This is a genomic window from Cystobacter fuscus DSM 2262 (genome assembly GCF_000335475.2).
In the GTDB taxonomy this organism is placed as follows: Bacteria; Myxococcota; Myxococcia; order Myxococcales; family Myxococcaceae; genus Cystobacter; species Cystobacter fuscus.
The window spans coordinates 230,686-346,028 of sequence record NZ_ANAH02000011.1 but is presented as its reverse complement, the minus strand read 5'-3'; the positions used below and the strand labels follow the sequence as shown (position 1 = coordinate 346,028).

Annotated in this window: 87 protein-coding genes (1 of these 87 running past the window's edge); 30 read left to right on the top strand and 57 right to left on the bottom strand. The window is 68.9% G+C overall.

What is annotated here, in order from left to right:
- The first annotated feature begins 342 nt into the window (after positions 1-342).
- Complete coding sequence (locus D187_RS21700; RefSeq protein ID WP_020918187.1) at positions 343-2,193, top strand: alkyl/aryl-sulfatase; 1,851 nt, start codon at positions 343-345, stop codon at positions 2,191-2,193.
- A gap of 126 nt (positions 2,194-2,319) precedes the next feature.
- On the opposite strand, the gene D187_RS21695 is transcribed toward D187_RS21700, so the two are convergent.
- On the bottom strand, positions 2,320-2,802 hold the full coding sequence (locus D187_RS21695; RefSeq protein ID WP_043430943.1) for a hypothetical protein: 483 nt from the start codon (positions 2,800-2,802) through the stop codon (positions 2,320-2,322).
- Between the two features lie 35 nt (positions 2,803-2,837).
- Positions 2,838-4,436, bottom strand: a complete 1,599-nt coding sequence (locus D187_RS21690) for a hypothetical protein (protein ID WP_002622731.1) — start codon at positions 4,434-4,436, stop codon at positions 2,838-2,840.
- A gap of 106 nt (positions 4,437-4,542) precedes the next feature.
- Between D187_RS21690 and rph the strand changes: the two genes are divergently transcribed.
- Entirely contained in the window at positions 4,543-7,182 is a 2,640-nt protein-coding gene (gene rph, locus D187_RS21685) for a rifamycin-inactivating phosphotransferase (RefSeq protein WP_043430941.1), read from the top strand.
- Positions 7,183-7,271: 89 nt separating this feature from the next.
- Here rph and D187_RS21680 read toward each other — a convergent pair whose 3' ends face one another.
- On the bottom strand, positions 7,272-7,604 hold the full coding sequence (locus D187_RS21680; protein WP_002622729.1) for a hypothetical protein: 333 nt from the start codon (positions 7,602-7,604) through the stop codon (positions 7,272-7,274).
- Positions 7,605-8,044: 440 nt separating this feature from the next.
- Here D187_RS21680 and D187_RS50200 point away from each other — a divergent pair, with 440 nt between their 5' ends.
- The gene (locus D187_RS50200) at positions 8,045-9,133 is read left to right on the top strand and encodes a DUF6600 domain-containing protein (protein ID WP_002622728.1); all 1,089 of its coding nucleotides are present in this window, start codon (positions 8,045-8,047) and stop codon (positions 9,131-9,133) included.
- 44 nt (positions 9,134-9,177) lie between these two features.
- On the opposite strand, the gene D187_RS21670 is transcribed toward D187_RS50200, so the two are convergent.
- The gene (locus D187_RS21670) at positions 9,178-10,632 is read right to left on the bottom strand and encodes a lipase maturation factor family protein (protein ID WP_002622727.1); all 1,455 of its coding nucleotides are present in this window, start codon (positions 10,630-10,632) and stop codon (positions 9,178-9,180) included.
- A 233-nt stretch (positions 10,633-10,865) separates the two neighbouring features.
- On the opposite strand from D187_RS21670, the gene D187_RS21665 reads away from it, so the two are divergent.
- Entirely contained in the window at positions 10,866-11,948 is a 1,083-nt protein-coding gene (locus tag D187_RS21665) for a helix-turn-helix transcriptional regulator (RefSeq protein ID WP_245591780.1), read from the top strand.
- 78 nt (positions 11,949-12,026) lie between these two features.
- On the opposite strand, the gene D187_RS21660 is transcribed toward D187_RS21665, so the two are convergent.
- From D187_RS21660 to D187_RS21650, 3 genes are all read right to left on the bottom strand, one after another.
- Entirely contained in the window at positions 12,027-12,737 is a 711-nt protein-coding gene (locus D187_RS21660; RefSeq protein ID WP_002622725.1) for an iron-containing redox enzyme family protein, read from the bottom strand.
- 80 nt (positions 12,738-12,817) lie between these two features.
- Positions 12,818-13,630: an N-acyl amino acid synthase FeeM domain-containing protein gene (locus D187_RS21655; protein WP_002622724.1), complete on the bottom strand. Its 813-nt coding sequence runs from the start codon at positions 13,628-13,630 to the stop codon at positions 12,818-12,820.
- Between the two features lie 122 nt (positions 13,631-13,752).
- On the bottom strand, positions 13,753-15,858 hold the full coding sequence (locus D187_RS21650) for an N-acetylmuramic acid 6-phosphate etherase family protein (protein ID WP_155893492.1): 2,106 nt from the start codon (positions 15,856-15,858) through the stop codon (positions 13,753-13,755).
- A 261-nt stretch (positions 15,859-16,119) separates the two neighbouring features.
- Here D187_RS21650 and D187_RS21645 point away from each other — a divergent pair, with 261 nt between their 5' ends.
- Entirely contained in the window at positions 16,120-17,277 is a 1,158-nt protein-coding gene (locus D187_RS21645) for a right-handed parallel beta-helix repeat-containing protein (RefSeq protein WP_002622722.1), read from the top strand.
- 190 nt (positions 17,278-17,467) lie between these two features.
- Here the strand turns inward: D187_RS21645 and D187_RS21640 are convergent, their stop codons facing one another.
- From D187_RS21640 to D187_RS21630, 3 genes are all read right to left on the bottom strand, one after another.
- Complete coding sequence (locus D187_RS21640; RefSeq protein WP_002622721.1) at positions 17,468-18,430, bottom strand: alpha/beta hydrolase; 963 nt, start codon at positions 18,428-18,430, stop codon at positions 17,468-17,470.
- A gap of 68 nt (positions 18,431-18,498) precedes the next feature.
- The gene (locus D187_RS21635) at positions 18,499-18,702 is read right to left on the bottom strand and encodes a hypothetical protein (RefSeq protein WP_043430939.1); all 204 of its coding nucleotides are present in this window, start codon (positions 18,700-18,702) and stop codon (positions 18,499-18,501) included.
- A gap of 61 nt (positions 18,703-18,763) precedes the next feature.
- Positions 18,764-20,047, bottom strand: a complete 1,284-nt coding sequence (locus tag D187_RS21630; RefSeq protein WP_002622719.1) for a PAS domain-containing sensor histidine kinase — start codon at positions 20,045-20,047, stop codon at positions 18,764-18,766.
- 215 nt (positions 20,048-20,262) lie between these two features.
- On the opposite strand from D187_RS21630, the gene D187_RS21625 reads away from it, so the two are divergent.
- Positions 20,263-20,787 (top strand): DinB family protein, encoded by a 525-nt coding sequence (locus D187_RS21625; RefSeq protein WP_002622718.1) that lies wholly within the window; start codon positions 20,263-20,265, stop codon positions 20,785-20,787.
- Between the two features lie 68 nt (positions 20,788-20,855).
- Here the strand turns inward: D187_RS21625 and D187_RS21620 are convergent, their stop codons facing one another.
- The 3 genes from D187_RS21620 to D187_RS21610 all read right to left on the bottom strand — a co-directional run bounded on the left by D187_RS21620 (position 20,856) and on the right by D187_RS21610 (position 23,752).
- A complete protein-coding gene (locus D187_RS21620) occupies positions 20,856-21,209 on the bottom strand; it encodes a hypothetical protein (RefSeq protein WP_002622717.1) in 354 nt (117 codons plus the stop codon).
- 205 nt (positions 21,210-21,414) lie between these two features.
- The gene (locus D187_RS21615) at positions 21,415-22,644 is read right to left on the bottom strand and encodes a carbohydrate porin (protein ID WP_081713790.1); all 1,230 of its coding nucleotides are present in this window, start codon (positions 22,642-22,644) and stop codon (positions 21,415-21,417) included.
- A 793-nt stretch (positions 22,645-23,437) separates the two neighbouring features.
- Positions 23,438-23,752 (bottom strand): YciI family protein, encoded by a 315-nt coding sequence (locus D187_RS21610; RefSeq protein WP_002622715.1) that lies wholly within the window; start codon positions 23,750-23,752, stop codon positions 23,438-23,440.
- Between the two features lie 196 nt (positions 23,753-23,948).
- On the opposite strand from D187_RS21610, the gene D187_RS58820 reads away from it, so the two are divergent.
- The 3 genes from D187_RS58820 (at position 23,949) to D187_RS21595 (ending at position 28,877) form a co-directional block, all read left to right on the top strand.
- Positions 23,949-26,552 carry a protein kinase domain-containing protein gene (locus tag D187_RS58820; RefSeq protein ID WP_002622714.1) on the top strand — a complete coding sequence of 868 codons (2,604 nt, stop codon included), beginning with the start codon at positions 23,949-23,951 and terminating at the stop codon, positions 26,550-26,552.
- Positions 26,553-26,679: 127 nt separating this feature from the next.
- Positions 26,680-27,786 carry an MbnP family protein gene (locus D187_RS21600; RefSeq protein WP_002622713.1) on the top strand — a complete coding sequence of 369 codons (1,107 nt, stop codon included), beginning with the start codon at positions 26,680-26,682 and terminating at the stop codon, positions 27,784-27,786.
- Positions 27,783-28,877, top strand: coding sequence for a cytochrome-c peroxidase (locus D187_RS21595; protein ID WP_155893491.1), 1,095 nt, complete (start codon positions 27,783-27,785; stop codon positions 28,875-28,877). The genes D187_RS21600 and D187_RS21595 overlap by 4 nt, the downstream gene beginning before the upstream one ends.
- Before the next feature lie 4 nt (positions 28,878-28,881).
- Here the strand turns inward: D187_RS21595 and D187_RS21590 are convergent, their stop codons facing one another.
- The 8 genes from D187_RS21590 to argC all read right to left on the bottom strand — a co-directional run bounded on the left by D187_RS21590 (position 28,882) and on the right by argC (position 41,563).
- The gene (locus tag D187_RS21590; protein ID WP_155893490.1) at positions 28,882-30,015 is read right to left on the bottom strand and encodes a methanobactin export MATE transporter MbnM; all 1,134 of its coding nucleotides are present in this window, start codon (positions 30,013-30,015) and stop codon (positions 28,882-28,884) included.
- A gap of 21 nt (positions 30,016-30,036) precedes the next feature.
- On the bottom strand, positions 30,037-30,903 hold the full coding sequence (locus D187_RS21585) for an MbnP family copper-binding protein (RefSeq protein WP_043430932.1): 867 nt from the start codon (positions 30,901-30,903) through the stop codon (positions 30,037-30,039).
- Between the two features lie 240 nt (positions 30,904-31,143).
- Positions 31,144-31,902 (bottom strand): CHAP domain-containing protein, encoded by a 759-nt coding sequence (locus tag D187_RS21580; RefSeq protein ID WP_043431085.1) that lies wholly within the window; start codon positions 31,900-31,902, stop codon positions 31,144-31,146.
- 53 nt (positions 31,903-31,955) lie between these two features.
- Complete coding sequence (locus D187_RS21575) at positions 31,956-32,585, bottom strand: hypothetical protein (protein ID WP_002622707.1); 630 nt, start codon at positions 32,583-32,585, stop codon at positions 31,956-31,958.
- A 40-nt stretch (positions 32,586-32,625) separates the two neighbouring features.
- A complete protein-coding gene (locus tag D187_RS21570) occupies positions 32,626-33,225 on the bottom strand; it encodes a DJ-1/PfpI family protein (RefSeq protein WP_002622706.1) in 600 nt (199 codons plus the stop codon).
- 58 nt (positions 33,226-33,283) lie between these two features.
- Positions 33,284-38,734, bottom strand: a complete 5,451-nt coding sequence (locus D187_RS58815; RefSeq protein WP_155893489.1) for a ribonuclease E domain-containing protein — start codon at positions 38,732-38,734, stop codon at positions 33,284-33,286.
- A 919-nt stretch (positions 38,735-39,653) separates the two neighbouring features.
- Complete coding sequence (gene argB / locus D187_RS21560; protein ID WP_043431081.1) at positions 39,654-40,502, bottom strand: acetylglutamate kinase; 849 nt, start codon at positions 40,500-40,502, stop codon at positions 39,654-39,656.
- A complete protein-coding gene (gene argC / locus D187_RS21555) occupies positions 40,499-41,563 on the bottom strand; it encodes an N-acetyl-gamma-glutamyl-phosphate reductase (protein ID WP_002622701.1) in 1,065 nt (354 codons plus the stop codon). Before argC ends, argB begins: the two co-directional genes overlap by 4 nt.
- 187 nt (positions 41,564-41,750) lie before the next feature.
- On the opposite strand from argC, the gene D187_RS21550 reads away from it, so the two are divergent.
- Positions 41,751-42,248 (top strand): GNAT family N-acetyltransferase, encoded by a 498-nt coding sequence (locus D187_RS21550; protein WP_020918185.1) that lies wholly within the window; start codon positions 41,751-41,753, stop codon positions 42,246-42,248.
- A gap of 78 nt (positions 42,249-42,326) precedes the next feature.
- Positions 42,327-43,025 carry an endonuclease III domain-containing protein gene (locus D187_RS21545; RefSeq protein WP_002622699.1) on the top strand — a complete coding sequence of 233 codons (699 nt, stop codon included), beginning with the start codon at positions 42,327-42,329 and terminating at the stop codon, positions 43,023-43,025.
- A gap of 4 nt (positions 43,026-43,029) precedes the next feature.
- On the opposite strand, the gene D187_RS21540 is transcribed toward D187_RS21545, so the two are convergent.
- The gene (locus D187_RS21540) at positions 43,030-44,301 is read right to left on the bottom strand and encodes a phospholipase D-like domain-containing protein (RefSeq protein ID WP_002622698.1); all 1,272 of its coding nucleotides are present in this window, start codon (positions 44,299-44,301) and stop codon (positions 43,030-43,032) included.
- 277 nt (positions 44,302-44,578) lie between these two features.
- Here D187_RS21540 and D187_RS21535 point away from each other — a divergent pair, with 277 nt between their 5' ends.
- Positions 44,579-45,163 (top strand): GAF domain-containing protein, encoded by a 585-nt coding sequence (locus D187_RS21535; protein WP_002622697.1) that lies wholly within the window; start codon positions 44,579-44,581, stop codon positions 45,161-45,163.
- A 35-nt stretch (positions 45,164-45,198) separates the two neighbouring features.
- On the opposite strand, the gene D187_RS21530 is transcribed toward D187_RS21535, so the two are convergent.
- Entirely contained in the window at positions 45,199-45,447 is a 249-nt protein-coding gene (locus D187_RS21530; RefSeq protein WP_002622696.1) for a hypothetical protein, read from the bottom strand.
- A gap of 183 nt (positions 45,448-45,630) precedes the next feature.
- Here D187_RS21530 and D187_RS21525 point away from each other — a divergent pair, with 183 nt between their 5' ends.
- Complete coding sequence (locus D187_RS21525; protein ID WP_002622695.1) at positions 45,631-47,451, top strand: AMP-dependent synthetase/ligase; 1,821 nt, start codon at positions 45,631-45,633, stop codon at positions 47,449-47,451.
- A gap of 3 nt (positions 47,452-47,454) precedes the next feature.
- Here D187_RS21525 and D187_RS21520 read toward each other — a convergent pair whose 3' ends face one another.
- Together D187_RS21520 and D187_RS58810 are read right to left on the bottom strand one after the other, a co-directional pair.
- Entirely contained in the window at positions 47,455-47,715 is a 261-nt protein-coding gene (locus D187_RS21520) for a hypothetical protein (RefSeq protein ID WP_002622694.1), read from the bottom strand.
- 87 nt (positions 47,716-47,802) lie between these two features.
- Positions 47,803-49,614: a M48 family metalloprotease gene (locus tag D187_RS58810; protein ID WP_081713789.1), complete on the bottom strand. Its 1,812-nt coding sequence runs from the start codon at positions 49,612-49,614 to the stop codon at positions 47,803-47,805.
- Between the two features lie 86 nt (positions 49,615-49,700).
- Here D187_RS58810 and D187_RS21510 point away from each other — a divergent pair, with 86 nt between their 5' ends.
- Together D187_RS21510 and D187_RS50195 are read left to right on the top strand one after the other, a co-directional pair.
- Positions 49,701-51,428: a bifunctional metallophosphatase/5'-nucleotidase gene (locus tag D187_RS21510; protein WP_002622692.1), complete on the top strand. Its 1,728-nt coding sequence runs from the start codon at positions 49,701-49,703 to the stop codon at positions 51,426-51,428.
- An 88-nt stretch (positions 51,429-51,516) separates the two neighbouring features.
- The gene (locus D187_RS50195) at positions 51,517-52,488 is read left to right on the top strand and encodes an alpha/beta fold hydrolase (RefSeq protein ID WP_051256460.1); all 972 of its coding nucleotides are present in this window, start codon (positions 51,517-51,519) and stop codon (positions 52,486-52,488) included.
- A 3-nt stretch (positions 52,489-52,491) separates the two neighbouring features.
- On the opposite strand, the gene D187_RS21500 is transcribed toward D187_RS50195, so the two are convergent.
- On the bottom strand, positions 52,492-52,875 hold the full coding sequence (locus tag D187_RS21500) for a hypothetical protein (RefSeq protein ID WP_002622690.1): 384 nt from the start codon (positions 52,873-52,875) through the stop codon (positions 52,492-52,494).
- Positions 52,876-52,929: 54 nt separating this feature from the next.
- On the bottom strand, positions 52,930-53,535 hold the full coding sequence (gene clpP / locus D187_RS21495) for an ATP-dependent Clp endopeptidase proteolytic subunit ClpP (protein WP_002622689.1): 606 nt from the start codon (positions 53,533-53,535) through the stop codon (positions 52,930-52,932).
- Between the two features lie 192 nt (positions 53,536-53,727).
- On the opposite strand from clpP, the gene D187_RS21490 reads away from it, so the two are divergent.
- A complete protein-coding gene (locus D187_RS21490) occupies positions 53,728-54,474 on the top strand; it encodes a hypothetical protein (protein ID WP_002622688.1) in 747 nt (248 codons plus the stop codon).
- Between the two features lie 149 nt (positions 54,475-54,623).
- On the top strand, positions 54,624-56,081 hold the full coding sequence (locus tag D187_RS21485; protein WP_002622686.1) for a glycoside hydrolase family 88 protein: 1,458 nt from the start codon (positions 54,624-54,626) through the stop codon (positions 56,079-56,081).
- A gap of 13 nt (positions 56,082-56,094) precedes the next feature.
- On the opposite strand, the gene D187_RS21480 is transcribed toward D187_RS21485, so the two are convergent.
- Positions 56,095-57,345 carry a right-handed parallel beta-helix repeat-containing protein gene (locus D187_RS21480; RefSeq protein WP_002622685.1) on the bottom strand — a complete coding sequence of 417 codons (1,251 nt, stop codon included), beginning with the start codon at positions 57,343-57,345 and terminating at the stop codon, positions 56,095-56,097.
- Between the two features lie 158 nt (positions 57,346-57,503).
- Positions 57,504-58,901 carry a class II fumarate hydratase gene (gene fumC, locus D187_RS21475; RefSeq protein WP_002622684.1) on the bottom strand — a complete coding sequence of 466 codons (1,398 nt, stop codon included), beginning with the start codon at positions 58,899-58,901 and terminating at the stop codon, positions 57,504-57,506.
- A 90-nt stretch (positions 58,902-58,991) separates the two neighbouring features.
- Between fumC and D187_RS21470 the strand changes: the two genes are divergently transcribed.
- Positions 58,992-59,474 carry an MOSC domain-containing protein gene (locus D187_RS21470; protein WP_002622683.1) on the top strand — a complete coding sequence of 161 codons (483 nt, stop codon included), beginning with the start codon at positions 58,992-58,994 and terminating at the stop codon, positions 59,472-59,474.
- A 3-nt stretch (positions 59,475-59,477) separates the two neighbouring features.
- Here D187_RS21470 and D187_RS21465 read toward each other — a convergent pair whose 3' ends face one another.
- A complete protein-coding gene (locus D187_RS21465) occupies positions 59,478-60,041 on the bottom strand; it encodes a Uma2 family endonuclease (protein ID WP_020918183.1) in 564 nt (187 codons plus the stop codon).
- 397 nt (positions 60,042-60,438) lie between these two features.
- Here D187_RS21465 and aceA point away from each other — a divergent pair, with 397 nt between their 5' ends.
- Entirely contained in the window at positions 60,439-61,725 is a 1,287-nt protein-coding gene (gene aceA / locus D187_RS21460) for an isocitrate lyase (protein ID WP_002622681.1), read from the top strand.
- An 89-nt stretch (positions 61,726-61,814) separates the two neighbouring features.
- Here aceA and D187_RS21455 read toward each other — a convergent pair whose 3' ends face one another.
- The 7 genes from D187_RS21455 to D187_RS21430 all read right to left on the bottom strand — a co-directional run bounded on the left by D187_RS21455 (position 61,815) and on the right by D187_RS21430 (position 71,937).
- Positions 61,815-65,036 carry an NACHT domain-containing protein gene (locus D187_RS21455; RefSeq protein WP_162159669.1) on the bottom strand — a complete coding sequence of 1,074 codons (3,222 nt, stop codon included), beginning with the start codon at positions 65,034-65,036 and terminating at the stop codon, positions 61,815-61,817.
- 178 nt (positions 65,037-65,214) lie between these two features.
- Positions 65,215-66,393 (bottom strand): ATP-binding protein, encoded by a 1,179-nt coding sequence (locus tag D187_RS21450; protein ID WP_162159667.1) that lies wholly within the window; start codon positions 66,391-66,393, stop codon positions 65,215-65,217.
- Between the two features lie 102 nt (positions 66,394-66,495).
- Positions 66,496-66,969, bottom strand: coding sequence for a hypothetical protein (locus D187_RS21445; protein ID WP_002622676.1), 474 nt, complete (start codon positions 66,967-66,969; stop codon positions 66,496-66,498).
- 3 nt (positions 66,970-66,972) lie between these two features.
- Entirely contained in the window at positions 66,973-67,830 is an 858-nt protein-coding gene (locus D187_RS21440) for a hypothetical protein (protein ID WP_002622674.1), read from the bottom strand.
- On the bottom strand, positions 67,827-69,104 hold the full coding sequence (locus tag D187_RS21435; protein WP_002622672.1) for a multiheme c-type cytochrome: 1,278 nt from the start codon (positions 69,102-69,104) through the stop codon (positions 67,827-67,829). The genes D187_RS21440 and D187_RS21435 overlap by 4 nt, the downstream gene beginning before the upstream one ends.
- 96 nt (positions 69,105-69,200) lie before the next feature.
- Positions 69,201-69,434, bottom strand: a complete 234-nt coding sequence (locus D187_RS57140; protein WP_211241556.1) for a hypothetical protein — start codon at positions 69,432-69,434, stop codon at positions 69,201-69,203.
- Positions 69,358-71,937, bottom strand: a complete 2,580-nt coding sequence (locus tag D187_RS21430) for a Dyp-type peroxidase (protein ID WP_020918182.1) — start codon at positions 71,935-71,937, stop codon at positions 69,358-69,360. The genes D187_RS57140 and D187_RS21430 overlap by 77 nt, the downstream gene beginning before the upstream one ends.
- A 563-nt stretch (positions 71,938-72,500) precedes the next feature.
- Here D187_RS21430 and D187_RS21425 point away from each other — a divergent pair.
- Together D187_RS21425 and D187_RS21420 are read left to right on the top strand one after the other, a co-directional pair.
- A complete protein-coding gene (locus D187_RS21425; RefSeq protein WP_002622664.1) occupies positions 72,501-74,639 on the top strand; it encodes a sensor histidine kinase in 2,139 nt (712 codons plus the stop codon).
- Positions 74,636-75,121, top strand: coding sequence for a response regulator (locus D187_RS21420; RefSeq protein WP_002622663.1), 486 nt, complete (start codon positions 74,636-74,638; stop codon positions 75,119-75,121). The genes D187_RS21425 and D187_RS21420 overlap by 4 nt, the downstream gene beginning before the upstream one ends.
- A gap of 39 nt (positions 75,122-75,160) precedes the next feature.
- On the opposite strand, the gene D187_RS21415 is transcribed toward D187_RS21420, so the two are convergent.
- From D187_RS21415 to D187_RS21375, 9 genes are all read right to left on the bottom strand, one after another.
- Complete coding sequence (locus D187_RS21415) at positions 75,161-76,567, bottom strand: MFS transporter (RefSeq protein WP_002622661.1); 1,407 nt, start codon at positions 76,565-76,567, stop codon at positions 75,161-75,163.
- A 259-nt stretch (positions 76,568-76,826) separates the two neighbouring features.
- Positions 76,827-78,443 (bottom strand): multicopper oxidase family protein, encoded by a 1,617-nt coding sequence (locus D187_RS21410; RefSeq protein WP_002622660.1) that lies wholly within the window; start codon positions 78,441-78,443, stop codon positions 76,827-76,829.
- A 127-nt stretch (positions 78,444-78,570) separates the two neighbouring features.
- The gene (locus D187_RS21405; RefSeq protein ID WP_002622659.1) at positions 78,571-79,968 is read right to left on the bottom strand and encodes an FAD-binding oxidoreductase; all 1,398 of its coding nucleotides are present in this window, start codon (positions 79,966-79,968) and stop codon (positions 78,571-78,573) included.
- Positions 79,969-80,082: 114 nt separating this feature from the next.
- On the bottom strand, positions 80,083-80,847 hold the full coding sequence (locus D187_RS21400; protein ID WP_002622658.1) for an esterase family protein: 765 nt from the start codon (positions 80,845-80,847) through the stop codon (positions 80,083-80,085).
- Positions 80,848-80,979: 132 nt separating this feature from the next.
- Complete coding sequence (locus D187_RS21395; RefSeq protein WP_002622657.1) at positions 80,980-84,009, bottom strand: CBM35 domain-containing protein; 3,030 nt, start codon at positions 84,007-84,009, stop codon at positions 80,980-80,982.
- Between the two features lie 154 nt (positions 84,010-84,163).
- Positions 84,164-87,370, bottom strand: a complete 3,207-nt coding sequence (locus tag D187_RS58805) for an ATP-binding protein (protein WP_002622656.1) — start codon at positions 87,368-87,370, stop codon at positions 84,164-84,166.
- Positions 87,367-88,623 (bottom strand): metallophosphoesterase family protein, encoded by a 1,257-nt coding sequence (locus tag D187_RS21385; RefSeq protein WP_002622655.1) that lies wholly within the window; start codon positions 88,621-88,623, stop codon positions 87,367-87,369. The genes D187_RS58805 and D187_RS21385 overlap by 4 nt, the downstream gene beginning before the upstream one ends.
- A 72-nt stretch (positions 88,624-88,695) precedes the next feature.
- Positions 88,696-89,976 (bottom strand): TIGR04013 family B12-binding domain/radical SAM domain-containing protein, encoded by a 1,281-nt coding sequence (locus D187_RS21380; protein ID WP_002622654.1) that lies wholly within the window; start codon positions 89,974-89,976, stop codon positions 88,696-88,698.
- A 29-nt stretch (positions 89,977-90,005) separates the two neighbouring features.
- On the bottom strand, positions 90,006-91,346 hold the full coding sequence (locus D187_RS21375; RefSeq protein WP_002622653.1) for a hypothetical protein: 1,341 nt from the start codon (positions 91,344-91,346) through the stop codon (positions 90,006-90,008).
- A 357-nt stretch (positions 91,347-91,703) separates the two neighbouring features.
- Between D187_RS21375 and D187_RS21365 the strand changes: the two genes are divergently transcribed.
- A complete protein-coding gene (locus D187_RS21365; RefSeq protein WP_155893487.1) occupies positions 91,704-92,177 on the top strand; it encodes a hypothetical protein in 474 nt (157 codons plus the stop codon).
- Here the strand turns inward: D187_RS21365 and mug are convergent.
- The 3 genes from mug to D187_RS21350 form a co-directional block, all read right to left on the bottom strand.
- A complete protein-coding gene (mug, locus tag D187_RS21360) occupies positions 92,174-92,677 on the bottom strand; it encodes a G/U mismatch-specific DNA glycosylase (protein ID WP_043430922.1) in 504 nt (167 codons plus the stop codon). The two genes, D187_RS21365 and mug, sit on opposite strands and share 4 nt — an antisense overlap.
- A gap of 101 nt (positions 92,678-92,778) precedes the next feature.
- A complete protein-coding gene (locus D187_RS21355; protein ID WP_002622648.1) occupies positions 92,779-94,293 on the bottom strand; it encodes a pyridoxal-dependent decarboxylase in 1,515 nt (504 codons plus the stop codon).
- 71 nt (positions 94,294-94,364) lie between these two features.
- Positions 94,365-95,351, bottom strand: coding sequence for a polysaccharide lyase family 20 protein (locus D187_RS21350; protein WP_002622647.1), 987 nt, complete (start codon positions 95,349-95,351; stop codon positions 94,365-94,367).
- A gap of 236 nt (positions 95,352-95,587) precedes the next feature.
- Here D187_RS21350 and D187_RS21345 point away from each other — a divergent pair, with 236 nt between their 5' ends.
- Positions 95,588-96,508, top strand: a complete 921-nt coding sequence (locus D187_RS21345; RefSeq protein ID WP_020918179.1) for a methyltransferase — start codon at positions 95,588-95,590, stop codon at positions 96,506-96,508.
- Here D187_RS21345 and D187_RS21340 read toward each other — a convergent pair.
- Positions 96,451-97,248 (bottom strand): dimethylarginine dimethylaminohydrolase family protein, encoded by a 798-nt coding sequence (locus D187_RS21340; RefSeq protein ID WP_245591779.1) that lies wholly within the window; start codon positions 97,246-97,248, stop codon positions 96,451-96,453. The two genes, D187_RS21345 and D187_RS21340, sit on opposite strands and share 58 nt — an antisense overlap.
- Positions 97,249-97,476: 228 nt before the next feature.
- Between D187_RS21340 and D187_RS21335 the strand changes: the two genes are divergently transcribed.
- The 3 genes from D187_RS21335 (at position 97,477) to D187_RS21325 (ending at position 100,847) form a co-directional block, all read left to right on the top strand.
- Positions 97,477-98,382, top strand: a complete 906-nt coding sequence (locus D187_RS21335; protein WP_020918178.1) for an iron-containing redox enzyme family protein — start codon at positions 97,477-97,479, stop codon at positions 98,380-98,382.
- A gap of 125 nt (positions 98,383-98,507) precedes the next feature.
- On the top strand, positions 98,508-99,674 hold the full coding sequence (locus D187_RS21330) for an ATP-grasp domain-containing protein (protein ID WP_002622644.1): 1,167 nt from the start codon (positions 98,508-98,510) through the stop codon (positions 99,672-99,674).
- Positions 99,675-99,821: 147 nt separating this feature from the next.
- On the top strand, positions 99,822-100,847 hold the full coding sequence (locus D187_RS21325) for an arginine N-succinyltransferase (RefSeq protein WP_002622643.1): 1,026 nt from the start codon (positions 99,822-99,824) through the stop codon (positions 100,845-100,847).
- An 18-nt stretch (positions 100,848-100,865) separates the two neighbouring features.
- Here D187_RS21325 and D187_RS21320 read toward each other — a convergent pair whose 3' ends face one another.
- Positions 100,866-101,873 (bottom strand): hypothetical protein, encoded by a 1,008-nt coding sequence (locus D187_RS21320; protein WP_002622642.1) that lies wholly within the window; start codon positions 101,871-101,873, stop codon positions 100,866-100,868.
- Between the two features lie 58 nt (positions 101,874-101,931).
- On the opposite strand from D187_RS21320, the gene D187_RS21315 reads away from it, so the two are divergent.
- Complete coding sequence (locus D187_RS21315) at positions 101,932-105,114, top strand: ABC transporter substrate-binding protein (protein WP_245591778.1); 3,183 nt, start codon at positions 101,932-101,934, stop codon at positions 105,112-105,114.
- A 30-nt stretch (positions 105,115-105,144) separates the two neighbouring features.
- On the opposite strand, the gene D187_RS21310 is transcribed toward D187_RS21315, so the two are convergent.
- From D187_RS21310 to D187_RS21290, 5 genes are read right to left on the bottom strand one after another with little or no spacing between them, the layout of a single operon-like run.
- Positions 105,145-105,759: a DedA family protein gene (locus tag D187_RS21310; RefSeq protein ID WP_002622640.1), complete on the bottom strand. Its 615-nt coding sequence runs from the start codon at positions 105,757-105,759 to the stop codon at positions 105,145-105,147.
- A gap of 18 nt (positions 105,760-105,777) precedes the next feature.
- Positions 105,778-106,851: a radical SAM protein gene (locus D187_RS21305; protein WP_002622639.1), complete on the bottom strand. Its 1,074-nt coding sequence runs from the start codon at positions 106,849-106,851 to the stop codon at positions 105,778-105,780.
- The gene (locus tag D187_RS21300; RefSeq protein ID WP_002622638.1) at positions 106,848-107,087 is read right to left on the bottom strand and encodes an anti-sigma factor family protein; all 240 of its coding nucleotides are present in this window, start codon (positions 107,085-107,087) and stop codon (positions 106,848-106,850) included. Before D187_RS21300 ends, D187_RS21305 begins: the two co-directional genes overlap by 4 nt.
- Before the next feature lie 59 nt (positions 107,088-107,146).
- On the bottom strand, positions 107,147-107,761 hold the full coding sequence (locus tag D187_RS21295) for an RNA polymerase sigma factor (protein WP_002622637.1): 615 nt from the start codon (positions 107,759-107,761) through the stop codon (positions 107,147-107,149).
- Between the two features lie 34 nt (positions 107,762-107,795).
- Complete coding sequence (locus D187_RS21290; RefSeq protein WP_002622636.1) at positions 107,796-108,377, bottom strand: DNA-3-methyladenine glycosylase; 582 nt, start codon at positions 108,375-108,377, stop codon at positions 107,796-107,798.
- Between the two features lie 150 nt (positions 108,378-108,527).
- Here D187_RS21290 and D187_RS21285 point away from each other — a divergent pair, with 150 nt between their 5' ends.
- Positions 108,528-110,075, top strand: coding sequence for a 4-alpha-glucanotransferase (locus D187_RS21285; RefSeq protein WP_043431056.1), 1,548 nt, complete (start codon positions 108,528-108,530; stop codon positions 110,073-110,075).
- 63 nt (positions 110,076-110,138) lie between these two features.
- On the opposite strand, the gene D187_RS21280 is transcribed toward D187_RS21285, so the two are convergent.
- Positions 110,139-110,468, bottom strand: a complete 330-nt coding sequence (locus D187_RS21280; protein WP_051256455.1) for a hypothetical protein — start codon at positions 110,466-110,468, stop codon at positions 110,139-110,141.
- Between the two features lie 123 nt (positions 110,469-110,591).
- Between D187_RS21280 and D187_RS21275 the strand changes: the two genes are divergently transcribed.
- Together D187_RS21275 and D187_RS21270 are read left to right on the top strand one after the other, a co-directional pair.
- Positions 110,592-112,757, top strand: coding sequence for a BamA/TamA family outer membrane protein (locus tag D187_RS21275; protein ID WP_002622633.1), 2,166 nt, complete (start codon positions 110,592-110,594; stop codon positions 112,755-112,757).
- On the top strand, positions 112,754-115,343 hold the 5' portion of the coding sequence (locus tag D187_RS21270; protein ID WP_043430915.1) for a translocation/assembly module TamB domain-containing protein. 2,135 nt of this gene lie beyond the right edge of the window; only the first 2,590 of its 4,725 coding nucleotides appear in the window; the start codon lies at positions 112,754-112,756; the stop codon falls past the right edge of the window. The genes D187_RS21275 and D187_RS21270 overlap by 4 nt, the downstream gene beginning before the upstream one ends.

The following is a 115,343-nucleotide window of genomic DNA, read 5'->3' as shown; positions in this document are numbered from 1 at the left end:
CCGCGCAAGGGCCTCGGCCATCCAGGCCGGGGTGAACGGGCCCGCGTGCGTGCACACCCTCTCACGGTTTGACGTCGAAAGGAGAGCTGGTATGTCCGGAAGACATCGGTGGCCACGGCGCCTCGTGGTGTTGGCGGTGGAGCTGGCGCTGGCCCTGCCCACTGCGGCGAAGGCCCAGTCGCAAGACCAGACGCAGACACCAGGTCATGCACAGCCGCAAGACCAGGCGCGGACACCGGGTACCCGCCCCCCACCGAGAGAACGGTCCGGCTCAATGCCCAGGTCCGGCAGGAACTGCCCTTCTCCAACACACAGGACTTCGAGGACGCCAGGCGCGGCTTCATGGGAACCGAGCCCGACCTCACCATCACGGACAAGGACGGCAATGTCGTCTGGAGCTTGAAGCCCTACCAGTTCATCCAGGGCCGGGAGGCGCCCCCCACCGTCAATCCCAGCCTGTGGCGGCAGGCCCAGCTCAACATGCAGAATGGCCTGTTCAAGGTCACCGACGGCATCTATCAGGTGCGCGGCTATGACTTGTCGGTGATGACCATCATCGAGGGCAAGACCGGAACCCTCGTCGTCGATCCGCTCATCACCGAGGAGACTGGCAGGGCGGCCTATGCCCTCTACGAGAAGCACCGGGGACAGCGGCCAGTTCGCGCCGTCATCTATACCCACAGCCATGTGGACCACTATGGCGGCGTGAAGGGCGTGGTGTCGGAGGCGGACGTGAAGGCGGGCAAGGTCAGGATCCTCGCTCCGGAGAACTTCCTCGAGTACGCCGTCAGCGAGAACGTCTACGCGGGCAACGCCATGAACCGCCGCTCCGTATATATGTATGGGCCGCTGCTCGACCGAGGGCCGGAGGGACAGGTGGACGCCGGCCTGGGAAAGACCATCTCCGCCAGGGGGACCGTGACGCTCATCCCTCCCACCGACACCATCCGCGAGACGGGCGACAAGCGGACCCTCGATGGGGTGGAGCTGGTCTTCCTCATGGCACCGAACACCGAGGCGCCCACGGAGATGATGTTCTACCTCCCGAAGAAGAAGGCGCTGTGCGCGGCGGAGGACGCCACCCATACCCTCCACAACCTCTACACCCTGCGGGGCGCGGAGGTGCGCAGCGCCATGAACTGGTGGAAGTACCTCAACGAGGCCATCGACACCTACGGCGCCAAGGCCGAGGTCGTCTTCAGCTCCCACCACTGGCCGGTCTGGGGAAGGGAGCGGCTGGTGTCATACCTGGAGAAGCAGCGGGATGCGTACAAGTTCCTCAACGACCAGGCGCTGCACCTGATGAACCAGGGCTACACGATGAACGAGGTCGCCGAGGCCCTGACGCTCCCGGATAGCCTGAGCCACGAGTGGTTCTTGCGGGGCTACTACGGCTCCGTGAATCACGACGCCAAGGCCGTGTATCAGAAATATCTCGGCTGGTACGACTCGAACCCCGCGCACCTGCATCCCTTGCCCCCCGAGCAGGCTGCCCGTCGTTATGTGGAGTTCATGGGAGGCGCCCAGTTGGTGATGGACAAGGCCCGGAACGCCTACGCGCAGGGCGACTACCGCTGGGTGGCGGAGGTGATGAATCACGTGATCTTCGCGGACCCGGACAACACCCAGGCCCGCCACCTCCAGGCGGACGCGCTCGAGCAGATGGGCTACCAGACGGAGAACGCCACCTGGCGCAACGAATACCTGACGGGAGCCTTCGAGCTCCGCCATGGCGTCCCCAGGACGCCGCACGTGCAGAGCACCAGCCCGGATACCCTCAGGGCGTTGCCCACGGACATGTACCTGGACTACCTCGGCATCCGGCTGAACGCGCGCAAGGCCCTCGGCCAGGAACTGGGCTTCCACCTGCGCTTCACCGATACCCGGGAAAACTACGCCCTCACCCTCCAGAACTCGGTGCTCATCTATTCCACCAGGAAGCAGCTTCCCAGGCCGGATGCCACGCTCACCCTCACGCGCACGGTCCTGGACGACATCAACCTGAAGAAGCTCACCTTCGACGAGGCCATCTCCTCCGGGAAGATCAAGGTCCAGGGCGACGTACGGAAGTTCAAGGCACTGATGGAGATGCTGGACGACTTTGATCCGTCCTTCGACATCGTCACGCCAGGCAAGCCACTGCCGGGCCAGGCACCCATGGGCGTGGGTGGAGCAGGTGGGCAGCAGCCATAGACGTCGAAGCTGACACCGGTCCGGAGGGTGAATACCGGACGGACCTGACGGCACCCAACGGGGACGCGCGATTTTGGAGCCCTCGAGGTGCTGCGCGCCAGGGCCTGAAGCGGAGGCAGGGAGCGCCTACCGCTCGCCGCCCGGCATCACCTTGATGCGCTCGCCCTCGCTGTCGGTGATGACGCTGCCCGAGCGCCGCTGCTGCTCGACCGTGGGCGAGCCCACCGCGAAGCTGGCCACGCGCGAGAGGGAGGTGCCCTGGAACGAGCCCACCACGGCGACGACCAGGTGGGAGCGGCCCTCGCCCGGGGTGTAGGCCACGTCGAAGTGGGCGGTCGCCCCCGTGTCGAAGCGGGCACCCTCGACGAGCGTCGGCTCACCGCCCACGCTCAGCCCGTCCACGCCCCGCACGCTCACCCGGACGTCGCTGGCCGGCGCGTTGAAGCGCAGGGTGACCCGCGCGCTTCGCTCTCCCCACTCCGTCCGCACCGTCACCGGGGCCTCCCTCTTGCCCTGCACGGGCTCGACGGGAGGGTTGGACTTCGCCGCGGGAGCGCACGCTCCCAGTGCCAGGCAACTCGCGAGGATGACCCAGGTCATGCGATTCATCGGTGGTCCTGTCCTTAGTTGGGGGGCGCGCCCGGTCACGGGCTCGTGATGGAGAGGGAGACGGGGTAGCGGCCCGGGCTCGACTTGAAGCCCGTCAGCACCACGACATAGCGGCTGCCCGTCTGGGCGTGGAAGTCGAAGGTCTCCGTGCCGCTGAGTTTCTCGTCCGCGTCGGCCACCCGTGCGCCCTTGTGGTAGACGGCGATGCCCACGTCGTCATCGGACGTAGCCGACACGGTCACCCGGTCGCCACTGCCCGAGAACACGAAGTATCGGTTCTGCTGCCACGTGTTGAACTCGTAGCCGCCGTCCAGGTTGATGCTGCCGGCGTAGGGAAGCAGGCTGACCGGGGTGTACATCCCGCTCAGCTTCGAGTCCCCGTCGCCCCAGGGCGTGGTGATGGGGCCGATCTCGTAGTGCGCGAGCAGGGCATCCACCGCCGCCGTGTCCACGCCCGGCTGCTCCTTGAGCCCGGCCACGAACGAGCCGATGGTCGTCATGGCCTCCGTTGTCTTCTGGGGGCCCACCAGCACGTCGTGGATCGTTCCGAGGTCCACCGTCACCCGGTCATGTGCCTCGCTCGTGCCGCTGTCGTACAGATCATGGAGAAGGCGCTGGATGCTCCTCTCGGAGAAGGATCCGGGGTGGGGATCATCCGTGGGGCTCGGCTCGGTCTCGGCATCGAAGCCGGAGGCGCTCAGGGTTCCCCCGGGCCCGAGCCAGGCCGTGTCCGCGTAGATGGACTCCGGCAGGAGCATCGACGCGAGCGCGTTGCCATAACCCTCGCCAAAGGCGACGCGCGGATCCAACACGTCCCCCGCGCCATGGGTACCGCCCGGATTGTCCGCGCGCGACAGGCTCTGCTCGAAGAAGTGGCTCCACTCGTGGACGATGACGTGGGAGTCGAACTCGTCGGTATCCACGCCCGCCTTGCCCAGGATGTAGATTTTGTTCTCCCTCGCCGAGAAGCGCGAGGTGGTGATGAAGCCCCGCGCCGGATCCCCCTCCTGGGGGACGTTGTTGGGGCTCCAGCTCACCTTGAGGGGAGGGAGGGTGACGGGGCGGACCGCCAGGAACGCGCGCGAGGCGGTGTACATGGAGTCGAGGATGGCGAAGGGGGCCGCGAGGCGACTGGTGGCCGTGTAGCCCGTGCCCGTCCAGCCATGGGTGGCGTGCGGGTTCACGGTCTCATCCGTGGCGGAGAGGCCCTGGGTGAGCGCCCAGAGGGCGTCCTGGTCCGTGTTGTCCTCGACCTGGATGGCCGGGGTGAGCGTCCTGGCGAGGACCGCGAGGAGCAGCTGGCCACTGGCGCCCGGGGTGTACGACACCTGGTAGTTGCCTGCCTCGTCGGTGGTCGCGGTGGCGAGCACGATCGAGTCCTGCAACACCCGGACGACCGCGCCGCGCACGGGCTTCACGACGGTCTGCTCGAAGGCGAGCGTGCCGCTGCCCGTCACCGGTGAATAGGTGGCCGGGACGAAGTCGTACGTCACCCGGCCTTGGACGGTCACCGCGCTGGCGGGTGTCGGCCGCGGGTCTTCTTCCCCGGGACACCCTGTCGCCAGGAAGAGGGCCATGGCGAGCGACGACAGGCGTCCGAGCCCCCGTGAAGCTGCTCCATCGAATCCGTGCATGCGGTCTTCTCTCCCCCTCGTTGGGGGCACGACTCTACACACCCGGGCGCGGCGCGCGAGCCCCCTCATGCCTATAGTGGCGCCCTTCGATGAGGGAGGTGAAGGGATGAGGGCTTACGTGCTTGATTTCCGGGAGGTCGACCGAACCCGAATCCTGGTTGTCGGGGGGAAAGGCGCGAGCCTGGGGGAGCTTTCCAGGCTGGAAGGGATTCGCGTGCCGGATGGCTTTTGCGTTTCGACCGAAGCCTTCAAGCGGATCCTGGGAGAAGCGCCGACGATGGGCGGATGGCTCGATCGGTTGTCGCGTCTGAAGGCGGAAGACCGGGATGGAATCCGGGAGCTCAGCGCGGAGCTCCGCACGCTCATCGAAGGGCTGGCCATCCCTGAAGACGTTCAGGAAGAGATCACCCACTTTCTTTCCAGGCTTGGCGAGCAAGCCGCCTATGCCGTCCGGTCCAGCGCGACGGCGGAGGATTTGCCGACGGCGTCCTTCGCGGGCCAACAGGACACGTACCTGAACGTCATCGGGAAGCCGGCGATCCTGGCGCACGTCAGCCGGTGCTGGGCGTCGCTCTTTACCGAGCGGGCGGTCACCTACCGCCTTCGACACGGCTTCGACCACCGCAAGGTCCACATGGCGGTGGTGGTGCAGAAGATGGTCGTCCCGCGGGCGGCCGGAACCTTGTTCACGGCCGAGCCCGTGACCTCGAACCGGAAGGTGTCATCCATCGAGGCTGTCTTTGGCCTCGGTGAGGCCTTGGTCTCCGGCCTGGTGAACGCCGATGGCTACAAGGTGCGCAACGGCCAGGTCACCGAGAAGACGGTCGCCACCAAGAAGCTGGCGACCTGGGCCCTGGCGGATGGCGGTACGCGGGAACGGGCGATCGAGCCCGAGCGGCGGAACAGCCCCGTGCTGACGGATGAGCAGATCGTGCGGCTCGAGCGCCAGGGCAGGCTGATTGAAGGGCACTTCGGTCATCCCCAGGACATCGAATGGTGCCTGGTCGACGACGCGTTCTACATCGTCCAGAGCCGGCCCATCACGACCCTGTACCCCATCCCGGAGGTGGGTGATCGAGGCAATCACGTCTTCATCTCCGTCGGCCATCAACAAATGATGACCGACCCCATGAAGCCCTTGGGGCTGTCCTTGTGGCAGTTGACCGCCGCTCGTCCCATGTATGCGGCGGGTGGGAGGTTGTTCGTCGATGTCTCGAAGGAGCTGGCTTCACCGGCCAGCCGGGGCGTCCTGTTGGATGTCCTGGGCCGATCCGATCCGCTCATCAAGGACGCCCTCATGACCCTCATCGAGCGGGGCGATTTCATCGAACCGGCGCCCGCGGCTCCACCCGCACCGGGTCCCGCGCAAGGCAAGCCAGGGATGTCGCCCGCGGGTGCCCACCCGCCTATCGACGACGATCCGGCGATCGTCGCCGATTTGATCGCGCGCAGCCAGACGTCGATCGAAGCGCTGAAGCGGAACATCCAAACGAAATCCGGAACGGAATTACTGGATTTCATCCTGGAAGACATTCAGCACTTGAGGCAGAGCTTGCTCGAACCACGGAGCTTCAGCGTGATCATGGCAGGCATGAACGCTTCGTCTTGGATCAACGAGAAGATGATGGCGTGGTTGGGCGAGAAGAACGCCGCGGACACCCTCTCTCAATCCGTGCCGAACAACATCACCTCGGAAATGGGGCTGGCGCTGCTGGACGTCGCGGACGCGATCCGGCCTCATCCGGAGGTGGTCGAGTACCTGCGAACTGCCAAGGATGAGGGCTTCTTGGAGGGTCTGGCCCGGTTGGAGGGTGGACAGGCAGCCCACGACGCCATCTCCGCTTATCTCGACAAATTCGGCATGCGATGCGTCGGGGAAATCGATGTGACGAGGACGCGTTGGCGCGAAAGACCCACGACCCTCGTCCCCTTGATCCTCGGCAACATCAAGGCCTTCGAGCCCGGGGCCAGCAGCCGGAAGTTCGAGCAGGGGCGGCAGGAGGCCTCGAAGAAGGAACAGGAACTCCTGGCGCGATTGAAGCAATTGCCGGATGGGGAGCAAAAAGCCGGAGAAGCGCAACGGATGATCAGCCGACTCCGGAACTTCATCGGCTACCGTGAGTACCCGAAATACTTCATCGTCAATCACTACTTCCTCTGCAAGCAGGCCTTGCTGAAGGAAGCCGATCGGCTCGTGCAGGCCCACGTGATCCATGAAAAGGAAGATATCTACTATCTCACCTTCCAGGAGCTTCGCGAAGTCGTGCGCACGAACCAGTTGGATGGCCAGATCGTCAGCCGGCGAAAGGACGAGCACGAACGATACCGGAAGCTGACGCCACCGCGGGTCATCACGTCCGATGGTGAAATCGTCGCGGGTGCGTACAAACGAGCCGATCTCCCCGCCGGAGCCATCGTTGGTCTACCGGTCTCCTCGGGCGTGGTGGAGGGACGAGCCCGCGTCCTCCTGGACATGGCCGACGCTGATCTCGAAGCGGGGGATATCCTGGTCACCTCCTTCACGGACCCGAGCTGGACACCCTTGTTCGTGTCCATCAAGGGCCTGGTGACCGAGGTGGGGGGACTGATGACCCATGGCGCGGTGATCGCCCGGGAATACGGCTTGCCGGCCGTCGTCGGCGTGGAGCAGGCGACCAGGCTGATCCAGGATGGGCAACGTATCCGTGTGCATGGAACGGAAGGGTACGTCGAGATCCTATCCTGGCCGGGCCAGCCCGACAGATAGGCGGGCGGCACATCGGGGCGCCAGGCGAGCCCTCTCCGGGAGTTCGGTGGGGCTCCGTGATGTGAAGGGGGTTGCTTGCTCCGCGCGTATTACAGCCAGAGCACGCCAGACTCGTTGCAACTGCCCCACACGGCATCGTTCAGGTAGTAGCCGCGGCGACGGCACGCATCGTCGGCCCACTCGGCGCAGCCCTGGGTCTTCTCCTTGTTCCCGATGCGGAGCCAGGCCGCACCATTGTTGCACCACGCCTTGCAGCAATCCCCATTCCCGTTCACGCCCTGAATGGCCTCCTTGAACGAGGGGACATTGGCCTCGGTCTTCTGCTGCTCCGAGGGAGGAGCATTCTGCTCATCGAGGGGGCCACAGCCCGTGCTGAGTGCAACGACAGCCATCAGGGACGCGATGATGATGCGACGATTCATGGGAGTTCTTTCACGTATGCGCTGGAGGGTGCTCGCGTGGCGGCACCTGAGGGCTGGCTCCCACGGAAGAGGAGGCCCGCGCAAGTGGGTAAAACATACTTTAACCGCTCTCATGAATCAAGCCGTGAACCTTGTTCCCGCCGGGGCTGAAGCTTGACGCGGTGTGAGGCTCACCAGCTTGCTTGTGATTCGAGCAAGCTGGCGAATGAGGTCCCGGTTCGCGTCCCCCAAGGGGACTGCGCGGCCTCTCCACCGGCCTGACGCACCACTCGGCCGGCCGCCTTCAGCGGCCCGCCTCGACCTCTCCACACCAGCCCACTCCCTCAACAGGCCTCCTGCCTGGGTTGCATCCGGCGCTCGAAGACAGGGCGCGCATCCATCCCTGGCCCACCCCACCGTACACACTTTGAAGTGGAGACCATCGCACCAGGAGCCTGTCCATGCGCCCGCACAGGAAACCCCTCACCTGGCTACTCGCGGTGAGCGGCCTCTGCGGCCTGCCCTCCGTGAACTCCGGCTGCATCACCCCGGAGGCCGAGGCGGTCTCCCCGCGCACGAGTCCCTCGGGCATGAGCATGAGCGGCACGGAGTCCTTCATCGACGAGCTCGCGCCGTACGGGCAGTGGCTCGCCCTCCCCGGCGTGGGGCTGGTCTGGCAACCGTCCCCTTCGGTGGTGGGCCCGGACTTCGTCCCCTACGCCACGGGCGGCCAGTGGGTGTACAGCGACGAGGGCTGGACCTTCGTGTCCCAGTGGGACTGGGGCTGGGCGCCGTTCCACTACGGGCGCTGGTTCCTGTCGTCTGAATACGGCTGGGTCTGGGTGCCCGACACGGACTGGGCTCCCGCCTGGGTGGATTGGCGCTCGGGCGATGGCCACATCGGCTGGGCTCCCCTCCCGCCTCCGGGCCTCGCCGTGGAGCCCTCCTGGACCTTCGTGAGCGAGCGGGACTTCATCCAGCCCAACGTCTATATCTACCGGCTGCCGAGGGAGCGCGCGCAGAGGGCGTACCATCACGCCTCGCCGATCCAGGACCGGGGTTCCCGTTCGGGCGGCCCTTGGAACCAGGGTCCGGATCCCTCGCGAGTACATGAGGCCACGGGCGTTTCCGTCCCGCGCACGACGATGCGTCCTCCCCGCCCGGGAGAGGCACCCCAGCCGCCTTCTGGACAGGTGCACCGCGGCGGCCCGCCTCGCTCCCGGTCGCAGGGGCGCCTCGCGCCTCCCGTGCCGCGTGAGTCATCTCCCTCGTGGCGGAGCGGGGACCGCGAGCCAACGCCTTTCGCGTCTCCGGACCATGCGGCGACGCCCATCACGGAGCCCTCCCGGCCCGAGCCCATCCAGCCGCCTCCGGTGGTGCACCCTCCGCCTCCCACGGTGGCGCCGGCAACGCCTCCCTCTCCGGCGGAGCCTCCTAAAACCCATGCGGCCACTCCCATCGGGGCGCCGCCCCCTCCACCCGCGCCGCCTCCGCCTTCCGCTCCGGCGGAGCCTCCTAAAACCCATGCGGCGACGCCCGTGCAGAAGTGAGTCTCCGGGAAGGTGTCAAAGAACTCGTTCCGACACCTCTTCCCCTACGAATCGTCTGACACCCAGTCCTGGTCCTCGCCGCTGAGCGCCATGGGCGGGAGGTACTCGCCCAGGCGCGTGCGCGTCCACCACGCGCCCGTGTCGCGCCGCTCCTTCCAGGTCGTGAAGCGGTAGCGGTACAGGACCGCACGGATCGCGCGCGGCGGGCGATCCGCGAAGGGGTTGTGCCTCAACAGGCGGAGGGTCGCCGGGTCGTTCTCCAGGAGTTTCTCCACGAACGGCGGGAACCACCTGGGCGCATACCGTGGCGACAGCGCGGCGAACCACATGAGCCAATCGAGCCGCAGGTGGTACGGCGCCCATTGTGACGGGCGCCGCTTCGGATCGGTCGGCTTGCCTCGGAATTCATATTCACGCCACTCCGTGTCCGGCGTGAGACGCTCGTCGTGGGTGCCCTCGAGAACGATCTCGTAGCGCTCGCGCGTGATACTGCCAAAGGCACCGTACGTGTTCACGAGGTGGAGTGGATCGAAGCTGGCGTTCATGATCTGCTCCCGCGAGAAGAGGTTGCGCGCGGGACGGTACGAGAGCACGACGACGAGCGCGGTGACCGCGATGACCAGACCGTCGTGCCAGGCCACCACCGTGGTGCCGGCCCTCTCGAGGGGTAGAACGCGTGCGAGTGCGGCATCGTCGAACGCCGAGGCGGCGAGCACGAGGGTCACGACGTTGAGCCACGAGAAGTTACCGCTCAGCATGAGCCAGGCCTGAGTGATGACAATCACCAGCCCCGCGAAGGAGGCGATCGGCTGCGGGAAGAAAAGCAGGAGCGGCGCGACGAGCTGGACGAAGTGGCTGCCGAGAACCTCGAGCCGGTGCAGTGGCCCGGGCAGGTGGTGAAAGTACCAGGAGAGAGGGTTCGGCATCGGCTGCGTCTCATGGTGGTAGTGGAGGCAGGTGAGATCACGCCAGCAGGGGTCACCCCGCATCTTGATGAGCCCGGCCCCGAACTCCACGCGGAACAGCAGCCACCGGAACAGCCAGAGGATCGGCGCGGGCACCGCGCTCCAAGCCGGGCCGAGGAACGCGGCGAGGAAGCCCGCCTCGAGGAGCAGCGATTCCCAGCCGAAGGCGTAGAACGTCTGTCCGACATTGACGATGGAGAGGTAGAGCGCCCAGAGCACGAGCCACGCCGCCATCGTGAGCGGCACCGGCCAGGCATCCGGCAGCCCCAGGACGATCGTGAGCGACACGAGGATGCCCGCGAGCGCGACGACGACCAGCAGGCGATCAGAGTAGCGGAAGTGAAACAGGCTGGGCGCGTCGCGGAAGCGAACCCTGGCGATGAACCGCGGCACGGGAAGCAGACCCCGCTCACCGAGCAATGGGCGGAACTGCTCCAGCGCGACCAGGAAGGCAATCAGGTAGGCGAGCCCCAGGCCGCGCTGGAGGACAAGCCGCGCGATCCAGAAATCCGGGGCGTGGAACCAATCTGGCACACCTCAACGCTAGGTCCGCCTCCGCGAGCTTTCAGCCGTGACGGCCTGGTAGACCGGTGCCCTTCTGGAGGAAAGGTGGGTAGGCATGCACATCACCTGTTGGAGATGCGCCCCTGCCCGGTCAATACCTCTGCAGAGTAAGAGCCAGGTCTTCAAGTCGTGGCTATGGATGGTAGGTCGTCACATACAACCCCACAGGATGGCCTGACCCGGGAGGGTGGATGTTCAGTGCAATGAAACTCAATGCCGATAAACTCATGCTCAGGGAGACGGCCCTCGCGGCCCTCAACAGCTCGCTGTCCCTCCCCCAGGCGCTCGAAGCCGTTCGCCCGCACCTCCTCGAGCTCGCGCAGGCCGACGCCATGGCCCTGTGCCTCATGGACGTCACGCATTCGCTCCACTTCAAATGGCTCGTCCCGGGCCATCGCATCCCCATCCTCGAGGAGTATGCCGGCCTGATCGACCACGATTTCCTCCGGGCGCCCATCTTCGCCCGGCCCCAGACGGTCATCCGCAGTTCGGAGCTTCTCTCCCGCAAGGAGTATGAACGAACCCTCATCTACCAACGCAGCCGGGAGCTGGAGCCGCGCTTCGAGCACATCATGGCCGTCCTCCTTCCCATCCGCCCCGGCTCCTTCGGCGCCTTCGCGCTCTACCGACACCGACCACGCGCCTACTCCTCCCAGAACGCCGCCGTCCTCGCCAGCTTCACCGCGCACCTGATGAACTCCATCCGCAACTGCGGCCACGTCCAGGACATCACCATCGGCACGAATCTCCTCGAAGAGCTCTACCGTCGCCCGGATACCGCCTTCCTCGTCGTGGAGCCTCCCCACCACGAGGTGCTGCGCTCTCCTCACGCCGCCGTCCTCCTGGAGAGGTGGTTCACCCCTTCCGACCTCCACTCCTCCGGCCTCCCCCTCCCACTCAAGGAGCGGCTGGACGCCCTGGTTGACATGGCCCCAGATGCGCGGCTCGACAAGAACGTCTGGGTCTCCCTCCACGCCGATGGCTATCGCACGGTCCGGTTCATCGAACTGCCCGCCCCCGATGGCCCCCGGAAATGGGCCCTCCTGATGCACGAAATTCCCATCTCCATCCCGCTCCCCGCGGAGATGAAGCGCAAGCTCACCCCCCGCGAGGTCACCATCGCGACGTGCCTGCTCCGCAACTGGACCAACGAGCAGATCGCCATTGAGCTCGATCTGTCCTTTCTCACGGTGAAGACCCACGTGCGAAACCTCCTCGCCAAGCTGGGCATCGACAGCCGCGCGGACCTTCTCTACCAGGCCGCCCGTCTCAACAAGCCTGTCTGAGAAAGTGGAATGCAAGGGAAGACGCCTCCCGGGCCAGGGCTCGAACGGGAGGCTCTCCCCTCTGACGTGCGGCTGTCTCTACCTCGCGAGAGGGTGGCTGGAGGCGCCGCCCTCACGGAAGATGCACGGGTAGACGATTCGTGCGACCCGGGCCGAGAAGAGGATCGCCGCCTGTTCCTCCGGGTCCGTCAGCCGTCCCAGGATGCGCGCCATCTCCGCCACGTGGTCCCCGTCCAGCGCTCCATGGTTGCGCAGGAACGTCACCGACTTGTGGATGTTGGGAATGGCGGCCACCGCCCGCAGCCGCTCCGCCCACACGCCCGCCCGCGTCTGCGACAGGTACTCCAACACGTACGCGGTCCCCAGCACCGACGCCGGCACGCCCGCGCGCGACGTGAAGAAGTTCCACCCCGTGTAGGCATCCACCGCCGGGCTCCGCGCCGCCGCCTCCACCTGCGTCGCCGGGCACCCCAGGTTCTTCAGGTCCGCCAGCAACCACCGCTCGTGCCCCCGCTCCTCCTCCCCCTTCTGGATCAACAACTCCGCCAGCTCCGGGTGCTGTCCCAACCGCTTCAGCCGGTGGCCCGCCTCGGCGAGGATCGGCGTGCTCCAGCGGGCGTAGTGATACGTCTGGATGAGATAGTGGATGTAGCCCGCCTGGTCGAGGGTGCCGTCGAGGAGGCGGCTGGCATCGGGCTGCGCATCCACCGCCGCCACCAGCCCTCGCGCCTCCGCGTCCAATGCCGCCACCCACTGCGTCTCCGCCTGGTTCTCTGTCTGTGTTTGCACGTACGTCTCCTGTCCGGGTCCCGTCGGGCTCCCGGCTGCCGCGTGTTGAAGGTGAAGGGAAAGAAGGAACCGCCCCGGGCCTAGGAAGCGGGGCTCACGCCGTTCTCCAGCGCGTGGAAGCGCGCCAGGCTGTCCGCCGGGATCTCATCCAGCGCCATGACGAGCGGCAGCGTGAACCACTGGAAGTACGCGTCGTAGAGCGGCTCCGCGATGAAGCGCGCCCCCATCGTCCTGGCGAAGAGCGAGGGCGACCTGGGCACCCGCAGCCCGTCCAGCAGCCCCTGCTCCGCCCTCGCCCGCTCCTCCGGCGTGTAGAAGGGGTTGCGGGGATGCACCGGGGCCTGCCACGGGTCGGGCACGTCCACCCGCCAGTGCGGGCTCAACCATCCCCGGCTGGCCGCCACCCGCCACGACAGCAGCGCGTCCTCGGGCGAGTCCGTCTCCAGGTTCGCGGACGCGATCCAGTGTGTCACCCCGCGCCGCAGGCTCTCCGCGTACATGGCCGCCTGCAGCCACGTGACGGCCTCCGTGCGCCGCCACTTCGGCAGCACGCAGAAGCGCGAGGGCTCCGCGAACACCCTCCCCGGACGGATCAACCCCGAGAGGTCCACCCGCTGCGCCATCTCGAGCCCCACCGCCCCGCCCAGGCTCGCCGCCACCTCCGCGTTGGGCAGCGCCACCCTCATGGTCGCCACCGGCTCGGCGCCGGCATGGACGAGCAGTTGCACCGTGGTGTCGAGCGTGTCGATGCAGGTCATCTCCCGCCTCGACACCGCCGACTGCTCGGACAGCAGTCCCATCTCTCCGCCAAAGACAGCCCAGCGGATGCGAGCCACGTCATCGAGCTCCCGCTGGGTGGTGGCGACACGCCAGCGCCAGTGAACGTACGTCATGGGTCCTCTCCCGGTAGCGAAACGGGCCGGTGTCTCACCGCCCTCACACTTTCTTTCGCCGCCGGTGACCCGAGTTCGAACGCGCCTCAACGAGCGCCACCGTATGCCGAACGGCCGGGACCCTAGTGCTCTCGCGCGGACGCGAGGTACGCGTTCAGGCCACCGCCCCTGAGCTGCTCGAGCGATTCATCGAGGGTGACGCTTCGGTTGCGCCGCAGCGACTCGAGGATGCGCACGATCGACACGGCGACTTCGGCGGCGGCCTCGTCACCCTGCGCCTTCTTCTCGGCGACGAAGGGGATCACATGGAAGAGGACCGCGTTGGCCTCGGCATAGGTGATGGGTTCGCGCTCGCCGTGCAGCTTCTTCCACGCCTCTCCCGCGAGCACGTCATTGACGTGCAGTTGGATCAGGTAGGTCGCGCGTCCAATCAGCTTGAGGTTCGTCGGGCTGACGTTGGTCATGGTGTTGCCGACAATCTTGCCCATCCGTCCCATGACGGCGGTGGAGTGCGCGTTGAGCAGGATCTTCAGCGAGATCTGCTGGTCCACGCCGAACGGATCGGCCGTGTTCGCGATCTGGAGGTGGATGAACGGAGCACCGGAAGCGGAGCCCCGCCAGGTCGGCGTAGGTCCGCTGCCGACGAGGACGAGCCCCAGCCTGGCGCCTCGAGCCTGGAACAAGGCGGCGAAGCGATCGTAGTCCGACGACGCATCACCGAGGAGCGCGGCCTCCGTGTCGAGGGCGATCATCACGCCGAGATCGTCGGCCTTCGGCCCGACCCGCTGGACGTTCGCGTCGGAGAACGAGAAGTCGTAGAGGTCCTGCTGCTCGTTGCCCGCGTTGTTCAGGCTCGCGAGCGCGGCCTTGCGGAGGTACTCGTCCTGGATCTGGGTCGAGAACGGCTCGCGGTAGAGATCCGCCTGGAGCCCGCGGAACGGACGCCCGAGGAAGGTCTGCCACGCGGCCTGGCGATCCTTCGCGGACGTCCAGACCTGGAACAGCGCCTTGCGCGCGGGCTCGTTGACCGTATCCAGCGGGAAGAGACGGAAGGTCGGGCTGCGCTCGGTGCCGTCGGTGAAGGTGGTGATCAGTCCGGCGTTCGCGAAGTACGTGGAGAAGTGACCGGCCATGTAGGTGTCCGATTCCAGCTGCGTGAGCCTGGCGAGCTCGGGGACGGCCTTCTTGACCTCGGCGAGCACGGTCGCGAACCGCGAGAGGCGTTGCTCGAGCGTCACGTCCTCCGCGAAGCCGAGTCGGCTCAGCTCGTCGGCGGTGAGGACCTGCCTGGCGACGAGTCCCTTGAAGATGCGGCCGAGCGCGTCCTCGACGGCATGGGCCAGGACGAACGTCTCGATGGTGGTCGCCTGCATCCGCGTGGAGCCGGTGATGGCCTGCGGACCGGTCGTCAGGTTGATCTTGGTGATCCCCGCCTCCTGGATGACCGACCGGCTCCGCTCGAACGGCAGCAGGACCTCGTCCGGGTTGTTGTAGACGAAGAAGAGGTGCTTGCTGGCTTCGGCCGCGTCGTAACCCGCGGCCTCCTTCCATTGATCATGGGCGCCGAGGACGGTGCCGATGCCCGCGGAGGTCTCGCCCCCCTCGGTGACCTCGATCACCACGTCGCCCTTGACGATCCCGCGCTCCTTCAACTGGAGCCGGCCGATGAGCTGCAAATCCTCGAAGCCCTCCAGCGAGCTGATGAGGGCGCGATCGGCGCCGGTCATCTCGCCGATCAGCTTCTCCTCCAGCCCACCGCCGAGTTCCGCCTCGAGCTTGGACTTGATCGCGTTGTCGACGCGACGCCAGTACGGGCGCCAGAAGGCGCTCTCCATCTGCTTGGCGAGTCGGCCCGTGGCGCCGGTCCCGTAGACATAGATGTTGTGGCGCTCCAGTAGCGCCTTCTCGATCGCCGCCGAGAGCGTGCGCACGGGCCCGGGGTCCTTCGAAAGCGCGGCGAGCCGGGTCGCGACGTCCTCGTCCACGGAGAACAGCATGTCGAGACCGGCGGGGAGATCCGTGCTGACCTTGTCGCTCAGCGTCCAGGTGCGCGGGTGGCGCTGCTCGGTGGTCAGCGTGTGGAGCTGAAACTGGGTCTTCTCCTTGACGTAGTCGACCGACTCCGCCGAGGGCGAGACCGCCAGGAACTCGAGGAGGTTCGCGGAAGAGGGGGCAGCGCTCTTGCTGACGCACCCGCTGGAGACGAACAAGCCGCACGCGAACAACATCCCCAAAGGACTTCGGAGCACTTTATTCATTTTGGATCATTCCCTTCGCACTGGAGAGCAAGCCCAGTCGAACCCGACACGGTAACGCACAGCGCCGCAATGGCAGCCGCCCGTGTGAGAGGTAGGAGTGGACATGTGCAGTTGCCGACAAGGCCGCCAGAGGGTTCAAGGGGGAGCGGCACTGCGCTCTTCGCTCGAGGCCCGACACGTCTGGACGCGCATCGACAGGGAGAGGGGAAAACTGGCAATGTGCGTTCCCCCATGATCGACATCTCGATTGCCCGAGGCCCCCTTCTCTTCTGTCTGCTGATGCCCGCCGTCGCGAGCGCCGCCACGCTCACGGTCGGACCGGGGAAGACCCATGCCACGCCGAGCGCCGCGGCCGCCGCCGCCCGTGATGGAGACGTCATCGAGATCTCCGCGGGCGTCTATCGGGACGAGGCCATCTGGAAGGCCAATCGACTGACGATTCGCGGCGTGGGAGCGGAGCGGGCGCGTCTCGACGCGGCGGGTCTCACGCTCGCCAACCGCAAGGCCATCTGGGTCATCCAGGGCAGCGGCACGACGGTGGAGAACATCGAGTTCTCCGGAGCGAGCGTTCCCGACAAGAACGGGGCGGGCATCCGGCAGGAGGGCGCGGGCCTCACGGTGCGCAACTGTTACTTCCATGACAACCAGAACGGGGTGCTCGCGGGCGACAAGGCCGACAGTGACATCCTCATCGAGTCCTCGTGGTTCGCGCGCAACGGCGCGGGCGATGGCCAGTCGCACAACATGTACATCAACCGGGTGCGCAGCTTCACGTTGCGCTTCAGCTACTCACAAGGGGCGCGGGTCGGGCACCTGGTGAAGAGCCGGGCGTACAGAACCTCCATCCTGTACAACCGGCTGACCAGCGAGGAGGGCAATCCCAGCTACGAAATCGAGTTCCCCAACGGCGGACGGGTGGAGGTGGTGGGCAACCTGATTCAACAGGGGACGACGGCGGAGAACTCGACCCTCGTGTCGTTCGGAGCCGAGGGGACGACCAACCCCGAGCAAGCGCTGTCCATCATCAACAACACCTTCGTGAATGACCGCACGGCGGGAGGAACCTTCGTGCGTATCGTCGGCTCTCCGACGGCACGGATCATCAACAACCTGTTCATCGGCGTGGGCACGCGCATCAGCGGCACGGCGACGCAGACGTCCAATCTGGACACGGACAAGTCGGGCTTCGTGAACCCGGCGAGCTTCGATTACCACTTGAAGGCGGGCTCCCCCGCCATCAACGCGGGGACGGACCCGGGGACGGACGGAACGCAGTCCCTGGCGCCCCAGTTCCAATACGTCCACCCCCTGGGCGGTGAACCGCGCCAGCGCCTGGACGGGGCATGGGAGGTGGGTGCGTTCGAGTACGGCACGCTTCCCTCCCCTTGAACCGATGGTGAGACGACTCCCGGCGTCCCGGGCTCGCCGGGCGAGGATGGGGGCCCCACACCGGACACGGGCCGTGGATGCACGACGTCGGGAGCGGCCCCCTCGACCCTGGCGATCCTCCTGCTGCTGGTGTTGGGGCGGCAGCGAGTCGTCTGACACCCGGTCCGGGACACCCGGTCCGGCTGGCCCCTCAGCGGGCCAGAAGACGTGTGAGCCAGGCCTCGCGCGCGGCGATGCAGGCCTGGGCGAGTTTTGACTGGGGTGCGATGTCGTAGAACCCGTGGAAGGCGCCGCCCCAGACGTGGAGTTCGCAGTTGCCCCCCGCGGCCCAGATGGCGCTGGCGTAGGCCACGGCCTCGTCACGGAACACCTCGGCGGCACCGACGTCGATGAACGTGGGCGGCAGACCGCTCAGGTCCGTGGCGCGAGCGGGCGCGGCGTAGGGAGACACGCTGTCGGTGCCCCGCCGGTCGCCGAGCACCGCCGTCCAGGCGGTCAGGTTGCTGGTGCGGTCCCAGACGCCGGTGCCCTGGTACTGGTAGGAGGAGACCGTCTCGTTGCGGTCATCGATCATCGGGCACTGGAGCAACTGTCCGGCCAGCTTCGGTCCCTTGCGGTCGCGCGCCAGCAACGTGCTGCCCGCCGCGAGCCCGCCGCCTCCGCTGCCGCCGAAGATGACCAGACGGTCGGGATCGAACCCCAGCTCCCCGGCATGCTTCGCCATCCATTCGAGGCCAGCATAACAGTCCTCGACGGGGATCGGGTGGGGGTGCTCGGGAGCCAGACGGTACTCGACCGTGACGCCCACCGCGTCGTGCTTCATGGCCCAGTCCACCAGCGGGTGGACCGCCGCGAACCGGTTGCACATGACCATGCCGCCCCCGTGGATGTTGTAGATACCGGGGCCGGGCTCGTGGTGGTCCTTGCGTGAGATCACCGAGACGACGATGTCGACCCCCTGGTAGCCGGGGATCGTGTAGTCGACGCACTGGACGGGCAGATCGCCGATGAGCTCCTCGATGGTCGGCATCTTCAACGCCCGGAAATGCTCCAAGCGGTCGGGAGTCATGTTGACCGGCACATACCCCTCCAGGGCCGGGAGGAGCGCGGCGAGTTCGGTGGCGAACGGCGGAGCGACGAGCTTGCTCTTCATGAGGACTCCTTGAACGAATTCATTCCAATACCCGCGGCCATGGCGCCTCGTCTGAGAATGGGATGGTCTCAGTCGCCTCCAGTCAACCAGAACCGCACGGTATATTCGAAGAGGACCCTCGCGAGCGCCTCTTCGAGCGAGTGGGTGTCTGCTCTCAAGAGTTCACCCGCCAGCCGCGCCCCCGACACGAGGACCGTGTAGGGGCCGGAGTCACCCGGCGCGGTGCGCTCGCCATCCCACTTCACCATCACCACGGCGCCTTCCTGACGCATGCGCTCGAGCAGCGGCGGGCCCAGGTGTCAGACACCTCGTAGGGGCCCCGTGGCGGGGGAGTCAGGGGGCCGCGCGCTGCCGGAGCGGGAGGGACACGAGAAAGGTAGTGCCCTCGCCCGGTGTGCTGCGCGCGCCGATGGTGCCGCCATGCCGCTCGGCGATCTTGCGGCAGATGGCCAGACCAATGCCGGAGCCCTCATACTGGCTGCGGCCGTGCAGGCGCTGGAAGACGTTGAAGATGCGCTCGGTGTACTTCTCCTCGAAGCCGATGCCGTTGTCCTCCACGCGCAGCTCACAGCGCTGGAGGCGCGGGTCGAGCGTGGCGCGCACGGAGACGACGGGAGGCACCCCCTCGCGGTGGAACTTCAGGGCGTTGGCCACCAGGTTCTGCAGCAGTTGGCGCATCTGGGTGGGGTCGGCCTCGAGCACGGGCAACTCCCCGAGCGTGACGCTCGCCCCGGTGCGCTCGGTCATCGCCGACAGGTCCTCGAGCACCTCGCGCGCGATGGCGGCCAGGTCCACCGAGGTGAAGGGGCGGTGGGTCGAGGACACGCGCGAGTAGGCGAGCAGGTCGTCGATGAGGCCTCGCATGCGGACCGCGGCCTTGAGCATGCGCTCGAGGTAGTCGCGGCCCTCGGAGCCGAGGCCCTCGGCGGAGGTGGACTCGAGGCGCTCGCCGAAGCTCTGGATCTTGCGCAGCGGTTCATGCAGGTCATGCGAGGCCACATAGGCGAAGCGCTCCAACTCGTGGTTGGAGCGCTCCAGGCGCAACTGGGCGTGCTTGAGCTCGGTGATGTCCGTGTTGATGGCCGTGAAGCCGACGATGCGCTCGCCCTCCTTGATGGGACCCAGCTGGGTCGAGAGCCAGGGGGTGCCGAAGTCGCTCACGCCCTGGCTCTCGATCTTGGCGAACTCGCCGGTGGTGAGCACCCTCTGGACGAGCTCGCGCGTGGGCTCGACGATGTCGGGCATGAGCCAGCGATAGAGGCTCGTTCCCATGACGTCCTCCGGGGAGAGGCCGGGGAAGGTGGCGTTGATGAAGCGGATGCGCGCCTCGGTGTCACAGGTGATCATGATGGAGTGTGATTGAGCGACCAGCGTCCGGGGACCAAAGATGTCCTCTGTTCCGACGGGGGCCGCCGAGAGCCGGTTGGACAGGCGGTTGAGGGCCGTGGCGAGCGGGGCGAGGGGCCCGCCGCCCTCGCGGCAACGCACGTGGGGTTCACTGGCCGTCATCCGTGAGATGGCCTCGAGCAACTCCTCGACGGTCACGTCCTGGGCCTCGGTGGGAGGAGAGGACTTCGCCGCGACCATGTCCGGAGCGTCATCTCGACTCGTATTCAAGAAATCTCTCCCTTCGTGGGTCTGGGGCGCCGTACGAGGTGTCCGTACGAGGTGTCAGACACTTTGTACGGCAGCCCAGGAGCACGTGCAGGACGCGCTGTCCGGAGTGAAGCGGGACTTCTGGAGGGAGGTGGACGAGGGAGCGGTGCTCATGCGGAAGCAGTGTGGCCCCCCTGCGAAACGACGTCAAAGGACCCAAAAGGTATGCTCCCCCCATGTCCAACGACGTCCGTGGCTACCTGTTGCGGCAGTTCGAAACGGCGTGGAGCCTCACCCAGTACCATCTCAATGGACTGACCACCGAGGAGTGCTTGTGGCGCCCCGCGCCCAAGGGCTTGCACGTGCATCGAGGCCCCGAGGGAAGGTGGCTCGCCGATTGGCCGGAGCGCGAGGACTATGACATCGGTCCGGCGAGCATCGCGTGGCTGACGTGGCACCTCGGCTTCTGGTGGTCCATGGTGCTCGACCACTCCTTCGGCGGCGGGACGCTCTCCCGCGAGGACGTGACGTGGCCTGGCACCGCCGATGGCGTACGTGAGTGGCTCGACGGGCTGCGAGGACGGTGGCGCGCGGCGCTGGAGCAACTCACCGACGACGACCTGCACTCCACCCAGCGGACACGCTGGCCCATGCGGGACCGTCCGTTCGGCGACGTCGTCGCCTGGGCCAATGTCGAACTCACGAAGAACGCCGCCGAGCTCGGCTACGCCCGCTTCCTCCACGCCGTCCGCGCCGGCTGAGGCCGCATGAGTGATGAGTCCCAGGCCTCGCGTGGAGAGAGGCCCGGGACCCACCGCGGAGGCCCGGCCTACGCGCGCAGCAGGCCGCGAACACCGAGCACCGTGTACGCCGCCGACAGCCCCGCCATCACCGATTGGGAGATGACGGCCGCGGGCCGCTCGAGCTTCTCCCCCCGCAGCAAGGCGGGGAGCTGGCGGAGTCCTCGCGCGGCCCCCAGGAAGCCAAGCAGCCCGACGAGCGCCGCGCCTCCCAGCACCCAGTGCCGAGAGGATGCCCGGCGCGACAGCAGGCCCAGCCCGAGCGCCGCCGTGCCGAAGCCCGCGGGGATGAGCGCCGTCTTGTGTTGTCCGCCCGTCGCGAGGAACCCGCCCACACCGAGCGTCGTCAGCAGCGAGCCATAACCCAGCGTCCAATTCTCCATGCACTACCTCCTCGTTTCCGGATGTCCCGGCCCCGGGGAATGTGGACATGGCTCGGCCCCGCCGCTTTACGAATCCTCTGACACCTTCGTCGAGGGGGGGGAACCGAGGGGAGAAGGAGCGCGGCGGACCATGGACCGCCATCGAACTCCAGGACCACCAGGCTCGGACGCGGTTGGCGGATGAGCGCGCCGCGTCCGGACCGCATCACCACCAGGCTTCGGCCTGGAGACCCACCGAGGTGCCCGCCCGCTGGTCGCCAAAGACCTGACCCAGGCGCGAGGTCGGGTCGAGGGCCAGACGAGCCGCCTCGTCCCAGATGGCGTGCGTGGCGAACAGACGGATCGTCGGACGGGAACCCGCCTCCTGGCCCGCGGACACCGCCGTCGCCAGGGTGAACTTGGTCATGTTGCGCGTGTGGCCACCGTTGTCCGGCTTGACCATGTCATGACCCACCTCGGCCAGCACGCGGAAGGGACCGATGACGCGCGTGTCGGCGCGCATGCCAACGCCGAACCACTTGTTGCCAGCGTTGCCAGCGGACTTGTTGATGCGGTACTCGGCCACACCCTCGATGACGGTGATGCCAAGATTGGCGGACTGCTGCAGCAGGACCCGGCTGTTGCGCGTGGTACCGAGCCAGTCCATCTTCAAGGCGACGAGCGTGTTGCCACCGAGCAGGACGCCGTTCAGGGTCTGGTAGAGGCCCACGGCCAGCCCATTGGCTTCCTGGGGGTTGGGGGTGTCCGTCTGGATGTCCCTCTTGAGCTGCATGGACGGGGTGACGTACAGGGCCAGTCCGCCATTGGGAATGACGGGGATGTTGGTCAGGCGCACGGGCACGGCGATGCGGTTGTTGCTGACGCCTCCGCGCGGGTTGAGCATGGCGGCCACGCTGAGCTTGCCCACGCGCACGTCGATGTCCTCGATGCCCGCGCCATCGCCATCGTTGTTTTCCAGGAACTGGTCGTTGATACCGGTCTGCAGGCGGTTGTAGAAGCGCCGGCCCACCCAGACCTTGCCGTTGCCGAGCGCCGCGATGTTGGTCCCGTAGGCGTAGACCTGGCCAAAGCGCGCCACGAGCTCGTCCGTACCGCTGTCCGGGAAGACCGCTCCGCCCGGCGAGCTGTAGGTCTGAAACTCCTTGCCACCCCACGCGCGATAGATGCCGGGCATGAAGTGCACATGCCAGTCGGAGCCCTCATGCGAGATGAGCCGCGCGTTGAAGGTCGGCTCGATCACGTAGTCACATTCATTGCCCAGGCGCCACTTGGTGTCGGCACCCGGCAAGCCCATGCACACCTGCGTGCCACCTCGGACGTTGATTCCGGTGCCGGCGCGCATGTAGCCCGAGAAGGTGAAGGGGAGCGGGTCGGCATGGGCCGTCACAGCAACACAAGTAGCGGAGAGGGCCGCGAGCAGAGCTTTGTTCGTCATCGGGTTGTTGTTCACGAGAGGTGAGGAGTGACTGCGACAAAGAGCATATGAGGAAAAGAGGCCGTTTGTAGAGGGGTTACTTATCTTCCCTGGATTGATTCCCCCCTCACGTCCGGGCCCAACGCGAGCGCAAAGACACGCCCATACCCACTGCCGCTGGAAGCGGCGGAAGGTTTGGACGTAAAATAAAACGTCGAAACGAAAAGCGGCGACGTGCGCGGGGGCCGGACACTAGCACGGAGCAAGCCTCGTCCGTCAAGCACGAGGTGGCGCCATCGCGAGGACGGCAGTGATTGACTCCACGCGTCACCCGCGAACCGGGCGCTTACGCACCGGGGAAATCAAAATTTTTCAACCCATACGTTCCCGAGCGCGCCAACAGGCCAGGAGCGCGAGAAGGAGGTGCCCCGCGGCGGAGACCCTTCCCCGCCGCGGGGTCCGCGGCACCTGCTCGGCACCAGCACCGCGCCCAGGCTCGGGTTGAGCTGCCATACATAAGACTGGGTTTGGGTTGAGCTGCCACACATAAGACTGGGTATTGAGGACCCAGGCCAGCGCGGTCACCTCGGCGTTGATCCTCTTCGCAAGCTCGCGCGCCGCCCGCAGACACGCCTCCAGCAGTACGACATGGCCTCGCAGAACAACATCAACCTCATCCTGGCGGCGTCGCAGAAATGCCATGACTTGCTGACGGACCCGAGCAACACGGCGCAGGTCTCCGCGTGCGTCAACGGCGCTTCCAGGCCTACCGCTTCGGGCGCAACTCCGGGCACCGCGTGGTTTTCTTCTGGGCTCAGGAGCCAGCGGGACGCGCCGGTCGGACGATGCTCGGGCCCATGGGCGAGACCTCGTAGCGCCCCACCGCCCTGGCGGGATCCCGCTCGAGAAGGCGGCGGACCTCGTCGATCGACTCCGCCTCGAACACGGCCATCCCGAAGACGCCCGCGGGGTCGAGCACCGGTCCCGCCACCACCAGCGTGCCCGCCGCGAACTGGCCCTGGAGGAACTCGCCGTGCGCGCGCATCGCGGCCTGCTCGTCGGCGGTCATGGACATCGCGAAGTCGGGACGATTCGGAACGAGGCGGGCGAGGAAGAGGCTGGAGGGCATGGGCTCAGCCGGGTAGCACGAGAGCCCGGCGGGCGGGAACCCCACCCATGGCGATGGGCCTTCACTCCCAGTTCACGGGGAGCCCGGAAAAAGCCAGCGTCATCATCCCGTCGGCTGGAGGGCAGGCGGGGAGGCCGACAAAGGCCCCACAAGACCCCTGCCCGCGCCCCGCGTTTCCGGCGAAGATGGCGCGCCCGTGATCAACACCGGATCCCTCGTTCTCGATGACCGTTTCCGCGTTCTCAAGCTGCTCGGCACCGGGGGCATGGGCGAGGTGTACCTCGGCGAACAGGTGTCCCTGGGCCGCCGGGTGGCGATCAAGGTCCTGCACTCGGACCTGATGGTGCACCCGAGCATGATTGAGCGCTTCAAGCGCGAGGCGCGCATGCTGTCGGCCGTGGATCACCCCGCCGTGGTGCGCGTCATCGACTACGGCGAGACGGCGGCCGGCGCCTGCATCGTCATGGAGTACGTCGAGGGGGAGAACCTCTACGACGTGCTTCAGCAGGGAGCCCTGTCGCCCACGCGCGCGCTGCCCCTCTTGCACCAACTCGCCGAGGGCCTCGCGGCCATCCACGACCGGGGCATCATCCACCGCGACATCAAACCGGAGAACGTGCTGCTCACCCGGGGGCCGCGCGGCGAACAGGCCCGGCTGCTGGACTTCGGCATCGCCCGCCTGATGGAGGCGGACAAGGCGGGCAACCTCAGCCAGGTGGGCCTCGTCGTCGGCACCCCGGAGTACCTCTCGCCCGAACAGGCGGTGGGAGCACCGGTGGACGCGCGCAGCGACCTGTATTCCTTCGGCGCGCTCGCCTACCGCATGCTCTCGGGCCAGCTCCCCTTCCCGGGCCCGAGCCCCACCCAATACGTCGCCCAGCACGCCTCGGCCTCGCCCACGCCCCTCATCGAGGCGGCGCCCACGCTCTCCGGACATGCCCCGCTCGTCGCGCTGGTGATGCAACTGCTGCGCAAGGATCCGCAGTTGCGGCTGCCCAGCGCGCACGCCCTGGTGGAGGCGCTCGGCGCGATGTCGGCCCCCGCCGTCCCCACGCCCTTCCCCCAGGTGTTGGCCTCGGGCACCCCCTTCCCGCCGCTCCCCAGCATCTCGCGCTTCCCCATCCCCTCCTCGACTCCGCCCTCGAGCGGCACGCTCGCCTTCGCCGAGCCCGTGACGGTGGAGCAGACCGAGATCTCCCCCGCGGGGACCTCCGCCTTCGGCGGTCCGCCCCCTTCGGAGTCACCCGCGCCCCGCAACGCCCGTTCGACCTCGCAGGCCCCCACCCGCGCCACGCCGGGCCGGCAGTTGCCCGAGGGCGCCGTCTCACCCTCCCGCGCGTTCACCGTCCCCTCGCCCTCTCCCCTGAACGCCACGCGCGAGGAGCCGAAGCCGGAGTCGGCCGAGCCGTCCAGCTCGGGCTCGCAGCTCGTCACCGTCGTGGGCGCCGCGTCCGGCAAGACGCGCAACCTCACGTTGATGCTCACGGACCTCCAGGGCTACACCGAGCGCACCTCGCGGCAGACGCACGAGCAGAACGCACGGATGCTGGAGACGCATGATCGGCTGCTGCTGCCCCTGGTGCGCGACTACAACGGCCGGCTGGTGCAGAAGCGCGGGGACGCGCTGCTCGTCGTCTTCTCCTCACCCACCCAGGCGGTGCTCTGCGGCATGGCCATGCAGGATCGGCTGTGGCGGCACAACCAGCAGTGCGGCCCGGACGAGCAGCTGCCCGTGCGCGTCTGTCTTCACACCGGCGAGGTGCTCGTCACCCGCGACACGGTGATTGGCGAGCCGGTGGAGGTGGTCAAGGCGGTGGAGCAGGTGGCCGAGGCGGGCGACGTCGTCTTCACCGGCTCGGTGAACCTGGCGCGCACGCGGGTGGAGGGAGACTGTGAGACGTGCGGCGACGTGCCCCTGCCCGGCACGAATGAGCCGCTGCCGCTCTACCGCTGCCGCCGGGCCAGCGAGGGCCTGCCCTTCGGCGGCCAGGACGAGGTGTCCATGAGGCCTCCGCTCAAGGACCGGTTGGACACCGCGATGCGGCCGGTGCTGGCGGCGCGCGACTCGGTGGTGTGGGCGGCGAAGACGGTGGTGCAGAAGAGCGGGGCCCGGGTGCGCTCCCATCCCCGCCGCGCGGTGGGCGTGGGGCTCGGCGTGTTCGTGCTGCTGGGCGTGGGCACGTTCGAGTGGGCGCGCCGCCACGAGCCCACCTACGCGGCGCGACAGCTCCTGGACGAGGGCAAGGCCAACGAGGCCTTGAAGCTGCTGGAGGAGCTGCCCAAGGAGACGAAGAAGGAGGCGAGGGTCCTGCAGGTGCGCGCGCGGGCGCTGCACGAGGTGAAACGGCACACCGAGGAGCTCTCGGCGTTGAACACCCTGGACGCGGCCGCGCGCGAGTCCCTGGACGAGGGCGTCCTGGACGGCCTCGCCGCGGACTTCGGCGAGGACGAGAACCTCAAGAGCCTGCGCAAGTTCATGGCGACGCTGTCCAAGGAGCAGGTGAAGGAGCGCTTCGAGGAGCTGGCGGAGGAGGACTTCTCGCCCAGGCAGTGGGGCGCGCTGCGCTACCTGGAGGCGATGCAGTCCACCGACGGGCTCGACCTCGTGAAGCTGTACATCCAGGCCCTGGCCTCGAAGGACTGCGCCGTGCGGGCCAGCGCGGCGCGGCGCCTGGAGGGTCTGGGCGACGCGAAGGCGGTGGCCGCGCTGGAGGAGCTGAGCCGGACGCCTCGCGTGGGCACGAAGAACTGCGGTCAGAACGAGGCGCGCAACGCCCTCGACACGCTGACGAAGAAGTAGCCCCAGACAAACACTTCAAAAACAGACATTTCAATCGGACCCGGGGCGGAATAGACATCCAGCCCCGTCCGGCATGCGTCAACACGCCGCATTCTCGCACGTGCGGTGCAGCATGTATTCCCCCAGCATGACCTCTTTCTTGTCTTCATCCTCCAGGTACGCCCGGGCCCTGCTCGTGACGGCGATGACGGTTCTGGTGGTTCCCGCGTGCGGCGGGGACAATCCCGCCCCTCCCCTCTCCACGAGTGAGCGCCAGGAGCTGGAACAGCGGCTGGCCGGGATGCAGTCCACCATCGACGAGCTGCAGGCCCAGCTCACCCGGTACGAGCAGGACGGGGCCACGGCCCAGCAGGAAAAGGAGCAGCTGACCGCGCAGCTGGCCGACGTCCGGCAACAGCTCGCCGAGGCCCGGGAGTTGCTGGCCACCCAGGACTGGGCGGGGGTGCTCGTCAAGCTGGACGCGGCGAACGAGCAGGTGAGACAACTCCAGGCGCGGCTGGCCGCCACCCACGGCAGCCTCGAGCTGAACGCCGCGCTGTTCTTTGGCGGCCAGCCGCTCGCGCTGGATACGCCCTACAGCACACCCGAAGGGCAGATCTCCTTCACCGAGCTGCGCTACTGGCTCTCCAATGTGAAGCTCCAGAAGCAGGACGGAACACAGGTGGCACTGCCGGACAGCTACTACCTCATCGAGGCCATCAAGGAGCAGCCGGTGCTCGGCATACCGGAAACGGGCTCGGGTCCCGTCATGATGCCGGCCAACCGCCGCGAGCGCGTCCAGGTGCCCGTGGTGCCCGCGGGCAGCTACACCGGCATCAGCTTCAGCGTCGGCGTGGACCCCACCTACAATGACAACCTGAGCCGCCAGGCCGGTGAGCTGCACGTCCTCAAGAACATGGCCAACGAAACCTGGATGTGGTTCACCAGCTACATCTTCACCAAGGTGAAGGGCCAGTACGTGAGGGCCGATGGGAGCAGCGCCGAGTTCGGCTGGGAGACGGGGACCAACGACAACTTCCGCACCGTGCGCCATGCCTTTGCCTCGCCTGTCACGGTGAACGCGCAGAAGGCCCTGATCGTGAACCTGCGCCTGGACACCGCCCGGCTCTTCACCGGGCTCCACCCCCTCCACGTCCCCGAGATCGGGGCCAGCAACGGCGGGGAGCGCGCCACCCTGTCCGACAACTTCGCGAACGGCTTCTCCCTGTCGTCGGTGGAGAACCCCACCCGATGAGCCACCCCGGGCGCCGTCGCGGGAGCGCGGCATGCAAGCTGATGCTGGCCCTGCTCGGCGCCTGTGGGCCGGGTCCGGAGGCCGTGTCCCCCCCGGAGGGTAGCGGCGCTCCGGGACCCGTCCTCCCCCTGGGCATCACCTTCGTGCCAGCGCCCCAGGACAACCCGTCCATCCCCGAGGGCGTGGCCCTGGGGCGCTGGCTGTTCTACTCGCCCCTGCTGTCGGCCAACGGGCGCGTGTCATGTGCCTCCTGCCACGTCCAGTCCCATGCCTTCTCGCTCGATGCCTCGCTCGCCACGGCCGGCGTGAGTGGACGCCCGCTCATCCGTCATGCGCCCGCGCTCATCAACCTCGCCTGGATGGACGGCCTCTTCTGGGATGGCGGCTCGAAGAACCTGGAGTCGCTGTCGCTCGGGCCCCTCACCCACCCGGATGAGATGGGTCAGGGAGATCTCCAAGCGCTGATGGACCGCCTGGCCTCCACGCCCGAGGCCGTCCAACGCTTCGAGGCCGCGTTCGGACCCGGTGGGCCCACCCTCGGCCAGTTGCTGCGGGCGCTCGCCCAGTTCCAACGCACGCTGGTGTCGGCGCGCTCTCGCTACGACTCGTGGCGGCGGGGCGAGCCCGGAGGCGAGCTGAGTGCCCTGGAGCAGGCGGGCTACGGGCTCGTGCGGACGCGGTGCACGCCGTGTCACGACACGGAGCTCTTCACGGACAATGCCTATCACAACAATGGCCTGGACTCCGTCTGGGGCCAAGGGGATGACGCGACCCGGGGCCGGGGCCGCATCACGCTCGAGCCCGAGGACACGGGACGCTACAAGACGCCCACGCTGCGCAACGTGACGCGCTCGGCGCCCTACATGCACGATGGCCGCTTCGCCACGCTGGACGCGGTGTTGGAGCACTACCGCCGGGGCGTGGTGCCCTCCTCCACCCTGGACATCGCCCTGCGCGGGGATGGCCAGCGGGCGCCGGGCCTGTCCCTGAGCGACGTGGAGAAGGCCGCCCTGCTGGCTTTCCTCGACACGTTGACGGACGAGGCCTTCCTGGGTGATCCGGCGCTGGGAGACCCCAGCACCGGGCCGTGACGGCTCAGGGATGGAGGGCCGGGTCCGCGAAACGCGGATCCGTCAGGAATTCAGGGTCCGTCAGCGCCTCCAGGAAGGCGACCACATCCGCCTTCTCCTCGGGCGTCAGGGTGAAGCCTCGCACGAAGCTGCTGCGCAGTGGGCTCGTGCGGCTGGAGTCGAGCATCCGGGCCCGGCCGCCAGCGGCGTAGTGGTCCAACACCTCGGAGAGCGTGGCGATGCTCCCATCGTGCATATAGGGCGCGGTGAGCGCCACGTTGCGCAGGGACGGCGAGCGGAAGCTCCCCATGTCCTCGGGACGTCCCGTCAACTCGATGAGGCCCGGGTCCGTCGCGGGATAGGCGCCCATCCCGTCCTCGTTGTACAGGCCCGTGTTGTGGAAGGGCAGGACGGCCTCGCCGGCCCCTTCATGGGTCGCGCCGTCCTGGAAGTTGAAGCCCTGGTGGCAGTGGTTGCACTCCAGGCGCTCGGAGAAGAAGAGCTCCATGCCGCGCTTGGCCGCCGGGGACAGGGCCTTGGTGTTGCCCTCGAGGTATTGATCATACGGCGCATTGCCCGACAACAACGTCCGCTCGAAGCTCGCCAGGGCGCGCGTGAGGGAGGCCATGGACACGGGCTCGGCCTCCTCCGGGAAGGCCTCGGCGAAGCGCGCCGAGAGGTCCGCATCGGCGCGCAGGCGCGCGAGCAGCTCCTCTTCCTTGTCTCCGAAGCCCAGCTCCACGGGCTCCTTGCCAAGCAAGGGGGAGAGGACCTGGACCTCCAGGGAGGGGATGCTCGGGTTGGCCCAGGTGAAGCTCGTGGCATAGGCGATGTTGGCCAGGCCCTGGACGTTGCGGCGGTGCAGCGCTCCGGTACTGCCCAGGCCGTGCGTGCGTCCATCCGTGAAGGCACGTGCCTGTTCATGGCAGGAGGCACAGGACTGGGTGCCATTGAGCGACAGGCGCTTGTCATAGAAGAGGCGCCGGCCCAGTTGCACCTTGGCCTCCGTCATCGGATTGTCCGCGGGAACCAGGGGGGTCGGGAAACCCGCGGGCAACCGCCACTGATACTTCTCGGGCTCGGGCGCGGGGGGCGGGCGGTCACCGCACCCGCTCCCCAGACAAGCCAACGCCGACAGGAACACCCACCGCTTCGTCATGAACGGCCTCATGCTTCCCCCCTACTCCAGACGGATGAAGGTCTGCGCCGCGACGGCCTCGGACGGGTCCTGGAACGGAAGCCCCAGCCGGGTGAACACCGGCGCGCAATCCGGATCCTCCTTCTGGGACATGCACCCGATGGAGGTATTGGGCACGTTCGCGTTCGCGTCCAGGTTGGCGCCGGCGAGGAGGTTCGCCAGATCCAGGACGACCCTGCTCTGCTCCAACACGAAGCCCTCCAGGGAGATTTCCGGGCGGCTGGGGAGGGTACACCCGCCATACGGCTGACCCGGCTCCGCGGGGGGGCAGTCCATGCTCCCCAGGTGCATGACGTAGCCCGAGCGCAGACCGGTCGTCCGCCCGTCGACGCGGAGGAACACATAGCCGTAGCGCCAGCCCCAGAACAGAGTGGTGTCGTTGAAGGGCGCGGGCGCGAGGGTGGGGTTGCGGTGGTTGAGCGACTCGGGCAGGCCGAGCTTGAAGCGCAATCCGCGGTAGTTGCCCTCGGGAACCGTGCCCACCAGGTGCGTGCGGGTCGCCGCCGTCCCGTTGGTGCACTGGCCCGACTTGTCCGCGAAGTCGAGCAGGAGCGCACCGTCCTTCTGCCACACCCCATCGTCCGTGAGCGCGATGGGAACCTCCGTGCCGTCCTCCGAGACGAGCCGGACGTCATGGAGGAACACGCGGAAGTCCATGGGCTCGAAGGCGGTCGCGGTGGTGCCCAGTCCCGTGTACGTGTCCCCGCAGGCGAAGGGCCGCGCGCCCACCCGAGCCTCGAAGGAGATGTCCACCGGGAACTCCCTCTTCTCGGGTTCTTGAACTCCACACCCCAGGGAGCTGGCGAGTGGCAGGGCAATGGCAATGAGGCGCGCGGGGAATGTGTTCATGGCTGGGTACGGCTTCTACACGGACCTCCCACGTCTGCAAACGCGGCGTATTGCCGCATGGCCTGCCCTCTCACACGGCTTGTTTGCTACCAACTTGTCCTCGCATGAAGACAAAGCCCTCGAGTCCAGTTGACTGTCCATTGCCCGGACAAATCCAGACGTGTCTCTGTTGGAAACAAACAACTCGAGGAGTTGCCGAACCCGGCGCGGTGGGGGCGCCAGGGGCCACGGACGGCGGGCTCAGAGCGCCGCGGGCGAGGCGAAGCCCGCGAACAGCTCTCCTGACAGCCACGCCCGCTGGCCACGGGACGCGGGCCGCAGGATGTCGTTGAGGATGGAGCCGCCCTGCCCTCCCCGGTGGGTGCGCGGGAAGGCGAGGTTCATGTGCGAGCGGGCGATGCCCTTGCGGCCCCGGTGGATGAAGGTGAGCGTGCCGTCGGGCGCCACGCGCTCCACCACCGCGACATGGGTCAGCCCATCGTTGCGCCGGCCATCCCGGTTGCGGTCATACGTCTCGCGGAAGAAGACCAGATCCCCGGGCTGGGGAAGCGTCTCGTGGAGCGCCCCCCGCGCCCGCGCGCGGCGGTAGATGGCGGTGACGGCGTTCTCGCCCGACAGGAAGCCCTCGCTGACGAGGTCGATGCCCGCCTTCTGGTAGGCGAGCCGCACCAGGCCCGAGCAGTCATCCGGAACGCCCCGCGCCACCCGGCCCAGTCGGGGAATGCCCACCAGTTGCACCGCGCGCTCGACGATGGCGGCCGCGATCGCCTGGGCCCGCTCGGGGTCGGAGGTCACGGGCCGGGCGGGCTCTGGGGCACCGGACGCCGGGGAGGCCTCCTGTCCGGACGGGGCTTCCGGCGCGAGCGTGGCGAAGGGGACCGGAACCTCGAAGGCGCTCCCGAACGCCACCCGGGGCGGGGAGGAGTCGGGCCGGCGCACGGGCCCGGAACCGGCACACGCGGCGAGAAGACACAGGGGGGCGAGCAGCAGGCGACGCATGGGGGCGGCGACCTTACCCGCGCGCCTCTTGCCGGCACGCATTTTCTCTCCCGCTACTGCACCGGGACGGGAGCACGGAAGAGCGTCCCCGCGAGCCCCTCGAGCACGAGGCTCGGCTCGTCCCCGGGAGACACCCGCAGCGACGCGCGAGACCCGCCCTTGTTGTCCACGAGGAACAACCCGGGCGCCCCCTGCGCGTCGGCGCCGAGAATCGCCCGCGGACGCCCACTCCCATCCGCGAGCTCCAGGCGGGAAGAGCCATCGGGCAGCAGGGACACCGAGAAGAAGTCGGTCCCCCCCAGTTGCCGGAGCGCCAGCCGCGGCGCCTCGTTCGCGTACACGGTGAGCTCCGCGAGCATGACGCCCTCCGCGGTGGCGAAGCGCAGCCGGGGCGAGCCGCCACTGTCCACGCCCAGCAGCGCCCGGGGCCGGCCCTCCGCGTCATGCAGCACCAGGCCCCCCTCGCCCCCCTCCTGGGCCGAGAGGGTCATCCGGGTGAGGCCCCGCGCATCGCGCAGGGTCAGCCGCGAGGCCACCAGTTCCCCTCCCCCGGCGGGCTCCACCGGGCGCCAGGCCGCCACGCCCAGCCCGAGCACTCCGAACCCGAGCGCCGCGAAGCTCACGAGGCGTGAGCGGTGGGCGCGGCGCTCCAACTGTTCCACACGCGAGTCCAGGCTCTCCATGGCGAACCCAACCCGGTCCGCCGCCGGACATTCCCCAGGCTCAGGACTGCGTCCAGAAGTCCGCGGGAGGCGCCACCCCGTGCTTGAACAGCTCGTACCACTGCTTGCGGTAGCTCTCGCTGCCCAGCTTCAGGTAGTCGGCGATCTCCCGGGCGAACTCGAGGGCGCCGATGCCGGAGGCGGTGATGAGGTTGCCATCCGTCACGGCCAGACTCTGGACGTACAGCGATTCGCCCCGGTAGGCGGGAGCCTCCTGCTTCAAGACGCCAAGGTCGTTGCTGGTATGCCGGCGCTGGTCGAGCAGCCCCTGCCGGCCGAGCGCCACGGTGGCCGCGCAGATCGCCGCGACCATCTTGCCCTGCGCGAGAAGATCCTGGGCGAACGCCAGGACGGGCTGGTTGGCCGAGTCGTCCATCCAGAAGTCGCCTCCCGGGAGGATCAACCCGTCGATGTCCGCCGGGTACACATTGCGCAGGCGCGTCTGGGCCACGACCCCCAACCCTCCCGCGCTGGTCACGGACGCCCCGTTCTCGGACACCACGCGGACTCCTATCCCCCTCTCCCGCAGCAGGGGGAGGATGTAGGCCGCCTCCCAATCCGCGAATCCATCCTGCACATAAAAGACGAGCGTCTTCGGCATGTGAACTTCCTCCAGGTTCGCCGGGCCCGGCCATGGGAAGACCGGAGCCCGGCGCGCGTCACCCCTCCCAGGTGTCCATCAACGCGCGCACCCGAGCATACCGCTCCAGCAGTTCGGCGCGCTTGGCGGTGAAGAGAACCATGAATCCCACCACCCCCACGCCGAGCAGGGACAGGAAGGCGGCGCCCATCCGGTGGTCACGCATGCCCGAACGTGCCAGGTTGGCGACCACACACGTCACCAGGAAGGCGCTGCCCAGGTAGACATAGGAGCGGATGCGCAGCGCCACCCCCACCCCCACCCCCACCACGCACAGCAGGACACACAGCAGCATGGCCCGGCTGTCCTGGAACATGAGCGGCTTCCAGGCCCCCGCCACGTAGACGAAGGTGATGGCGAACGCTCGCAGCTTCGCCCGGGTGTCCGGCTCGAGCGCGTCCCGGAAGACCCGCAGCAACACCAGCAGGGAGAGCCCCACGGGGATGGCGTAGTACTGCGGCTCCCCCGCCCCCGTGCCCAGCCACATCAGCAGCAGCGCCGCGTTGAAGGCCGCCGCCGAGACGAGCGAGCCCATCCCGCGCTGCGAGGGGTGCGCGGCCAGCGCGGCGAAGTGGGCCGCGTAGCCCACCAGCAGGGCGGCCACGTACAGGGGCTGGTGCCACGGCGCGGTGAGCAGACCCGCCAGGGGGAAGAGGAAGGCACCCCACAGCGCCGGCCGGCGGAAGGCGGGCAGCCCCGCCCCCTCGCGCTGAGCGAAGACATAGAGGCCGGAGAAGACGACGCCACCCCCCAGCGCCACGAGACTGTCCGTCCCCCCCAGCTCCGAGGCCAGCGCGTGCAGCCGCACCGACAGGTAGCCGAGCGACAGGGCCCCCTGCGCCAGGAACGCGGAGCCCTCGTCCTCCTCGCGCACCGCGCGGCGCACCAGGGCGAAGAAGAGCACCGTCAGCCCACCACAGGCCAGGAGCGACTCGCGCAGCGCGCCCATGGAGCCCGGCACCAGCACCAGCGAGCCGAGCACTTCCACCAGGGCCACCATCGCGAAGCCATGTCCCACGCCGCGGCGCACGCGCTCGCCCGCCAGTTGGAGCGCCACCGCGGCCAGCAGCGCGCTGAGCGCCCCGAAGACCGGGAGGATGAGCACCGGGCCGCGTCCGGTGGACAGGACCGCGCCCACGTGGGCCATCAGCGCGTGCACGGCCACCAGCGTGGCGACCCAACCCACCACCTCCCGCTCCCGGCGCCGGTACACCACCGCCCACGCCGAGCCCAGGCCCGCCACGAAGCACGCCGCCGTTCCCGGATGCCGCAAGTCCCTCAGGCCAAACACCGCGAGGAGCGACAGCACCCACCCCGCGTGGTGCAGCGCCGCCCCCACGTCCAGCTCGCGCTCGTCCAGCCACGTGCCCACCATGCACAGCACGAGCCCCGTGCCACTCAACACCGCGGGCGACCAGGGCGGCGGCACCGCCGCGACGAGCACTCCGGCCAGGAGCGCGACGGCCATATTCGCCATCACCCGCTCGCGCGTCACCATCAGCACCAGCGCGGTGAGGCCCGCGAGCAGCGCCCCGCCCGGAGACAGTCCGCCAGGGCCCTCCCCAAGCAGGTGTCGCAGCAGGGGCACCGTCAGGGCGAAGGCCCCCGCGGTCCACAGGGGCTCACTCCAGGTGGAGCCCAGCCCCGGGGATAGGCGCGCGGCCCCGCGCATCAGGGCGCGCTGCACGCTTCCCAACTGGCACAGGGCCGACAGGATCGCCGCGCCCAGCGCCACCCCGGTGAAGGCCAGCTCCGCCCCGGGATGCCAGCGCGCCACGGGGTGCTCGGGCGTCCCGCCCAACGAGGCGCACGCGAGCGCGAGCACGGACAGGGTGAGCATCCATCCCCGCGACAGGAGGAAGGCCCCCACGCCCAGGACACCCGCCAGCACGAGAATGGCCCCCGGCGTGGGCGCGCCGAGCACCAGCGTCCCCACCGCGAGCACGAGCGCCCCCACCACCGACAGGGGCCGCAGCACCTCGTCCGGGGGAGCACGCAGGAAGGCCCCCAGCTTCACCGGCGCATGGTGCGTGAGCAGGCCCAGCGCGAGCAGCAGGACGATTCCCACCGGGTGCAGCGGGACACAGCCCAGCAACAGGCCCACGCCCAACCCCACGCGCACCGAGGGCCTCGGTCCGGGCAGCAGCACGAGCGAGGCCACGAGGGTGGCGAACACGGCGGGCGGTGCCCCCCACGCGAACAGCACCGCCACCGCCACCGCCGTCAGCGCCACCTGCATGCCGAGGGAGAGCCGCCGTACCGGCGCCTCCTCCATGCGTCCGAGCAGGAGCTGGCGGGCGCCAGGCAGGTGCTCCGCGGCGCGCACCACGCCGAGCGCGACCACCGGCAGCGCGGCCGCCCAGGCCAGGAGCTCGCGCGAGACGAGGGCGAACAGGAGAACGAATGCCGGCGCGAGCGCCGCGAAGAGGGGCTCGCGATTGGCGCGTGTCCAGACGAGCGGAAGCAGCGCCGTGCCCGCGAGCACGAAGGGGACCACCGCGCCATGACAGGCCACGCACGCGAGGACCAGGAAGGGCATGGCGCACAGGCTGGCCATGAGCGCGAAGCGCCGCCCTCCCGCCAGGTACCGGAAGGCCGCGCGATGCGACTCCAAGAGGCCCAGGGCGCTGAGCAGCACCGCTAGGCCCAGCGCGACGGGAGCACGGAAGGAGGCCATCACGTAGAGCAGCGGCCACAACGACGCCATGGCGAGGGCGAAGGACGGGTGTAGCGAGCGCGCGGTGAACAGGGCCGAGAGCGCCACGAGCACCACGTCTACACCAGTCCATGGGCCACCCCGCGACATGGCGGCGAGCACCGGGAAGACAATGGACAGCAGGCCCGCGAGGACGGTGCTCGGCACGGTGCTCGCGCCCCGGCCCTGGCGCGCGGCGATCACCGAGGCGCCCAGTGACCAGGGAACGAAGAGGCACAGCGACAAGGTCGGCGTCATCCAGGGCCACGCCTGGAACGAGCCCACCCGGGGCAGGAGCGCGAAGCCCGCGAGGAGCACCGCGAGCGGACGCACCCAGGTCAGCACCCGCGAGGCCACGCCCACCGCGGCGGCCGACAGGAGGATGATGACGCCGAACCAGGGCACGCCCAGGGCCAGACCCCAGCCGAACGCCAGGACGGCATGGGCGACGCCCGACGCGCCGAGCAGCCGCGCCCTGCCCCCGCGCTCGCCCAGGAAGGCGAGACCCAACGCCGACACGGAGAGCGCCAGGGGCACCCACTCGCTTCCCACCAGACTGGCGAGCTTGGGCACCACGGCCGCGGCGGCGAAGGCCGCGACGGCGAACAGGTAGGGATTGGCGAGGGTCCACGCCACCAGGAGCATCGCGGCGCCGCTGAGCGCCAGGCCCACCACTGCTCCCCCGTGCGCTCCCGCCTGGAGCGCGTCCACGAAGCCCGACAGCGCGAGCCAGCCCGCCGCGGCGTTATAGACGTGCCGGGCGCGCGGCGCGCAGACGAGCGGCAGGGCCGCGAACACGAGCGCTCCTGCTCCGCACACCATCGAGGCCCCGGAAGCACCCCAGAGACCAAACGCGGAGCCCGACAGGAAGACGCTGAGCGCGGCGCCGACGATGGACAGGTACAGGCGCTCGAGGCGTTCACCCGCGGCCACGCACAGCACCATCAGCGCCAGCGTGCTCCAGAAGACGAGACGGAACTCCAGGGACATGCAGCCCAGGAGCACCAGCAGGGGGCTGGCGATGGCGGTGGAGCGCAGCAGCACCTCGGCGCTCGCCGCGTCCCGCTCCGAGGAGGTCCGCGCGGCACGGGACGACAGCCAGCCCGCGAGCAGGGTGCCCGCGAGAATGAAGGGCAGGGCCGTGACGGTGCGCAGGGACCAGGGCCAGTCGAAGTGGGCGCGAAGGGCGCCAGGCAGCACCTGGTCCGCGGAGGTGTAAACAAGGTAGGCGCCCGCGTAGGTGGGGTAGAGCCAGCGCACGCGGAGCAGCGAGCCCCGGGACAGCTCGAACACCGTCCAGGTGGAGATGGCCGCGGTGAGGAAGAAGGCCGGAGCCGAGCCCGTGGCCGCGAGCACGAGGCAGCCCACCTGGAGGGAGGCGACGCCCACGGAGAGCGAATCCGCGGCCTCCTCGGGCGGCAACGGGCGGAAGCGCGGACAGGTGGCGAGGAGGACGGCGAGCAAGGGCGCGTAGCTGCCCAGGGAGGGGGGAGTGCCGCCGGCGGCGAGCGCCACGTGCAGGCGCACCGCGTAGAGCAGCAACAGGTAGGAAGGCGCCGCCAGGGTGAAGGCGAGGGCCCGGCTCGTGCGAGGCGCGGGGAGGGGCTGGCGCGCGAGGAGGGCGAAGAGGACGCAGGGCAGCAGATCGAACCAGACGGCGGAGGTGCCCAGCCGCGCGGCGAGCGGCGCGAGTCCCATCATCCACGTGGTGCCGACGAGCGCCCCCTGGAGGAGGGGACGCGAGGGCACATCGAAGGACTCGGCGGGCTTGCGCACGAGCAGGGCGGCCGCCACGGACCAGCCCACGAGCAGGGGGAGCAGGAGGTAGAGCGGAATGCCGTCGAGGCTGAGGCTGTCGAGCGGCCCCAGGGCGAGGCCGGCGAGGGGACCGACCGCGGCGCCGATGAGGCCGAGGATGCGGCCGGCGCTGGCCAGGGCCTCCCGGCGGGCGAGCAACGCGCCACAGATGGAGAAGGCGGCGGAGTAGCCCGCGGTCATGCCGAAGACGACGAGGGAGCGCGAGACGGAGGTGAGCCCGGCCCAGCTATCGAAGGCGAGGTAGAGCGAGCCGGCGACGATGAGGAAGGCGCCGATGAACCAACCGATGCTCTCGTAGAGGAAGGGCCGCCAGACGGTGTCCCAGGTGGAGACCTCCTCCACCAGGCGCGCGGTGGGGGAGCGGCGGACGGGAGCGTCGAAGAGGGGCTCGGTGACCACGGGAGGAAGGGGAGCCACCTCCTCTTCTTCCTCTTCCTCCTCCTCGGGCTTGGAGAAGAACGTCTCCGGCTCGGGCTTGGAGAAGGACATCTTCGGCGCGGGCGACGCCTCCGCTGGAGAGGCCTGCATCGCGGCGAGGAGCGGGTTCTCCTGGGTCTCCTCGGAGACGCCCAAGGAAGGCGGAGGTGGCGCGATGGGCGGAACGAGGGCCTCGGCGGAGAGTGCTACCTGCTGTGGAGCCTCGATAGAGGCGGGCACCACGACCGGAGCAGCGGTCTCGACAGGGGCCCCTTCGACGGGAGCGGGCACGGCGACCGGAGCAGTCTCCGCGAGCACGAGGTCGAGGATGCGGACCTGACGCTCGTAGCGCTGGGTGAGGTAGTTGCGCGTCCCCTTGGGCACCGAGGAGGTGTCCCAGTGGGGCAGCTCATCGAGGAGGAAACGGATGTGGGCAAGCTCTTGCTCCAGCGCTTCGCGGGAGCGTGCGGTCATCGGCTTGCCGCATGCCGCGCAGAGCTGGCCACCCAGGCGCTCCTGCCGACAGGACGGACAGTACATGGTGGGACGTCCTCGAAGATGGGCGCCCGGGCGGCACCGCATCATGCGGTGGGGCGGGCTGGGCGAGCAGCCTACCGCACCCACCTCCCCGGACGCATGGACGCTCCCTCCTCATGCTGAAAAGCGACCTCCAGGCTCCATGATCGCCCGGCTTCGAATATGGAAGAGAACTTGGGAATGACCGCGCTCCAACTCCCTGCCTTCCTTCATGGCCCACTCGCCGCCATCGAAAACGCGGCGAAGGCGGAGGGGCGCCGTTGCGCGGAACAATATCAGGCCGACGGTACCTTCCCTCCGCCCATGGAAATGAGGGCGGTCGCGCCCAACGATCTGGTCTTCACGCACAATGTCGCCGACATCCGTGATGAGCACCCAGCCTGGCGGCTGTACATGGCGTCAGAAGTGGTCATGAGCCTGTGCGACACGACGAATGACCGCCATCTCGGAGACATCTACGAAGCGGCTTTTCGCCAGACAGCCTGGGGCGCTCTTCACTTCGCCCTTTCTGGAAACGCACCGGAGAGCGCGGCACGCACAGCGCGACGGCTCCAAGCCGTACTCGGCTTCTGGGACTCACTCCAACATGGAAGATACATCCACCAGAGGCTGAACACCTTCTTGACCCTGGAGGAACTGCTCGCCTCCGCCTGTGGATGGGCCATGGATGCATGGTGCCCCGAGGGAGCAAATTCCACTCATAGAAGTCGTAACCAATCCCGCCGCCTGGCGCGAGCACCTCATCGCACTGGACGAAGCGGCATTCGAGCGCATCTCGGGAGTGCGCCCGGCGGAAGTCCTGCGGAGTATGTATCAGTGGGATCGGCAACTCGGTGCCCATTAGGAGCATCCGCGACCAACCCAGAACCGCACGCCCGTGCCCCCTCGTATCTCCACGAGGAGCACGGGCGCTCACCTTCCCTCAACCGCGCAGGAAGGCCGTCCCCTGGCTCCCGGGCCGCTCGGCCTCGTGCAGGAGCGCCTCCGCGGGCGAGATGCCCACGATATGGATGGCCTCGATGCCCTCCTCGAGCATCTCCAGGCTCTCCTCCACCTTGGGAATCATGCCGCCCTGGATGACGCCGGAGGCGATCTTCTCGCGCGCCTGGGCCGGCGTGAGCGTGGGCAGCCGGGTGGACGGGTCATCCTTGTTGGCGAGCACCCCGGGCACGTTGGACACGAGGAAGAGCTTGGCCGCTCCGAGCTTCGCGGCCACGCGCGTGGCCACCGTGTCCGCGTTGATGTTGAAGGGCTGCCCCCGGGCATCTCCCCCGAGCGAGCCGAGCACCGGAACGAAGCCCGCGTCGGACACGCGCCGGAAGGCGTCCGCGTCCACTCCCACCACGTCTCCCACGAGCCCCAGATCCACCGGCTCGGGACCCGCGCCGCTCATGACCTTGGGCGGCCGACGCTCGGCGGTGATGAGCCCGGCGGACATGCCCGTGGTGCACAGCGCCGGCACCCCGGCGAGCCGGAAGGCACTCGCCACGTCCACCGACACCTGACCCGCCAGCGACATCTTCATCACCTCGAGCGTGGCCTCGTCCGTGTAGCGCCGCCCGGCCACCATCCTCGGCTGCAACCCGAGCTTCTTCTGCAGCTCGGTGGCCTGCGGCCCGCCTCCATGGATGACGGCCACGCGGATGCCCGCGTCGAGGAAGGCCCGCACCGCGGCCCCCACGCTCGCGGCGAGCCTCGGCCGGTCCTGCGCCAGCTCGCCGCCAATCTTCACCACGAACCACCGCCCACGAAAGTCCTTCAATCCGCTCACGGCCACAGCCCCGGCTCGGCGAGCGTGAGGCGCTCGTCGAAGCCCATCATGATGTTGAAGCTCTGGATGGACTGGCCCGCCCCGCCCTTCACCAGGTTGTCCAGCGCGGAGAAGCACACCACACGGCGCGTGGCGCCCGTCACCGGGCCCAGCGTGAAGCCCACCTCCACGTAGTTGCTGCCCGACACGCCGATGACCTCGGGCTGACGGCCCCCGCTGATGACGCGGATGAAGGGCTCGCTCCCGTAGGCGCTCTTCCACGCCGCGGTGAGCTGCTCCTGGGTGGTGGAGGCCGGCACCTCGGCGAAGGACGTGGCGAAGATGCCGCGCGGCAGCGGCGCCGACACCGGCACGAACTCCAGCGACGTCTCCGGGTGGGCCCCCGCGATGCGCAGGGACTGGAGGATCTCCGGGATGTGCTGGTGCTCCAGCGGCTTGTAGGTGCGCAGGTTCGACGCGCGCAGCGGATGGTGGGTGGTGATTTGCGGGTTGGCGCCGCTGCCCGACGAGCCCGTGGCCGCCACCGTGTGGATGGGGCCGGAGAGCAGGCCCGCGCGCGCCAGCGGCATCAGCCCGAGCGCGATGGTGGTGGCGAAGCACCCGGGGCTCGCGATGTAGCGCGCCTTGCGGATGGCCTCGCGGTTGAGCTCCGGCATGCCGTAGGTGAAGGCCCCGTCGGAGAGCATCTGCGGCGCCGGGTGCTCCACGCCGTAGTACTTCGCGTAGGCGGCCGCGTCGCGCAGGCGGAAGTCGCCCGACAGGTCCACGATGCGCACGCCCGAGTTGATGATGTCGAGCACCACCTTCGCGGTGGTCTTGTGGGGCATGGCCAGGAAGGCCACGTCCGCGCCAGCCACGGCCTGGGCGGCGGGCATCTCCTGGAAGGTGAGCTCGGTGAGCCCGGCGAGGTTGAAGTGGACGTCGCCCACCTTCTTGCCGACGTTGTCCACCGAGGTGATGCGCACCACCTCCACGTGCGGGTGGAAGAGGAGCCGACGGAGGATCTCGGATCCCCCGTAGCCGGTCCCTCCGATAAGGACTGCCTTGACCTTGTTGGCCATGTGCGATGTCTCCGCGTTGGACTTCCCCGCCGGTTGTATAGGGGCGCGCTGCCCGGGAAATCCACCTCGCCGCGCTGACGCGATGGGCCACGCCGCGCCCCCCTTCCACGAGCAGGCGGCCAGGGAACACTCCAGCGGCGCGGGAACGCTGGCCTCTGAACAAAGGTCGTGGAACGGTAACGGCACCATGAGCACACAGTGGAGAACACGTCCCATCGAGCCCCGCGACGACGCCCAGATGGCCTCGGTCATCCGCGAGGTCATGCCCGAGTTCGGCGCCGACGGTCCGGGCTTCGCCCTCCACGACCCGGAAGTCGACGGCATGAGCGCGGCCTACGCGGTGCCGGGGCGGGCCTATTGGGTGGTGGTGGACGAGGCGGATCGGGTGATGGGCGGCGGAGGAATCGCCCCCCTGGACGGAGACGTGCCGGGCGTCTGTGAGCTGCGCAAGATGTACTTCCGCCCCCAGCTCCGGGGACGCGGCGTGGGCGAGCAGTTGCTGCGCCAGTGCCTGGCCTTCGCCCGGCAAGCAGGCTACCAGACGTGCTACCTGGAGACCCTCTCGGGCATGACCCAGGCCCAGAAGCTCTACCAGCGCCTGGGCTTCCAACCCCTGTCCAAGCCCATGGGGGCCACGGGCCACTTCGGGTGCGATCGCTGGTATGCGCTCGACCTGCGCGGGTGAGCCGCACGACCGCCCGGGTCACCTCTTCCACTCGACGTCTGGCGTCACCATCTTCCCTGGGGAAAGGGAAGGTGGCGCATGGAACAACCGAGCCCTGGCTCCTCACCGGGCACGCACAAGCAACCCTTCGACCTCGAGTCCGTGCTGGAGCGGGTGCGCGAGGCCATCCAGGGCCACGCGGCCGCCGCCATGTTCGAGCTGGCCGAGCGCGGCCACACGAGCCTCTTCGAGCAGCTCGTGGCCTGCATCCTGTCCATCCGCACGCGTGACGAGGTGTCCCTGCCCGTCGCGCTGCGCCTGCTGTCCACGGCCCGCACGCCCGAGGCGATGCGGCGGCTGGGAACCGAACGCCTCCAGGCCCTCATCCGTCCGGTGACGTTCCCGGAGCCCAAGGCCCGGACGATCCACGACATCGCGGTGCGCGCGGTGGAGGAGTTCGTGGGAGCGCTGCCAGCGGACGTGGAGGTCCTCCAGTCCTTCAAGGGCGTGGGACCCAAGTGCGCGCACCTGGCCCTGGGCATCGCCGGGGGCCAGACGTACATCAGCGTGGACGTGCACGTGCACCGGGTCACCAACCGCTGGGGCTACGTGCACACGCGCACGCCCGAGCAGACCCTCGCCGCGCTGGAGGCGAAGCTGCCCCGGGCCCACTGGGTGGAGCTCAACCGGCTGCTCGTTCCCTTCGGCAAGCACGTGTGCACCGGGGTCCGGCCCCGGTGCTCCACCTGCCCCGTGCTGTCCATGTGCCAGCAGGTGGGGGTGAGCACCCACCGGTGAGCCGTCAGCGATCCGCGGCGAGCAGTTGCGTCACCCGCCGCGCGAAGCGCCGCCACGGGTTGGTGCGGCCCCGCCGCTGGAGGGTGATCTCCTCCGCGCACTTCATGTCCTGCTCCCAGGCTTCTTCCAGGTGGGACGCCAGGCGCCGGTCCGCCACCACGAGCGAGCCCTCGCGCATGCGGTGCAGCGACAGGGCATCCATGTTCGTCGAGCCCACCACGCTCAACCAGTCGTCCGCGAGCACCGTCTTGGAGTGCAGCATGGAGGGCTGGTACTCCCAGATGCGGATGCCTCCCTCGAGCAGCTTCTCGTAGGTGGCGCGCTGCGAGGCGCGGACGATGCGCCAGTCATGCACCGGCCCCGCCGCGAGCACGCGCACGTCCACCCCCTGCTTCCGCTTCTCCAGGAGCTGATCGAGGATGGCATTGGGCGGCGTGAAATAGGCATTGGAGATCCACAGCCGCTCACGCGCGGCGGCGAAGACCATGCGCAGCATGCGCTCGGCGTCGGAAATGCCAGACACGCCCGCGCTCTCCACGAACGCCGCGTGCGCGTCCCCGCCCCACGGGACTCTCGGAAAGCAGCTCTCCGGCAGGAGCGCCCCGCCGCACTCCTGCCACGAGCGCGCGAACGCCAGCTGCATCTCGCGCACCGTGGGCCCCTCCACGCGCACGTTGGTGTCGCGCCACTCCTCGGGGCACTGGCCATCTCCCTGCCAGGACTTCCAGATGCCAAAGCCCCCCGTGAACCCCACCTTCCCGTCCACGATGACGAGCTTGTGGTGGGTGCGCCCGAAGAGCCGGCCCAGCCACCGGCCCGACAGCGGCCGGAAGTAGTGCACCTCCACGCCCCCCTCGCGCAGGCGCTGCTCCACCCGCGGATTGAAGTCGTGCTCGCCGTTCACTTCCTCGCTGCCCACCGGATCCACGATGACCCGGCACGCCACCCCCGCCCGCGCCCGCTCGCACAGCGCCTCGACAATCCGATCCGACGGCTCACTCGGCCGCCAGATGAAGACGAGGATGTGCACCGACTCCTTCGCCTGGCGGATGGTCTCGCAGATCTGATCGAAGATGACGCCGTTCTTCACCAGCTCCACGCCGTGCCCCGGCTCCAGCCGCAGGCGCGTTGACTGATAGAGCGCATGGTTGAAGGCCTCGAACCCCGGGGGCAACACCACCGGCCCCCGCATCTCGTGCAGTTCGTTGCCCGTGTCGGGCGCTTCCCAGCGCTCTGAAGGGGAGGCCGCGACAGATGATGAGGTGTCCAGTTCCATGGCCGGGTGAAGCTATGAACGTCTCCCCAGCCCGGAAGCCCACCCCGCCGCTCTTCCGATGGGCAAGTGTGCGAGCAGGCACGACATGAGGTCCGCACCCCCCGTCTCCGTACCTCCTCCGAGCGTGAACATTTTCGCGGCTAGCTTGAATTTCACGGTATCATTGACAAACCGGGTGATTTGATTGTTCAATGGGAGCGTGGTTGTTCGCCAGGGGCGGCACTCCAAACGGTTGGAGGCGAGGACCCGGCGTTCTTCAGCTGGAGTGGGGACAGCGATGTCGATCGAAGCGTTCGCCAAGGTGACCGAGGCAGCGAAGTTGCTGGTGGATCAGGGCTTCTCGGGCCCGGCGGTGGAATCGGCCATCGAGATGGTGGGCCGTGCACTCGGGGTGGAGCGGGCGCTGGTGTACGAGAACAGCACCGCGACGATGCCGGGCAAGCGCCTGTCGCCCCTGCGCCACGCGTGGGCCGCGGGCTCCATCACCCCGCTGATGCAGACCTTCCCGCTGCGCGATCAGATGGCCGGCTGGGTGGAGATCCTCTCGCGCGGCCAGCCCGTCTGGGAGCTGGTGCGCAACATCCAGGGGCCGCTGCTGGTGAACCTGGAGGCCCAGGGCGTGCAGTCGGTGCTGCTGTGCCCCATCAACGTGGGCACCGTGAATGGCCGCTGGTGGGGCGTGCTGCGCCTGGATGACTGCCAGAAGGAGCGCCGCTGGTCCTCCGACGAGGTGAGCGCGGTGAAGACCCTGGCCCGCTCGCTGTCCAACGCGCTGCGCGCGGACCTGCGGCGCGAGGAGCTGGCGCGCACCCGCCAGGAGCTGCAGACGATGATGACCCGCTGCGCGACGGGCACCCGCTAAAGCCCTCGGCTCCCCCTGGGGGCCGCCGTGAAGGCTCAGCGGCGATCGCGCCGCAGATCCGCGAGCACCTGACGCAGATACCAGGCCTCGGACTTGCCGGGATGGCGCTCCTGGAGGCCCGCCAGATGCCGCGCGAGCGACTTCTCCGCCTCGTCTCGGGGCAGGCGCACGCGGAGGAAGTACTGGGTGCGCAGATGGCCGACCTCGTTGCCCGCCAGCATCCAATAGAGCACGCCAAGGCACAGCACCGCGCCGACGACGAGGATGATGAGTTCCCTGTCCACGCGCTGAAGCTAACGCGAGTCTCCCTCCCACCCCACCTCAAAGTCCTTGGCGCCGCGATGACTGGCGCTCATCCACCCCGTGTCCCGTGCGAATCCCGGACGGGGCTCGCGTGCCTTCCAGCCCCCCGTGGGGCCTCGTTATCGGTCCCGGTTTGACGCGGAGCGTAGTACTTTCCGCCGCTCATGAGCGATAACGCGCAAATCAAGGAAATCGTGGGTAAGGGGCAGGTCGCGCTCGCGCCCGAGGCGCATCTGCTCCAGCCACTGTTGGAGCACGCCCGCCTGCGTCCGGACCGGGTGTTGTTCTCGCGCCGGGTGGGTGATCGGTTCGAGCCCATCACCGCCGCGGAGGCGGTGCGCACGGTGCGCGGGCTGGCGCGGGGGCTCATCGCCCTGGGCGTGGAGCCGGGCCAGCGCGTGGCGTTGATGTCGAAGACGCGCGTGGAGTGGCCGCTGATCGACTACGCCATCCTCGCCACCGGCGCCACCACGGTGCCCATCTACGAGACGTCCTCCGCGGAGCAGGTGGAGTGGATCCTCCACGACAGCGGAGCGGTGGCGGCCTTCTTCGAGACGGACGCCCTACACGCCCACCAGCGCGCGTGCGCGGAGCGGCTGCCGGACTGCCGTCACACCTTCGTGATCGAGAAGGGAGCGCTCGAGGAGCTGCGGCAGCGCGGCGAGGGCGTGGAGGAGGCACGGTTGGAGGAGCGGCTGTCGCGGTTGCGCGCGGAGCACCTGGCCACCCTCATCTACACCTCGGGCACCACCGGGCGGCCCCGGGGCTGCGAGCTGACGCACGGCAACCTGCGCGCCAACGTCCTGCAGGTGATGGAGCATGCCCGGGACGTCATCACCGAGCGGGATCGCACGCTCTTGTTCCTGCCCCTGGCGCACGCGCTGGCGAAGATCTTGTTCCTGGCCTCCGTGGAGAAGGGCCTGCCGGTGGCCTTCGCCACCAGCCCCGGCAAGCTCGTGGAGGAGCTGTCGCTGGTGAAGCCCACGTGGTTCGGCACGGTGCCGCGCGTGCTGGAGAAGGTGTTCCAGACGGCGCGGCAGAAGGCCGAGCAGTCCGGAAAGGCGCGCGTGTTCGACCTCGCCACGGACGCGGCCGTGCGCTACTCGCGCGAGAGCGTCGGCGGCGGGGCCTCGCTCCTCACCCGGCTCCAGCACGGCGTGTTCGACCGGCTCGTGTACCGCACCCTGCGGGGGATTCTCGGCGGCCAGCTGCGCTTCATCGTGTCGGGAGGAGGACCGCTGCCCGAGCGGTTGAACCACTTCTACCGGGGCGTGGGCGTGCAGGTGCTCGAGGGCTACGGCATGACCGAGACGAGCCCCGTGCTCACGCTCAACGCGCCCCAGGCCGCCCGGCCCGGCACCGTGGGGCAGCCCGTGCCCGGCACCACCGTGCGCATCGCGGAGGATGGGGAGATCGTCGTCAAGGGCCCGCAGGTGTTCCGGGGCTACTTCCAGAACGAGGAGGCCACGCGGCGCACCGTCAACCCGGACGGGTGGTTGCAGACGGGAGATCTGGGGAGCCTGGATGCCCAGGGCTTCCTGCGCATCACCGGCCGCAAGAAGGAGATCCTCGTCACCGCGGCGGGCAAGAACGTGGCGCCCGGCCCCCTGGAGGATCGCATCCGGGAGAATCCGCTCGTCAGCCAGGCCATGGTGGTGGGCGAGGGCAAGCCCTTCGTCGCCGCGCTCGTCACGCTCGACGCCGGCGCGTTCAAGCAGTGGGCGAAGAAGAACGGCAAGGAGGGCCAGACGGTGGAGGCGCTCGCGGAGGACCCCACGCTGCGCGCCGAGGTGGAGGGCGCCATCGAGGCCGCCAACCGCTCGGTGTCGCGCGCGGAGTCCATCCGCAAGTTCGTCATCCTCCCCCAGGACTTCACCCTGGAGCGCAACGAGTTGACGCCCACCCTCAAGGTGCGCCGCCACGTCGTCAGCCAGAACTACGCCCAGGTGATTGAAGCCCTGTACGCCAAGGGCGGCGGCGAGTGACGTCTACGCGATGATGCCCGGAACACCCGGGGGCTGCTTGTTCGGATCCGGCGGCTCGTGGATGCCGGGTGGTTTGATCTCCGGCTCGGGCGTGCGGCCCGGCTCGGTCACGGGCGGCTCGCGCCGGGGTGGCTCGATCTCCGGCGTCTGGGGCCTGGGCGGTTCGATCTCCGGCGGAGGCTGCACGGGCTCCTCACGCGGAGCCTTCCTGGGCTCCGGCTCCTTCACCGGGGCGCCCGGCGTGGTCGGCGGCTTCTCTGGCATGTACCCCTCCTCGAGAAACCAAGCTGCGCATTCCCCCCCGCGCTGGGAACGAGACGAGGGGAACGAGCGCCCGTCCGCCCGCCCGCTTCAGGCGTTGCTGCGCTGGATGAGCCGCGCGTACTCGAGCGAGGGCACCTCGAGCGTGATGAGGTCCGAGGCCTGCTCGTAGCGGCGGACCTTGAAGGCCTTGTGCGGCTGGAGCGCGTGCGTCTGGCAGACGGGCACCTCGATGGTGATGTCGCCGTGGTCGCTCAGCATGCCGCCCACGTGGAAGCGCGTCTGCACGTGGCGGCAGAGGTCGCCCCCACAGACGGCGCAGCACTGCGGCAGACCCAGGCGCGAGAAGGGAGCGCACACCGTCACCGCGTCCCCCGCGTGCTCCACCTTCACCGGCACCAGGGGCGCCAGGGCCCCCTCGCGCTCCTCCTCCCGGACGCTCCACGCGGCGTCCCGGGCCACCGCGAGCCGCGCGCACAGACCCTCCACCGCCTCGACGCCGAGCCGTCCCTCCAGCACGCCCTCCACCAGGGCCGTGGGGTCCACCGGCTCCCCCTCGCGCTCCAGCCGCAGGGGCTCTCCGGGCGAGGTCCTCCACACCATGCCGTGCTGGGCGAGGATGCTCGCCAGGTACGCGCTCGCCGCGTGGCTCACCACCTCGAGCACCCGCTCGTCACGATCCGGCGCCCGGTAGCCCACCAACCGCGGCTGGATGGCCTCGGCGAAGGGCCCCCACGCGGCCGCGTCCTGGAGCAGCTCCACCACCCGCGCCAGGCAGAAGCCCGGCACCCGGACCTGCACCCGGCTCGCCGTCTCGTTCCACAACACGCTCCAGCGCGCGCCCGCCTCCGTCCACGACATGAGCTCCACCGCGTGCGGCCACTGCCGCTGGGTGAAGCAGCGCTCCAGGGCCTCCACGTTCGACAGGAGCGAGGACGCGGGCGTCTCGTCCACGGGCTCGTCCGGCAGCTCGAACCGCTCGGCGAACGCGACGCGCTCGTCCAGGCTCGGGTGCGAGTCATAGGGGCACGGGGCACGCTCGGACGCCGCGGCCGTCAACTCCCCCAGGCCCTCGCGCCAGGCGGCGCTCGCCAGGTAGCGCCGGTAGCCCTCGAAGAGGTTGTCGGGCACCACGCCCCGGTCGGCCAGGGGCCACACCTCCTGTTCGAGGAAGCGGCGGTAGCCCGCCGCGTGCAGCGCCTCCCAGCGCAGCCCCGACACATGCGCCTGTTTGCCGGCGATGCGCACGCTCCAGCCATCCGCCACCAACTCCTGCTCCCGGCTGAGCGCCTGGGTGAGGCGCAGGAACGTCCCGCACATCCACGCGAGGGGCCAGCGCAGCAGCGCGTGCTCGTCCCGCCCGAACAGCGCCAGGGAGCGCGCCATCGCCTGGCGCGTGGCGCACAGCAGCCCCATCAGCCGCATGTCCCCTCCCTGGAAGTGACCGAGCTCGTGCGCCACCGCCGCGCGCAACTGCGACACGTTGTCCACCGCGAACAGCCCCATGCCCAGACACATCACCCGCCGGCCACCGAGCCCCAGCACCCCGCCCACCTGAGACACGTAGGCGTTGACGTCGGCGATGAGGTACAGGTCCTCGGGCATGCGCGCCTCCATGCGCCGGGCCACGTCGCGAATCATCGCGAACAGCCGCGGGTGCTCGGCCTCGGTGAGCAACAGCCCCGGAGGCTCGAAGTGCTCGAGCCGCGGCACCAGGCTCCAGAGGAGCGCGCCCCCAGCCGCCACGCACAGCACGGTGAGCAACGTGTGCAGGCGAGGGCCCACTTGCAGCACATAGGGCAGGGAGAGCAGCCCCAACGCGAGCCCGCTCATGCCCACGTAGAACAGCAGCAGCAGTCCCACGGCGAGCAAGCCGCGACCTGTGGACGAACGGATTCGCATGGCTTTGTCCTCCCCGGGCTCCAGTCTACAACGGAGGAACAGGAGACGTGCGAACCCGCTCCGGGTATGCACGAGAAGCCAGACTCATGCGCCACATGCTCCCCCGTCCACGCCCCCGTCCCCTCACGTCATGCGCGGCCCTGCTCGCCTCGCTCCTCTGCGCTTGTGCCCACCCGCCTGGAGGACAGCCCTCCGCCACGCGGGCGGCGAGTACCCCCGCGGGGAAGACCGTGCTCGCACGCATCCTCGCCATCAATGACTTTCATGGAAACCTCGCGCCGCCCACGGGCTCGGCGGGAGAGGTGCGCACCGGCCGGCTCCTGGAGGGCAAGCCGGAGCGGGTGGCGGCCGGAGGCGCGGCGTGGCTCGCCGCGCATCTGTCGCGCTTGCGCGCGGCGCCCTCGGCGGCGCCCCCCGTGGTGGTGTCCGCGGGAGATCTCATCGGCGCCAGCCCGCTGCTCTCCGCCCTGTTCCACGACGAGCCCACCATCGAGGCGATGAACCTCATGGGGCTCACGCTGCACGGCGTGGGCAATCACGAGTTCGACGAGGGCACCGCCGAGCTGCTGCGCATGCGCAACGGAGGCTGTCACCCGGTGGAGGGTTGCCAGGGCCGCGAGCCCTTCGCGGGCGCGCGCTTCGAGTTCCTCGCGGCCAACGTGGTCGACGCCAAGGACGCCCCGCTCTTTCCCGCCTACGCGCTGCGGGAGTTCGAGGGCGTGAAGGTGGCCTTCATCGGCATGACGCTCCAGGGCACGCCGGAGATCGTCAACGCCGCCAGCATCCAGGGGCTGCGCTTCCTCGACGAGGCGGACACCGTCAACGCGCTCGTGCCCGAGCTGAGGAAGCAGGGCGTGCGGGCCATCGTCGTGCTGGTGCACGAGGGGGGCGTGCAGAAGGGCCCCGGCGCCTCCCCTGACGGGTGCGAGGGGCTCTCCGGCCCCATCGTGGACATCGTCCACCGGATGGATCCCGAGGTGGACGCCGTCCTCAGTGCCCACACCCACCAGGCCTACAACTGCGTGCTCGACGGCAAGCGCGTCACCAGCGCGTCGTCCTACGGACGGCTCATCACCCACCTGGAGCTCGTGCTGGACGCGGCGAGCGGCGACGTGGTGGACAGCCGCGCGCACAACGTCATCACCACCCGCGAGGGAGCGGGAGACCCCGAGGTGGGGGCGCTGGTGGAGCGCTATGAGCGGTTGAGCGCCCCCATGCGCGAGCGCATGCTCGGGCGGGTGGAGCAGACGCTGCGCGGACCGGATGCGCGGCAGTGGCCCTCGGGAGAGTCCCCGCTGGGCAACCTGCTCGCGGACGCGCTGCTCGCGGCGACGCGGGAGGCGGGCGCGCAGCTGGCGTTCATGAACCCGGGAGGCATCCGCGGTGAGCTCGCCGCGGGCGACGTCACCTATGGCGAGGCCTTCACCGTGCAACCCTTCGGCGACTCCCTGGTGACGCTCACGCTCACCGGCGAGCAGCTGCGACGGCTGCTGGAGGAGCAATGGGTGGGCGACCACGTGCGCATCCTCCACCCCTCGCGCGGCTTCTCCTATACGTGGAAGGACTCGGCGCCCGTGGGCCAGAAGGTGGACCCGGCCAGCCTCCGGCTCCACGGCGTCCCCATCGATCCGGCGGGGCACTACCGCGTCACGGTGGGCAGCTTCCTGGCGGGGGGCGGAGACAGCTTCCGCGTCTTCCTCCAGGGCACCGCGCGCAAGGGGGGACCCTCGGACCTGGAAGCCTTGGAGTCCTGGCTCAAGGCACAATCTCCACTTTCCGCGCCAGAGACAAACCGCATTACCCGGGTTCCCTAGTCCACTGGCCAACACCCCTGTCGAAAAAGGATGACACTTGCCACATCCGCCCCGAGCACGGCGGGGGAGGAAGTGCCAGATACGGTCCATGCGTTTCTCGCGTCTCGAAGTCCTTGGGTGGGCCCTCTTGTGTGCGCTGGTGGTCGCATGTACCCACCATGCCTCCTCCGGCGCTTCCCAGCCGCTCGACACGGGTGAGCACCAGCAGGTCGTCAATGGCGTGCGGCTGTACTACCGCGTGGCGGGCGAGGCACCCCGCCGGCAGGCGCCGGTGCTCTTCCTGCACGGAGGCCCTGGCTACAACAGCTACAGCTTCGCGCGGCTGATGGGCGCGCGACTGGAGAGGGGCCAGCGCATGGTGTACCTGGACCAGCGCGGCTGCGGCCGCTCCGAGCGTCCCTGGGACAACACCTACTCCCTGGAGGTGCTGCTGCGCGACCTGGAGGCGCTGCGGCAGGAGCTGGACGTGGAGCGCTGGGTGCTCATGGGCCACTCCTTCGGCGCCACGCTCGCCCTGGAATACGCGGCCCGCTACCCCGAGCGCGTGGTGGGCGTGGTGTACGTGAGCGGCATGTCGGACGCGGCCTTCTCCTTCGCCACCTGGAAGCAGGAGCTGGAGCGGCTGCACCCCGGGCGCATCGCGGTGACGGATCCGGCGGGCAGCGCGTCCGACTATGCCCAGGTGATGAAGGCCCTGCGCGGCCTGGATGCCCAGGCCTTCTTCAACCGGTTGCAGTTCCACGACGCCGTGTACCTGCAACAGCAGGAGGCGGTGGACATGGAGAGCGGCCTGCGCAACACGGGAGAGCTGTCACGCACCCTGTTCGCCACCGAGCTCACCCAGTACCGCTTCTCCCAGCCCGAGCGCGTCAGCGCGCCGGTGCTCGTCATCGGCGGCCGCCATGACTCCTCCATCGGCCTGCCCAGCCTCAAGGCCCTGGCGGCGTCCCTGCCCCGCGCCACCTTCCTCGAGTACGAGAAGAGCGGGCACTTCCCCTACCTGGAAGAGGCGGACCGCTTCGAGCAGGACGTGAAGGGCTTCCTGGGGTCGCTGCGCTGAGGCTCACCGGCCGGGGCCACCGCCCGTGTCGCCCGGGCCGCTGCCGCCCGTGGCCGTGTCGCCCAGCTCGGTGGCGCCCACCACCCGGCGCTGCTCCGCGTCGAACGACAGATCCAACAGCCGACCCGAGCCCCGGGGCGCGAGGCCGAAGCGGACCCGCCAGTAGTTGGGGCGCACTTGCGTGGCCTCGGCCACCTCCGACACCTCATAGCCCTGGGTGACGGCGTAGTCACGGCTGAGCCGGACGGCGTCGTCGTAGCCCACCTCCTGCTGGACGGTGGTGGGCATGTCCGGGACCATGCGGCGCTCGGGCGTGCGCACGGCACAGCCCGTGCCCAACAGGGCGGAGAACGACACGAGGGCGACGACGGAGCGAAGAGGGGCCATGACCGTTCAAAGGTGGACATGGCCCGCGCTCGCGGCGGGCCCCCCGCCCCCGCGCTAGCCCTTGGAGGGAGCGGGCGAGAGGATCTGCTTGGACACCACCTCGTCGATGAGGCCGTACTGCCGGGCCTCCTCGGCGCTCATGAAGTAGTCGCGCTCGGTGTCCTTCTCGATGCGCTCGATGTTGTGGCCGGTGTGCTTCACGAACAGGCCGTTGATGTACGAGCGCAGGCGGAGGATTTCCTTGGCCTGGATGTCGATGTCCGACGCCTGGCCCTGGGCGCCACCGAGCGGCTGGTGGATCATGATGCGCGAGTTGGGCAGCGCGTAGCGCTTGCCCGGCGACCCGGCGAGCAGCAGCAGCGCGCCCATGGAGGCCGCCTGCCCGATGCAGATGGTCGACACGGGGCACTTGACGTACTGCATCGTGTCGTAGATGGCCAGGCCCGCCGTCACCGAGCCTCCCGGCGAGTTGATGTAGAGGCTGATGCCCTTGTCGGGGTCCTCGGACTCGAGGAAGAGCAGCTGGGCGACGATGATGTTGGCCACATCATCATTCACCGGCGTGCCCAGCATGACGATGCGGTCCTTGAGGAGCCGACTGTAGAGATCGTAGGCGCGCTCACCCCGATGGGTGGTCTCGATGACGAGGGGAATGTTCATGGCGCTCCAACACTAATCCGCTCCGGTGCCGGACGCCCCAGCGTTCTTCGTGGACCGTGCGCCAGCCCACGCTCGGCCCCGCCGCCTCCCGGGCCGCTCGCCAGGCGGACAGGGAGAAATGGGGTGGAGACTGGCCGAAACCGCCCCCCGCACCCCATTTTCCGGTTTCCGCACCCCGAGGGGAGGCAGCGCATGGGTCTGTTGGGGGAAGTGATGGGAAAAGCCGTCGGCACCTTGTGGGGGCCTCCGTTCCGCGCCATCGCCGAGCGGCGTCACGCCCGCTCCCTGCATGCCGAGGGCATCTGCCTGCGCGCCGAGGTCCTCCCCCTGCTGGCCGGCCCCACCCTGCTGAGCGTGGGCCAGCGCCTGGCGGGCCCGGCCCTGGTGCGACTGTCCACCTCCATGTGGCGCAACGGCAAGGAGTGGCCGGACATCCTCGGAGCAGCGGTGCGCTTCCTGCGCCAGAACCACATCACCGAGGACGCCGTGCCCGGCGACCAGGACCTGCTCTTCAGCACCATGCGCCACATGTGGACGCTCGCCCCCGCGGTGCTCTCCACCCGGGTGCACGACTTCCTGGAGAACGACTACTACGGCATCGCGCCCTTCCGGGTCGAGGGCGTGGGCCGGGTGAAGTTGCGGCTCACCTCGCCGCGTGACGCCGCGCCGCGCCAGGGCTCGCGGGTGGAGCGGCTCCGGGAAGCCATGAGCACCGGCACCGCCGTGCTCACCTTCGAGGCGCGCTCGCTGGACTCGAACGCGCCCCACACCTGGCGGCCCCTGGCGGAGATCTTCCTGCGAGAGGAAGTCACCCTGGACCCGGAGCGCCTGCGCTTCAGCCCCTTCCGTGACGGACTCGGCATCACCCCCACCGGCTTCTTGCACAACATGCGCCGCTCGGCCTACCAGCAGAGCCAGGTGGGCCGCACCGAGCACTGAGGCGCCCCGCCTCGAGCCGGCTGTTCACGTCGCATCAAAGCGGACCCCCCGGGGCCTGCCCTCGACAGGCCCGCCCTCCCGCTCGGCCGCCATCGTCCCCACGCTTCGGCACCAACGGGCCGGAAGTCCCGATGGGGAGGACGACGCACATGGCGAGCCGACACCGAGAACCCCTCCTGACCAGGCTTCTCGCGCTGGGCGTGGGCCTGCTGGGGATGACGTCCGCCCACGCCTTCGATGACGCGGCGGCGGACCGGGCGCTCGCGTTCTCCCGACGGCAACTGGAGCGCACCGCCACCGGGCTCTCCGCCGACACGACGCGCTCGCCCAAGAGCAGTCTCGGCGGCTCCTGGAGGCTCGTCGAGCACACCGACAAGGTGGGCTGGACCCAGGGCTTCTTCCCGGGCGCGCTCTGGTACGTGTACGAGTCGGGGCGCGAGCGCGTCTGGCGGGAGCGGGCGGACGCCTGGACCCGGCCCCTGGAGGTCCAGAAGACCAACACGGCGACGCACGACCTGGGCTTCAAGCTCATGCCCAGCTTCGGCCACGCGTACCGGCTGACGGGGGACCCCTTCTACCGGGACGTGCTGCTCACGGCGGCGGGCTCGCTCGCCACCCGCTTCCACCCCACGGTGGGAGTCATCGACTGCTGCGACTGGAACGACCCGCCCTGGCACGTGGCCCTGGTCACCGACACGCTGGTGGACCTGGAGCTGCTCTTCTGGGCCGCGCGCCATGGAGGAGACCCCCGGTGGAACGACCAGGCGCTGCGCCACGCGCTCAAGACGCTCGAGCACATGGTGCGCGCGGACGGCGGCACCTTCCACGTGGTGGACTACGACGACACGGGCCGCATCCTCTTCCGCGGCACCTTCCAGGGCTACTCCGACGGCTCCACCTGGGCGCGGGGTCAAGCGTGGGCCATCTACGGCTTCACCATGGCCTACCGCTACACGCGCGACCCGCGCCTGCTCGAGGGCGCACGCAAGGTCACCGAGTACTACCTCGCCCATCTGCCCGCGGACTCGGTGCCGCCCTGGGACTTCGACGCCCCCGCGGACCAGCGGCAGAAGGACTCCTCGGCCGCCGCCATCACCGCTTCCGCGCTCCTGGAGTTGAGCACGTATGTCGGAGAGCCCGCCGCCGGGCGCTATCGCGGCGCGGCCCTGGCGATGCTCGACCACCTCGCCTCCCCCGCCTACCTCGCCGAGGGCACCTCCTCTCCCGGCATCCTCCTGCACGGCGTGGCCTTCTACCGCACGCCCATCAAGCCCCAGGGAGACGACATCGACGCGAGCCTCATCTACGGCGACTACTACTTCATCGAGGCGCTCCAGCGCTTCAAGCAGTCCTCCCCGGGCATGCCCCCGGATGCGGGGACGCCGCCCGACGCGGGCACGCCCCCTGATGCGGGGACGCCGCCCGACGTGGGTTCCCCGGACGCGGGCTCCCCGCCGGAGCAGCGACCACCCGGCCCACCGGAGCCCGGCGATGGGGAGCCTCCCACCCGGGAAGGAGGCTGCGCCGCGGCGCCCGGCGCGCTGCTCACGGTGCTGGCCTTGTGGCCCTGGCTCGCGCGCGCCCGGCGGAGGCCGTCCACCCGATGAAGGACCGGCGTCGTCAGCCCTCCAGGAGGGAGTCCTCATCCAGACGCGTGAACCGCTGCCACTCGGTGAGTCCGTGCGTCTGCCCCAGGACTCCCGCGTCGAACAGGCCCCCACAGGAGTAACGGTTGAGATTCATCTGGAGTCCCGGCCGATCCAGCCCCAGCCGGACGAGCCGGGCGGCGATCATCGTGTTCCCCAACACCTCGACGCCACGGCTGATGCCGTCGCCCCCCTCGCCGAGGCTCACCGCGAAGCCTCCCGTCCGCCCGATGGTGTTGTGGATGAGCTGCACATCGCTGGCGTTGCTCACGCGGATGCCGACGGCGTCATTGTTCCGGGCACGCTCGAGGGAGATGTCACGAATGGTGTTGTCGCGCACCACGACCCGGCTGGGGTCCGGCATGCCCTCGTCCTTCAAGCCGCCCACGCAGATGCCTCCCCCCGCCTCGGAGATGAGGTTGTGCTCGATGAGCACGTTCCAGGCCGAGTAGTGGACGAGGATGGCATCCCCTCCGCGCCAACCGCCTTCGCAGCAGCGGAAGTCGCGCATGCGGTTGCCGCGCACGGTGATCTCATGGCTCGTCTTGATGCTCACCGCGCACCCCTGGGCCGACTCAAGGGTGTTGTCCTCGATGAGCACGCCCCGGGCGGGCCGCGTCCGCCCGTCATCCGGCTGGAGGCACTGCACCGCGTCTCCCGAGGTGTCGTGGATGTGATTGCCGCGCAGGGTGATGCCCTGGGAGGTGGCGTGAATCACCACGCCGTGGCAATCCTGACCGGCCTGCTCCCGGTGGAAGTCATGGATGTGGTTGTTCTCGATGAGGACGCCGCTCGCCCCCTCGCGGGTGGAGATGCCACTGCCCGTCCCGCCGTGCACGTCGCAGTGAGACAGGCACGACCCCTGGGTGGTGTGACTGAAGCTGACGGCGCAGGCACTGCTCCCGCCCATGTCCAGCTCGAGGCCCTCGATGCGCCAGTGGGGCAGCCGCACCTGGACCAGGGGGTGCTCGGGCTTGCTGGCGCGCAGCTTCGGCATGCCCTCGCCGCGCAGGATGATGGGTGCCTCCGGGGTGCCCGCCCGGGCCAGGCTCTTGCCCAGCACGAGGTGCTCCTCATAGGTGCCCGCCCGGATCAGGATGACATCACCGGGGCTCGCGACGCGCAGCGCCTCGCGGATGCTGGCGAAGGGACGGGAGGAGGAGCCGTCATTCGTGTCCGATACGCCAGGACCCCTGGGACTCACGAACCACCTCGTCTTGATCATGTCTTCCCTCTCTGGGCATGGAGCGCCCCCGCGCCGTGCATGGCGCTCTCTCGGAAGAGGGCGCCAGGCGTGGGCGTGACGGCGGTGGAGGCCCCGGGGTCGGAGCCCCCCCTGCAACCCAGGCGAGAGGACAGGAGGCCGCGAGTGGCGGAGGGGGCCTACAGGTTGCCGGTCATCTTCTCCGGGCGCACCCACTGATCGAACTGCTCGGCGGTGAGCAGGCCCAGCTCCACCGCGGTCTCCTTGAGCGTCTTGCCCTCCTTGTGGGCCTTCTTGGCGATCTTCGCCGCGTTGTCGTAGCCGATGTGCGGGTTGAGCGCGGTGACGAGCATCAACGAGCGCTCCAGGTTCTCCTGGAGCCGGGGCAGGTTGGGCTCGATGCCCACCGCGCAGTGCAACCGGAAGCTGCGCATGCCATCGGCGAGCAGGCGGCAGCTCTGCAGGAAGTTGTGGATGATGAGCGGCTTGAAGACGTTGAGCTCGAAGTTGCCGGACGCGCCGCCCAGGGAGATGGCCACGTCGTTGCCCATGACCTGGGCGCACAGCATGGTGAGCGCCTCGGACTGGGTGGGGTTGACCTTGCCGGGCATGATGGAGCTGCCCGGCTCGTTCTCCGGGATGGTGATCTCCCCGATGCCCGAGCGCGGCCCCGACGCGAGCCAGCGCACGTCGTTGGCGATCTTGAAGAGCGCGGCGGCCAGGCCCTTGAGCGCGCCGTGCGCGTGCACCAGCGCGTCATTGGCCGCGAGCGCCTCGAACTTGTTGGGCGCGGTGACGAAGGGGTGGCCGGTGAGGCGGGCGAGTTCCTGGGCCACGCGCTCGGCGAAGCCCTTGGGGGCGTTGAGGCCAGTGCCCACGGCGGTGCCTCCGAGCGCCAGCTCCGACAGGTGCGGCAGCGCGGCCTCCAGGTGCTTGCGCGCCTGCTCGAGCTGGGCCACGTAGCCGCTGAACTCCTGACCGAGCGTGAGCGGCGTGGCGTCCTGCAGGTGGGTGCGGCCAATCTTCACGATGTCCCGGAAGCGCTCGGCGCGCTCGGCGAGCACGTCGCGCAGGGCGATGAGCTCGGGGAGCACGTTGCGCACCACGGCCTCGGCCGCGGCCACGCTCATGGCGGTGGGGAAGACGTCGTTGGAGCTCTGCCCCTTGTTGACGTCGTCATTGGGATGCACCCGGCGCGCCTCGCCGCGCTCGCCGCCCATCAGCTCGGAGGCGCGGTTGGCCAGCACCTCGTTGACGTTCATGTTCGTCTGGGTGCCGCTGCCCGTCTGCCAGACGATGAGGGGGAACTCCTCGTCATGCTGGCCGTCGAGCACCTCGTTGGCGGCCTTCACGATGGCCTCGCCCCTGTCGCGGGGCAGCGAGCCATTCTCCTGGTTGACGATCGCGGCGGCCTTCTTCACCAGCACCAGGGCGCGGATGAGGGCCAGGGGCATGCGCTCGGTGGAGATGGCGAAGTTCTGCCGGCTGCGCTGCGTCTGGGCGCCCCACAAGCGGTCGGCCGGCACCTCGATGGGGCCGAAGGTGTCCTTCTCGATGCGAACCTTGTCTTGACTCATGAATGGCTGCCTCCTCGGAAGCGGTGCGATAACACCGTGGATGCCCGTGCGTGTTGCGGCGGCGCGCGGAGCGGCACAGGATTGCGGGAAGTGGACACTCCTTCCGGCACCATCCGCGCCCTGCTGCTCGCCCAGGAGCGGGGAACTCCCATGAAGCGCGTCCCCGAGGCCCAGGCGGTGGAGGGCCGGGGCTTCGTGGGAGACCGTCACGGCAAGAAGAAGCCCAACGGCAAGCGCCAGTTGCTGCTGCTGGACGCCTCCTCCTCGGAGGCCCTGCGGCTGTCGGTGGGCGAACTGAAGGAGAACGTGGTCCTCTCCGGCGTCCCGCTGGAGTCGCTGCCCGCGGGCCAGCGGCTGGCGCTCGGCGGCGAGGTGGTGGTGGAGCTGACCGAGCCGTGCGTGCCGTGCTCGAAGCTGGAGCGCCTCCGCCCCGGCCTGCTCAAGGAGTCCTGGGGCCAGCGCGGCCAGCTCGCCCGGGTGCTGCGCGGAGGCACGGTGCGCGAGGGCGATGAAGTGCGCCTGCTCGACGTCAACCCGGACGCGCCCCGCCCCATCCGTCCCAAGCTGCCCTGAGACTCAGCGCGCCCAGAGCGCGCCCAGTTCCAGTTCCAAGGCCTCGAAGGGCTCCGCGCGCACCCGCGCCTCGCCCACGTGCGTGCCCAGGACGAACCAGCCCCCGTGCTCCCGCCGGTACACCTCCAGCGTCTGGAGCACCGGATCCACGAGCCACAGGTGACCGACGCCCTCGCGGGCATACACCGCCATCTTCCGGGCCCGGTCCAGTGCGGCCGTGGACGGGGAGAGCACCTCGCAGACCCAATCCGGCGCGAGGGTGAAGGCCGCCACCTGGGGCATCTCGGGCATCCGCTGCCGACGCCAGCCCGTGATGTCCGGCACCACGATGTCCTGACCCAGGTGCAGCTCCGGCGCATCCAGGAGGAGCCAGCCACCCGGTCCCCCTCTTCCTCGATCAAATGGGCCCGTCAGCTCGCTGCCCAGCAAGGATGCCGCCCGAGCGTGCGGAAAGGCCGGACGGGGGCTCACGTACAGCTCGCCGCCGACGATCTCACCCAGGACGTTGGGCGGAAGCTTCTCCAGCGCCGCATACAGCGCCTCCCGCCGCGAGCGCGGATCCTCCATGGATTCAGGATGCAATGGCCTCTCTGGTGACACGGGCGCTCCCCTCCCCTGCCTCGCGTATTCCGGATGCATGCGCCCATCATGCACCTGACCTCTGACGTCATGTCGCAACCCTGGACGTGAAGCACCACTCCGCTCCCCTGTGAGGCAGCCCGTCCCCCGAGTTCCGCCTCCTGGTCGGTGGATTTACAGTTTTAATGCCCGTCCTGTTGACAGCCCTACATCCCCGTCAATTGCTCCGGGGTGGGCTTCCCTTTCACTCGGGGGAGGCGCACATTCTGACGCGCTGCGCATTTTACAACGCACCACGACAAGGGTCTTGGCCTGAAGGACAGGGGGACTCTTCACCCGTGGTCTTCGCTGTCCCACCGCTCGCAGAGCAAGACAGGAGCCCGACATGTACGACGCCCTGACGATGAAGAACGACGCCTCGCCCCACGCCCGGCTCCACGCCCAGCGTTTCGAGGGCATCAAGCGCACCTACTCGGAAGCGGACGTGGAGAAGCTGCGCGGCTCCATTCGCGTCACCCACACCCTGGCCGAGCTGGGTTCCCGTCGGCTGTGGGAGCTGTTGCACACCCAGGACTTCGTGGCCGCGCTCGGCGCGCTCACGGGCAACCAGGCGGTGCAGATGGTGCGCGCGGGCCTCCAGGCCATCTACCTGTCGGGCTGGCAGGTGGCCGCCGACGCCAACACCGCCGGGCAGATGTACCCGGACCAGAGCCTCTACCCGGTGGACAGCGTGCCCAACGTGGTGCGCCGCATCAACGCCGCCCTGCGCCGCGCGGATCAGATCGACCACTCCGAGGGCAAGAAGGACACGTACTGGTTCGCCCCCATCATCGCGGACGCGGAGGCCGGCTTCGGCGGGCCGCTCAACGCCTATGAATTGATGAAGGCGATGATCGAGGCGGGCGCCGCGGGCGTGCACTTCGAGGATCAGCTCGCCAGCGAGAAGAAGTGCGGCCACATGGGCGGCAAGGTGCTGGTGCCGACGAGCCAGTTCATCCGCACGCTCACGGCGGCGCGGCTGGCGGCGGATGTGATGGGCGTGTCCACGCTGCTGGTGGCGCGCACGGACGCCGACAGCGCCAAGCTGCTCATGAGCGACGCGGACGAGTACGACCATGCCTTCATCGACCGCAAGGCGGCCCGCACCGCCGAGGGCTTCTACCAGCTGCGCGGGGGCGTGGACTGCGCCATCGCCCGGGGCCTGGCCTACGCGCCGTACGCGGACCTCATCTGGTGCGAGACGAGCACCCCGGACCTCAAGCAGGCGAAGAAGTTCGCCGAGGGCATCCACGCGAAGTACCCCGGCAAGCTGCTCGCGTACAACTGCTCGCCGTCGTTCAACTGGAAGAAGCACCTGGACGACGCGACCATCGCGAAGTTCCAGCGCGAGCTGGGGGCCATGGGCTACAAGTTCCAGTTCGTCACCCTGGCGGGCTTCCACGCGCTCAACCACGGCATGTACGAGCTGGCGCGCCAGTACAAGGACCGCGGCATGGCGGCCTACTCCGAGTTGCAGCAGAAGGAGTTCGCCTCGGAGAAGGACGGCTACACCGCCACGCGCCACCAGCGCGAGGTGGGCACCGGCTACTTCGACAAGGTCGCCGAGGTCATCTCCGGCGGTTGCGCCAGCACGCTCGCCCTGAACGACTCCACCGAGGCGCACCAGTTCTGAGCCGGGCCGGCCGGATGGGGAGCAGTTCCTCCCCATCCGGCACGAGCGCCTTCTGGCGCGTGGGGGCAAGCGCACCGAAGGCAGATCCGTCAGGCGGGGTCATCGCGGTCTTCCTGGCCAAGACGCTCCAGTATTTTCATGAGCCGATCCCGATGCCGCCTCACTGCCCGCCGCATCTCCTCCGGAGAGGAGATGTTCAGCCCTAACGCCTCCGCCAGCTTCTCGGTGGAGTATTCCCCGCTCAAGATCAATCGAAGGCTGGCGAGATCCCTCTCGCTCAGCCGCTTCGACAGCCGGTCCACCGCGCGAGACGCCTCCACGGCGTTCTCCAAGATGTCCTTCGGAGAAGGCTGCCCGAGTTCGACAACGCTCGCGAAGTTCTCCTCCCGCAAGCGTCGCCAGACCCCTGACTTGAGCTGGTCCTGCACCCGGTGCTTCGCCGCCCTCGTGAGATAGGTCACCAGACGACTCTTCGCGGGATCGTACCGCTCGGGCTCCGCTAGATACGAGAGGAGCACATCAAAGACGGCCGCATGGGCCGTTTCCGCGTCGCACTTCAGGTCATGCCGCAGAAAGCTTTCGATCTGGCTTGTGAAAGACTGGAAGAGATCGGTCAGGATCAAGGGGTCCCTTTGAAGGGCCCGGCCGTGCAAATCCTTCTCCTCATCTACCCGAGGACCCTTTTGCAGTGAGGGAGAGAGGGCAAGGTTCGATGCGATGAACTCTTCGAGTTCTTCCGCGTGAGCGTGGACCTCTTCCGGGAAGTGCTCTCGTGCCATGGCGAGGAGAAAAAACGACTCCTCTCGCACCCCCTCATCTTCATGAGAAAGACCTCTGCGGATGGCATGCCGAACAACCCTGGATTGGGCCGTATTGAGGGTCCTTGATTGAAGGTTTTTTACGTGCAAGGCCCTGATGATTTGTATGACGGGCCTCAGCACCTCTACTCGAGAGCTGTTCAGCAGCAGGTCGAGCATCTCGTCACGTCTGTATTGGTCGTGAGACGAAATGAATCCCGCCAATGCGGAACTACGGACTCTGGGCTCCTGGTCATCGACCAGCAAGGAGAGCGTTTCCCAATCCATTGGGTCGCCACCCATGATGATGCCCCTGGCGACATGAACTCTGACCGCACTGCTCCGCGCCTTCGCGGCCATTTGAAGAGCCTTGCGCGAGCGCTCGCCACGAAGAATTCCTAGCGCGAGAATGACCTTCCCCTGCGCGGAATCCTCATGCGTGGAGAGGTTGTTCAGCAGTTCATCCAGGATCCGTTCCGCGAACTCTGTCAGGGCCAATTCACCCAGCAAGGGCAGCGCGACCGACTCTGGCACGGATTGGTTCCACGCCACCACGGCCCTGGCGATCTCCGATTGTAGGGAGGGAGGCAGGATGTCGCCAGCTTCGCTGGCCAGTAGCGCCGCGAGGTAGACCTGCTTCCTCTCGGGAGAAGCCGGATGTTGCTGGGAGCCGAGTGCCTCATGGAGCAAGACCTGCCGGACAAACCGCTGCGTGGCCTGGGCCCTTTTCTGGATGAGCGCCATGTAGCCCACGCCCAATCGGATGACTTCCTCCCAACGAGGCTCGAAAAGGTGCTCGAAGGCGACGGACTCGAAGCTCTCCGCCGAAAGCAGCCCCACGGCGGTGAAGAACTCCTGGAAGGTCAGGTGGAGAAAACCCCACTGGCCCGCTCCGCGCTCCAGCAGGATCTGCACTTCCCGGCCCGCGCGATCCAGGAACTCCCTCGCGGAGCGTTCCGCTTCGGAGGGCTCCACGCCTATCCGTTCCTGGATGGACTGGGAGAGGACGCGAATGACGAAGTCCTCGGGAGCCACTCCCGTGGGCCAGTCCAGATGCAGCCGCAGCGCGAGTTCCCCGAGGATGGGGATGGCCTCTTCCTCGTAACGGATGTCCCGGGTGGACGTTCCACTCGCGACGACCCGGCGGGCCTGCCCCCATGTTTCGCACAGGGTCCGCGCGAAGATCTCATATGCCTGCACCCGGTGACGAGGCAGGCGCCCCTCTGCCCGGTGAATCAAGGCCAGGGAGGATAAGAGGAAGGGATTGCGAGCGAGTTCCCTCAAGCGGGAACTGGCGAAGAGCGCTTCCAGGAGCCGCTCCGCATCCTGGTCGGCTCCCGCCTCGTCCGGCACTCCCTCGTTCTCCCACTGGCGGCAGGCACGCGTGAAGGCTCGGACATAGCGGCGGATCTGTTCGTCCTCGAAGCCGCCGAGTTCCACTTCCACGCCCTCGGGAAGAGCGAAACCGGAGTAACCCACCCGACGAGCAGAAACAACGAAGCGGTTGCTGGGATAGCGGGCGCAGAAGGACTCGAGCCAGCGCAGGACACCACTTCGCTCCTCGCTCTGGATCTCATCGAGCCCATCGAGCAGGAGCAGGCACTCGCCCGCCTCCAGCGATCCTTCGAGGAAGGGCCTCAGTTCCGCCTCGTCTCCCACGCCACGGTCCTGAAGGTAGACCACGAGCGCGTGGAGGACGGAGCAATCCGCTCCCAGCCGGGAGCGGAACTGGGCCAACCGGCCGACGCTGACCAGCACGGGAAGCAGCCGCTCCGCGGTGCCCATCTGCTCGGCCCAGGAGAGCGGTCCCTCAGCGGCGAGCACCGCCAGCCAGCGCAATACCGTGGTCTTCCCCGAACCGGGGTCTCCGAGCACCACCAGCGCCCGGTGTCTCCGCACGAGCCTCGCCAGCGATTCGAGCGGAGTGGCGACCTCTTGCCTCTCGACGTCTGGCGACGGGGTCGCATGAGCCCAATTCGGGCCTCGTTCAACGAGGCGCCGAGCCTCGAGTGGGATGAAGACCTCGCGAATATCCAGACTGGGGGGCTGCTTCTTCTGGAGCGGAAAGCCAACGTAGCGCAGCCGGCGGACTTCAGGGCTGTCGACGTACCGACGGAAGGACTGCCAGTGTTTCGCATCCGCGAGGGGCCCGAAAATCCCGGGAGTCGTTTTCGCGGCCAGACTCGCGGGAAAGACATACGTGACCAGCCCATCGCGGACCCATGTACCCAGGGGAGCGAAGCGCCGCCGCTCGGTGTCCGTCAGGGCCAGGTACACGTCTTCCGTGATGGCGATTCCCTGAGCGGGTGTGGCACGTGCCAGCTCTTCGCACCGGGAGACCTCCCGGGGCGCCAGTTGCTCCATGTCCGGGGTCCAGTCGACCCGGGAGGCGTGCACCGCGAGCCTGACGGTCATCGACAGGTCCACCATGGCGCGCTCCCGGATGGCCTCCGCGGCCGAGAGCGCATTCATGATGGCCGCGTGCGGCTCATCTGCCTGGACGAGCAACAGCACGTCGTTCTCGCGCCAGCGCAGGGGCTGGGCCGCGCCGAGCTTGTCGGCGACGTACTCGACCCCCGCGATGTAGCGATCTCGCTGTTGAAGCGAGTCCTCCGCCACGTCTTCCCGCACCACCTGGACGAAGGCGAGCAGGAGTGGAGTGCCCTCGGGCGTGCCCTCCCACCAGGGCGTTTCAGGCATGGCCGCCTTCCCCAGCCAGTCGGAGCACGACGCGGAAATGGCCGTTGCCCACACTGAACTCGGGGGGCGGCAGCTTGCGCGCCTTCATCTGGCGAATCATCTCCGGAACACCCATGCCCAGGTTCTCGCGGCGGCGCGCCCGGGCAAGCAGCCCCGCCAGGACGGGGTTGCGGCGCTGGCTGATGCCACCGATCCGGATGCCATCGAGCGTGAGTTTGTTGAGCAATTCCCCCGGATTCACGATCTCCACCCGGTCGTCGAAGACGTAGATGCGCACCTGCGACGCCGCCCGGTAATCACGATGGGCCACGGCATTGAGCACGGCCTCGCGTAGGACCTTCTCGGGCAAGCCCTCCTCGATCCGTTCCAGTCCCTCCACATGCGAGGGCGAGCGCACGTTCTTCTTGAGGAAGGTCACCGCGTCCTCGACCTGGTCGAACAGCCTGCCCGTCATCTCCTTCCGATCGACGAAGTCGGACGTCAACTCCGTGCCCTTGAACAGCACGGCCGAGATGCGTGCGTCCAGGAACCTGCGCTGGGGCTCCCGTCCGAAGAGCAGCATGCCGGTGACAGTCGGCGTTCCCGTGGCATCCAGGCACTGCAGGGCCGAGAGCAGCTGCCGCCCACTCGCCTCATCGGGCTCATCGTAGAGGATGGCGAGGAAGACGCGGATCGCCTCGGGGTCCAGATCCTCGAAACGGGAGCCGGCCACGGGCTCCTCGTCGAAGTGGTAGTCGGCCGACTGGAGCAGGCGGATCAGCTCGTCACGCCGGGCTTCCCGGGACTGGTTCGCATCGCGGACGTAGTACTTGCCCGCCACGTGGTACGGACGCTCGGCGCTGAAGCGGGGGACCTCCACGACCAGAAGTGATTGACCGTGGAACTCCAGTTTCTGGAAGGTGCAGGTGAGCGGAGGCTGGATGCCTTGATGACAGATGTTGCTCACCTGGAGCATCAGCTTGTCCACCTGTTGAGGAGTCCCGGCACCACTCACCGTCCCGTCATCCTCCACGCCGAGGAACAGGAGGCCACCCTTGGTGTTCGCCATCGCGGTGATGGCCTTGGCGATGTCCTTCGGGTCCACCTGGTAGTTGTTCACCACGGTGCTCTTGAACTCGGTGACGGTGTCCTCACCCAGTTTCAACCGCTGCTCCAACTCCTCGAAAGTCATGGTGGGGGGCATCTTGCCCTGCCCGCCTATTCGACGACAGCGCGCAGTGCAGCATCCGTCGTCCCCTTCCCACTTCCGCGTCGGCCTTCCACGGGCCGGGCCTCAGTCCCCCCGGGCGGGATTCAGGCGCTCGTCATACGGCCGGGAGCCAGAGGGCTCCGCCGAGACGAACGCGAGCTTCGTCCACCCCTTCTGGTTGGACTTGAGCCGGGCGATGACGCGATAGCAGGTGATGGCCGTCCTCTTGGAGAACTCCTCGCCATTCTTCGCATTCATCGCCGTGGCCGTCGCCTGGGGCACGTCCTCGACCTCGACCGTCCCGACAACTCCCGTGCGCGCGCGGATCGCCGGATCCTTGGGATCGCACGGCTCGGCGTAGATGAGGCCGGGCGAGTCCGCGAGCACTCCCGCGGGTGCCACGTGCAGCTCGAGGACCCGGCCGGGCCGCGCCTTGCGCAGCTCCGTGAAGCTCTTCACCTGGACGGGAGCCTCGTCCTTCTTCGGCGCGTCGGCGCCCACCGGCACCGCGCCCAGCAGGCACACTCCCACCACCATACAGCGCAGCAGCCTGGACATCGCTCAGCCCTCCTTGGAGGCGTGAGCGAGCGAGCCTACTCCAAGCGAGCCCTGGGACTGGGAGGCGCCGCGTAACAGGCCCCACATGCCAATGGCCGCGAGCACGGAGATGTCCGCGAAAAGCAGGGGGGCGAAGATGGGCGCGCCGAAGATGAGCTGATCCCACAGCGGCACGTTCGTGTTCCGCAGGTTGGCGAGCACGTGCAGCGCGAAGCCGAGCACCCCCACCGCCGACTGCACCCCCATCATCCCCAGGGTGAGCCACAGGAAGCCGCGCGCCGGACGCAGCATCGCCACCAGCAGGAAGCTGGTGCCGAAGGCGGCCGTCACCACGGGTATCCACTCCGTCGCGGAGAAGAAGCCATTCTGCGCGTGGTCCAGCAGTGACAGCCCCAGGTTGCCCACGCTGCCGCCCAGCGCGAGCATCACCACCCAGCTCGCCCACGCGGGGCCCGTCGGCTCCTCCATGCGGTCGAGCAACACCAGCAGCCCCAGCCCCACGTAGGAGAGCGGGGCCACGAAGGGCGCGGTGTAGACGAGATCGTGCAGCGATTGGCGCTCGAAGAAGGCGCTGTGCAGGTGCAGGATCATCCCGACCACCCCCACGCCGATGGAGCCCAACGCCACGGCCACGTCCACCGCCCGGGTGCGCGCCCATAGCCGCTCGGAGACCAGTCCGGGCAGCAGCAGCAGCGGCGCCACGATCGAGAAGGCGACGGGCACCCACTCCGCGGCGAGGGCGAAGTCATTGGCCGCGTGCGCGAGCAGGATGTCCACGCCGAGGAAGGCCAGGTTGCCCAAGGCGAATGCACGCGCCGCGAGGAAGGGCGTCACGGCGCCGAGCCGCTCCCGGAGCGTCATTGCCTGGCATCCCCCGGCATCACCGGTCCGGAGCCACCCTTGCCCTTGGCGCGCAGCTCCTCGGCCATGGTGTCCAGCTCGTTGCGCAGCCGCGCCAGCTCGTAGTTGCCGTGCCACTGCACGAAGTCCGCGCCGCCCATGTAGGCGCCGTGCTTGGCCGTGCGGCCGAAGTAATGCCAGAGGTCGAACTCGACGAACTCGATGGGTTCATTGAAGGGCTTGTCATCGAGCAGCCCCTCCTTGCGCAACGCGGCCACCACGGCCTGGGCGCCATTCACCTTCTCATTGGTGCTCAGCAACACCTTCTCCGCGATGGCGTAGAAGTTCTCCACCTGGGTGTGCGCGTGGCACTTCAGGCACACCTCCTTCATCTGCAGCTCACCCGAGTTGCCCTCGGGGCGGCGCGTGGAGACGGGCGCGAAGAGGAACCAGGCCAGACGCTCGCCCGGGTTGTGCGTCACCTTCAGGCCCTCCAGTCCGCTCATGTGACAGGTGGTGCAGGTGGGCGCGGGCATGTCCACCGTCGTCAACTGCTTGGGATGGGCGTTCAGGTTGAAGCGATCCCGCTGCGCGGTGAAGATCACGCCGTGCTTGGACTCCTCGAAGATCTCGATCTGCGAGTGGTCCGGTCCCATGTGGCACTGGCCGCAGGTGCGCGGCTCGCGCGCGAGCGCCACGGAGGAGGAGTGCCGGGAGTGGCACTCGGTACAGGTGCCGAAGGAGCCGTCCGCGTTGGGCTTGCCAATATCGTGGCACGCGTCGCAGCCGCCGACCGTCGCCGCCTCTCCTTCCAGCACTCCCACGGGGTGGGCCGGGCGCTTGATCCACCCGGGATGGAAGCGCTCGCCCAGTTCGATCTGCTCCGGCGAGAAGCCCTGCGTTCCCCGCACCGCCGCCCAGGAGGGCCCCGCGTGCCGGCTGCGCGCGAACTGCTCGTATTCGGTGGCGTGGCACTGGGCGCAGTTCTTCGCGGTGAGGGAGCGCGCCATCGTGAAGCCACGGTGCTCCATGGGCTCCTGGCCCTCCACCGGCTTGTGGCAGTCCAAACAATTGACGCCCCGCTCCGCGTGGCGGCTGCGCTCGAACTGGTGCACCACGGCGGAGGTCTCCCGCGCGTGGCACTCGGCGCACTTGCCCGTGGCACGCACCAGATCCGCGCTGGGCTGCGCCGTCTCCACCGAGGGGCGTCTGGAATTGACCAACAGCGCGGCGACGATGATCGCCGTGCCCAACAGCACGGCGATGAACACGGACTTGAAGCTCACCGAGGGCATGTCACTCCTGCACATGAAAAGGGGGGGAGGCTCGCCACTCAACGCAAACGAGTCCCAGTTAAGGGACTCGCGAACAAAGGGCAAGCCCCATCCACATCACTTCGGCGTGGCGGCGTCACTGAGCGGGCGCCGTTGGTGATGCGCCTGATGAGCAGGATACATGGCCACGAAGAACTCGGACCAGCCGCCCATGCGCACGCGCAGCAGGTTGTACTTCTCCGGATCCTCGGCGGCCCCGGCGAAGGTCTCCGGATTAGCGCAGGTGATGGTCAGGATGTTGGCGCCCTGACCCTGGGCGAACCGGTGGAGCACCTGCTCGAGCGAGGCCACGGGGAAGTCCTCGCGGATGTTGAAGTCCGTGGGCGCCCCGCTGGTGAAGGCGTCCGCGCCCGGGCCGGTGAAGATGCGCGCGGGCCCTGCGAGCGTGCTGACGAAGGGCTCGTCCATCTTGTAGCCCCAGTCGCACAGGAGTGCCTGCACCAGCTCGGGCAGGGACGGTGCCGCCCACGGTCACCTGTTGGATCCACTGGTTGTTGGCGGCCCCTTGCGGGTAGTTGCCGCTGGCGCCGCCCATGGCGAGGTTGCCGTAGGGCTGGTGGTCCTCGACGAACTGCCGGTTGAGCTGCACCTTCTCGCCCACCTTGAGCCAGAAGCAGTCGATGATCTCCTGGGCCTGCTCGGCGTCGAGGTGTCCGGCGGCGAGATCCTTCTCGTAGAAGGGGTAGAGCATCTGGTCGAGCCGGCCGATGGCGGTGGGCTCGCCGATGAGGTGCAGGCAGACGTGCAGGGTGAAGATGAGCTGGGCGGCCTCGAGCAGGGTGCGGGGACGCTCCGTCACCAGCGAGGTCATCCGGGTGGCGATGGCCAGCAGGTTGCGCCGCTCGAGGCTGCCTTCCCGGAAGGACTCCGACTCCTTCTTCGCGAGCCGCGCGTAGGCCCGGCAGTAGTCCTGGACACCTTCGAGCGCGAGCAGGGCCGCCTCGTAGAACGAGCGCTTCTTCGGATCGCTCTCCCGATCTCTCCGGCCCTTCACGTCGACCGCGAGCCCCTCGAGGCCCAGGTCCAGGGCGCGTTGGAAGCCGGGCACCAGGTGGCCCACGCCCGAGGCATGGCCCAAGCCGGCGAAGAAGTTGCCGATCTCCTCGTCCTTCCGGGCGTAGTCGATGACGTAGCGGCCCTGGCCGAGGCCCAGGTTGGGCAGGGCGCCCACGATGAGCTCATGGGCGTTCAGGGTGTAGGTGTCGGCGCCGTTGTACCAGTTGCCATACGCATCTCGGCGGCGGCCCCGGAAGCCATACTCGTCACTCGTGAAGACATCCCCCAGGCTCACCTTGATGGTCCAGCCCATGCGCTCCATGACGGGCAGGGCCATCACCTCCCGGGCCTTCTCCGGGCCGTACTTCTCCGCGACATAGGCACACAGGTGCTTGAGCTCGCGCTGGGCGCGGTCGAAATACCAGTTGTCCTGCCAACGGGAGAAGGCGGTGCCCAGCAGTTGGAGGACCCGGGGCGAGGGAGGCTGGTACTTCTCGCGCTCGGCGGCCGACAGGGTGGACATCCGGAACAGGTAGTCCCGGTGGTTGTAATACATATACCCGTTGGACGAGCGCAGCTCGTAGTGCCGGTCCAGGCGGTTCCAGTTCACGCCCGGGAAGCGCTTCCAGTCCGTCTCCTCGAGCGAGCGCACCGGCACGGCCTCGAGTCCGAGCTCGCGCTGGTTGGGAATGTAATAGAAGCCGCCCAGGTCAGCGCGCATCTCGCACAGGAGCCGGTCGCGCATGAACCCGCTCCTGCCGCCGATCTGGCTGTCCATGATGGACTCCAGCACACGCACGCTGCGGGCATAACCCGCGAAGTAGATGCCCGCCTCGTCGCGCTTGCTGGCGCCCCGGGCGATGAGTTCCTGGTTGTGTTCCAGATGCGTCTCACCGAAGGGCAGTCCCAGCCGGAGCACCTGCAAGGTGTTGCCCTGGGCGTCCTGCACCCGGGCGCACCGGATGTGGCTGCGCTCGTCGCGCGAGGGAATGATGATGTCGTCGGTGGTGCGGCCCACCAGGTCCTCGATCTGCTGGGGGCTCAGGTGGAGCAGATTCTCCCAATTGATGAGGAAGCGCTGGGCGACCACGAACGAGGCGCCGATGCGCTCGGGATCCTCGGAGCCCACCAGGGTCTGATCCTGGAGGGTGAGGGGATCCGTCGGATTGTTGAGGTTCTCGGAGAAGCGGCAGCCGAGCACCTTGCCGCCCTTGCCATCCGGATGCAGGGACTTGCTGTGGGCTTCCTGGTGATCCGTGGGCCCGGCGCGCAGGCACTGCTCCTGGTCCACCAGGCGCTCGCGGATGAAGGCGAAGACCTGGGGGCAGTGCTCCGGGTTGTCGGACTTGATGTGGAACCAGAGGTCTGCCTGCGAATCGACGAACGTTCCGTTGGAGCGGGAGAAGACCGTCGAGCGGTAGCTCCCCCCTTCCGCTTCCGGGAAGAGGAAGCGCATCCCCTCCGGGAGCGCCGTGCCCTCCTGAGCGCACCATTCCTGCCAGAGCTTGAAGCCCACGCCCACGATGGCGGTGGTATTGGCACTCGGCCACCGCTCATGGATGGCCGCGCGCACGTCCTTCATCAACTGCTGGAGGATCGCCTTGGTCAGCGGCCTGCCCTGCGGCTGGCGGAAGAAGGTGGCGAACAGCGCGTGCGGAGAGGGATAGATGAGGCCGCGCTGCACGGACTCCCAGATCCGATGCTGCTGCTGATTGCCTTCCCGCGTGGACAGCAGTTCGGCGCTCCGCGGCGCGCTGGAGACAGACACCTGCGCTGGCGTGGCTGACGACTGATTCATGGGACGACCCCCCGGCTGGAGACAACCCCGGAGATATCATCCCAGCGCGGGCGATTCTACACCCGGAGTCACTTTCGTTTCATCTCCGGGTGAACTCCAAGCCACATCACGAGCGCGGGAAGGACAAGCCCGCCCCTCCCCTCGGAGGGCCAGCGGTACCTCGGCGGCCCGCCATGGGGGCGACGCGGCGCGGCAACCTCGCACACGGAAGACGGGCGGGGAGACGTCTGCCCATTGTTCCGGCTCCCTCCCAGGCGAGCTGGAATGCCATGCGTCCAGGCTTTGTACCCGTTTGTCTCCCCACGAACACACCTGCTCCCAGAACAGCGGAGCAAAGGGAATCACGACCGGACAGAGATCAGCGGGACGCGGTGATTCCGTACGCATGCGAAATTCGTCGGTGATAATGTCAACCACGCCACGAGGCGTTCCGCTGGACGATCCCCCAACGGGGCTCCATCGCGTTGAGCACACAGTCCCGCCCCTGGCACCGCAGAGCGACTCCTTTCATGCCGCACACGACTCCACCCCGCGCCCCCCTTGCCCGATCGGCGCTCATCAAGATGGGCGCACGCATCGCGGTGGTCATCGTCCTCTCCACGCTCTTCAGCTACCTGCACATGTTCCACACCCTGCGCACCGAGGCGCTGGAGACATTGGAGCGGCACGTGGCGGAGCGCGCCACCCGGGAGGAAGCCATCTTCCAGCTCGCCGAGGACAACCACGCCGCCTTCAATCGGGCCCTGGCGGAGCGCATCCGCTCGCTCTCCCAGGAAGAGGCGAACGCCCGCTTCGAGCGCCTGTTCGTTCGTCTCCCCGACGGCAGCATCCGCAACCGTCCCGAGGGCTTCGACGGCACGCGCCAGGTGGGGCTGTTCGTTCCCCGGTACGTTCCCATGGACGACTGGATGCGCCGCCGGATCGTGGCCGGGTACGAGGTGCTCGGCCAGTACGGGCCCGCCTTCCTCGTGCGCTTCAAGGACACCTTCCTCACCCTGCCCGAGCAACCGGGCCTCATCTACTGGCCCGAGCGCCCCACCTACAGCCAGGAGGCCCCGGCGGATGCCTCGGTGGCCGAAGCGGAGTACTTCGTCGGCAGCAAGCCCGAGAACAACCCGCGGCGGGAGACGCGCTGGACCAGCGTCTACAAAGAGGCCGTCAGCGGCAAATGGGTGACCGTGGCCACCACGCCCCTGGACATGGATGGCCAGTATGTCGCGTCCATCAGCCACGACATCCTGCTCGAGGAGCTGATGGCCCGCACCCTCGGTGACCACCTGTCCTCCGCGTACAACGTCATCTTCCGCGAGGACGGCCAGATCATCGCCCATCCCGAGCTGGATCTGAAACGCGCCCCCGGGCAGAGCAACGCCGAGGCGCAGCAGGCCCACCTGCGCGGCATCCTCGAGCACCTGAAGAGCGCGGGAGCCGGGCAGGGCGCGTTCGCGCTGCCAGGGTATGGCGAGTATGTCGCCGTGGCACGCATGCGGGGCACCGGATGGTACTTCGCCACGATCCAACCCGAGCACGTGGTGACCCAGGGCGCCCTGCGCGCGGCGCGCATCGTGCTGCTGCTCGGTGTGCTGTCGCTGGTGCTCGAGCTGGCCATCGCGTACTGGGTCCTGCGCGAGCGGATCACCCGTCCCCTGCTTGGCTTCACCCAGGCCACGGCGCGCATCGCGGCGGGCGAATTCAAGGTCGAGCTGGACATCCAGCGCCAGGATGAGCTGGGACAGCTCGCCCGGGCCTTCCGCGTCATGGCCGATCGCATCCAGCACCGCGAGGAGGAGCTGCGCCTGGCCAATGAAGGGCTGGAGCAGCGGGTGGAAGAGCGCACCCGGGAGCTGAAGGACGTCCACCAGCAGCTCGTCCAGACGGCACGGCGCACGGGCATGGCGGAGATCGCCACCAACGTCTTGCACAACGTGGGCAACGTGCTCAACAGCGTCTACACCTCGTCCCAGGTCGCCAAGGAGCGCGTGACGGAGATGCGCCTGGAGCAGGTGACCCGGGTCGCCACCATGCTCCAGGAGCGCCAGTCCGACCTCGCCTCCTTCCTCCAGGACGAGCGGGGACGCCACCTGCTGCCCTTCTTGAACAAGCTCGGCCAGAACCTGGTGGACGAGCGCCGGGAGGTCATCTCCCTGCTCGATGACGTGGGCCGCTACTCCGAGCACATCGGGGAGATCGTCAAGGTGCAGCAGGACTACGCCCGGCTGCCCAGGATGCGCGAGCCCGTCCTGCTGGATCAGCTGGTGGAGGACTCGCTGCGCATCAACTCCGCGGGGCTGTCGCGGCACCAGGTGAAGCTGGATCGGCGGCTGGAGACCCTGCCGCCGGTGCTCACCGACAAGCACAAGCTGTTGATGATCCTGGTGAACCTCGTCAGCAACGCCAAGTACGCCATGGACCACGTGCCCACGAACGAGCGGCTCCTCCGCCTCGAGCTGGAACGTGCCACCCACGATCGCGTCCGCATCGAGCTGCATGACAATGGGATCGGCATCGCCCCGGAGATGCTCACCCGCATCTTCCAGTTCGGCTTCACCACCCGTGCGGAGGGACACGGCTTCGGGTTGCACTCCAGCGCCCTGGCGGCCCAGGAGCTGGGGGGAACCCTGACGGTCCACAGCGACGGCCCCGGCAAGGGCGCCACCTTCACGCTGGAAATCCCTTATCATCCTGCTCAGGAGGGGACATGAGCACGCACGAGAGCAAGCGGCGGATTCTCGTCATCGACGACTCCGAGGCCATCCACCTGGATTTCCGCCGGATCCTGCAGGAAGAGCCACCCCGGAGCCGGGACGAACTCGACCAGTTGGAAGAAGCCCTCTTCGGCGCGACGAACTCGCGCGACGCCGATGCCGACAAGCCGGCGTTCGAGGTGGATTCCGCCTTCCAGGGACAGGAGGGCCTCGCCAAGGTCAAGGAAGCCATGGCGGCCGGCCGCCCCTACGAGATGGCCTTCCTCGACTACCGGATGCCGCCCGGCTGGAATGGCGCCGAGACCCTCCGGCGCCTGCGGCAGGTGGCCCCCTCGCTGCGGGTGGTGCTCTGCTCGGCCTACTCCGACTACTCCTGGGCACAGGTCATCCAGGAGTTCGGTGACTCCCACCTGCTCAGGGAGCTGCGCAAGCCCTTCAACCGCCAGGCGGTGCGCCACCTGGCCCTCAGCAGCGCGTGAAGCAGCCGCCCCACGCGCGTGGGGCGGCGTTCGGACAACTCAGGCGTGAACGGGCTCGCGGGAGCGCTTGCCCAGCGAGGGATCCTCCGCGAGCGCCTCGAGCGATTTGCCCTCGGCGGGTACGCCGAAGAAGGCGGCGACGAGCGCGGCCAGCAGCATGAGCGCACCGCCCACCAGATAGCCCCGGAAGACCTGCACGCGCTCGCCCGTCTGGATGAGCGCCCCGAAGATGGCCGGCGCCGCCAGGCCTCCCACCGCGGTGCCCACCGCGTAGAAGAGGGCGATGGCCATGCCGCGCAGTTCGACCGGGAACAGCTCGCTCACCGTGAGGTAGGCGGAGCTCGCCGCGGCGGAGGCCACGAAGAAGACGCAGCACCAGAGCGCCGTCTGGGTGGTGGCCGTGAGCCACCCGCGCATGAAGGCATAACCGGTGACGCACAGGAGGATGCCGGAGACGCCATAGGTGAGGGCAATCATCTGCCGCCGGCCCACGGTGTCGAAGAAGCGGCCGAGCACGATGGGCCCGAGCAGATTGCCCGCCGCGAAGGGCAGCAGGTACAGGCCCACCTTCTCACTCGGCACGCCGTAGAAGCGCCCGAGGATGAGCGCGTAGGTGAAGAAGATGGCGTTGTAGGCGAAGGCCTGGGCCACCATCAGCGACAGGCCGAGGAAGGAGCGGCGCAGGTGCCGCTGAAACAGCACGCGCGCGATGGTGCCGAAGCCCACCGTGCCATGCACCTGGAGGGGCCGCGGCTCGGGCGCGGGCGGCAGCGGCTTCTTCAGCGAGCGCTCCACCTCCGCCTCGATGCCGGCCACGACCGCCTCGGCCTCTTTTTCCCGCCCATGCAGCAGCAGCCAGCGCGGACTCTCCGGCACGTGCTTGCGGACGAACAGGATGCAGAAGCCGAGCAGGCCACCCAGGGCGAAGCACACGCGCCACCCCAGCTCGGGCGGCAACACGTTCGGGTTGAGCAGCACCAGCGTGGAGGCGGAGCCCAACCCCGCGCCCAGCCAGTAGGTGCTGTTGATGGTGAGGTCCACCCGGCCACGCAGGTGCGCCGGCATCAGCTCGTCGATGGCGGAGTTGATGGCCGAGTACTCCCCGCCAATACCCGCCCCCGTCAGGGCGCGGAAGAACACGAAGGGCCAGAAGCCCCAGGAGAACGCCGTGGCGAGCGTGGCCCCGGTGTAGACCGCGAGCGTGACGAGGAACAGCTTCTTGCGGCCAAGCGAATCCGTCAGCCGCCCGAAGACGAGCGCGCCCACGATGGCACCGAACAGATAGGCACTGGCGGCGAAACCAATCTGACTTTCGGAGAGATGCAGGGTGCGCGGATCTCCCAGCATGCCCGCGACGGAACCGACGAGCGTGACCTCGAGCCCATCCAGGATCCAGGTGATGCCCAGCGCCACCACCACCCGCAACAGCCAGGGTGACCAGGGCATCCGATCCATCCGTCCTGGAATGTTTGTTTTCAACCACGTGCCGCGCGCGTGTGCTGTCTCTGTTGTTTGGCCCATGTGCAAGGGTATGGCCCCGCCGGGCGGTACGAACACTGGTCCGCCCGACAGCTCGTTACCTCTCGCAGGTGCACGCATGACCACCAGGGAGGCGGGCACCGGATGCTCCCGGTGTGCAAGGCCTGGTGGCAATGCCTATTGAAAAGGGGGCCCGAGACGGGCCCCCCAATGCCACACGTGTGCGTCAGTGAACGTGGCCCCCGTGTCCTCCGCCGCCGTCCGGCATGTGCATGTCCATGCCCCCCGGCAACACGATCTCCATCGTCTCCATCATCCCGAAGTCCTCATGGTCCAGGATGTGGCAGTGGACCATGAACATCCCGACGTAGCGCTCGTAGCGGGTGCGCAACTTCATGGTCTGGCCGGACTCCACGAAGATCGTATCCTTCCAGACACGCTTCTCCTTCTCCCCACCAACCCCCTTGAGCTTGAGGGTGCACTGGAAGGGATTGAGGTGGATGTGGAAGGGATGACCCTCATCGGCGTAGCGGGTGTCGCCGGGATGCTGGGGGGACGAGACCTCCCATTCCTCCACCGCGCCCAGCAGGAGCTTGCGTGGAGGATCCATGTGATTGAAAGTCTTGCCGTTGATCAGCCCCACGGCAGGCTCCGAGTCGATCCGGAGCTCGAACACCGCCTTCTGCTGCCCGGTGATCTCCCCGTCCTGGACATCCTTGAAGGGAGCCAGGGGCGCCAGCTCCTTGTCCGTGGGCAACTTCATCATGACGCGAGGTCCCTTCACCACGATGCGGGCCAGCTTCCTGCTCTCGGCCTGGGCGTCCTGAGTCCCATCCACGAGCCAGTAGATGCCCTCCGGCAAGGCCTTGCCCTGGTTGTCGGTCGCGCGCACCAGCACGTCCGCACGGTACGCGGGATGCAGTTCAACCGCCTCCAACGGATCGATGCTGCCCGTCGTGATGCCATCCAGCGCGATCAGGTATTGGGGCAGGAACTCCTCGGCGCCCGTCTTGGGATCGCGCCTGACCAGCTTGAGCTGGAGATTGTTGCGGAAGCCCGCGTGGATGAACCGCCAGCGCTGGACCTCGCCCGGCCGCAGTTGGAGGGTCGGCTCGACCTCTCCATTGATGGTGAAGCGCCGCTTCATGTTCTCCCAGTTGCCGGGAAAGAAGACATTATGGCCATTCACCGTGTCACCGGGCTCCACCTGGCCAAGCTTCGTCTGGTCGTTGATGACATAGGGAATCTGCTGGATGACGAAGATCTTCTCCCGGGCCGCCTTGATGGCGGGAACCTCGTCGATGTCACCACGGATGATCAAGGCACCGGACAGGCCGTTGGAGACCTGGATCGCCACCGAGCCGTGCTTGTGGGGGTGGTACCAGTACGTTCCCGCGGGATGATCCCTTGGAATCTTGATCTCGTACTGGAGTTGCTGGCCGGGGACCAGCTCGAGCATCACGTTGTCCGCGTTTCCGGCGGGCGAGACGTGCAACCCATGCACGTGGAGGTTGGTGGTGTTGATGTCCTGTGACATGTCTTCGTGGCCCGCCCCCGGCGCATGCGTCATGGGGAGCTGGTTGTCCAGGAGGATGTTCAGCGTGTCTCCCGGGCGGGCCTCGATGGTGGGTCCCACCAGCTTCCCGTTGTAGGAGCGCAGCCTGACCGTGTCGATTCCCTGGGCCTGCCCATCCACCAGGACGCTGGGAATCTTGTTGATGGCGTACTTGACCTCCAACCGCACGTCCACCTCTCCCGAATGCTCGTGAGGGCGCGGATGCTCGTGAGGATGCTGATGCGGGTGTTCCGGGTGCATGCCATGTCCCGCATTGGTCTTCTCCATGTGTCCTCTCCCATGTGACCGAGCGCTCGAAGGCTCGGATGCCGAGTGCTCAGCGCACTCGATGATCCACGGGTTGGAGGGACCTGGAGCGGGATGTGACGGCTCCGCCCCAATCGAAAGCGAGACCTCAGTGCAGCGAGCCCCCGGAGCCAGGCGTCTGAGCCCCCAGCCCGAGCGCCGCCCGGCAGGTCTTCGTGTAGAGGTCGCGGAAGATGTTGTCCGGGTCCGTGAGCTGCTTCACGGCCTGGTAGGTCTCCTTGTTCCAGAGGCTCCAGAAGGTCTGCTCGTCGTAGTAGTTGTACGAGATGAGCGTCTTGGTGCCGTTGACCTCCAGCAGCTCGTCCTCGAACTCCTTGTAGATGTTGCGGCCTGGAGGCTGCTTGAGCCCGTAGACCGCGAGGTCGAGGAACAGTGGATCGTGCACGCCGGCCCACCAGCGGGGTGTGAGCCACTCGTAATCCCGCGTTCGCTTGTAGGGTACACACCACACCGGGTAGTGCTTGATCTCCCGGTGGTACCAGTCCATGAACTCGGCCGTGCGCGAGAAGGGAACGAACACGTCCACGATGACGTTCGGGCTCTTCGTCGGCAGGAAGCGGTGGAAGCGGTCCGCGGCCCTCAACACGCTGTCCGAGTGCACCAGCTTGCCGAACAGCGCCCGGCCCACGAGGCTTTTCGGCATGACGGAGGTGACGCCCCGGTCGTAGCGGAAGAGGTAGTCGTAGACGGTGAGGTAGTCCTCGGCGCGGCGTGGAATGCTCTCACAGTAGGCCTTGAGCCAGTCGTAACGGCTCACATACGGCGCTTGCTCCGAGAAGCGACCCACGCACAGCACGTGCTTCGTCGGGGAGAAGATCTGCCCGTCGAGATAGTCCGCGTCCTGGGCGGTGAAGTGGCGCCAGATGGCTTGCTGGAAGCCCTCGAGCGTCTCGTGGGTCTCATACGTCACGTGCACGTAGGGCGCGGCGCGCACGAGCCTGAAGCGCAGCTTCGACAAGACGCCGAGCGTCCCGAACGAGCCGTGGATCATCTGGAACACGAGCGGGTTCTCGTCGGGGGTGCAGCGCAGTACGTCCCCCTTGGCGGTGATGATCTCGTATTCGAGGCAGGTGTCGTGGAAGCCGCCCTGCCGGAAGGACATGGACTCGATGGAGCACCCCGCCACGGCCCCCCCGAGGGTGATGGTCTTGTGCTCGGGGACGATGATGGGCACGAGCCCATGGCGCAGCGTCGCGTGGACCACCTCGTCGAAGGTGACCGCGGGCTCGGCCGTGCAGGTCATCGACACGGGATCGATCTCGAGAACCTGATCGAGGTCGCTCAGGTCGATCTTCTCGTCCTGGCGCCGCTGGTCGTGGCGCTTGGGAACCTGGTGCGGCGGCGTCTTCTTCTTGAAAGAAGCGGGCCGAGTGCTCCGGCGCTGCCGCAACTGCCGCGCGATCCTCTCGACCTTCGCCGCATGACGCGCCTCGTGCCGGGCGGATTCCCGTGACCAGCGCACGCTGGGAGCCGATTCTGTCTGCACCGTATGCCTCCACCGCTCTATTCCCATGAGGGTGGTGGGCCTCCGGGCGCTCGGTGAGTCTCGACCCGCCGGAGCGGCGCTCGCCCGCCCGGCCGCCCAGTAGGGTGCTCGGCGTCAGTACCCGAGCCGCTCCGCCACGTAGTGGTCGAGCTGCCGGTGCCAGGTGGACCAGTCGTGAGGCATGTCGTGGCCCCAGATGTCCAGGTTGTGGGGGATGCCGCGCTGGTGCAACAGGTGGCTGAGGTGCTCGGAGAACTCGGGGTACTCCCACGCGCCACGGCTCGTCACCAGGTGGATGCGGCTGTGGTGCCGCAGCAGGTCCATGGCATGGCCCTCGGGCAGGTTCGGCACGTAGGAGACGGGGTTGTTGAAGTAGACGTCGTCACTCCAGTAGCCATGGAGGAACTCCGTCTGGAGATCGTAGAGGCCGCCCAGCCCGAGGAGCAGCTCGAACTGATCCGGGCGCCGGAAGAAGGCGTTGGCGGCATGGAAGGCCCCGAAGCTGGCGCCCGCCGCGCCGATGCGCGCGTGGTCGTTGCCCAGACGGCCGCGGATGTACGGGACGACCTCGTGCTCCACGTACTCGGAGAAGCGCGCCTGGTTGTAGGCCTTCTCGTGCATGGGCATGCCAGGGTTCATCCACGCCCAGGGGTTGATGCTGTTGATGGCGAAGATCTGGAACCGGCCGGCGAACAGGTGGTGCGCGACGGCCTGGATGAGGCCCATGCGCTCGGCCTCGAGGAAGTCGCCTCCGGCGGTGGGGAAGAGCAGCATCGCCGGGCCCCAGTGGCCGTAGCGGACGACGGGCATGTCCATGCCCAGCCGGTGGCTGTACCAGCCGAAGAGTTCCCGGCGCAGGTTCGGATCGACGTATGACATGAAGGCGGCTTCCTCTGATGAAGGGGGGCTCGCCCCCTCTTAGCAGCCTCATGGGTGCCGTCCACTCCCGAGGGAAGGCCGCGAGCCTCCGCGCCCATCGGCCTTCCCCGGGAAGCCGTCAGCAAGCCGTCATCACCAGCCGGTGTTCCCCGAGACCTTGTTGAAGGTGTACCGGTTGTCGTGGTTCAGGAGACCCCCCGAGGCCGCGCCCGTCACGGTGACGTTGGTGCAGGTGGCCGTCCCAGGCACGTTGAAGGTCTCCAACCCATAGGTGCCCGCGCCCTTGATGGCGACGTTCTTCAGGGTCACGGGGGAGATGGCGTAGTTGTTCACGGGGGGATTCGTGCTCGCGCCCTTTCCCCAGCTGATCTTCAGGCCCGAGAAGGTGCTGTCGTTGATCTCCACGTCCTCGACGAGGATGTGCCCCGAGATTTCCCTTCTCACCCCGTGGATCCACACGGCCCCGGCGTTCATGCTGAAGTTCACCGTCTGCTCGCCACCGGTCCGGTTGAAGGTCACGCGCTTGACCTCCGTGGTGCCCAGGAAGGGCAGGTCCGCGAACCAGTCGGTGATGAGCACGCCCGAGGAGGCGTAGTGCGTGTCCGCGCCCACGCTGTCCAGGAGCTTGTTGTCCCGGCCATTGTAGATGGCGAAGGTGTTGGCGAGATTGGGCAGCTGCGCGGTGTCGTAGCGGAACGTGCAGTTCTCGTTGATGGCGCCGTCGGACCACATGGCGAAGGCGTCATCACCCGTGTTGCGGGCGTGGACGTGGCTGACCATGGTGTTCTTGACGCCCGCGTGGAGGTTGATGCCATCGGCGAAGCTGTTCCGTACCCGGCCATTGACGATGTACAGACCATCCGTGCCGGGTCGGATCCAGTAGCCGGCCTTCGCGTGCTCGATCCAGACGTTCTGGATGAGCGAGCCCGTGCCGAAGTTCTCCTCGAACGCCGCCCGGTCGGCGCCATCGTTGCGCTCGACGACGTTGCCGACATACGACAGGTCGACCACCTTGACGTTGCCGCCCGTGCCGATGAAGTGCTCGCCGACATTGGTGGCCTGGAGGCGCGTGTACCAGGGGCCCGCGCCGCGCAGGTGGATGTTGTCCAGTGCCACCCGGCCGTTGATGTTGAAGGCGCCCGAGGGAATCCAGACCCCCGCCTTGCCGGTGGACTTCGCGTTGGAGATGGCGTTGAGGATCGCCTGGGTGTCGTCTCCGGTGTCGTCCGCGATGGCTCCGAATGACGTGATGCTCACGAAGTTCGCGGGCATGGTCTGGGGAGCCTCCACCTGCTCGAGGTCGATCAGGTCGATGGTGTAATAGGCCGCGGTGTCTCCGCTGTCCTTCTGCAGCTTGACGGTGGCCCCCGCCGGAATGGACGACGGCAGCAGGAACCGGCTCTCGTCATAGAAGCGATGCGGACCTGGATCCCACTCGCCCGGCTTGGACGGCGTGCTCGGACTGTTGCCGTAGGGATACCCACCGTAGACCCAGGCATGCCGGGAGGTCAGGTTCAGGGTCTGGAGCTTCGTTCCGTTGACGTACAGGCTCAGCGTCGCGTTGATGCCCCCTCCGGCCGCCGCGTCCGGCATGCCGTAGCGGACGACGAGCGAGTTGGCCGCCTGAGGTGCGCTCCACTGCACGTAGTGGCCCGTCTGCGTGAGCTTGACGGCGCGGCGGCCCGAGGACTCGGCCTCCACGGTGCCAGGAGTGCGGTTGGGGTTGAGCACCGTGGCGTTGGTCGTGCCCGCCTCGGCCTCCAGTTCCTGGTAGGGCAGCGTGGCGCCCCGGGCGGCCAGGGCCTTGCCGTTCACGACGGTGAGGGCGTCGATGCTGACCCCTCCGGTGTTCCCCGTGTCGTACTGATAGGTGATGGTATTGAGCCCCCGACGCAGGTTCAGGGTCTCCGTCTTTCCCGACCAGGTGGTGCCGGTATTCGCCAGGGTCGTGGTCAAGGCGAACAGACCATTGACATAGACATTCAGGGTCTTGTTCGTCCCCGAGCCGTTGAGATAACGCAAACCCACGCTCGAGGCCGCCGCCGCGTCCATGTTGACCGTGAAGATGACCCTCGCGCCGGGGGCGGAGAAGTTCCGCAGCCAGGTGGACTCCCGTGCGACGCCTCCGGAGAAGAACTGCTCCTCCGCCTCATAGACGAAGCCCGAGCCCGCGGGCGGGGTGGGCGGTTCAGGAGGCGGGACGATGGGATCGCCCACGGTGATGCTGTCCAGGTTGACGTTGCCGGAGTCGGTCGTGTCGAACTTGTAGCGCAAGGTGTGGGTGCCCGCGCCCAGGCTGAGCGTCTCCGCCTTCGTGCCCCAGCTGTCCCAGTTGGCCGTCGCGTCCAGGGAGAGCTGCTTCACCTTGGTGCCATCGACATAGAGGCTCAGGGTCTGCGCGACGCCCGTCCCATTGGCGTAGCGCAACGCCACCTCGTAGTTGGCCGTGGTGGACACCTTGACGGTGAACTGAGCGGCGGCATTGCCCTTGTTCGCGTCCGTGAAGCCTCCCACGAAACCCGTGCCCGAATAGCCGGGGTGGTCGGTCGCGATGACCGCACCGCCCGACAGCGCCGCGGATTCTGCCTCATACAGGGGGCCCGAACCCGCGGGCGGAGGAGTGGCTTGTGCACTGAGGTCGAGGCTGTCCAGGTTGACGTTGCCGGAGTCGGTCGTGTCGAACTTGTAGCGCAGGGTGTGGGTGCCCGCGCCCAGGCTGAGCGTGTCGGTCCTCGTGCCCCAGCTGTCCCAGTTGGCCGTCGCGCCCAGGGAGATCTGCTTCACCTTCACGCCATCGACGTAGAGGCTCAACGTCTGCGCACTGCCCGTTCCATTGGCATAGCGCAGCGTCGCGTCATAGCTGCCCGTGGTGGACGCACTGACTGTGAATTGGGCGGCGGCATTGCCCTTGTTCCCATCCGTGAAGCCCCCCACGAAGCCGGTGCCCGAATAGCCGGGGTGGTCGGTCGCGATGACCGCACCGCCCGACAACACCGCCGACTCCGCTTCATAGGTGGACCCGGCGGCCTGCTGCTCCGAGGCCAGTCCTTCCTCGACGGACAGCGCCGCTGGGGCTCCGCATCCCACGCCAGCGCTCAAGCACGACGCCACGAGAATCCGGCCGCCCCATTCCCGCCACATGTTCTTCTTCGCTGTACCCATTGAAACTCCTCTCCATCGTCGATGGTTGAGAACGGGAGAGTATTTTCAGGGTTAATCAACAAAGAAAGAAAAACATATTTTCCCGGAAAAATGAAAAGCAGCGTGCGAGAAAAGACCATTCGCTGACGCGTCGGCCAATCAGCGCCCGGGGCGGTCAGCGGTTCACCACGCGGCGCGCCAGCGGAGCCACTCCACCCGGGGAGTCCCACCGGGCAGGGGTGGCCTCGCCGCTCGCGGGGAGCTCCACCACCCGCGCGCCCTGGTCCTCGAAGAGCTCGCGCAGCCAGGGGTGGCAGGTAAAGGCGATGACCTGGTGGTGCGTGGACAACCGCGCGAGGAGCTCCAGCGTGCCCCGCGCGCGCCGGGGATCGAAGTTGACCAGGATGTCGTCCACCATGAGCGGCAGCGCGCCACGCGTCTCGCCGAAGTCCTGGATGACCGCCAGCCGGAACGCCAGGTAGAGCTGCTCGCGCGTGCCCCGCGACAGCTCCTCGGGGCTCCAGTCCCGCCGCGCTCCGGTGACCCGCAGCTCCCGCGAGCCCCCCGCCGGAACGAACACGCGCCGGTAGCGGCCCTCCGTCAGCGCCGTGAAGTGCTCCGAGGCGAGCTGGATGACGCGCGGTTGCTGCTCCTGCTCGAAGCGCCGCCGCGCTCGCACCAACAGGGCCAGCGCCAGCCGGTCCTTCGCATAGCGCGTGGCCAGCTCCGCGGCCCGTGCCCGCAGGCGCTCCTCCTGGGTGCGCAGTCGCGCCAGCTCCTCGTCCCCCTCCCAGCGCTCGAGCTGGCTCCGGGCGGCGCCATAGTCCGTGTGCAACTGCTCGAGGCGCCTGGCGTGGGCCGGCTCCTGGATGCGCAACTGCCCCACCCGCTCGCGCAGCCGCTCCTCGCCCCCCTGCGCTTCGATGGCCGCGCGCGCCACCTCCGCCGTCAGGCCCGTGGCGGCCTCGACCCGCGAGCGCAGCTCGCGCCGCTGCCCCGTGAGTTCCTCGAAGCGCTCCGCCCGCCGCGCCCGCTGACGGAAGGACTCCTCCGAGTCCGCGCCGCCCTGGGCCAGCAGCGCCTCCACGGCCCGCGCCTCGGCCTCCCACAGACGCAAGAGCCGGGCACGCTCCCCGGACAGGTCCTCCGCGCGCGCGCGCAGCTCCCGCAGCCGCGCCTCCCGCGCCTTCTGCTCCTCCAGGGCCGAGGCCACCCGTGAGGCCAGCGCCTCGACCGTGCCGCCCTCCGCGAGCCCCACCACCCGGGCCTCCTCGTACAACCGGGCCACCACCACCTCGCAGCCCGACTCGTCCGCGGCCAGGGCCCGCTCCTCCACGTTCAGCTCCACCAACCGCCGCCGCTGCTCGGCCGCGTCACGCCACAGCTCCAGCGCCCGCTGCGCGGAGAGGTTCGAGGGAAACCCCCGCGCATCGAGCACGAGCGACAGCTCTCCCCGGAGCGTGCGCACCTGCATCTCGGCCCGCCGTCCCGCCAGCTCCGCCGCCTGCACCTCACGCCCCGCCGCATCCGCCTCCGCCTGACGCCCCTCGCGCTCGCGTCCGAGGTACTCCACCCGCTCGGCCTGCCGCAGCGCATCCGCCAGCGTCGCCTCCACCAAGGCGAGCCCGGCCACCGGATCATCCGCGGCCACTCCCGCCTCGCTCGCGGCCAGCGCCAGCTCCCGCTCCACCGCCACGCGCCGCCCCATGAGGGAGTCCAGCGCCGACTGCACCCGCGCCAGCTCCTGCGCGTGCTGACGCTGGCGCGCGGCGTGGGCCTCGGCCATGCGGTGGTGAGTCCTCACGGCCCCCTGGTGCCCGAGCACCAGCGGCACGGCGAGCAACAGCGCGCCCAGGGTGGCCAGGGCCCCCGCCGCCGCGCCCGAGGAGACGCCCACCCCGAGGACGAGCATCACCGCCAGCCCCGCGCCGAGCCACGTCCCCAGGGGCGAGGGAGCCGGTCCGGGCTCGGGCTCGGACACGGCGCGCAGCGACTGCAGCCGCTGCTGCAACTCGGTGCGCTGCGCCGCCACCTGCTCGCGCTCCATCCGCAGCAGCTTCATCCGCCCCAGCGCCACCTGCCGCTGGCGGATCTCCGCCGCGGAGACGTCCGGAAGCCGCGCCCGCTCCGCCTGGAGCCGCGCCAGCGCGGACACGATGCGCTCACGCTCTCCCCGGGCCCGGACGAGCGCCACTTCCGCCTCGCGCCGCTCGCCCTCCGCCTTGGACAACCGCTCGGCGAGGGACTCCAGGGTGCCGCGCGCCGCCGCGCCCAGCTCCAGGGCCAACAGCCCGCTCAGGTCCACCTCCAGGCCCAGCCCTTCCACCGCTCGCTCCACGTCCTGGCGCCGGGCATCGAGCGCCGAGCGCCGTCCGGGGAGCGCCCGCAGCAGCTCGGCCCTCGCGGTGAAGGCCCCCCACGCCGAGCGCAGGGCCTCTTCCCGCTCGCGCGCCAACATGGCGGAGGACAACGGGCCGCGCTCCTCTTCCACCGACCCGAGCAACTCCTCGATCCGGGAGTGCTCCGCCCGCAACTCCTTGCCACGTTGCAGCAACGCCTCCAGCCGGGGCACCCCCTCGCTCGGGAAGGAGGACAGGTCGGGCAGCCACGCCCATTCCTCGTCGAGCCGCGCCAGGGTGCTCAGGTCGCCCAGCGCCTCCTCCAACCGGGACAGCCGCCGCAGCTCGCGCGTGCAGGTCTCCAGCAGCCGCTGCGTCTCCTCGCGCTCCCGGCCCAGCGACAGCAGCCGCTCTCGCTCCTGGAAGTAGCGCGCCGGCCGATCCTTCAGCTCGCCGAGCCGTTGACGGACCTCCTCCAGTTGCTGGAGCACCTGGTTGAGCTCGGGGTTCTTGCCCGTCTTCTTGAAGAGATCTCCGGCCCGCTTCTCCAGGTGCTTCTCCACCTCGGGCAGCCGGCGCGCGCCCCGGAGCCCCGCGGCGAACAGCGCCCGGGAGACCCCATCCTCCTGGGACAGGCGCTCGAAGCTGGACAGCTCATCCAGGCCGAAGGCGAAGACCTCGCAGAACAGCTCCCGGGAGACGTGCGCCAGGGCCTCGTCGAGCCGCGAGGCGCTCAGCTCGTGCCCCCGCGCATCCAACACCTTCACCGTCTTCTTGATGCGCTTCACCACCAAGGGGCCCGTGGCCGCGCTCACGCACAACTCACCCGCCCGCGCCCCCACCTCGGGCTCGTACCGGGGCTCCGCGCGGCCCTTCTTGTCGAAGCCGAACAACATGCCCTGGAGGAACGCGAGCAGCGTGCTCTTGCCCGCCTCGTTGGGCCCGTACAGCAGATTGAGACCCGGCCGCAGTTCCAGCTCGTAGTCCGAGAAGTGACCAAAGCCCTGGACACGCAACAGCTCGACCCGCAGTCCCCCCGTCATCCCGCCTCCTCCTCGTGAAGCTCCTCCACCACCCGCGCCCCCGCCTCCTCCACCCACTCCGGCCGGAGAGGCTCCAGCGCATCCACGCCCAGGCGCCGCAGGCGTTGGGAGAGCGCGCGCAGCTCTTCCTCCTCCGACCACAGCGCGGCCAGGGCCTCGGAGTCGGCCGTCAGCGCCTCGGCCTCGGCGAGCAGGGTGCCGGAGAAGCCTCCCGCGAGCCGCACCGCCTCCAGGTCCAGCGCGGGCCGGCTCGCGTCGCGCAGGGACTCGAGCAACACGGGCGGGTGACGCCGGGCGAGCTGCTCGCGCACTTCCGCCTCCAACTGACCGAGCGCGTCGGGCCGGGCCAGCTCGCGATGAAGCGGCCCCCGGTCCGTGAGCGTGAGCCGCACCGCGTGGCCCTCCAGCTCCGCCGAGCAGTCCGTGTCCACCCGTTCCAGCAGGGCGGTCACGAGCGCGTCGAGCGAGGCGAGCCCCGTGAGGGGAACCTCCAGCCGGTGCCAGCGCACGGTGTCCACCGGGACGAACCGGCGGCGCATGCGTCCGTCCTCGACCTCCACCAGGACACAGCCGCGCTCGCCCGTCTCGTTCACGTGCCGGCCCTGCGGATTGCCCGGGTAGACGGCCACCGCGCCACCGGGGAGCGGGTACTCGGCGCGGGTGTGCACATGGCCCAGCGCCCAATAATCGAGCCCCCGCGCGGCCAGGTCCTCCAGCGTGCAGGGCGCGTAGTTGGCATGGCCCTCCACGCCGCCCAGGTTCGCGTGCAGCAGGCCCACCGTGAAGTCCGGTGCCGTGCGGCCAAAGCGCGCCGAGAGGTTCTCGCGCACCTCCGCGTCCGGATAGGAGATGCCCTGCACCCGGCACACGAGCCGCCCCTCGCGGCGGACCTCGACCTCCTCCCATCCGGCGCCGAACACCTTCACCGATTCCGGCAGGCCGAGGGCGCCCGTGTCTCCACTCAGGGGATCATGGTTGCCATGGACGATGAAGGTCTGGATGCCCGCCACGTGCAGCCGCTCCAGCTCGCGTCGGAGCGCCAGCCGGGCGCGCACCGAGCGATCCTTCATGTCGAACAGGTCCCCGGCGAGTAACAGGAAGGTCACGCGCTCGCGCAGGCACAGGTCCACGATGCGGGAGAAGGCCCGGAAGGTGGCCTGCTGGAACGCGCCCAGGAGGCCCGAGTCGACGGGCACGCCCCGAAAGGGAGTATCCAGATGCAGATCGGCGGCGTGGACGAACTTGAAGTGCATCGCGAGGGCGCACAGTAGCCGCGCTTGGGAGGGCATTCACCTTCCCCGCCTCGTGGATGCCCGCTTACTGACTCAGCGCCTGGGCTGACGTCTCGTGGCGATTCCGTTCGCCAGGCGAACCTGCTGCTTCCAGTGGCCATACAGGCGGCCTTGCGACGCGAGTCGATCCAACTCCCGCCGGGTCTCGTCGTCCACCGAGCCCGGGGGCGCGTCGCGGTAGGGCGTTCCCGGCAGCGGCATGAACGTATGACCGTGAACCTTCGCGCCCACGTGCGCCAGGCGCCGCATCAACTCCAGGGTCGCCCGGACATCCTCGGGGTTTTCCCCCGGCAGGCCGAGGATGAAGTCCACGTTGGGCACGAAGCCCCACTCCACCGCCAGACGCGCCGCCCGCACCACCGTCTCCACGTCATGACCCCGGCGCGTCTCCAGGAGGATGCGCTCGCTGCCGGACTGGCCCCCGATGATGAGGTTGTCGTTGTCCACGTAGCGCTTGAGCAGGGCGAGCGCCTCGGGCGTCACGTGCTCGGGCCGCACCTCCGAGGGGAACGTGCCGTAGAACACCCGGCCCTCGGGACCCATCGCCTCGCGCACCGCGGCGAGCATCCGCTCCACCGCCTCCAGGTTCATCGACTCGTCCTGGGTGCCGTAGGACATGGAGGTGGGGGTGATGAAGCGCACGTCCCGCTTGCCCGCCTCGCGCAGCACGCGCGTCCAGTGGGCGATGTTCTCCACGGTGCGGTGCCGGAAGCGCGCCTTGTTCAGGAAGGGCGTCTGGCAGAACCGGCACGCGTAGATGCACCCGCGCGTGATCTCGATGGCGCCGAACTTCATGTTCCTCGCCGCGAAGGGCGGGTAGTGGTCGAGCACCACGCCCTCGCCCCGGCCCCGAGGCACCACGCGCCCCTCCACGAGCTGGGAGAAGCCCCGCGTCTGCCGGGGATCTTCCCCGCGCATCATCCGGCCGAGCAGGTCCAGGAGGATGACCTCGCCCTCACCCACCGCCACGAGATCGAAGCCCGCCTGGAGCGTCTGCTCCGTCTCGGCGGTGGCGTGCACTCCGCCCGCGATGCACAACACCTCGCGGCCCGCCAGTTGCTCGCGCAGCCAGGCCATTTCCTCGGCCGCCGCGGGGAAGCTCGCCGAGTAGAAGGACCACGCCACGACCACCTGGTAGCCCTCGTCGAGGCACTCGCGCACCGAGGCCAGCAGGGAGTCCCGGTCCCTCGGGAAGCGCAGGGCCACGTCCCGCCCTACTGGATCGGACTCCACCGCTCCCGCCAGGACGGTGAGGGCGTACTTGCCCGGGTACTGGTAGCTCAGAACGAGCGCGACCTTGTTCGTGGAGGACATCGCCCACGGATCTTAACACGCGCTCCCGCTCAGGACCGGTGCCTCTCGGCCACGCGGTAGAGCTGGGTGAGGGAACAGTCCAGCAGCGACTGACACGAGCGCATGTAGTGGTGTGCCCGGACAAAGGGCAACCAGACGCGCCTGCCCACGAGCACCTGGGCCTCCTCGAGCTTCCGGCGGGGTATCCACTGGCCGCCCAGGTGGCGCACCAGCACTTCACCGAGGTAGGCGCCAATGGCGGGCACGGCGTGCGCGTCGATGTTCCGCCGCTCGAACACCCTCGGGAACTCCTCGTGCCAGAACTGATAGTCCACCTCCGTCAACGACTCGGGCGTTGCCTCGAAGACGGAAGGCACCTTCGTGTGCATCAACGCCACCAGGTGCTCGGCGAGGTCGCCGTAATGCTCGCGCGCCGATTCCGGGTCGTCCACGTCCGGAGGCAGGGCCGCATCGGCGGGGTGCCACTCCGTGGGCTCTGGCGGTTGGTACGTGTTGAACCCGGCGATCTTCCGCTGGCGCTCATGAATGGCGACGCCATCCACCACGCGTGAGAGGAGCGGAGCCACGTCCGGATGGAAGCGGGGTTGCACGGGGGCGAGCGTGGCGCTGCGCTCGCGCAAGGTGCGCAGCACGGTGGCGTAGTCGAGGTCCGGCCGGAGATGGATGTGGGCACGCGCTTGAGCCTCACGCGCCTCCTCGCTCGCGAAGTCCGCGGCGGTGGGCCGGATCACCATAAGCACGGAGCCGTTGGGAAGTTCCTCGACCCGCCAGGCAGGCGTGGACAGCATGCGCTCGCGACCGACGGCATCCACCAACTTCGGGCCGAAGACATTCAGCCAGAAGACCTCGTAGATTTTATCGAATCCGTCTCGGATGGAGGTCTGCATGTCGCGGCCAAAGCGGGGAGCACCAGACAGTTGATCATCCGCCAGACCATGGGCGGAGGCATGAGCAACCGGGTAGTGAGAGGCCCAGTGCCGCACCATCTCCACGAACTGGAGACAGCGCCCCTCCTCCTTGAAGAAGGAGAGCGGCTTCACATTGATCGCGATGTCCAGCTCGCAAGGCCGCGGTGGAAGCCAAAGCCAGAGCGACATGTCCAATGCGGGCCACTCCGTCCGGTAGAGCCCGAGAGCCGTGCTGTTCCCGTCACGCCGCTCCTCCAGCGCCTTCCAGAAAGAGGTGCGGGAGTACTTGCGCCTCCGCTTGCCGTTGATGACGTCCGGCATCCACCCATCGGCGAACTTCTCGAGGGCTTGGAGGAAGTGCTCCAGTGCTCGCTCCAGCGCCACCCGCGAATCGAAGCCACCTTTGAAATCGAGCCGGAGGCTGTCCTCGCCCTTCACGCCATGAAAATCCAGCACCTTCATTGGAAGAAGACCTCCACTCCCGGAACTTTCTCCTGGGTCTTGCTCACGGCGACATCCGTGACTCTGACATTCATGGGTTTGAGTTCGCCGCCCTCGTAGATGAGGCGAACTCTAGGGATCAGCACCGTGCTGTCGCCACGAAGAAGGGATTGGAGGGAGTCTCGGCGGATGTCCACGGTCTCACCGTATTTTCGCAGAGCCTCACTATGACAGGAGCCTCTCCGGCGGCACCACCCCCGAAGAGCACGGTGAGCATGCACGCAGGAGCCCGCACGTACCACTTTGGGTGGATACAGCCTTCAGGGACGCGACGCGTAGGGTTCCTACACGTCCAACCGCTCTCACGGGAGTACTCCCATGCGTCTCGCGTCCCTCATCCTTCCCTCTCTTCTCGCCAGCGCTTGTGGTCCTGGTGAACCCATCTCCGACAGCTCCCCGACAAACACTGTCGTCTCCACTCAAGAAGGTCCATCCAAGACCACCGCCGCCCTCACCTTGACGCGGACCTACGACTGTCTCCTGTTCGTCCACACTGGCGTGACGAGCTTCAGCATCCAACACCTCGTGAACTTCATGTCGGACGGAAGCGTGATCTCCACTTGTCACCTGGATGGTGCGCTCCAGGGAACTGGCTCCAGTGTGTTCCAAGGCGATCATCCCGAGGCCGAGAAAGGTCAATGCGTCGTCCAGGCGTCTGCCAATGGGACCGCCACTGGCGAGAGCTGGACGCTGAACCTCTATCCCTACATGCCGTACAGCGAGGGCCTCTACCATAAACAGAACAGCGCGCAGGATGGACTCAGGTACCGGCTGGCCTGCAGCGTGCGTTAGCCACCCGCCTCCACCGCCAGACGCAGCTCGCGGAACATCCGCGCCAGGTCCGCGGGACGGTAGTGCGCGTTGAGTCCGCTCGGATTGGGAAGCACCCAGACGCGGGTGCCGGCCAGGAACTCCGGTTGCAATCCCAGCAGGGCCTTCGGCTTGCCGAACGCCGTGCGCCACGCGCCAATGCCCAGCACCGCCAGGTAGCGCGGTTGGTAGCGCCGCACCTTGGCCTCCAGCTTCCGGCCGCCCTCGGCGTAGTCCCGCGCCGTCAGCGAGTCCGCCGCCACCGAGGCCTCCTCCACCACGTTGGTGATGCCATAGCCGCGCACGAGCAACTCGCCCTGCTCGTGGGGGGCGAGCAGCCGGTCCGTGAAGCCCGAGGCGTACAGCGCCGGCCAGAAGCGGTTGCCCGGCCGCGCGAAGTGGTGGCGCACGACGGCCGAATACACGCTCGGGTTGATGCCGCAGAAGAGGACCTTCAGGCCGGGAGCGATGATGTCCTGCATCCTCGCCCCCACCGCGGCCAGCAGTTCCTCCCTCGTGGGTCTGTGAGTCGACTTCAGGCGTTCCTCCCGGTGACTCGACCTCTACCGTCGGGCCCGCCCCGCTATTCCCCCGCGAGCGCCACGAGCCGCTCCCAGACCGCGCGCACGTGCCGCTCCTCGGTGCGCACCGCGCCGATGGCCAGGCGCAACACGTAGCGCGCGGGCGCCCCGTCCACGCCGGGCAGCACCGTATGGGAGAGGAACGCCTGGCCGCTCGCGTTGAGCCGCTCCAACAGCAGGCGGTTGCGCGTGTCCGTGTCCCCCGGCGCCTCGCCCGGCCGGGGCTCGAGCCGGAAACACACCAGGGAGAGCGAGCGAGGCACGGCCAGCTCGAAGCGCGCGTCCTCCTCGACCCACGCGGCGAAGCGCTCCGCCAGCCGGATGTGCTCGCGCACGTAGGTCCGCAGCCCCCGGGCGCCATAGTGGCGCAGCACGAACCACAGCTTCAGCGCACGGAAGCGGCGGCCGAGCGGCACCTGCCAGTCCCGGTAGTCGATGACCGCGCCGCTCGCGCTGGCCGCGTTGCGCAGGTACTCGGGCGTCACGCTCAACGCGTCGATGAGGGCCTTGCGGTCCCTCGTGTAGAAGGCATCGCAGTCGAAGTTGGTGAGCAGCCACTTGTGCGGGTTGAAGGCGAAGGAGTCCGCCACCTCCAGCCCCTCGCGTAGCGCCGCGTACTCGGGGCACAGCAGCGCCGAGCCCGCCCACGCCGCGTCCACGTGCAGCCATCCGCCCGAGGCACGCACCCCGGTGCGCTCCCACACCTCGCCCACCGCGCGCACCGGATCCATCGCCCCCGAGGACGTCGTCCCCAGGGACGCGCACACGAAGAAGGGCTGGCGGCCCGCGGCCAGGTCCTCGCGCACCGCCTTCTCCAGCAGGTCCGGTCGCAGGGCGTAGCCGCCATCCGTGTCGATCTGCCGCAGGTGCACACCGTCCTGCGCTCCGTTCGCCACGCCCGCGAGCATGGCCGCCTTGAGCACGGAGGAGTGCGTCTGGGTGGAGGTATAGGCCACCCATTCCGCCTCGCGGCCGAGCGCGCGCCGCGCCCGCTCGCGCGCCGCCACCAGCGCCACGAGCACGGCCTCGCTGGCGGTGCCCTGGATGACGCCACCGCCCGTGCCCGAGCCCGACTGGAAGGCGGCGGGCAGGCCGAGCAGCCCGGCCAGCCAGTCCAGCACGCGCGTCTCCATCTCGGTGGCGGCGGGGCTGGTGGACCAGAGCATGCCCTGCACGCCCAGGCCCGCGGACAGCAGCTCCCCGAGCACCGCCGGCCCCGAGGTGTTGGACGGGAAGTAGGCGAAGAAGGAGGGGGACTGCCAATGGGTGAGGCCCGGCAGCACCACGTCCTCCAGGTCGCGGAAGATGGCCTCCCAGCCCTCGGCGCCCTCGAGGCCCTCCTCGGGCGCATGCGCGGGCAGCTTCGCCGCCACCTCGCCCGGAGCCACCGCCGCGCGCACGGGGAAGGACTCCACACGCGCCCAGTAGTCGGCGATCCAATCCACCATCCGGTGGCCCAGCCGCCGGAACTCCTCCGGGCTCAGGTGGGGCACCGCCTTCTCACGCGCATCGCTCATCTCGGCTTCCTCCTCGCGGGGTGCCTCTTACGATAGCCCCACGAGGATGGGTAGCGAGCGCGCGGGCGCGTCTACCGGCGCCGCCACCGCCGCGGCAGCCCCGCGAGCCCCAACAGCGCCAGGACGCCGAGCGCTCCGCCGGTGCTCGAGCACCCCACGGCCTGGGCCTGCTCACCCGGCGGAGGAAGCACGGTTCCCGTTCCCGGCGTGGGCGACGAGGAGTCCACCGGTGTCTCACCCGCCGGGGGCACTTCCGTCCCGGGCCCGGCTCCGGGCGTGCCCGCGTCCACCGGCCCCGGAGTCCCCGCGTCCGTCGGCGCTGGAGTGCCCGCGTCCACCGGCGGGGGCGGGGGCGCCGGAGGGGGCAGCACGTCCGCCAGTTGCGTCGCCTGCGTATAGCCATCGTGGTAGACGACGCCCACGGGCTTCACGGTGTCGCTGCGATAGAGGCCCAGCTTCAGGTAGACGCCATCGCCCTCGTACAGCGTGACGTGCTTGTACTTGGACAACACGCGCTGGCCATTGAGCCACAGCTCCACGAAGCCCACGGAGGCGTCCGAGGACCACTTCACGTGGAAGATGAAGTCGTGCCACACGCCGCGCACCAGCTTCGTCTTCCAGGGCGTGGCGCTGTCGGCGAGCGTGAGCCGCATCTCCTCGCCCTTGACGAAGAACTCCACCGGCGGCGAGCCACAGCACCCCGAGTGGTGCCACTGGGTGAAGACCTGCCACGCGTCCACGCTCGGGTAGTCCGTGGGGAACATCACCTGCCAGCGGTAGTAGTACTCCGAGCCCTCCTTCTCCTGCCCCATGTAGACGAGTTCGTTGCGATTGCCGCTCGAGTCGATGGGATCATCGCCCTGGCGCACCGTGGCCTTGAGGGCGTAGCGGCCCTGGAAGGCGGGCGACTGGACGATCTGCAACCGGTCCGTGCTCACCCGTTGCGCGCGGGTGTACTGCGTGATGCCTCCCGTCTCGAAGTCCCCCCTCCAGACGACGCCCGCCCACGACAGGCCCGGCATCAACACGGCGAACAGCGCAAGCAGGAGTCTTCTCAATGGGCCTCCCCGGGAACGTCTGACATCCAACGGTGGGGGGCCCACGCTTTCATGTTCGGGTTTTATTTCAAGCGGCTGTTATTTCTATGGCCTTGACCGTAGGGCAGACAGGCATTGGAGCGCCCGTCGCCGGGTCTGTCGTCCGCCAACACGGACGCTGCAAAAGTGTGCTCTGGAGAATGCCGGGAAACCGGTCCTTGCTTGACGGGGTGCTCTCGCGGCCAAAGGGTACGGGGGTGAATTCCCAGGACGAGGCCCTGCTCGAGCTCGGACGCGCGCTGCGCTCCGCCGGCTACCACTTCATCACCGTGACGCCCGAGACCCATCGGCGCGTCAACGCCCGCCGCTCCTCGGAGACGGCGCGCTCGCTGCGCGAGGTGTTCGGCTGGAACCGGCCCTTCACCGCGGAGGTGCTGCCCTCGCCCATGTTGGCGCTGTTGGACCGCGCGCGGATGGTGGAGAAGCAACCCGATGGGCGGCTGCGCAGCCTCGTGCGCTACTCCAGCCTGGGCACCGGGCTCTACCTCCACGAGGCCTATCCCACGTCTCAGAAGGACGCCGTCTTCTTCGGTCCGGACACCTACCGCTTCGCCTCCCTGCTCGCGCGCGTACCGGGCCACTTCCGGCGCGCGGTGGACGTGGGCTGTGGCTCGGGGGCCGGGGGCCTGTCCTTGGCCCACCGGGTGGACACGCTCGTGCTCGCCGACGTGAACGAGCGGGCGCTGCGATTCTCGCGCATCAACGCCGCGCTCAACGGGGTGTCCCACGTGGAGGTGCTCACGAGCGATGCGCTGGGCGGCGTGCCGGGCGAGGTGGATCTCGTCATCGCCAACCCGCCCTACCTGGTGGACGAGGGCGCGCGCACGTACCGCGATGGCGGAGGCCCTCACGGCGTGGACCTGTCCGTGCGCTTCACCCGGGAAGCCATGCGCCGCCTGTCTCCCGGCGGCATGCTCGTGCTCTATAGCGGCGCGCCCGTGGTGGACGGCGAGGATCAGCTGCGCGCGGCGCTCACCCCGGTGCTCGCCGAGGCCCGGGCCCTCTTCCAGTACGAGGAGTTGGATCCGGATGTCTTCGGCGAGGAGCTGGAACAGCGGCCCTACGCGAACGTGGAGCGCATCGCCGTGGTGTCGCTCGTGGCCACGCGCCCGGCGTGATGAATCTGTGACACGAGGCACGCCGCGCTGCCGCCCGCCAGGTGGAACTGGTCCAGGCGGACCTCCACCGGCCGGCGGCCCAGCGCGCGCAGCAGGGACATCACCTGGGGGGCCCGCGCGCCCACCAGCACCGTGTTGCCCACCTCCACGAGGTTGAGCCCGAAGACGAGCGCCTCCTCGTAGGGCACGCGCAGCACGCGGTTGACGCCCTCGGTGCGCGCGAGCGTGCGCAAGGCCTCGGGCGTGAAGGCCTCCTCGCAGACGAGCACGGTGCCGTCGGACAGCACGTGCAGCGCGGTGTCCAGGTGGTAGAGGTGCGGATCGCGCAGCTCCAGGGGCGTCACCGGCGCGTCGAGGAACACCTCGAGCATCATCGCCGCGCGCGCCGAGGAGCGCTGGCCGTAGCCGAGCAGCGCTCCGCTCGCCTGGGGCAGCATCGCCAGGTCTCCTCCCTCGAAGTGGGCCGACGGGGGGCTGAAGACCTCGAAGCCCAGGGTGTCCAGCACACGGGCCCGCGCCCGCTGCTCCTGCTGGCGCTCGCCGTGGACGGGCGAGGCGAGCAACGCCCGCATCCGCCCGCGCTGCGAGTGCAACACGGCGTTGTCCTTGGCGAACACGGAGTCATACGCGCCGTGAACGAAGGGCAGGGAAATCAACTCGGCGCCCGCCTCGACGAGAGCACGGCGGTAGGCCTGATGTTGGGCACGCGCGTGGCGCCAGTTGACGGCGCCAATCTTCATATGCGGGTTGATGCTCCAAGCCACTTGATAGGCACAGTCCACCGTCTGGATGGCGCACTGATTCCTCTCACAACGAATCTCACTGATCGCGAATGTCAGCGACGACTGGCTTGTGACCGCGGGCATCCCCACCTTCTCCCCTGTATGGGCCTCGGCATCAGGCCGAGGCACCAGATCAGGAGGGTGTGCACCATGGCGGGGTTTGGAGAGAGCGGGAGCTCGGAGAATATGCAACTCGGTGCGCTCCTCGGTGAAGGAGCGGGCGAGCAAGAGCAGAACGCGCTCCACCGGGTGCTTCTTCAATTCAACAGGTCGCGTCTGCGGCCCACCGTGCCGCATGAGGATTGGCGCGAGGAGGTGACGCGCGAGACGCGGCTGCGCCTGCTGGAGGGAGAGTTCGTCGAGCGCGAGCGTGCCCTCGTGGCCGAGCGCGCCGCCGAGGCGCCCGAGGAGCCCGAGGCCTTCGTGGCCTGGTTCGAGGAGCTGAAGCAGACGGGCCCGGGACAGGGAGACCCGCTCTTCGCGTGGCTCGCCACGGAAGCGACGCTGGAGCCCTTCCACTGGTTCCTCACCCAGGAGTTCGCGGGCGAGGCGGGCTTCGATGACCTGGTGGCGCTCACCCAGGTGAAGCTGCCCACGCAGGCCAAGCTGGAGCTGGCGCGCAACTACTGGGACGAGATGGGCCGGGGCCGCGAGGACGCGATGCACGGGCCCATGCTGTCGCAGCTCGCCACGTCGCTGGACCTGCACCCCACGGACGAAGGCACGGTGTGGGAGGCGCACGCGCTGGCCAACCTCCTCGTCGCGCTCGCCGCCAACCGCCGCTACACCTACCAGTCGGTGGGCGCGCTGGGCGCGGTGGAGCTGACGGCGCCGGGACGCTCGGCGTGCGTCAACGCGGGCCTGCAACGGCTCGGCTTCAAGATGCCGGTGCGGCGCTACTACGCGGTGCATGCCACGCTGGACGTGAAGCACTCCGAGGCCTGGAACCGCGAGGTGCTCAAGCCCCTGGTGGCGGCGGATCCCCGCGTGGCGCGGCCCATCGCGGAGGGCGCGCTGATGCGCCTCAACGCGGGCGCCCGGTGCTTCGAGCGCTACCGCCGCGAGTTGGGGCTGAAGCTGCCCCGGGCCTGAGACACGGCGCCGGCCCGTGAAGTGTCCACGGGGAGTCACCGGGCGGACGCGTCCCCCGACGTGACACCGCCCGGGGGCCGGGGAACGCGGCATCCTGCCTTCCCTGTCCCCGTGGTCGAGGCACCATGAACTTCGTCTTCATCTCCCCCCAGTTCCCGCCACACTTCTACCTCTTCGTCCAGGCGCTCCGGGAACAGGGGTTCCGGGTGCTCGGGCTGGGAGATGCGCCCTACGACTCGCTGCGCGCGGAGCTGAGGGAGTCGCTCACCGAGTACTTCTACACGCCCAACCTCACCGACACGGACGCGATGGTGCGCGCGGTGGGCTACTTCACCTGGAAGCACGGCCTCATCCACCGCATCGAGTCGCTCAACGAGAGCTGGCTCGCGGTGGAGGCCACCCTGCGCGAGCACTTCAACATCCCGGGGCTGCGGCCCGCGGACATCGCCCGGCTGCGCAGCAAGTACGGCATGGCGGTGGTCTTCCGCGCGGCGGACATCCCTCATCCGCTGTGCGAGAAGGCCGTGGACGCTCCGCAGGTGAAGGCCTTCGCCAAACGCGCGGGCTACCCCCTCGTCATCAAGCCGGACGTGGGCGCGGGAGCGGCGCGCACCTTCAAGCTGTCCTCGGACGAGGAGGTGGACGCCGCCATCATCCAGCCCCTGGCGGACGCCGTGGTGCAGAACTTCATCAAGGGGCACATCCTCACCTACGACGGCTTCGTGGACGCCAGGGGCCGCGTCATCTTCGCCATCAGCCACCAGTACCTCGACGGCATCATGGAGGTGGTGAACGAGGTGCGCGACTCGGCCTTCTGGACGCTGCGCGAGCTGCCCCCCGAGCTGGAGGCCATCGGCCGCAAGACGCTCGCGGCCCTGGGCCTGCGCGAGCGCTGGTTCCACCTCGAGTTCTTTCGGGGAGAGGACGGGCGCTTCCTCGTGCTCGAGGCGAACCTGCGCCCTCCCGGGGCGACCATGACGGACACGATGAACTACGCCTGCGACGCGGACGTCTACCGGCTGTGGGCCCGCATGCTCACCGGCGAGGACATGGACGGCATCCGGCTCGAGGCGCACTTCCACGCCGCTCACATCACCCGCCGCCACCACAACCGGCACTACCAGCTGTCGCGCGAGCAGTTGCTGGAGCGGCTCGGCGGCAACCTCCTGCTCCACGGCCCCACGCCCCCCGCCTACCGGGTGAATCTGGGCGACGAGATGTACCTGGTGCGCTATGCGAAGCTCGAGGATCTGCATCAAGCCATCTCCTGGGCTCATGCCCAGGTGCGTTGAAACGTGTCAGGCAGCCGGGCGAGCACGAAAGCCAACGCGATGCGTCGCATCCGGAAGGATAGGAGCGGCTGACGGTTGGCCCCGGTGAGGTAAGGTGATTTTTCGTAGCGCCCTCTCCCCAGGGGGGAATGAGGCGCGGGTGCCCCCATGCTCGTCTTGCGCGATGTCCAGAAGACCGATTTGCCCGGCCTGAAGCGGCTCGCCGCGGTGCTCAACACCGTCAACCTGCCCAACAACGAGGAGACGCTCGAGGCCATCATCGACAAGTCCGTGAAGAGCTTCTCGGACAAGGTGAAGGATCCCTTCGAGCGCGAGTACCTCTTCGTGCTGGAGGACGTGCGCAACGAGATGATCATCGGCACGTCCATGGTCATCGCGCAGCACGGCACCTACGAGTCCCCACACATCTACTACGACGTGTCCGAGCGCGAGCACTACTCGGCCAGCATCGGCCGGCACTTCCGGCACAAGGTGCTCTCCATCGGCTACAACTACGAGGGCCCCACGGAGATTGGCGGCCTGGTGGTGGATCCGCCCTACCGCGCCACGCCGGACAAGCCCGGCAAGCAGCTGTCCTACGTGCGCTTCCTCTTCATGGCCATGCACAAGCGGCTGTTCCGCCCGCGGGTGCTCGCCGAGCTGCTGCCCCCGCTGATGCCCGACGGGCGCAGCCTGCTGTGGGAGGCGTGTGGCAAGAAGTTCACCGGGCTCGACTACCAGGAGGCGGACCGGCTCAGCCGGCAGAACAAGGAGTTCATCAAGGAGCTCTTCCCCTCCTCGGACATCTACGCCTCGCTCTTCCCCGAGCGCGTGCAGAAGGTGCTCGGCGAGGTGGGGCCCAACACCCAGGGCGTGCAGCGGATGCTCGAGCGCATCGGCTTCCGCTACGTGGAGCGCATCGATCCCTTCGACGGCGGCCCGCACTTCGAGGCCAACCTCGCGGACATCTCCCTCGTGCGCCGCTACCGCTCGGTGAAGCTGGCCGCGGAGGACTTCGACATGCAGGGGGATGACGTGCTCGTCGGCTACGAGCGCGAATCCGGGCGCAACCGCTTCCGCGCGGTGCGCACCATGGCCCGGCTGGACGACAAGACGGCCTACCTGCCCGCGCGCGCCAAGCAACTGCTGGACGCCCCCGTGGGCGCCCGGCTCTCCATCATCCCCTTCGACTGAGGCCCCGGCGGGCTCGCCTCACCGGGCGGCCGGAGCACGCACCACCCGGTGCTCGCCGCGCAACAGCGCGAGCCACCGCTCTCCGGCCTCCACCGTGGGACGGCCGGGCTCCACCACGGCGAGCGCCAGGTGGGTGGTGGGCAGGACGGTGTCCAGCGACGTCGGATCCAGCTCCAACACCTCGCCCCCCGCGAGCCCCACGCGCACCCAGGCATGAGGCCGGGCCGGGCCCCCGTCCACGACGAGCAGGCCCTGCACCAGCGCCACGCGCTGCCCCCGCGCCGCCGCCCGGGCCGCGAAGCGCGAGGCATGCGCGAGACACCCGCCCGCCTCGCCCGCTCCCGTGTCGCTCCAATCCGCCGCGCTCGGCAGCTTCTCGGGAAAGGACGCGTGGACCTCCCGCGCGAGCGCGCGTGCCGGCGCCTCCCGCCACTCCGTCAACCACGCGGGGCGCCGCGCGAGCGGCCAGGGGGGCTCGAAGCCGAGCACGCCCCGGTCGCCCTCCACGGGCACGCCGTCCACGAAGAGGTCCGGGGGCGCGCGCAGCCGCGTGCCTGGAGGCACCTGGGTGAAGCGCGATTCCCCCACCTCCAACGCGACCATCCGCCCCCGCGAGTCATAGCGCGCGCGGAAGGGCTGGCCGAACAGCGTCCCCTCGACACGGTCCTCCTGGAGGGTGGTGACGCAGTGGGGCCCCTCGCGTCCGGACAGCTCCTCGCGGCCGAGCACGCAGCCGCTCGCGAGCGGCTTGTGCCACAACCACAACGCCTGGGACACGCTCGAGCTCCCCGCTACGACGCCGTCCGCCCCCAGGGCCACGGTCACCTCCCGCGTGCGCTGCCCCACGTGTTCCCCGCGGGTGTGCAGGTGCCGTGAGGTGTAGGTGAAGCGCCGGGCCTCGAGGGAGAGGGTGACGAGTCCGACCGGGACGCCCTTCCAGGCGAAGACGAAGCGGGCCTGCTCGGTCGCGGGGGCCAGGGGCGCGCCCCTTGCTGGCAGTGCGAGCAGGAGCACGGGCAAAAGCACGCGCCGGGCGCTCCCTCGCGACGAGATGAGGACCCCATGGGCGAGGCGGGATACGGTGATGGGACCTCGGTCTCTCATGCACCTCTACAAGTACCTCCTTTCGTTCAGCGTCGTCATCGGGCTCACCCTCGGAATCACGACGGGCGGACTGCTGTGCCTCACCGCCGGCCAGTCCATGACCCCGTCGAGCTGGGCCGTGTTGCTTGTCGGCACGCCGCTGCTGCTCATGGCGGCGACCTACGCCTTCTGGACGCTGTGGGCGGACCGGCGCCTGCAGGAGCGGGCCAGCCTGCTCACGCGACTGGCCGAGGGAGACCTCACCAACAGCGCCTACAATGGCCTGCGCGATGAGCGCGAGGTGCGCCGGCTGCTCTACTCCCTGCGCCGGGCGCTCACCCAGGTGCAGCGGGTGACGGGCAACGTGCGCCGCACCTGCCAGGGCGTGTCCGAGGAGGTGCGCGTGCTCTTGGAGGCCGCGCACCGGCAGAGCGGCGCGGTGGAGCGCTCGCAGCAGTCGGTGCTCAGCATGGGCCAGAGCATGCAGGCGGCGGGCAAGCGCGTGACACAGCTGGAGAGCTTCATCCAGGAGACCAACGGCTCCCTCACGGACATGACGGAGCGGCTCGGACAGGTGGCCGAGGCGCTGCTCGCGCTGGACGACTTCTCGCACCGCACCACCCAGCAGGTGCAGGCCATGAGCGAGCGGCTGCACCACATCGCCTCCTCGGGTGACGAGCTGGGACGCTTCGCCAGCGAGGCGGAGGCCTTCGTGCAGCTGGTGCAGACGGGCATCGACGCCGTGCGCCACCGCGCCTCGGAGACCAACCAGCTCGCCCACGCGGTGACGGCCACCGCCGAGCACGGCGCGGTGCTCGTCAACGACTGCGTGCAGGGCATGTACCGGGTGGAGGAGACGGTGCGCAAGACGGCCGAGCTGGTGGACTCGCTCGGCGTGCGCTCCACGCAGATTGGCCGCATCGTGGACGTCATCCAGGAGATCGCCGACCAGACGAACCTGCTCGCGCTCAACGCCGCCATCATCGCGGCGCAGGCGGGAGAGCAGGGTCGGCCCTTCGGCGTGGTGGCGGACGAGATCCGCAGCCTCGCCGAGCGCGCCGCGCGCTCCACGCGGGAGATCGCCACCATGGTCAGTGGCATCCGCCGCGAGGTGGGCACGGCGGTGTCGCTGGTGAAGGAGGGCCGCGAGCAGGCCAGCACGGGCGTGCAGCTCGGGGACCGGGCCGCCGAGGCGCTGCGGGAGATCCGCGCCATCACCCAGCGCACCTTCTCGGCGGTGGAGGCCACGGTGGCCGAGACGAAGCGGCTGGATGCCCAGGGCTCCACGGTGGTGGAGGCCAGCCGCCGGGTGGCGCGGCGGGTGGACGACGTGACACGCGCGGCCATCGAGCAGGCGGGCCACGGACGCGAGCTGGTGCACCAGACGCAGCAGATGGCCAAGCTCGCGCAGGAGGCGTCGCAGAAGGCGGAGGGCCAGGCGCGCACGGGGCGGGACTTGTCGGGCGCGGTGGTGCGGTTGAGCACGGCCATCGAGGAGATCCGCGCGGCGCATGGCGTGCTCATGCGCGGGGACACGGCCATCGCCGAGGAGGTGGCGCGGGTGAGCGAGGACGCGCTCCAGGTCATCCGCATTGGTGATGGGCTGAGCCGCTCGGTGCAGCAACTGGCGCACGAGGCGGCGAGCCTGGACGGCGAGGTGTTCCGCTTCCGGCTGCCGGCGCCGCGGCCGGGTGGCACGCTGCACGCGGGCGTCCATCAGTCCGCGTTCGTGCACAACCAGGGCGGGTTGGATCCCCTCTTCGCGGTGGAGACCCAGGTGCTGGAGATGACCTGCTGTGTCTTCTCCCCGCTGCTGCGCCTGGATGATGGCATGCTGGTGCCGGAGCTCGCCGAGCGCTGGGAGGTGGACGCCTCGGCGCGCCGCTACCGCTTCCACCTGCGCCCGGGCGTCGTCTTCCACGACGGCACCCCCCTGAACGCGCGCGACGTGAAGCGCCACTTCGAGCGGCTGCTGGACCCCGCCGTGAACTCGCCGGACCGCACCCTGATGGAGGTCGTCGAGGGGGCCTCGGAGGTGACCTCGGGACAGACGCGCGAGGTGAAGGGGCTGCTGGTGCTGGACGACCTGACGCTGGAGATCCGGCTCGAGGAGCCCAAGGCCTTCTTCCTACAGTTGATGACCCTGCCGGGCGCCGCGGTGGCCCGGCTCGACGCCCGGGGACAGATGGTGGGCACCGGCCCGTTCCGGCTGGTGGACTTCGGCTCGGCGCTCATCACGCTCGAGCGCAATCCCAGCTACTGGCGCACGGGGCAGCCCCTGCTGGACCGGGTCGAGTTCCACCTGCTGGAGTCGCGCGAGCACGCCGTGAACGCGCTGCGCGAGGGCTCGGTGGACATCGTCTCCCACCTGTTCATCCGGCAGGTGGAGTCGCTCGAGCGGGACGGGCAGCAGGTGCTCGCCAGCACCACGCCCTCCACGACGTTCCTCGGCTTCAGCATGCGCGAGGCGCCCTACAACGACGTGCGCGTGCGCAAGGCGCTGCGGGCGGGCCTGAACGTGCGCGGCATGGTGGACCAATTCCACAAGGGGGCACGCCTGGCGCACACGTTGACGCCGCCGGAGTTGTTGGAGGACGACCCGTCCCTGGGCGAGTCGGGGCCGGGCAGAGACATCGCCCTGGCCGAGCGGCTGCTGCGCGAGGCCGGGGTGCGCACCCTGCCCGTCACCCTGCACTATCCCCAGGGCAACGACACGTCGCTCGAGGACGCCGTGCTCTTCCAGCCCCTGGTGGACGCGGGGCTGGTGGAGCTGCGGCACGAGGAGCTGCACGCGGACGAGTTCTTCGAGCGGCGGCGCAACGGGCGGCTGTCCGCCTTCCGCGTGGGCTGGGTCGCCGACTATCCCGACCCGGACAACTTCCTCTATTACCTGCTGCACTCCAAGGCCCAGGTCCTGTGCGCGTTGAACTACCGCAACGAGGAGCTGGACCGGCTCACGGAGGAGGCGCGCGTCACCATCGATCCCCAGAAGCGCAAGCGGCTCTACCGGCTCGCGGAGCGGGTCGTCCACGAGGACTGCCCCATCCTCCCGCTCTTCCACCAGCGCATGCACACGGTGGCCAACGGCTCGGTGCAGGGCATGCGGCTGCACCAGGCGCTGCCCCAGGTGCGCTTCGAGGAGCTGTGGTTGGACAGACCGGAGGCGGTGCTCCCGAGGGACTGAGGCCCGGGCGGAGCCCACCCCGCCCCGGGCTCACCCGGTCCGCGGCTGGCGCCTGAACAGGGTGCGCACGCCCAGCACCAGGACGACGAGCGCGACGCCGAGGATGACACCCCGCTGGTAGCGCGCCACGAGGAATTCCAGCCGCTCCAGGTTGCCGCCCACCGCCACGCCCAGCGCCAGCACCAGGGCCGTGTGCGCCACGGCCGACAGCGCCCCGAGCAGCAGCGCGTTGACGCGAGGCATGTGCGCGGCCCCCGCCGCGACGAAGATGAGCCCGCGAATGCCCGGTAGGAAACGGTTGACGAGCAGGAGCCACGGCCCCTTGTGTCGCATCTGCGCCTGCACCGACTCCAGCCGCGCGTGGGTGATGCCGAGAAAGGCCTCTCCCGGCCGCTGCTCGAAGCGGCCCCCCAACCAGTGTCCCACCTGGTAGTTGATGAGCGCACCGAGCACGCTGCCGGCCACCACCACCCCGAACACCAGCGGCCAGGGATGCTCCCCGCGCACCGCGTACACCCCGCCCAGCAGCGTGATGGTGTCTCCGGGAAAGGGCGGCACCACGTACTCCAGCGCCGCCGCCACGCCGAACACCAGCAGGCCCAGGAGGCCCAGGTGGGCGATGAAGTTGTCGAGGAACTCGACCATGCGCCTCTCGCGGTGAGACTACGAGATGCTCACGGGCGGCGGGGCCGGCAACACCACGCCCCCATATTGGGAGGCGGCGAGCGTGCCACAGGCCGCGCCAATCTCCTTGCCCCCCGAGTAGCGCCGCGCGATGGGCGCGCCGAGGATCTGCAGGTGGTCGCGAAACGCCTTGAGCTCCTCGGGCGAGGGCGGCAGGTACTTGCCCTGGGGGTCCGTCACGTCGATGAGGTCGACCTTGATGGGGATGCCCTCGAAGGCCTGCTTGAGCGCCACTGCGTCTTCTTCACCCAGGTTGAAGCCGCTGATGGCCACGTAGGCGATCATCGCCCGCTCGCGCCGCACCGTGGCGTACTCCCGGATGGCGTCCACCAACTCCGGCAGCGGGTGCCCCTTCTCGATGGGCAGCACCTTCAGCCGCTTCTCGGGGATGGCGCTCGTCACCGAGAAGGCCAGCCGGTACGGGTGCCCCTCGCGCACGTAGCGGCGGATGGCCGGCACCATGCCCGCGGTGGAGAAGGTGATGGAGGGCCCGGAGATGGCGAAGCCCGCGGGGTGCGAGAGGATCTGCGCGGCCCGCAGGGTCTCCGTGTAGTTGAGCAGCGGCTCGCCCATGCCCATGAAGACCACGCCGCGCACGGGCCGGTCGGCCTCCTCGCGGATCTGCATCACCTGCTCCAATATTTCCCAGGTGCGCAGGTTGCGCTGGAAGCCCAGCTTGCCCGTCATGCAGAAGTCGCACGCGAGCGCGCAGCCCACCTGGCTGGAGATGCACACCACGTACTTGTGGTCGAAGATGGGGATGCGCACCGCCTCCACCCGGCCCCCGAGGGGCGAGTCGAAGAGGTACTTCACGAAGCCGTCCTCGGCCTTGCGGCGCTCGACGACCGTCAGGCGGGGCATCTCCGCGTGCTCGCGCAGGAAGTCCGCCACGCGCTTGGGCACCTGGGGGGCCCGGCACACCTCCTCCACCGTGGAGGCCCCATGGGCGAAGACGGCGGCGAACACCTTGCGCACCGCCACCGGCGAGGGCTGCACGGGCGCGAGGACCGCCTCGAGCTCCGGCAGCGACAGCGTCTTGAGGTGGAATTTCACGGGGCGGGTTTGATGCGCGTGCGCAGGAATTCGGTGAGCTTGGCCGAGACTTCCTGGGGCATCTTCTGGGCCAGCGCCTTGCGGCACAGCCCCGGCGTGGCCCGGTAGGTGCGCAGGAAGTCCACGCAAGGAGCGCAGCCCGCCAGATGTTCGCGCAAGTGCCGCGTCTCCTCGGGGGACAATTCCCCGTCGAGCATCGACTGCAGCAGGTTGATGGAGTCTTTACAGGTGTACATCCGGACCTCGGCCGTGGCCTGCCTCGTCATTCACGAGATGCCCAGCCCCCTCATGGGTTTCACCCACTCGCGTCCCCCTGATTATAGAACCGGTCGATGGCCTCACGAAGAGCAAGCCGAGCCCGGTGCAATCGACTCTTGATGGCGGGAATGGAATCCCCCGTCACCTCGGCGATCTGTTCGTAACTGAGCCCATCCACGTCTTTCAAGAGGAAGACCTCCCGATAGCCCTCGGGAAGATGGTCGGTCGCCTGCTGGATGGCATACCCCAGCTCGGCGTCCAGGATGCGCCCCTCGGCATCCCGGCTCCAGTCCCGGGTGGGGTACTCGGCCAGGCTCCCCCGCTCGGTGAACTCCGGGCCTTGGATCTCTCCCTCGGCCGCCTGCACTACCCGCCGGTGGCGCAGGCGCATCAGGGCGTTGTTCGCCGCGATGCGGTGAACCCACGAGCTGAAGGCGGCATCCCCACGGAACTCCCGCAGGTGCTGGTAGGCGGAGAGGAAGGTATCCTGGCTGATCTCCGCGGCGTCCGCCTCGGAGCGCGTCATCCGCAGCGCCAGGCCGTACACCTTATCCCGGTGGGCATCCACCAGCGCCTCGAAGGCGCTGATGTCGCCCGCCTGGGCCCGCCCCACCAGCTGGCGGTCCTCTTCCTTGACGGCCTCATCGGACATTTGGGACGCACCCTCCCAGTCCGGACCGTGCCCGTCAAGCGGACTCGAGGCCCCGACGGGCGGGCGGCCGGCTCACATGTTGACTGCCCCGGACCCAGAGCCGGTAGGGCTCGTGCGCCCACTGCCCCGCATAGTCCACTCCGATACGCGGACCCCGCGCCACCTGGGCCTCCGCGACGGGCGAGCCCTCCTCCAGATAGAGCGGCGCGCACTGCAGGTCCCAACGATTGTGGCTCAGGGTCAGCCCCATGGCCCGGCACAGCCGCCCCGGGCCGTCCGTGCGCAGCGCCGGGGCCAGGCCCTCCACCGGCTCCACCGCCCGCACCAGCACCGCCGACGCCACGCCCTCCCCATCCGTCACCACGTTGAAACAGTGGTACATGCCATAGATGAGGTAGACGTAGGCGCGCCCCGGTGGACCGAAGAGCACCTCGGTGCGGGCCGTGCGCCCCTTGGACGCGTGACACGCCAGGTCATGCGCCCCCACGTACGCCTCGGTCTCCACGATGCGGCCCACACGCCGCCCTGCCTCCCCCTCGAGCACGAGGTGGGTCCCCAACAGCTCGCGGGCCACGGTGAGCGCGGGGCGCGCATAGAACGAGACGGGCAGGCGCACGCGGGAAGAAGGCCCGCCGCGCGCGGGAGATTCCCGTCAACGCCTGAACAAGCCCAAGTGTTCTCCAGAAGGTCGAGCCTGACCCCCGGCCACGGACCAAGTGCCAGGACAGTTCACATGGGGGAGCGCGTGGTGCATTGTGCGCGCACCATGTCTTCCACCGGCCGCCTCTCCGGTCTTCTCCTGCCCTTGTTCTCCCTCCGCTCGAAGACCGACTTCGGTATCGGTGACTTCGGCGGGCTCGATGGTCTCCTGCGTTGGATGGAGGCGGCGCGCCAGCGCATGTTGATGCTCTTGCCGCTGCTGCCCACCGCGCCCGGGGACCCCAGCCCCTACGCCACGCGCTCGGCGTTCGGCCTCAACGCCCTGTTCATCCATCTGGAGTCGCTGCCCGAGTTCCACGCCTCCGGAGGCGAGGCGGCGCTCTCCCCCGACGAGCAGCGCATGCTGGCCGAGGCGCGCGCCGCGCCCCGCGTGCGCTACGACCTGGTCTTCCCGCTCAAGAACGCCGCCTTCCGGCGGGCCTTCGACCACTTCGAGCGCACCGAGTGGCCCAAGGGCCCGCGCGCCCAGCAGTTCGCCGCCTGGCGCCAGCAGCAGGGAGAGTGGCTGGAGAGCTACGCGCTGTACACGGCCATCTCCAGCGAGCGCAACCAGGCGCCCTGGTGGGAGTGGCCCGAGCCGCTCAAGAACCGCGAGCCCCAGGCCATCCAGGCCGAGACGCAGCGGCTGGAGCGCGAGGTGCGCTACCACGCGTGGCTGCAGTGGGTGGCCGAGACGCAGTGGAACGAGATGCGCGCCCTGGCCAAGAAGCGCGACGTGCTGCTGTGCGGCGACGAGCCCTTCATCATCGGCCAGGACAGCTCGGACGTGTGGGCGCACCCGGACATCCTGCGCCGTGACGCGCGCCTGGGCGTGCCCCCGGACGACTTCTCCGCCACCGGCCAGGACTGGGGCCTGCCCTACTTCGACTTCGCGGAGATGGAGAAGGGCGACTACGGCTGGCTCAAGTCGCGCGCCGCCAAGGCCGCCAGCTACTACGACCTGCGCCGGGTGGACCACGCGGTGGGCTACTTCCGCCAGTGGATCCGCGACGAGAAGACGCCCACCGGGCGCTTCGTCCCCGACAACGAGGAGCAGTGGAAGCTCTACGGCGAGCGCCACTTCCGCCTGCTGTCCAAGGGCGCCGGCATCGTCGCCGAGGACCTGGGCGTCATCCCCCCCTTCGTGCGCACCATCCTCCGGGACCTGAACCTGCCCGGCTACCGCGTGCTGCGCTGGGAGCGCGACGACGGGGTGTACCGGGATCCGCACGCCTACCCGCCGGCGTCGCTCGTCACCACTGGCACCCACGACACCGAGCCCGTGGCGGATTGGTGGGAGTCCGCCAGCGACGGAGAGCGCCAGGCCATGGCGCGCGTCTACCCCGAGTTCCAGGGCGTCGCCGCCACGCGCGAGTTCACCCCCGCCGTCCACCGCGCCACGCTCGCCGCCGCGCTCAACGCGGGCAGCGACCTGTGCGTGCTGCCCTGGCAGGACGTGCTCGGCACCAAGGATCGCATCAACCTGCCCGGCTCCGTGGGCGACTCCAACTGGGCCTACCGCATCGCCCAGAACACCGAGGATCTGCTCACCCACGAGGAGACGCGTGGGGCGGCCGATCGGCTCGGTCTGCTCACCGCCTCGGCCCGGCGCTGACGCGCTCGCCCCACCCGCCCGGGTGCCTCCCCCAGAGGCCCCGGCGCCACGGGGAGGCGGCCGTCAGTCGTCCCGCTCGATGCACTTCACCTGGCCGGGGAAGCCATCGAAGAGGGTGCACTTGTAGCCCGGCTTCTGCGTCTGGCACTCGAGCCGCTCGCACACATCCGTGAAGACGCACACCGCGGGCGAGCGGCCGTACTCGAAGAACACCTCCATGCACACCTGGCCCTCGTACAGGCAGCCCAAGGTGCCGCAGCCCTCCAGGGGCACGCCGGGGACGCTCAGCGTCTGGCCCTCCTTGAGCCGCACCGCCTCGTCCTCGGTCACCCCGCACGCGGTGAGCCCCACCAGCACCCCCCCCGCCAGGATTCTCCGGATTGGTCCTCGCATAGGGGGCTGACTTTGGAGCCGCCCCGCCCGGGATGCACGTTTTCACGACTCCCAAGTGTCCTCTGTCGGAGAACCCGCGCGGGTGGGGGTTCCCCGGGAGGGCTTCCGGGCTATGTACTCCCCGTGGACGCCGCCTCCTTTTCACTCCGCCCGGTCTTCGCGATCCTCTCCCTGCTCACCCTCTCCGCCGGGTGCGCCCACACCCAGGGCGCCTCACACGAGGGCCAGCCCAAGGTGGTCGCCCTGGACATCAAGGGCACCGACCAGGTCAAGGCCTCCGACATCAAGGAGAAGATCGTCACCACCAAGACACCCTGGTGGCAGCGGCTCAACCCGTTCGGCAAGCCGAGCTACTTCGACCCCAACACCTGGCAGGCGGACCTCAAGCGCATCGTCCGCTTCTACCAGGCCCAGGGCTTCTACGAGGCCCGGGTGGACGACGCGAAGCAGGAGCCCCGGGGCGAGGACGCCGTCGCGCTGGAGGTGACGGTGCACGAGGGCTCGCCCACGCTCGTCACGAGTCTGAACGTGACGGGCCTGGAGGAGCTGAGCGAGGAGCACCGCGCACGCGCCCTGGAGGACCTGCCAATCGCCCAGGGCGCCGTCTTCCGCGAGGAGCAGTGGGCGGTGACGAAGGAGACGGTGGCGCAGCGCCTGCACGAGCTGGGCTACGCCGAGGCGGAGGTGGGCGGCGAGGTGCGGGTGGACCTGGCGACGCGGGGCGCGACGGTGGACCTGCGGGTGCAACCCGGGCCGCGCTACCGCTTCGGCAACATCTTCGTCGCCACGGACGCCGACCCCCAGGTGAACCCGCGGCGCATCATCGAGCAGGCCCAGGGCTCGGTGAAGAAGGGCGAGTGGTTCAGTGAGTCGGCGCTGGCGGATGCCCAGGCGCGCGTCTTCCGCATGGGCGTGTTCGGCGCGGTGAAGGTCAACCGCGGCGCGCCGGACCGCGAGGCGCGCACGGTGCCCGTGGTGGTGGACGTGCGCGAGGCCCCCTTCCGCTCGGTGCGCGCCGGTGGCGGTATCGGCCTGGACGCGGCCCGCCAGGAAATCCGCGTGCTCGGCGAGTGGACGGACCGCAACTTCTTCGGCGGCCTGCGCAAGCTCACCCTCACCGGCCGCGTGGGCTACGCCTTCATCCCCAACATCACCGCCGCGTTCGATCGAGGCGAGGACGGCGCGCCCAACATCAGTACCCCCCACGGGCCCATCTTCCAGTTCTCCGCCCAGTTCGAGCAGCCCCGCTTCCTCGCCCGGGACCTGCGCCTGCAGACGTCCCTCACCGCCGAGCGCGGCCTGGAACAGGCCTACAACTACATCGGCGGACGGCTGCGCGGCGGCGTCGTCTGGCAGCCCCGGCCCGACTTCTCCATCTCCCCCACCTACAACCTGGAGCTCTACAACCTCAACGGGCAGCGCGGCAGCGTGGACCAGGCGACCGCCCCGGCGCTCGTGCTGGGCTGCCCGGCCGATAGCGACCGCGCCGAGTGCAACATCTCCGTGAGCTACCTGGAGCAGTTCATCGAGCTCAACCGCCGGGATGATCCGCTCGCGCCGCGCCACGGCTTCTACGCCTCGCTGTCCCTGCAGGAGGGCGGTGGCCCCCTGCTCGGCCAGTACACCTTCGTGCGCGTGCTGCCGGACCTGCGCGGCTACTACACCTTCGGGCCCAAGGATCGCTTCACGCTCGCGGCCCGGCTGCGCATGGGCACCCTGCTCACGCCCGCCGGCCAGGACAGCGCCATCGTCAACCGCTTCTTCCTGGGCGGCGGCGCCTCCATGCGGGGCTTCAATACCCGCCGGCTCTCGCCCATGAGTGAAGTCAGCTCCACCTCCGACCAACCCGCGGACCGCCTCGTCCCCATCGGCGGCAACAGCCTCCTGGAGACGAGCGTGGAACTGCGCGTGAAACTGTTCTCGGAGCTCACGCTCGCCCTCTTCCACGATTCGGGGCTCGCGGGCATCGGGCCGCTCAACTTCGGGCCCCACAAGGACGACATCCGCCTGGAGAGTGGCCGCGTCTTCGGCGACCATCACTATCACGCCGTGGGCCTGGGCCTGCGCTACGCCACCATCGTCGGCCCCATCCGGGTGGATATCGCCCGGAGGTTGAATATCGGCCAGCCGCTGCCCATCTTGCGCTCCACGGCTGATGCACCCACCGCCCTGGGTGGCCTGGGCGACTGTTTTGGACTGTTTGGACTGAAGGATGGGGCGACGGAGAACTACGCGGGCTCTCCCGAGGGCCTCTGCACGTTCTTCCTGTCGATTGGAGAGGCGTTTTGAGCACACCGCATCCCACCCGCGCCCGACGCTGGCGCCGCCGATTCCTGTGGGGCCTCGTGGGCCTCATCGGGCTCGTGCTCGTGCTGGTGGCCGGCGCGCTCGTCTACCTCATGACCCCGCCGGGCGAGGCCCGCCTGCGCGATTTCGCCCTCACCCAGGCCAATGAGCAGCTGTCCGGCCGCCTGGAGCTCGCCGGACTGGATCTGGGGCCACGCTCGCTCGTGCTCTCGGGGGTGAAGCTGTACGACCCCGACCAGGAGCTGGTGGCCGAGCTGGAGCAACTGGAAGTACGCGTGGCGCTGCTGCCCCTGCTGCGCAAGCACGTCGTGGTGAAGCTCGTGGGCCTCGACGAGCCCCACCTCTTCCTGCGCCAGGACGCACGCGGGCTCAACCTCTCGCGCGCCATCGCCCTCCGCAATCCCTCCGAGCCCAAGCCCGAGGATCCCAACGCGCCCCGCGGCACGCTGCGCTTCACCCTGGAAGAGCTGCGCTTGAAGGGCGGCGCGGTGGCCTTCGTGTCGGAGTCTCCCCAGGGCAACCAGGAGGTGCGCCTGGATGGACTGGAGGCCGGGGGCTCGGCGTCCTGGGCCGCCGCCACCGAGGCGCTCGCCGCGAAGCTCGACGCCACCGCCCGCATGGCCAGTCCCCAGCAGGGCCCCATGCGGCTGGCGCTCCAGGCCGGAGGAGAGGAGGGCCAGCTCAACGCCCGGGTGGACTTCACCGCCCCCGGACTCGAATTGCAGGGCAGCGGCGCCATGGAGGGCGAGGAGAAGCTGCGCGCCGAGGTGAAGAAGCTCCGCCTGGAGCCCGCGCTGGCGCGCGCCGTGCTGCCCTCCTACCCCGTGGCCGCGCCCGTCACCCTCGCGGGGACGGTGGCCAAGACGGGCGATGTCGTGAGCGTGGACCTCAATGCCCAGGCCGCCGATGGCACCGCCACGGCCCAGGGCGACGTGAACCTCGAGACGTTCATCACCCAGGGCTTCACCGTGCGCGTGCGCGACCTGGATCTCTCCAAGCTGCTGGGCGGCGGGCCCCACTCCACGCTCGCGGCGGACCTGCTCGTGCGCGGCGGCGGCAAGAGCCTGGACACACTCGAGGGCACGTTGGATCTCACCATGCCCGCCTCGCCCATCGAGGGTCAGACGCTGGGCCCGGTGGACGTGCACGCGAGCGCCAAGGGAGGACACTTCACCCTCACCCAGCTCCAGGCGCGCGTCCCCGGCCTCAGCCTCTACGCGAGCGGCTCGGGCACGCAGGAAAAGCTCAAGGTGGAGGGCCGGCTCGTGGCGGCCGACCTCGGCGCCTTCGCCCACACCGTGGGCCGGCTGGGCCGCGGCGGCGAGCCCATGCCCCTGTCGGGCCGCGGCTCGCTCGACTTCGCCGCGTCCGGGCCCGTGCGCGCGCCCGCCGTCAGCCTCGTGGGTGGCTTCGACACGCTCGCCTGGGCGGACACCTCCCTCCAGGGACTCACCATCGACGTGCGCCTGCCCGACGCCACCCAGCCCCTCACCACGGATGCCCGGCTCCAGGTGAACCAGCTCACCGCCGGAGGCCGCGCCTACAAGAACCTGCGCGCCCTCGTCGGCACCAAGGGCCGCCAGCTCGAGGTCTCCGTGCACACCGAGGGCGAGGCTCCCCTGGAGCTCGCGCTGTGGGGCACCCTGGACAAGGACAACGAGGGCCTCGCGCTCGAGGACGTCACCCTCAAGTACCCGGAGGCGGCCTGGACGCTGCAACGCCCCACGCACCTCACCTGGGGCGGTGGCCGCGTGGAGGTGGAGCCCGCGCTGTCGCTCACCTCCGGCGAGCAGGGCCTGTCGCTCGCCCTGAAGATGCAGGGGGAGTCCATCCGCGCGCGCACCGAGCTGCGAGCCCTGGACCTGAGCCGCCTGCCCAAGGCCTACCTGCCCGCGTCCTTCGACGTGGCGGGATTGATTTCCGGCGAGGTGTCCGTGGACGGGCGCATGTCCCGGCCGGATGCCCGGGCCCAGCTCAAGTTGAGCGGTGGCCGCTACCAGCAGTACTCGGACCTGGCGTTCGACCTGGACGGCCGCTACGCGCGCGACCGCGCCACCGGGACCTTCACCGCGAGCGCGCCCGCGCTGCGCGTCTCCAGCCACTTCGACGTGCCGGTCCAGGGCCTCATGAAGCACCGCCGCGAGCCCGTGGACCTGGAGCTCACCCTGGACCACCTGGACATCGGCTCCGCGCTGCGCATGGCTGGCCAGCCCGAGTCCGCCACCGGCCGGCTGTCCGGGAAGGTGACCCTCAAGGGCATGGCGAACGACCCGCGGCTGGACCTCGCGCTCCAGGGCGCGGATCTGCGCTACTGGGGAACGGCCTCCGCGACAGACCCCGAGCAGGCCCCGCCCGTGCCGCTCGCCATCGGCGCGCTCCCGCCCAAGCTGGCCGGAGAGCAGCTCGACTTCGAGTTCACCGCCCGGTCGGATGAGCAGGACGGCGCCCTCAGCGCGACCCTGAACCTGCGCGGCCTCGCCCAGAAGGCCACCGCCACGCTGGAGACGCCCTTCACCCTCGGCGGGCTCATCGCCCGTCCGCCCACGGCGCAACAGGCCATGGAGACCC

Bases quoted from the DNA above. Each gene is read 5' to 3' on its own strand.
- D187_RS21700 (WP_020918187.1), top strand. From the start codon at position 343: ATGGGAACCGAGCCCGACCTCACCATCACGGACAAGGACGGCAATGTC.
- D187_RS21695 (WP_043430943.1), bottom strand. From the start codon at position 2,802: ATGAATCGCATGACCTGGGTCATCCTCGCGAGTTGCCTGGCACTGGGA.
- D187_RS21690 (WP_002622731.1), bottom strand. From the start codon at position 4,436: ATGCACGGATTCGATGGAGCAGCTTCACGGGGGCTCGGACGCCTGTCG.
- rph (WP_043430941.1), top strand. From the start codon at position 4,543: ATGAGGGCTTACGTGCTTGATTTCCGGGAGGTCGACCGAACCCGAATC.
- D187_RS21680 (WP_002622729.1), bottom strand. From the start codon at position 7,604: ATGAATCGTCGCATCATCATCGCGTCCCTGATGGCTGTCGTTGCACTC.
- D187_RS50200 (WP_002622728.1), top strand. From the start codon at position 8,045: ATGCGCCCGCACAGGAAACCCCTCACCTGGCTACTCGCGGTGAGCGGC.
- D187_RS21665 (WP_245591780.1), top strand. From the start codon at position 10,866: ATGAAACTCAATGCCGATAAACTCATGCTCAGGGAGACGGCCCTCGCG.
- D187_RS21655 (WP_002622724.1), bottom strand. From the start codon at position 13,630: ATGACGTACGTTCACTGGCGCTGGCGTGTCGCCACCACCCAGCGGGAG.
- D187_RS21650 (WP_155893492.1), bottom strand. From the start codon at position 15,858: ATGTTGTTCGCGTGCGGCTTGTTCGTCTCCAGCGGGTGCGTCAGCAAG.
- D187_RS21645 (WP_002622722.1), top strand. From the start codon at position 16,120: ATGATCGACATCTCGATTGCCCGAGGCCCCCTTCTCTTCTGTCTGCTG.
- D187_RS21640 (WP_002622721.1), bottom strand. From the start codon at position 18,430: ATGAAGAGCAAGCTCGTCGCTCCGCCGTTCGCCACCGAACTCGCCGCG.
- D187_RS21635 (WP_043430939.1), bottom strand. From the start codon at position 18,702: ATGCGTCAGGAAGGCGCCGTGGTGATGGTGAAGTGGGATGGCGAGCGC.
- D187_RS21625 (WP_002622718.1), top strand. From the start codon at position 20,263: ATGTCCAACGACGTCCGTGGCTACCTGTTGCGGCAGTTCGAAACGGCG.
- D187_RS21620 (WP_002622717.1), bottom strand. From the start codon at position 21,209: ATGGAGAATTGGACGCTGGGTTATGGCTCGCTGCTGACGACGCTCGGT.
- D187_RS21615 (WP_081713790.1), bottom strand. From the start codon at position 22,644: ATGACGAACAAAGCTCTGCTCGCGGCCCTCTCCGCTACTTGTGTTGCT.
- D187_RS21610 (WP_002622715.1), bottom strand. From the start codon at position 23,752: ATGCCCTCCAGCCTCTTCCTCGCCCGCCTCGTTCCGAATCGTCCCGAC.
- D187_RS21600 (WP_002622713.1), top strand. From the start codon at position 26,680: ATGACCTCTTTCTTGTCTTCATCCTCCAGGTACGCCCGGGCCCTGCTC.
- D187_RS21595 (WP_155893491.1), top strand. From the start codon at position 27,783: ATGAGCCACCCCGGGCGCCGTCGCGGGAGCGCGGCATGCAAGCTGATG.
- D187_RS21590 (WP_155893490.1), bottom strand. From the start codon at position 30,015: ATGACGAAGCGGTGGGTGTTCCTGTCGGCGTTGGCTTGTCTGGGGAGC.
- D187_RS21585 (WP_043430932.1), bottom strand. From the start codon at position 30,903: ATGAACACATTCCCCGCGCGCCTCATTGCCATTGCCCTGCCACTCGCC.
- D187_RS21580 (WP_043431085.1), bottom strand. From the start codon at position 31,902: ATGCGTCGCCTGCTGCTCGCCCCCCTGTGTCTTCTCGCCGCGTGTGCC.
- D187_RS21575 (WP_002622707.1), bottom strand. From the start codon at position 32,585: ATGGAGAGCCTGGACTCGCGTGTGGAACAGTTGGAGCGCCGCGCCCAC.
- D187_RS21570 (WP_002622706.1), bottom strand. From the start codon at position 33,225: ATGCCGAAGACGCTCGTCTTTTATGTGCAGGATGGATTCGCGGATTGG.
- D187_RS58815 (WP_155893489.1), bottom strand. From the start codon at position 38,734: ATGTACTGTCCGTCCTGTCGGCAGGAGCGCCTGGGTGGCCAGCTCTGC.
- argC (WP_002622701.1), bottom strand. From the start codon at position 41,563: ATGGCCAACAAGGTCAAGGCAGTCCTTATCGGAGGGACCGGCTACGGG.
- D187_RS21550 (WP_020918185.1), top strand. From the start codon at position 41,751: ATGAGCACACAGTGGAGAACACGTCCCATCGAGCCCCGCGACGACGCC.
- D187_RS21545 (WP_002622699.1), top strand. From the start codon at position 42,327: ATGGAACAACCGAGCCCTGGCTCCTCACCGGGCACGCACAAGCAACCC.
- D187_RS21540 (WP_002622698.1), bottom strand. From the start codon at position 44,301: ATGGAACTGGACACCTCATCATCTGTCGCGGCCTCCCCTTCAGAGCGC.
- D187_RS21535 (WP_002622697.1), top strand. From the start codon at position 44,579: ATGTCGATCGAAGCGTTCGCCAAGGTGACCGAGGCAGCGAAGTTGCTG.
- D187_RS21525 (WP_002622695.1), top strand. From the start codon at position 45,631: ATGAGCGATAACGCGCAAATCAAGGAAATCGTGGGTAAGGGGCAGGTC.
- D187_RS21520 (WP_002622694.1), bottom strand. From the start codon at position 47,715: ATGCCAGAGAAGCCGCCGACCACGCCGGGCGCCCCGGTGAAGGAGCCG.
- D187_RS58810 (WP_081713789.1), bottom strand. From the start codon at position 49,614: ATGCGAATCCGTTCGTCCACAGGTCGCGGCTTGCTCGCCGTGGGACTG.
- D187_RS21510 (WP_002622692.1), top strand. From the start codon at position 49,701: ATGCGCCACATGCTCCCCCGTCCACGCCCCCGTCCCCTCACGTCATGC.
- D187_RS50195 (WP_051256460.1), top strand. From the start codon at position 51,517: ATGCGTTTCTCGCGTCTCGAAGTCCTTGGGTGGGCCCTCTTGTGTGCG.
- D187_RS21500 (WP_002622690.1), bottom strand. From the start codon at position 52,875: ATGGCCCCTCTTCGCTCCGTCGTCGCCCTCGTGTCGTTCTCCGCCCTG.
- clpP (WP_002622689.1), bottom strand. From the start codon at position 53,535: ATGAACATTCCCCTCGTCATCGAGACCACCCATCGGGGTGAGCGCGCC.
- D187_RS21490 (WP_002622688.1), top strand. From the start codon at position 53,728: ATGGGTCTGTTGGGGGAAGTGATGGGAAAAGCCGTCGGCACCTTGTGG.
- D187_RS21485 (WP_002622686.1), top strand. From the start codon at position 54,624: ATGGCGAGCCGACACCGAGAACCCCTCCTGACCAGGCTTCTCGCGCTG.
- D187_RS21480 (WP_002622685.1), bottom strand. From the start codon at position 57,345: ATGATCAAGACGAGGTGGTTCGTGAGTCCCAGGGGTCCTGGCGTATCG.
- fumC (WP_002622684.1), bottom strand. From the start codon at position 58,901: ATGAGTCAAGACAAGGTTCGCATCGAGAAGGACACCTTCGGCCCCATC.
- D187_RS21465 (WP_020918183.1), bottom strand. From the start codon at position 60,041: ATGGAGGATCCGCGCTCGCGGCGGGAGGCGCTGTATGCGGCGCTGGAG.
- aceA (WP_002622681.1), top strand. From the start codon at position 60,439: ATGTACGACGCCCTGACGATGAAGAACGACGCCTCGCCCCACGCCCGG.
- D187_RS21450 (WP_162159667.1), bottom strand. From the start codon at position 66,393: ATGACTTTCGAGGAGTTGGAGCAGCGGTTGAAACTGGGTGAGGACACC.
- D187_RS21445 (WP_002622676.1), bottom strand. From the start codon at position 66,969: ATGTCCAGGCTGCTGCGCTGTATGGTGGTGGGAGTGTGCCTGCTGGGC.
- D187_RS21440 (WP_002622674.1), bottom strand. From the start codon at position 67,830: ATGACGCTCCGGGAGCGGCTCGGCGCCGTGACGCCCTTCCTCGCGGCG.
- D187_RS21435 (WP_002622672.1), bottom strand. From the start codon at position 69,104: ATGCCCTCGGTGAGCTTCAAGTCCGTGTTCATCGCCGTGCTGTTGGGC.
- D187_RS21430 (WP_020918182.1), bottom strand. From the start codon at position 71,937: ATGAATCAGTCGTCAGCCACGCCAGCGCAGGTGTCTGTCTCCAGCGCG.
- D187_RS21425 (WP_002622664.1), top strand. From the start codon at position 72,501: ATGGGCGCACGCATCGCGGTGGTCATCGTCCTCTCCACGCTCTTCAGC.
- D187_RS21420 (WP_002622663.1), top strand. From the start codon at position 74,636: ATGAGCACGCACGAGAGCAAGCGGCGGATTCTCGTCATCGACGACTCC.
- D187_RS21415 (WP_002622661.1), bottom strand. From the start codon at position 76,567: ATGCCCTGGTCACCCTGGCTGTTGCGGGTGGTGGTGGCGCTGGGCATC.
- D187_RS21410 (WP_002622660.1), bottom strand. From the start codon at position 78,443: ATGGAGAAGACCAATGCGGGACATGGCATGCACCCGGAACACCCGCAT.
- D187_RS21400 (WP_002622658.1), bottom strand. From the start codon at position 80,847: ATGTCATACGTCGATCCGAACCTGCGCCGGGAACTCTTCGGCTGGTAC.
- D187_RS21395 (WP_002622657.1), bottom strand. From the start codon at position 84,009: ATGGGTACAGCGAAGAAGAACATGTGGCGGGAATGGGGCGGCCGGATT.
- D187_RS58805 (WP_002622656.1), bottom strand. From the start codon at position 87,370: ATGACGGGGGGACTGCGGGTCGAGCTGTTGCGTGTCCAGGGCTTTGGT.
- D187_RS21385 (WP_002622655.1), bottom strand. From the start codon at position 88,623: ATGCACTTCAAGTTCGTCCACGCCGCCGATCTGCATCTGGATACTCCC.
- D187_RS21380 (WP_002622654.1), bottom strand. From the start codon at position 89,976: ATGTCCTCCACGAACAAGGTCGCGCTCGTTCTGAGCTACCAGTACCCG.
- D187_RS21375 (WP_002622653.1), bottom strand. From the start codon at position 91,346: ATGAAGGTGCTGGATTTTCATGGCGTGAAGGGCGAGGACAGCCTCCGG.
- D187_RS21365 (WP_155893487.1), top strand. From the start codon at position 91,704: ATGCGTCTCGCGTCCCTCATCCTTCCCTCTCTTCTCGCCAGCGCTTGT.
- mug (WP_043430922.1), bottom strand. From the start codon at position 92,677: ATGCAGGACATCATCGCTCCCGGCCTGAAGGTCCTCTTCTGCGGCATC.
- D187_RS21355 (WP_002622648.1), bottom strand. From the start codon at position 94,293: ATGAGCGATGCGCGTGAGAAGGCGGTGCCCCACCTGAGCCCGGAGGAG.
- D187_RS21340 (WP_245591779.1), bottom strand. From the start codon at position 97,248: ATGAAGATTGGCGCCGTCAACTGGCGCCACGCGCGTGCCCAACATCAG.
- D187_RS21335 (WP_020918178.1), top strand. From the start codon at position 97,477: ATGCAACTCGGTGCGCTCCTCGGTGAAGGAGCGGGCGAGCAAGAGCAG.
- D187_RS21330 (WP_002622644.1), top strand. From the start codon at position 98,508: ATGAACTTCGTCTTCATCTCCCCCCAGTTCCCGCCACACTTCTACCTC.
- D187_RS21325 (WP_002622643.1), top strand. From the start codon at position 99,822: ATGCTCGTCTTGCGCGATGTCCAGAAGACCGATTTGCCCGGCCTGAAG.
- D187_RS21315 (WP_245591778.1), top strand. From the start codon at position 101,932: ATGGGACCTCGGTCTCTCATGCACCTCTACAAGTACCTCCTTTCGTTC.
- D187_RS21310 (WP_002622640.1), bottom strand. From the start codon at position 105,759: ATGGTCGAGTTCCTCGACAACTTCATCGCCCACCTGGGCCTCCTGGGC.
- D187_RS21300 (WP_002622638.1), bottom strand. From the start codon at position 107,087: ATGTACACCTGTAAAGACTCCATCAACCTGCTGCAGTCGATGCTCGAC.
- D187_RS21295 (WP_002622637.1), bottom strand. From the start codon at position 107,761: ATGTCCGATGAGGCCGTCAAGGAAGAGGACCGCCAGCTGGTGGGGCGG.
- D187_RS21285 (WP_043431056.1), top strand. From the start codon at position 108,528: ATGTCTTCCACCGGCCGCCTCTCCGGTCTTCTCCTGCCCTTGTTCTCC.
- D187_RS21280 (WP_051256455.1), bottom strand. From the start codon at position 110,468: ATGCGAGGACCAATCCGGAGAATCCTGGCGGGGGGGGTGCTGGTGGGG.